The sequence below is a fragment of the Pseudomonas sp. TE3910 genome (assembly GCF_056279025.1).
In genome coordinates this window covers 3,991,037-4,106,379 of record NZ_JBWBQN010000001.1, presented here as the reverse complement: position 1 = coordinate 4,106,379, position 115,343 = coordinate 3,991,037, and the positions used below count along the sequence as shown (strand labels likewise).

Here is a 115,343-nt window from a genome sequence, read left to right as displayed (position 1 = left end):
AAGATGGCCGAAGGGTTGGAAACTTCCTTGAGGCCACGGTCGGTCATGCCGAACACGCCCAGTTCATTGACGGCACCAAAACGGTTCTTCACGGCCCGCAGCAAACGCAGGCGTCCATCGGACTCACCTTCAAAATACAGCACGGTATCGACCATATGCTCCAGCACGCGCGGCCCGGCCAAGGCGCCTTCCTTGGTCACGTGACCGACCAGGAAAATGGCCGTACCGCTCTGTTTGGCATAACGCACCAACAAGGCCGCACTTTCGCGCACCTGCGAGACACCGCCAGGGGCCGACTGCAATTGCTCGGTGAAGATGGTCTGGATCGAGTCGATAACCATCACCTTGGGCTTTTCCGCCCGGGCAGTAGCAATGATGTTCTCAATGCAGGTTTCGGTCATGACCCGCAACTGGTCCTGCGGTAAACCCAGGCGGCGCGCACGCATGGCCACTTGTTGCTGCGACTCCTCGCCCGTGACATAAAGCGCCGGAAGGCGGGTCGCAATGTTGCAGAGGGTTTGGAGCAGGATGGTCGACTTGCCGATACCCGGGTCGCCGCCGATCAACACCACCGAACCATCCACCAGCCCGCCACCGAGTACACGGTCAAGCTCGACACTGGCCGTGGTGAAACGCGGAATTTCTTCGACACTGACTTCTGCCAGGGTCTTGATCTGCGCCTGCTGCCCCGCCCAGCCACTGCGGCCACTGGGCGCTGCGGCTGCGCCACTTTCCAACACGGTTTCGACCAGGGTATTCCAGGCGCCGCATTCACCGCATTGCCCGGCCCACTTCGGAAAGGTCGCACCACACTCGGTGCAGCCGTACATGCGCTTGGCTTTGGCCATGGGGCGGTCTCCTGGAAAAACCGCCATGATAGCCGAGCAGGCAAGCCCATGGGGCCAACCCTGGAAGACAAAACTTTTCGGTATAACCACAGTCTGTAGCCGCAGCGATAAGCATGACTCGCATAGCTGATTTACACTGTTTTCACCAATCTCATCTGTTACAGGTAATAAACCATGGGCGTGCTCAGTGAATTCAAAGCCTTTGCGGTCAAGGGCAACGTGGTCGACATGGCGGTCGGTATCATTATCGGCGCGGCCTTCGGCAAAATCGTCTCATCTTTTGTCGGCGATGTAGTGATGCCACCCATTGGGCTGTTGATTGGTGGGGTGGACTTCAGCGACCTGGCAGTCACCCTGAAAGCCGCCGAAGGTGATGTGCCCGCAGTGGTCATGGCCTACGGGAAGTTCATCCAGACCGTCATCGACTTCATCATCGTCGCCTTCGCCATTTTCATGGGGATAAAGGCGATCAACCGGCTCAAGCGCGAAGAAGCCGTAGCACCCAGCGCGCCCCCCGTCCCCACCAAGGAAGAAGAGCTGCTGACTGAGATTCGTGACCTGCTCAAGAGCCAAAGCAACAAGCCGTAAGCGACACAACGCTGGCGCCCGCGTGCGCCAGCGCCTGATGCCTGCTACCAGTAGTTTTCCACTGCAACCTGGCCGGGCCGACGGCTCAGGCTCAATTGCATGTCGCGCTGTTTGAGTAGCGCTCGGGTGTCATCGATCATCTGTGGGTTACCACAGATCATCACCCGTGAATGTTCGGGCGTCAGTGCTGCACCGGCAACATGCTCCAGTTCGCCATTCTCGATCAATCGAGTGATGCGCCCGTTGAGTGCACCTGGGTGTTGCTCACGGGTAACGATGGAAATGAACTGCAACGCACCCGCGTACTCGGCCAGGTAATCGCGCTGTTCAAGGCCCGCAATCAGCGGCTGATAAGCCAGCTCCCGGGCCTCACGCACCGAATACACCAACTTGATGCGTTCAAACCGCTCCCATACTTCAAAATCCTGCAGGATTGATAGAAAGGGAGCGATACCCGTGCCGGTTGCCAACAACCACAGATCACGTCCACCCACGAAGCGGTCCAGGGTCAGAAACCCGAATGCCTGGCGATCAATCAGCAGGCTGTCACCCTGACGCAAACGGCTGAGTTCGCTTGTGAACTCCCCTCCCGGCACCACGATGGAAAAAAAATCGAGGTACTCATCGTGCGGGGCGCTGACCATTGAATACGCACGCCAGACCACACTGCCATCAGCCCGTGTCACGCCCAGGCGCGCGAACTGCCCGGCACGGAAACGAAACCCCTGGTCACGCGTAATCCGCAAACTGAACAGACTCGGGGTCAGCGGCTGAACATCCAACAGCGTTTGACGCGTGAACTTCTCCTCGCTGGCAGTCATGACCTGCTCCAATCGTCGATTAAGACCAGTGTCTCGCAAAATGCGCCGCATAAACACGGACGATTAGTAAGCGATACCTGCACCTGCTATCGCAAAATAACCCAAGCAAATACTAGGACTTTTCCTACAATCAAAAACACACGGAGTTTGGATCCATCAAAAGGAGGTGACTTGCCATGCCCTATTGGAACCAGGAGCAGATGCAACAGCTGCTCAATGAACACAACGAACAGCAGCTGTTTGAAATTGCACTGTCCCTGGCAAAGCAGCTAGGCATGGACTTCCTGGGGTTCACGATCCGCAGGCACGTTGCGACCCAATCCCCTCAGTACATACTTCTGAACAACTTCCCAAGTGAATGGAACACGCGCTACCAACAGGGCGATTACATAAAGATTGACCCCATAGCAACCCATTGTCAGCAATCACTGGCCGCCATTCTCTGGGATGACAACGCGTTTGCCGAGGTTCCCGAATACTGGGAGGAAGCACAGTCCTTTGGCCTGCGTTTCGGCTGGAGCCTGGCCATACACGATGCTCGCGGCAATCAGAGCATGCTCAGCGTGCTTCGGGCGAATGGCCCCATAACGACGGCCGAGTTCTTTGACAAGGCCTGCCATACCTTGTGGCTATGTAACCTGATACACACCCTGATCGTAGAGCGCATTCACCCACACAAACGCCTGACATATGAATTGACTGCTCGGGAAATCGAAGTGCTCAAGTGGTCCGCCGAGGGCAAAACCGCGGCCGACATCGCCTGTATTCTGGCCTTGTCTGAAAGCACCGTTAATTTCCATATCCGTAGCGTCATGGCCAAGATGAATACGAACAACAAGACCAGTGCGGTTGTCCGGGCCTCCATGAATGGCCTTTTATGACGCGCCAAGCGCCAGTCAGTACGGTGTAAACCCTGTAGAATCGTCGTCAACTTGCCGTCGCTCGCCGTGACGGCCGCCGATGCCCCAGAGTTTTATGCCATGCCCTTGCTGATCAACCCCTTTGCCGAACTTGACCTGATCCGCCAACCCGAACAAGCCAACGACCCCCTACAAGCGTTTGATGCCGCCGATGAGTACCTGCTTGAGCACCTGGCCGAACAGGCGCTGCCGAGCAGTGCTCGGGTGCTGGTACTGAATGACAGTTTTGGTGCCTTGGCCATCAGTTTGAGCCGTCATGTACAGGTGGTCAGCAGTGGCGACTCATACCTGGCAAGGCTCGGTCTGGAAAAGAACCTGCCGCGTAACGGTCAGCCCTTTGACAGTGTCACCTTCGTTCCGGCCAGTGCCGCGTGGCAAGGCCCGTTCGAACGCGTGCTGGTGCGCGTTCCCAAAACCCTGGCGTTGCTTGAGGAGCAGTTGATTCGCCTGCAGGGGCATCTGGCTCCAGGCGCTCAGGTCATCGCTGGCGCGATGATCAAGCACTTGCCACGTGCCGCTGGTGATCTGCTGGAAAAGTACATCGGCCCGGTGCAGGCCTCCCTGGCGCGCAAGAAGGCACGCTTGCTGATTGCCACGGCAGAAAGCAAAGCCCCCTTCACCTCGCCCTACCCGACCCGCTATCGTCTGGACGAACCGGCGTTGAACCTGCTCAACCATGCCAACGTGTTCTGCCGCGAAGGCCTGGACATCGGCACACGGGCCTTCCTTCCGTACCTGCCAAAGAACCTCGGGCAAGCGCGGGTCGCCGACCTTGGCTGCGGTAACGGCGTGCTGGCGATCGTCAGTGCGCTGGCCAACCCACAGGCACAGTACACACTGGTCGACGAGTCCTATATGGCGGTTCAGTCGGCCCGTGAAAACTGGCACGCGGCGCTGGGTGAGCGTGACGTGGAAGTGCGCGCCGACGATGGCCTGGCCAGCCAGCCCGAGCGCTCACTGGACGTGGTGCTGTGCAACCCGCCGTTCCATCAGCAGCAGGTGGTCGGCGACTTTCTGGCCTGGCGCATGTTCCAGCAGGCCCGCGAAGCACTGGTCCCCGGCGGTGCACTTTACATCGTCGGTAACCGCCACCTGGGTTACCACAGCAAACTGGCGCGGCTGTTCCGTGGCGTCGAACAAGTCGGGGCCAACCCCAAGTTCGTGGTGTTGAAAGCGCGCAAGTGAACAGGCAAAAAAAACCCTTCGTAGCGAACCGCTACGAAGGGTGAGAGGCCGCCGCAAGGCGGTAATGGGAGTTTGCCTAATGGGTGCTAAGGCCGGCAGCGCTCATGAACAGGCGCATCAGCCAAGCGAATATCCCCAAGGTCACGACGCTGCCCGTCCAGATCACCGCCAACCAACCCAAGCGTTGCCAGAGCGGTTTGTTTTCGGCGTTAACGGTTTCTTTAACAGCCATTTCACACCCTCCATTCAAACCCTAGTGGTAGCCGTCTTCGTGGGTCACCTTGCCGCGGAACACGTAGTAGCTCCAGAAGGTGTAACCCAGAATGAACGGGATGATGAACAAGGTGCCGACCAGCATGAAGCCCTGGCTTTGTGGTGGCGCAGCAGCATCCCAAATAGAGATCGATGGCGGGATGATGTTCGGCCACAGGCTGATACCCAGCCCGCTGTAGCCCAGGAAAATCAACACCAGGGTCAGCAGGAACGGGGTGTAGTGGGCATTACGCGCCACTGCCTTGAGCAGACCATAGAGGGTGACCAGCACCAGGATCGGTACCGGCAGGAACCAGAACAGATTCGGCAGGCTGAACCAGCGCGTGGCGATGTCCGGGTGCGCAAGCGGCGTCCACAGGCTGACGATGCCGGTCACCGCCAGAAGCACCAACGCCAACGGCCGCGCCAGATCGTGCATCTGCTTCTGCAACTTGCCTTCGGTTTTCATGATCAGCCAAGTACAGCCCAGCAAGGTGTAGGCGACTACCAAGCCCACGCCACAGAACAGGCTGAACGGGCTCAGCCAGTCCAGGCTACCACCGGCGTAGGAACGGTCGACCACCTTGAAGCCTTCAATGAAGGCACCCAACGCGACCCCCTGGAAGAAGGTGGCCGCAAGCGAGCCACCAATGAACGCCTTGTCCCAGATATGACGCTTGTCGGCCTTGGCCTTGAAACGGAACTCGAAGGCCACACCACGGAAAATCAGCCCGACCAGCATCAGCATCAACGGCAGGTACAACGCTGACAGCACCACGGCATAGGCCAGCGGGAAGGCGCCGAACAGTGCAGCGCCGCCCAACACCAGCCAGGTTTCGTTACCGTCCCAGACCGGCGCAACGGTGTTCATCATCACGTCGCGGTCACGGTCGTCCTTGATGAAGGGGAAGAGCATGCCAATCCCCAGATCGAAACCATCCATGATCACGTACATCATGATCCCGAAGATGATGATCACGGCCCAGATCAGCGGTAGATCGATACCCATGATTCAGTTCCCCTTGTTCAGGCTGAGGTTTTCGCCGTCGTGGTTATCGTCACCCGCAGCAGACAGCGGCCGTGCCGGTGTGCGTTGCTGACCAGGACCGCCAGTGCTGACTTCCTTGCCTTCGTCAGTTTTCGGCCCCTTGCGCACCAGGCGCATCATGTAGCCCAAACCTGCGCCGAACAGCGCGAAATACACCACCACGAACATCACCAGCGTCACGCCCAACTGGGTGTAACTATGATTCGACGCACCGTCGGCGGTACGCATCAGGCCATAGACCACCCACGGCTGACGACCGACTTCAGTGGTGAACCACCCGGCGAGTACTGCGATCAAACCGGACGGGCCCATCCACAGGGTAACGTAGAGGAATGGCCGCGAACTGTAGAGGCTGCCACGCAGGCGCAACCAGACACTCCATAGGCCGACCGCAATCATCAGCATGCCGAGGCCGACCATGATCCGGAACGACCAGAAGACCACAGTCGAGTTCGGCCTGTCTTCAGGGGCAAACTCCTTCATCGCCGGCACTTGTTTATCCAGGCTGTGGGTCAGGATCAGGCTGCCCAGTGCCGGGATCTCCAGTTTGAAATGGGTAGTCTCGGCCTTCATGTCGGGGATGCCGAACAGAATCAACGGGGTCGGCTCGTCTCCGACGTTTTCCCAGTGCCCTTCAATAGCTGCAATTTTCACCGGCTGGTGCTTGAGGGTGTTCAATCCATGGAAATCGCCGATAACCGCTTGAACCGGCGCGACGATCAAGGCCATCCACATGGCCATCGATAGCATCTTGCGGATCGCCGGGTTGTCGCGCCCACGCAGTAGATGCCAGGCCGCCGACGCACCGACAAAGAATGCCGTCGCGACAAACGCCGCGGTCGCCATGTGCGCCAGACGATAAGGGAAGGATGGGTTGAAGATGACAGCCAGCCAATCCACCGGAATCACTCGACCATCAATGATCTCGTAACCCTGAGGGGTCTGCATCCAGCTGTTCGAGGCAAGGATCCAGAAGGTCGAGACCAAGGTGCCAAGGGCGACCATGAGGGTGGAGAAAAAGTGCAGACCGCGGCCTACACGGTTCCAGCCGAAGAGCATGACGCCAAGGAAACCGGCCTCAAGGAAGAAGGCGGTCAATACCTCGTAGGTCAGCAAAGGCCCAGTGACGGCCCCGGCGAAATCGGAGAAACGGCTCCAGTTGGTGCCGAACTGGTACGCCATGACCAGGCCGGATACCACACCCATACCGAAGTTCACGGCGAAGATCTTCGACCAGAAGTGATACAGGTCGCGGTAAACGCTGTTGTTAGTCTTGAGCCACAGGCCTTCGAGCACCGCCAGGTAGCTCGCCAGGCCAATGGTGATGGCCGGGAACAGGATATGGAACGAGACGGTAAACGCGAACTGGATTCGGGCGAGATCGAGTGCCTCCAAACCGAACATAGTGCTTCCTCTGTCAGGTAATCTGGCGCGCGGCGAATGCCTTTGCGCCAACTGCCCCCACGGCTATTGAGTGCCACACATTGGAGTTGTTCTGGAAACAGCAATCGTAGGGATTTACGGCCACGGGGCCGATTCGTTGCATCTGCAACTATTGACGCAGATCAACGTATGAAAAACAGAATAGTCCCGAACGCCTGCGCAGGTTATGTGGTCGATTGCCGCGTGACCGGTTGCCTCACCCCCTTTACGAGGTAGCTGTTTGGTGCGCTAACCGCCCACTCTTGGGCTTTCTTGCAACCTCTTGTTACATGCAGTGCTACGCTGGCCGCCTTCTCCTTGCTCAGGCCCGTTTGCGCTCATGTCTGCCCAAGCTCCGTTACTGCTCCGTCAACACCGCCCCTTCCTGGCTTTCTGGTTCGCTCGGGTGTTCACTGCCAGCGGCTTTCAAATGCTCACCGTGGCCATCGGTTGGCACCTTTATCAATTGACCGGCAGCGTGCTTGACCTCGGCCTGGTCGGCCTGGTGGAGTTTGCCCCCAGGGTGCTGTTCATGCTGCACACCGGGCATGTCGCCGACCGCTACGACCGGCGTCGTGTCGCCGCCTTCTGCCAGGCTGCTCAGGCCCTGATCGCCCTGACGCTGGTGGTCGGTAGCAGCACAGGCACGATCAGCCGCGAGCTGATTTTCCTGCTGGCCTTTCTGCTCGGCAGCGCACGCTCGTTTGAAATGCCGGCAACCCAGGCGCTGCTGCCAAATGTGGTGCCCGCACAGTTGTTCCCCCGCGCAGTGGCGGCATCGGCCTCAGCGATGCAGTCGGCAACCATCGTCGCACCGGCACTGGGCGGTTTTCTCTACGCCTTCGGCAGTGTCTGGGTGTACGGGCCTACCGTGCTGCTGTACGTGATCGCATGTGCCCTGAGCCTTGGTCTGAGCGCCCAGCAAAGCCCCTTGACGCAGGGTCGCGCCAGCCTGGAGTCACTGCTGGCCGGTGTCCGCTTCATTCGCAGCCGCCCGGACATTCTCGGCGCCATCTCATTAGACCTGTTTGCTGTACTGCTGGGCGGTGCCACCGCGCTGTTGCCCGTGTTCGCCAAGGACATTCTGCTCACCGGCCCCTGGGGCCTGGGCTTGTTGCGCTCCGCCCCCGCCGTTGGCGCCTTGCTGATGTCGCTGTGGTTGGCACGGTTTCCGGTCGAGCGTCAGGTCGGTCGCATCATGTTCACTGCCGTCGGGGTATTTGGCGTGGCGACCATCGCCTTCGGCCTGTCCACATCGTTCTGGCTCTCACTGGCGGTGTTGGCCGTACTGGGTGCCGCCGACATGATCAGCATGGTGATTCGCGGAGCGTTCGTACAACTGGAAACCCCGGATGAAATGCGTGGGCGGGTCAGCGCCGTCAATGGCCTGTTCATTGGCGCTTCAAACCAGCTCGGCGAGTTTGAGTCGGGGCTGACAGCGCACTGGTTTGGGACGGTGCCTGCGGTGGTCATGGGCGGTGTTGGAACACTGCTGGTGACCGGGCTGTGGATAAAACTGTTCCCAAGCCTGGCCAGCCGCGATCACTTGCACACGGTCAAACCCTTATAGACAACGCCACGCCTTCCTGCGGATACCATGCCAGCGCCCAAGATGGGCGTATCTGCATTACTCCTCGTCGATCATGCTGGTATGATGCGCGGCTTTTTCCCGACCCAAGGAAAATACACAGCCTCCCGGTATGGTCTGTGCTTTGCTAGTTGGGTCGATCATTCACGGCGCCAGCGCGCGCCACGGGAGCAGGCATGCTGGAAAGGCTGTTTCAACTAAAAGCACACAACACCAACGTGCGCACCGAAATTCTGGCGGGCGTCACCACGTTCCTGGCGATGGCCTACATTCTGTTCGTCAACCCCAGCATCCTCGGCGAAACCGGCATGGACAAAGGCGCGGTCTTCGTCGCCACCTGCCTGGCTGCCGCCATCGGCTCGACCGTCATGGGCGTGATCGCCAACTACCCGATCGCGCTGGCACCAGGGATGGGCCTGAACGCCTTCTTTACCTACACCGTCGTCCTGAACATGGGCCACACCTGGCAAGTCGCGCTGGGGGCCGTGTTCATTTCCGCCGTGTTGTTCTTTCTGCTGTCGATTTTTCGTATCCGCGAATGGATCGTCAACAGCATCCCGCTGCCGCTGCGCTCGGCGATTGCAGCCGGTATCGGTCTGTTCCTGGCACTGATCGCCCTGCACAACGCTGGCATCGTCGTCGCCCACAAAGCAACCGTGGTCGGCTTGGGCGACCTGAAGCAACCCGCACCGATACTCGCCACCCTGGGCTTCTTTCTGATCGTCGCACTGGAAGCACTGAAGGTGCGTGGTGCCGTACTGATCGGCATTCTCGCCGTCACCCTGGCCTCCATCACGCTGGGCTTCAGCGAGTTCGGTGGGGTAATGTCGATGCCACCGTCACTGGCGCCAACCTTCCTGCAGCTGGATATCAAGGGTGCCCTGGACATTGGCCTGATCAGCGTGATCTTTGCCTTCCTGTTCGTCGACCTGTTCGACAATTCGGGCACCCTGATTGGCGTTGCCAAACGTGCAGGCCTGATGGGCAAGGACGGCCACATGCCGAAGATGGGGCGTGCCCTGATCGCCGACAGTACTGCAGCCATGGCCGGTTCGCTGCTGGGTACCTCGACCACCACCAGCTACATTGAATCGGCCGCTGGCGTCAGCGCCGGTGGACGTACCGGGCTGACAGCAGTCGTGGTCGCCGTGCTGTTCCTGCTGGCGCTGTTCTTTGCACCGTTGGCCGGCAGCGTGCCCGCCTATGCTACGGCGCCAGCGCTGCTGTTCGTCGCCGTACTGATGGCATCGGGCCTGGCCGAAATAAACTGGGACGACATCACTGAAGCCGCACCCGTGGTCATTACGGCCCTGGCGATGCCGCTGACCTACTCGATTGCCAACGGCATCGCCTTTGGTTTCATTTCCTGGACGGTGATCAAGCTGATCTCTGGCCGTGGCCGCGAGGTCAATTCGGCGCTGGTGATTCTGTCGATTCTGTTCGTCATCAAACTGGGCTGGTTCAACGCATGAGTGCTGTCCTCGATCCTGCAACTTACAGCCAACAATTGGACGCCAAGGTCGCTCGCCTGCGCGAGTTGCTGGCGCCTTTCGCAGCACCGGAACCGGCCGTATTCGACTCACCGCGCGAGCACTATCGCCTGCGTGCCGAGTTCCGCCTCTGGCGTGAAAACGAGCAGCGCTTCTATGCAATGTTCGCCCCTGGCGAAAAGCACACGCCGATCCTGATCGAAGACTTCCCGATCGCCAGCCTGCGTATCAACGAACTGATGCCCAAGCTCAAAGCCGCCTGGCAAGCCAGCTCGGCCTTGAGCTTCAAACTGTTCCAGGTGGAGTTCCTCACCACCCTGGCCGGTGACGCGATGATTACCCTGTGCTATCACCGGCCATTGGACGAGCACTGGGAGGCTGCAGCGCGGCAGTTGGCCAACGACCTGAATGCAAGCATCATCGGTCGCTCCAAGGGCAAGCGTGTGGTAATCGGCCGCGACTACGCGGTCGAAGAGCTGCAGGTGGCTGGACGCAGTTTCCGCTACCGTCAGCCCGAAGGCGCGTTCACCCAACCCAACGGCACGGTCAACCAGAAGATGCTGAACTGGGCCTATGACGCGCTGGGTGAGCGCCAGGACGACCTGCTGGAGCTGTACTGCGGCAACGGTAACTTCACCTTGCCGCTGGCTACCCGGGTTCGCAAGGTACTGGCCACCGAGATCAGCAAGACGTCAGTCAATGCCGCCCTGCACAACCTCGATGACAATGCTGTGGATAACGTACGCCTGGTGCGCCTGTCCGCCGAAGAACTGACTGAAGCGCTCAATGACGTGCGCCCCTTCCGTCGGCTGGAAGGGATCGACCTGAAGAGCTACCAGTTTGGCAGCGTCTTCGTCGATCCTCCGCGTGCCGGCATGGACCCGGATACCTGCGAGTTGACACGACGTTTCGACAACATCCTGTACATCTCCTGCAACCCGGAAACCCTCGCGGCCAACATCGCCCAGTTGCACGACACACACCGTATCGAGCGCTGTGCATTGTTCGACCAGTTCCCCTACACCCACCACATGGAAAGCGGGGTGTTGTTGGTACGACGTTGATCGACAGCCATCCTGATGGCAAGAGGGTCAGGGGGTGTACCGCAACAAGGGCACCCATTGATCCTCGTCAGCCAGCCCGCCATGGTGGCCCAACCACTGGCTGGCGTGCTTCTCCACCTGACTGCGAATGATCCCCCCATGCCCACGGGGTATCACGATCAGGTCGCCAATACGGGCTTCGGCCCCGCTCAGCACCACGTCACCGAACAGACTCTGCTTGATTGCCTGGGCCTTGCTCAGCACCGTATAGGCGTCGCCGAGGCGCTCTTGCCAGCGTGCCAGCACCCGGTCCAGCTGATGCTCCGCCACGTAGACATGACGCGCCCGTATATCCCCAGCCACGGCATGTACGCCTTGCTGCAGGGTTGCATCGTCATCGAAATCGACCACCTGTGCGTCGTCCAGCCGGACCATGCCATGGTCCGCGATGACCTTCAGATCGGCACCTGCGGGCAGGTACAGGGCAATCGACTGGGCCAATTGGTCAGCAATCTCCAGCTGTTTGAGCCACGGCTCGGAGCCCGGCCCATACACGTGCCCAGCAAAATCCAGGTCACCGAAATAAGCGAAACACAAGGCCGGACGCTCTACCTCGAGGGCCTTGCGCACCAATGCCGGATAAGCTTCGTATGCCGCTGCCGGAAGTATCTCGCCAGCACGGTAGATCGCTCTGGAAAAGTCCGATGTGGCGTAGCGACCAAGCATCAGCGTACTGATGGCGATCCCCTGCTCTGCCGCCTTTGACCAGGCCATGCGCGGAACGATGAAATCGTCGGGCGCAGGTACAGGGCTGCATGCGCCCTCCCCCTGCAGCGCCGAACTGCTCCAGGTCAGCGGAGACAGCGCCGTCTGCGCATCAAGGGCAAAACTGCAACCCACGATTCCGTGGGCGCCACTGGCCAGGCCCGAAGTGATAGAGGCCAGGCTGGTCGCGGTAGTCGCAGGAAAGCCGACGCGAAAACACCCGTCAGGGCGCATCAACGCAGCGAGAAATGGTGCTCGGTGCGCATGCTCGTGCAGCAAGTGCCACCCCAGACCGTCGATCAACAACAGGCAGGTTGCCGAAGCCGCCTCCAACCTGAAGGTGTTGTTGAACGCCCTCCCCCCCAATGACGCCAGAATCGACTGGGTGAGGTGAGCAAGCCCCGGCCAGGTCGCCTCCAGTGACGGCCTCTCTTCCCTCTGCACCGCCATATTTCCCTCCGTGGTCAGGTTGTTAAACAACAGGTTTAGCACACCCTGTTCGATCAGCGAACAGAAAAAGCGCCGACCCGGCTCTCGCCAATTGACCAAATTAACCAGTTAGTACAATTTGCTCGAGACAGCGTTTCCTCACTCAAGAACAACAACGGAGCCCACCGATGAGTCGTACCGTCCTGGTCCTCAATGGTCCCAACCTCAACCTGTTAGGCACCCGAGAGCCGGCTACCTATGGCCGCGAAACCCTGGCTGATGTGTCCGCCCTGTGCAGCCGCAGTGCCGCCCAACTGGGGCTGGAAGTCGATTTTCGCCAAACCAACCATGAAGGCGAACTACTCGACTGGATTCACCAGGCCCGTGGTCGATATGCGGCCATCGTGATCAATCCGGCAGCCTGGACCCACACGTCAGTCGCCATCCGCGACGCCTTGGTAGCCGTGGAGCTTCCGGTTATCGAAGTACACATTTCCAACGTGCATGCCCGTGAGTCGTTCCGCCATCACAGCTATGTCTCGTCCATTGCTGTTGCCGTGCTCTGCGGTTTCGGCATCAACGGCTACCGCCTGGCACTGGAGCATCTCGCTCAATGGCTGTCGACTCAGGAGCAATCGGCATGAACCGTAAACCCAGCGTTCTCGCCGGCCTGATCGGCGCCGGCATCCAGGCTTCACGCACCCCTGCACTGCATGAGCATGAAGGGGCGGCACAAGGTCTTAACTACCTCTATCGCCTGATCGACCTTGACGTCTTGAAGCTCGACAGCAGTGCCCTTGAAGAACTGCTGACAGCCGCCGAGCACATGGGCTTCACCGGGCTGAACATCACCTTCCCGTGCAAACAGGCCATCTTGCCGCTGCTCGACGAACTGTCGCCAGAGGCACGGGGCATTGGTGCGGTCAACACCGTGCTGCTCAAGGACGGCAAACGCATCGGCCACAACACCGACTGCCTGGGCTTTGCCGAAGGGTTTCGTCGTGGCCTCACAGGTGTACAACGTCGGCTGGTGGTGCAGATGGGTGCTGGCGGCGCTGGCGCCGCAGTGGCTCATGCCTTGCTGGGCGAAGGCGTTGCGCAACTGGTCATCTTCGACGTCGAGGCCGCGCGAGCCCAGGCGCTGGTGGATAACCTCAACCAGCATTTCCCCGGAGCTCCCGCTCGTGTTGGGCATGACCTGGAAGCGGCAATGGCAGAGGCCGACGGCCTGGTCAACACCACGCCGATGGGCATGGCCAAACTACCCGGCATGCCGGTGCCCAAAGCGCTGCTGCGCAGCAACCTGTGGGTAGCTGAAATCGTGTATTTCCCACTGGAGACCGAGTTGCTTCGCGAAGCTCGAGCGCTGGGTTGCCAGACACTGAATGGCGGAACGATGGCCGTGTTTCAGGCAGTCAAGGCGTTTGAGCTGTTCAGCGGCGTACCGGCCGATGCCCAGCGGATGATCGAGCACTTCAGCAGTTTTCAGAACTGATCCGTGTAGCCGCTGCCAAACGGCAGCGGCACCTGGCTCATGCCTGCAGGTAGCGCAGCACCGACTCGCAAATCATTTCGCGGTGGCGCGCTTTCAATGCGCTGTCCTCGAAATCGACCTGGAAGATCTCACCGAACGTATGTCGGTTCGAGACCCGATAGAAACAGAACGAACTGATCAGCAAATGCACGTCGAGGGCTTCCAGGCCTTGGCGGAAAAGCCCTTCAGCAGCACCGCGGCGCAGAATCTCATCCAGCGCCATCAGCACCGTCTTGTTCATCGAGCTGATGGCCGATGAGCGTTTGACGTAGTCACCGTGGTGCATGTTTTCGTTACAGACGATTCGCACAAAGTCGACATTGCGGTCGTGGTGATCGAAGGTGAACTCGACCAACCGACGAATGCCCTGACGCGGCTCCAGCTCCGCCAGGTGCAAACTGCTTTCCGTGCTGCGAATGTCGCCGTAGAGCTTCTCCAGCACTTCGATGTACAACTGCTCCTTGCTGCTGAAGTAGTAGTAGATCATGCGCTTCGAGGTATGCGTGCGCTCGGCAATCGCATCGACCCTGGCCCCTGCGAGCCCCTGCTGGACAAACTCGCAGATTGCCGCCTGAAGAATGCTCTCCCGCGTCTTTTCAGGGTTGTTCTTGCGGCTTCTGCGCACCGCCTCGGTAGGGGCGGCGCAAAGTGCTGGGGTTGTCGTCATACGGGACTCATGGCCATCTGTGAACATCGTGATTATGAGGCCCGCATGCCTGAGAAGGAAGTCGAAGCCTGTTCCCCTAAAGTTTAACTTGTGCCTGGCTGCCGCTGCGTGCCTTGGCCATCGCCGCCAAACGCACCGCTACGTTGGCCGCACCGTAGCCACTGTATCCGTTGCGTCGTTGCAGCACTTCGAAGAAGAAACGCTCTTCAAATGGCTGGGTGTACACGTGAAACAGCTCGCCGCCCTGAGCATCACGGTCGTACAGCACGTTGTAATAGGCCAGTTCGCTGAGGAACTCGTCATCGAAGTCAAAGCGTGCGGCCAGATCGTCATAATAGTTGAGCGGGATGTCGAGCAGGGCAACACCGGCTTCCTTGGCCTGCTTCACTGCGGCAAAGATGTCATCACAATCGAACGCAATGTGATGCACGCCCGAACCACGGTAATGCGACAGGGCATGGGAGATCGCGGTATTACGGTTCTCCGAGATGTTCAAGGGCAAGCGGATCGAACTGCAACGGCTGCGCAGCGCACGGCTCTTGACCAGGCCGTAAGGGTCGGGCAGCACGACCTCGTCATCGGCACTGAAGTCCAGCAGGCTCTTGTAAAACAGCGCCCAACTGTCCAGGCCATCGGCCGGCAGCGCCAGCGCCATATGATCGATACGGGTCAGGCCCAGGGACGTGGCAGGTTGCTGCACCAGGCTGAAATCAGTGTCGTAGATAGTCCGCCCTTCGGCATCCTGGTCGACCAGATAGATCAGGCTGCCATCGGGCGCACGCACCGCCGCCAACTCGCGCTCGTTGGGGCCTACCAGGCCGCGGTAAGGCTGCCCGTGATACGCCACCGCCCGTGCCAGCGCTTGCGTGCTGTCTTTTACTCGAATGGCCGTAGCGCAGAGCGAAGGCCCATGGCTCTCGAAAAAGTTGTGCGCAAAGGAGTAAGGCTCGGCATTGAGGATCAGGTTGATATCGCCCTGACGCAGCAGGCTGACATTCTTCGAACGGTGTTCACCGGCCTTAGTAAACCCAAGGCGCTCCAGCCAATGCGAGAGTTTGGCGCCCAGTGCGTCATCCACCGCGAACTCAAGAAACTCGATGCCGTCGTAGGCACTGGCCGCTGGCGGCGTGAACAGCAGGTTGTCATCCGGCAACGGGCCAGACTGCTCAAGCAACAGCCGCGTCTTCTCTTCCAGGTACAACAGCGAACGCAAGCCATCGGCCGCATTGGCCCGTGGCGGCGCAGCCCGGAAGCCATCGTTGAAGATCTCCAGCGACAGCGGACCGCGATACCCTGTCGAAAGAATCGGAGCAAGAAACCCCGGCAAATCAAATTCACCTTGCCCAGGGAAGCAGCGGAAATGACGGCTCCACTCCAGCACATCCATGGCCAGGATTGGCGCGTCGGCCATCTGCACGAAGAAAATCTTCTCGCCCGGCACCTGCGCAATACCCCGTGGGTCGCCCTTGAGCGACAGGGTATGGAAACTGTCGAGAATCATCCCCAGGCTGGCATGATCGGCCTCCCTGACGATATCCCAGACTTGCTCCCAGGTATTGACGTGGCGGCCCCAGGCCAGCGCCTCATAGCCGATACGCAGGCCACGAGCCCCCGCACGTTCGGCCAGCAGCCGCAGGTCATCGACCAGTATCTGCCGCTCGCCCAACGAGTCACTGGCAACGTTACTGCAGACCAGCACCAGGTCGGTGCCCAGTTCCTGCATCAGGTCGAACTTGCGCTCGGCCCTGTCCAGGTTGCGCGCCAGGCGATCGCGGGCGGCACCCTTCAAAGTCCCGAAACGGCTGAAACAGCGTGATCGCGAGCCCCAAATCAGCGCATCGCTGACGAATCTCGCGAGGGCTGCCGGCGTAGTAGAGCAGGTCATTTTCGAATATTTCGACGCCATCGAAACCGGCGGCGGCAATCGCTTCAAGTTTTTCCGGCAGGGTACCGCTCAAGGATACGGTGGCAATCGAACGCTGCATTTTCTGGCTCCGATAGGCAGGCATGGCGCAATGAACGAATTATTGGCAACCCACTTTAGCAGCTCAACACAAAAGGTACGAACTGGTTAGTTTTGTGTTCGATTATCGAACAAATTAGCATTCGACGAATTGACCCATTTTCGGGCAGTAGCGCACCATTTCGTCACGGGGCAGTCGTGCTCAAAAAGCCAAAAGCTTCTCGACCACTGCCAATCAATCGACCGCCGCGTACTTCGGCGACCGCCGCGCGTCACCCAATACCCTGGCTTGACCATAAACATAAAAAATACGGGTAACCCACAATGATCCACACACAAAGCTCCCGTTCGGCCCAGCCTCTGGGCAACACCCCGCATGCTGGTATCGGCGACAAGATTCGTGGCGCCATGGCCGTGGGCAAGACCCGCTGGTACATGCTCGCCCTCGTGTTCTTCGCCACCACACTGAACTACATCGACCGCGCCGCCCTCGGTGTCATGCAGCCCATCCTGGCCAAGGAAATGAGCTGGACAGCGATGGACTACGCCAACATCAACTTCTGGTTCCAGGTGGGCTACGCCATCGGTTTCGTCCTGCAAGGACGGCTGATTGACCGGGTCGGCGTCAAGCGAGTGTTCTTCTGCGCCGTACTCCTCTGGAGTATCGCGACAGGCGCACATGGCCTGGCGACCTCTGCTGTCGGCTTCATGGTCTGCCGGTTCATCCTCGGCCTGACCGAGGCGGCCAACTACCCGGCCTGCGTCAAGACCACACGCCTGTGGTTCCCGGCTGGCGAACGCGCCGTTGCTACCGGCATCTTCAATGCCGGCACCAACGTGGGGGCAATGCTCACGCCGATGCTACTGCCACTGATCCTGAGCGTCTGGGGTTGGCAGGCTGCATTTATCGCGATGGCCATGCTCGGGCTGGTCTGGGTGACATTCTGGGCGCTGAAGTACTTCAACCCGGAAAACCACCCGACAGTCAGCCAAGCCGAACTGGCCTACATCCAGAATGCTACCGAGCCTGAACAAGCCCGCGTGCCGTTCTCTCGTATCCTGCGCATGCGTGGCACCTGGGCCTTTGCCCTGGCCTACTCTCTGACCGCGCCAGTGTTCTGGTTCTATCTGTACTGGCTGCCACCGTTTCTCAATCAGCAGTACAGCCTGGGCATCAACGTGACCCAAATGGGTATTCCGTTGATCGTGATTTACCTGAGTGCCGACTTCGGCAGTGTCGGTGGCGGCATCCTGTCTTCGTTCCTGATTGGTCGCGGCATGGCCCCCATCAAGGCGCGGTTGCTCTCGATGCTGCTGTTCGCCGGCACCATCGTCAGCGTGATCTTCGCCGCGGGCGCCAGCAGCCTGTGGGTCGCGGTACTGGCCATCTCCCTGGCCATCGCCGCACACCAGGCCTGGACGGCCAACATCTGGAGCCTGGTGATGGACTACACACCGAAGCACATGATGAGCACGGTGTTCGGCTTCGGCGGCATGTGTGCAGCCATCGGCGGCATGTTCATGACGCAGTTGGTGGGCTACGTTCTGACCGTCACCCAAAACAACTACACCGTACTGTTCACCATGATCCCCGCCATGTACTTCTGCGCCCTGCTGTGGATGTACTTCATGGCTCCACGCAAGATCCCTACCGTCACTGACTAAGGGCATCTAGGGTTTGCGCTGCAACCACGCAGCGCACAGCCCGCTCAGGCATATCAGTGCAATCCCCACCAGCCCGGCCTTGTCCGGGCTGTGTCCGAACAGAACAAACCCCAATACGCCCGCAAACACCACCTGGCAGTAGCTGAACGGAGCCAGCATGGCCGGTGCTGCATGCCTGAACGCCTGGGTCAGGAACAGGTGCGCAATCATTCCGAACGCGCCAAGCACCACGGCCAGCGCAGCATGCTCCCAGGTTGGCGTGTGCCAGAAGAAAGGCACCAACGCACTCATCACCAACGTGTTCACGACACCGGTAAAGAAGTTACTGGCGCTAGGGCTGTCGACTTCACTGAGCTTGCGCGTCAGCAATTGATAGAAGCAAAAACCCAGCGCCGAACAGAACGGTAACAACACCGCAGGCGTAAACAGATTGCCTCCCGGATGAACGATCACCAACACCCCGACAAAACTGACCAGAACGGCCAGCCATTGCCCTCGGGAAACCTGCTCCCCCAGCAACGGCACAGACAGCGCCGTCACCAGCAAAGGAGCCAGGAAGTTCACCGCAGTCGCTTCGGCCAGCGGGATGAACTGCAGTGCCGTGGTGAACAGCAGGCTGGTCGCCAGCAGACACAGCGCCCGTAGCGCCTGCAGCGCCGGTCGACGCGTGCGCAACAGGCGCAGCCCCGACTGCGGCAGGAAAATGGCCATCATCAACAGGGTATGAACCAGGTAGCGAGCCCACACGACCCATAGAATCGGGTAAAACCCTGAAAGGTACTTCGACAAAGCATCGTGACTGGCGAACAGAAACGTCGCCACCACAATCAAAACAATACCTTTCAACGGCCGAGTGACATCACCTAATGCAGCGGGACGGGTCATCAACAATGCTCGCAGGTCAACGGAGGCTCAACACCTGAAGGGTCTTTTCCAGCGCCAGCGTTGCACGCTCTAGAGCACTGACGCCCTGCTCAAGCAACTGCCGTGTAGGGATTTCCAGGCTCAGCGGCAGGTCACAGGGCAAGCAGCGCAACAACCCTTGCAGATCGCAATCGCCATCGCCCGGAAAGCGCCGCTCGTTACGCGCCTGACGCAGGATTTCAGCCATATCGTCAGGGCGCGGCCCCGCCACGTCACACAACTGGGCATAGCGCATGCGTGAACGCGGCAGTTGTCGCAGCGCTTCCAGTGACGACCCCGAGCGATCGAAGTGGAAGGCGTCAATCAGCACGCAACCATTATCGCGCCCAGCGTTCTCGACAATGCGCCGCGCCTGGGTAAGGTTCTTCGCATCAGTCCATGGCATGAATTCCAGATGGGGGTGCAAGCCATAGCGAGCGGCAAGGTCACACAGGGCCGCGAAGTTATCGGTCTGGCGCTGCTCATCGGGATCGTTACCGGCCACCAGCAGCTCCGTGGCGCCAAACTCGGCGCCAACGCTCAGCAAGGCTTCAAAATCCCCGACACGGGTATCGGGTTTGAGCCGCAGGATTTCCACATCCAGCACCTTGATACCGGTGTCACGCAGGCGTGCAGCGGTCTGACGACGCAGCTCGGCGTCACGCACCAAGGGAAAATGGTGCTCTTCTGGCGTGGCGGGCTCCAGCCGCAAGCCAACATGGCTGTAACCGGCCCGGGCGGCCACTTCAACCATCTGCACCGGGGACAACTCCAGCACCGTCAAGGCCGCCAGCGACATAACACGTTGATTCATGATGACTCCTTCAAGGCTTAAAGACAGGCAGGGGCGCAGGCGCGACCAGTGCGCGCGGCCTCGCGGATGGCTTCGATCAGGGCCAGCGTGCGCCCTGCATCAGCCGCACTGACCAGCGGCTGAACCTGGCCACGAGCGACCTGGATAAAGTGCAGCAGTTGCAGGCGCAGGGCCTCATCGGCAGTGAACGGCTCCTGCACCTGCAGCAGTGGTTGATGCCACCCCTCCCCGGCTTCGGCGTAGTGCCAGCGCTTGAGCTGAGGAATGCTCAGGGCACCCGCGGTACCTGCCAACAGGTAGCAGGGTTGATCGGCCTGACGCGGGTAGACCGGGTTCTCGCCACTGTCGAGCTCCCAGCTCCAGGGCGCGGCCACGGCATCAGAGCCGGTCAGGCTGCCCAGCGCGCCGTTATCGAACTGGAGCAACACCGCCGCGCAGTCCTCATTGCCAAAGCCGCGTACCGCGTTGCTGGTGATCGCCTGCACCTGGCGAACCTCGCCACACAAGTAACGCAGCAGGTCGAGGTCGTGGATCAAGTTGGTCAGCAACATCCCCGCGCCAGCCTCGCGCCGCCACGGGATATCGAAGTAGCTGTCTGGCTTGCGCAACTGCCAGAGCGCGGTGACGGTGGTCAAACGCCCTAAAACGCCACGCGATATCACTTCATGGGCGCGGGCAATCAAGGGATTGTGTCGACGGTGGTGCCCAACCAGAACCGGCACCCCGGTAGCCTTCGAGGCCGCGACCAGTTCGCGCACTTCCCCTACCTGCACCCCCACCGGTTTCTCCAGTAACACAGGCACCCCTGCCGCCAGGCAGTCGAGTGCCGTACTCACATGCAGCGCGTTCGGGTTGGCGACGATGACGGCCTCAGGCCGGGCGAGAGCAAGCATCTGCCGGTAATCGGCGTAGTGAGCCACACCGCACTCGGCAGCAAACTCAGCCGCACTTTCATTCGGGTCGGCCACCGCGCACAGCTGTGCCTGGTCGAGTGTTCGTAAATGCTGATAGTGCTGGCGGCCCATAACCCCTGCCCCGATCAAGGCAATTCGCAATGGCTGATTCAAGCCTGAGTTCCTCGTGATGAGCTGTTGTTCTTCACATTTTATTTAGAACTCAGTTCCACTTTTCTTGCAAGCAAAAAAAATGGCAACCCTGAGGGCTGCCATTCGCTATGGCGCTGCAGAAACGCTAGAGGAACAACTCCGAAGCGGGGCAGGCTGCCGACAACTCTGCCGTCGCAGCCAGCAATGCCGGGGCCAGTTCATGCATACGCGCCTCACTCATACGGGCACTGGGCCCGGCGACACTAAGCACCCCGACCACATGCCCGTCCAGCGGGTGACGCACCACTGCCGCCAGTGCCGAGGTGCCTACCGCAGAGCTCTCAACGACCCAGGCATAACCATGCTCACGGGCAATGCGCAGACGCTCGAGCAAATCGGCATTGGAAGCCGGGGCATTGGGGCCAAAGTCCTCCCGCCGGGCAATCCCTTGGCGCTCCACCAGCAGCAAGGCCTGCGCATCACTCAGGCTGGCCAGCCAGGCATGCCCGGAAGCGGTGTAAAACAATGGCGCATCCCGGCCCATATCGGGGTCATAACGCAACCCCGAGCGAGCCCCCTGAGCTTTGGCGATCCAGGTTTGGCGCTCGCCGTCGATCACTCCAAGACGCACCAGCTCACCCGTTTGCTGGGCCAATTGATCAAGGACGGGTTGAACCACATCGGCGCCAGCGCTGGAGAGGTAACGAAAACCCAAAGCGACCAGCTTGGTACTCAGCAGATAACGACTGTTTTCCGGGTTTTGCCGCACATACCCGAGGCGTATCAGCTCGGCCAACATGCGATGGGTAGCACTCTTGGGGATGTCCAGTTGCTCAGCCAGCGTTTGCATTGGCAGGCCGCGCGGGGCGCTGGTGAGGCTTTCGAGAAGGCTTAACGCACGTTCAATCTGACTGCCGGCCATGGTCACGGTCCCTAAAAATTTTGCCGATTCTAAAGAGCGTCGGCGAAAGCGCAAACCACTGTTCGATCTTCGCCCATTTTGCCCGCTTTGCACTTGGCGATATCGGACAGCAACCATAGAATATGGAATTGAGTTCCAAAAACAAAACTATTCGACCCTGAACGCGAGATCTCAAATGCCTGCCGACACCTCTTTGCACACCACGGTGGACTGCGATGTCCTGGTCATCGGTTCCGGTGCTGCCGGTTTATCCACCGCCGTGACAGCCGCCTGGCACGGTAAAAAGGTCATCGTGGTCGAGAAAGACCCGGTGTTCGGCGGTGCCACCGCCTGGTCCGGAGGTTGGATGTGGGTGCCCTGCAATCCACTGGCACAACGCGCCGGTATCATTGAAGACCGTTCACTGCCCCGTACCTACCTTGAGCACGAACTGGGCGAGCGCTTCGATCCCGTAATGATCGATGCGTTTCTGGAGGCCGCGCCTCACATGGTCTCGTTCTTCGAACGCCATACTGCCCTGCAGTTTTCCGATGGCAACGCTATCGCCGATATTCATGGCGACACACCCGGTGCCGGAACGGGCGGACGTTCGGTTATCGCCGCCCCCTACAATGCTCGCGAAGTCGGCAAGTTGCTCAAACGCCTGCGCAAGACCATGCGCGAAACCTCGTTCATGGGCATGCCGATCATGGCCGGCAAAGACCTCGCGGCCTTCCTGACCCTGACCCGTTCCTGGCGCTCGCTGCTCCACGTGACCAAGCGCTTCAGCCGGCACCTGCTCGACCTGGCGCTCAACGGTCGGGCCATGCACCTGGTCAATGGTGTTGCACTGGTGGCCAGGCTGGCCAAGTCTGCCGAAGACCTCGGCGTACTGCTCTGGGAGTCGGCCCCGGCCAGCGAACTGATTCACGAAAACAACCGGGTGGCTGGCGCCGTCGTGCAAACACGCAACGGCCCCGTTAAGATCCGCGCGCGTCATGCGGTAGTGCTGGCGGCAGGCGGCTTCCCCAACGATATCGAACGTCGCAAGGCGTTGTTCCCGCGTACGCCCACCGGCAACGAACACCTGGCCTTGCCGCCACTGAGCGCCAACGGCGACGGCCTGCGCCTGGGCGAAAGCGTCGGCGGCCGGATGGCTGACGACCTGCTCAGCCCGGTCGCCTGGGCACCAGTCTCCAGGGTGCCATACAAGGACGGCACGTTCGGTCACTTCCCGCACATCATCGAACGTGGCAAGCCAGGCATTATCGGTGTACTGGCGAACGGCAAGCGCTTCGTCAACGAAGCCGGCGGTTACTATGACTATGTCAGTGCCATGGTCGCTGCGGCGCCGGGTGAAGAGGTGGCCTCCTGGCTGATCTGCAGCCATGCCTTCCAGCGCCGTTATGGCCTGGGGATTTCCCGCCCGTTCCCACTGCCGGTCGAACCCTTCGTACGCTCCGGCTACCTGAAGAAAGGCGACACCCTTGAAGCGCTGGCCCAGGCTTGCGGTATCGACCCCCAGGGTTTGAGTACGACCGTCGAGCAATACAACCGCCATGCGCGCAACGGCGAAGACCCGTTGTTCGGCCGTGGCTCTACACCCTACAACCGTAAACAAGGGGATGCGTTGCATGGCCCCAATCCTTGCGTCGCGCCGATCGAGAAAGGCCCCTTCTATGCAGTTAAAGTCGAACCGGGCTGCTTCGGCACCTTCGCTGGCCTCAAGACCAACGAGCACGCCCAGGTGCTTGATGAGCAACGCCAGCCCATTGCCGGGTTGTATGCGGTAGGTACCGACATGGCCAGCATCATGGGCGGCCACTACCCGGCAGGCGGCATAAACCTGGGACCGGCCGCGACCTTTGGTTACATCGCTGGACGCCACATTGCCGGCGCAACAGCCTACGAGTAACTCCACTACAAACAGCAGCCCATAAAAAAAGCCCGCCAATTGGCGGGCTTCTTTATGGCGCTACAGGCTTAGAAGTCGAAGAACACCGTTTCGCCTTCACCCTGAATACGAATGTCGAAGCGGTAGGCCAGTTTACCGTCCACTTCACAACGCTTGGCAACCAGGGTCTCGCGACGCTGCGGCTGCTCGATCAGGTTGAGTACCGGGCACTTGGCGTTGGCCTCGGCTTCATCATCGAAGTACAAGCGGGTCTGCAGGTGGATATTGATACCACGGGCAAACAGGCTCACGTTGATGTGCGGTGCCATTGGCACACCGGCGGCATTCAGCGCGACACCCGGCTTGATGGTGTGCAGGTTCCACTCGCCCGCATCAAAGGTCGTGGCTGTGCGACCGAAGCTGTTGAATGGCTTTTCCAGGTTGAAATCTGGCTGATAGTGACCCTCATGGTCAGCCTGCCAGAACTCCAGGAACGAGTCGCGCACCAGATGGCCGTTGCCATCGTATACATGGCCAAACACCAGGATCTGTTGGCCCGGGGCATCGGCACGCGCCATACGGTTCCAGATTTCCTGAGGGCGAGTCGGGTTACCGGCGGCTTCCAGTGCCAGGCCGATATGAACGTAAGGACCGGCGGTCTGCGAAGGGGTTTCCGGCAGCAGTTGAGTAGGCATGGCGGGGCTCCTTAGCAGTTTTCAAAGTGCGTCTTGCGCTGGCCGCGCAGCACGATGTCGAAACGATAGGCCAGGCAATCCATCGGGTTCGCGTTGGTCATGTCCAGGCGTGCGATCAGGCTCTGTACCGCTTCAGGATTGGCGATCGACTTGACGATCGGGCACATCGGAATCAGCGGATCACCTTCAAAGTACAACTGGGTAATCAACCGGGTAGCGATCGACGGGCCGCTGATAGAGAAGTGGATATGCGCCGGACGCCAGTCGTTCGGCCCGTTACGCCATGGGTAAGGACCGGGCTTGATCGTGCGGAAACTGTAGTAGCCATCACGGTCGGTCAAGGCTCGACCAACACCGCCGAAGTTAGGGTCCAGAGGCGCCAGGTAACGGTCGTTCTTGTGCCGATAACGGCCACCCGCGTTGGCCTGCCACATCTCCACCAGGGTATGCGGGATCGGCTTGCCGTACTGGTCACACACTCGACCGGAAACGATGATGCGCTCACCAACCGGCAGGCCGCCGTTGTTGAAGTTCAGCAACAGGTCATGGTCATGCTGACCAAACTGCAGGTGAGAGAAATCTGGACCGGTGCTTTCGCTGATCGACTGAGGAATGCTCACCAGTGCCTGACGCGGCGACCGGGCAACAGAGGTCTTGTAGTCGGGGGTCAGGGCTTTCGGGTGCCAATTGCGATCACGGATAGCGAAGCGACTGTCGTCTGTGGCGGACATGCCGTTCTCCTTGTTATTGGATGTGGAAAAGCCCGGGAGGAGCAGGCGAGCACCCAGTGTCGGCCAAGACGGCTTCGACGGGAACTGAAAAGAACCATGGGAAACATAACCAATGGGTTATGTATAGCGCAGCGCGCTCACGTCGCCTAACCCAAGAGTTTTCATAGGCTATGGCGAAAAGGGATACGCACGGCTCCACCGGCCAAGCGCTGGCAGGCTTGATTCAGGAGACGTTGAAGAAGCCCTGAACGGCGCAGAAACATGCGCTAAACACTTTGTTGATCAATTTCGTAGGAATTGCTGAAAAAGCGTTTCAGCTACTCGAACTGCCGCCGATAAAGCCAGCGTATGGATCGCATGGCACCAAGAAAAACAACCTTCCAGCGATCGGGATCAAGACCGTAAAACGTTCCTGGAGGGATGGTATGAACAGCTGGTTTGCCAATATCAGCGTCAATGTGAAACTCGGCCTGGGCTTCGGTCTGGTGCTGTTACTGACCGGCCTTCTGGCGCTGACAGGCTGGACCAGCCTTGGTGGCCTGATCGACCGTAGCAACTGGATGAGCGACATCACTCAGCTCAACAGCGACCTGACGAACATGCGCATTGCGCGCCTGCAATACATGTTGACCAACGGCGATGACACCAGCGCCGCCAATGTTCAAGCCAAACTCGACACGTTCAGCGCGCAACAGCAGAAACTGCTGAACAGCTTCAAGAGCCCCGAGAACATCAAACTGCTGCAGCAGCAGGCCAAGACCATCAGCGCGTATCAGGTATCACTGAACAAGATGCGCAACGGCTATAGAACCACCCTGGCCGCCCGCGATGCGATGGGTGTAGCCGCCGCCAGCGCCATCGAGTTGATCGAGTCGATCAACCGCGATGTCCTGGCCTTGCCAGAGAGCGACCCTCGTCGTCTTGAGCAATTCCAGGCCATTACGCGGGTCAAGGAACAACTGATGATGGTGCGCCTGGAAGTGCGCAGCTACATTGCCGACCTCAGTACTTCGACCGAACAGGCGGCTCTGCGACAACTGGATGCGGCCCTGACTGAAGTCCGCCAACTGAACGATCACCTGCCACGCGAAACCACCCGCGCCAAGCAGTTCGAAAGCGCCATCCTCGCCTACCGTGACGCCGTACTCACCTTCAAGAGCGCCATTGCCGAGATCGCCGTAGCTCGCCAGGAAATGACCGTACAAGGCGCCGATATCGTCAAATACAGCGATCAGCTCTATAAGATCCAACTGGATCGTCGTGATGACGAAAGCGCCCAGGCGCGTGCACTGCAACTCATCAGCACCCTGCTGGCACTGCTGTTCGGCGTACTGGCCGCGGTTATCATTACCCGCCAGATTACCCGCCCGCTGCAAGACACCCTCAAGGTGGTCGAGAAAATCGCTGCAGGCGACCTGACCCATGAGCTACGCGTGACCCGCCGAGACGAGTTGGGCGTTTTACAGCAAGGCATACAGCGCATGGGCAGCACCCTGCGTGACTTGATCACAGGCATCCGTGACGGCGTCACCCAGATCGCCAGCGCAGCGGAAGAACTCTCGGCGGTCACCGAGGAAACCAATGCCGGAGTCAACAGCCAGAAGGTCGAAACCGATCAGGTGGCAACCGCCATGCATGAAATGGCGACGACAGTGCAGGAGGTGGCGCGAAACGCCGAGTTGGCCTCAGAAGCGGCAACCGATGCTGACGGTCAGGCCCGTGCGGGTGATGAGGTCGTCGCCCAGGCCATTGCCCAAATCGAACGTCTGGCCGAAGAAGTGAAGCGCTCGACCGACGCCATGGGGCACCTGCAACAGGAAAGCCAGAAGATCGGCAGCGTCATGGACGTGATCAAGTCGGTCGCCGAGCAGACCAACCTGCTCGCCCTGAATGCCGCCATCGAAGCGGCCCGCGCAGGCGAAGCCGGTCGTGGTTTTGCCGTGGTCGCTGACGAGGTTCGCGGCCTGGCCCAGCGCACGCAGAAATCCACCGAAGAGATCGAAGAACTGGTAGCAGGCCTGCAAAGCGGCACCCAACAGGTCGCCAACGTCATGCTGAACAGCCGTAACCTGACCGACAGCAGCGTTGAACTGACGCGTAAAGCCGGTGCATCACTGGAGAACATCACCCGCGTGGTGTCGAACATCCAGTCGATGAATCAGCAGATCGCCGCAGCCGCCGAGCAGCAGAGTGCCGTAGCCGAGGAAATCAGCCGCAGCATCCTCAATGTACGCGATGTCTCGGAGCAGACTTCCGCAGCCAGTGAAGAAACCGCGGCGTCCAGCGTCGAGTTGGCGCGGCTGGGTAACCAGTTGCAGATGATGGTCAGCCACTTCCGCGTCTGACCTGAGACATCGTTGGCACTGCCGACACCAGCAGGCGTCGACAGTACCAGCGATAAGGCCGGTTACTTCACCACGTGGCCCACACCCCGGCCACGTGGATCGGAAGCGGTTTCCAGCGCCGTGCCATTGACCCGGATCGCCTGGATATCCCCCATCTCCCAACCCTGATCTTCCAGGGTGTACCCCATCTTCTTCAGATCATCAGCCACCTTGCCATTCAACGGCGCATAAGCGTCGTAATAGATAGTGTCCTTAGGCAGCAACTGATGATGCACACGCTGCGCAGCAACGGCCTTCTCCAGCGGCAGGTTGTAGTCATAGAGGTTGTTCAACACCTGGAAGATCGAGGTGAAAATCCGCGAACCACCTGGCGTACCCAGAACCAGGGTGACCTGGCCGTCGCGGGTTACCAGCGTTGGGCTCATTGACGAAAGCATGCGCTTACCTGGCTCGATGGCGTTGGCGTCGCCGCCGACCACACCGAAGGCGTTGGCTACGCCAGGCTTGGAACTGAAGTCATCCATCTCGTCATTGAGCAGGAAGCCCGCGCCCTTGACGACAACGCCACTGCCATAGTCCCAGTTCAAGGTGTAGGTATTGCTGACGGCGTTACCCTGCTTGTCGACGATGGAGAAGTGCGTGGTCTGATGCGGTTCCAGGCCCGGGCGGACTTTCTCCGTCTCAGAGATGGCCGTCGGATTGACCTCCTTGGCACGCTTGAGCAGGTAGTCCTTGGCAATCAATTGCTCAACTGGCACCTTGCTGAACGCAGGGTCGCCGAGGTAGTCGGCACGGTCGGCAAATACCCGCTTCTCGATTTCGGCCAGCAGGTGGATATAACGAGCCGAGTTCAACTCAACGCCCTTGAAGTCGGCAGCGCGATTTTCCTTGATGCCCAACAGTTGCGCCAGCGCGATACCACCAGAGCTTGGCAACGGCGCGGTGTAGACCGTGTTGCCGCGCCAGTCGATGCGCATCGGCTCACGCCAGACAGCCTTGTAATCCTTCAGGTCATCTTTGCTGATCAAGCCCTTGTCGGCCTGCATCTGAGCCACCAGCAGGTCGGCGGTCTTGCCCTGATAGAACTCACTGACGCCATTGCTGGCAATACGCTCCAGGGTTTGCGCCAACTCGGGTTGCTTGAAGGTTTCGCCGACCTTCATGCTGCCGAAATAGTCATTGAAGTTGGTGCTGTCCTTGAACAGACCCAGGGCGTCCTCACGGTACTGGTACTGTTTGGAGGCCACTTTAAAGCCATTCCTGGCGTAACCGACCGCTGGGGTCAGCAGCTCGGCCCAAGGCAGCTTGCCGAATTTCTGATGCGCCTCCCATAACCCCATCACCGTACCCGGTACACCAGCGGCACGTGCACCGACCAGGCTGAGGTTCTCGATGACCTCGCCTTTATCGTCCAGGTACATGGTGCGGCTCGCCGCTTTCGGGGCGACCTCGCGGTAGTCGAGGAAATAGGGCTTGCCGTCCATGTACAGGGTCATGAAACCACCGCCGCCGATATTGCCAGCCTCGGGGTAAGCCACAGCCAGCGTGAATGCAGTCGCCACGGCAGCATCCACCGCGTTACCGCCTTTCTTCAGGACTTCGGCGGCTACCTGTGCACCATATTGATCGGGCGCGGCGACCGCGCCACCGTCCAGGGTCACGGCGTAGGCCGAAGAACTGGCGATAATCGCGGCACTGAGGGTCAGGAGTCGGAACATCACAACGCGCATGAAAGCTTCCTTAGTGTTGTTTTCGTTGAACACCCATTAAGGCTGATGTCGAACGACATATCAAACACCGAAGCGAAAACAGCCGCGTTTAGACAGCCTCTGTCGCCGCCAGAAATCTCAACAGGCGTAGACCGCCAGCTTTTGCTGAATGAAATCGAGAAAGCACTGAATGCGCAGGGCCAGTTGCGTATTGCGGTAGTACACCGCATGGATCGGCTGGCGATAGCCGCTGTTGGCATCGGCAAGAATCACCTGCAGGCGTCCGGCACGCACGTCCTCGTGGCTCATGAAGTGCGACAGGCACGCGATGCCTGCCCCGGCCAAGGCCAATTGGCGCAAGGTTTCGCCGCTGGATGCCGACAGGCTCGGACGAATGGGTAGACGATCGCCTTCAGCATGGCGCAAAGGCCAGTGGTTGAGCGTCTCGGTCTGGCTGAAGCCCAACAGCGAGTGCCCGGCCAGGTCTTCAACCTGCCGTGGCGTGCCATGCCGCGCCAAGTACTCGGGGCTGGCCAGGATCTGCAGCGGGCTGCAGCCCAGCGAACGGGCATGCAGGCTGGAGTCGGACAGCTCGCCAATGCGGATCGCCACATCGGTACCCTGCTCCAGCAAGTCAATGATCAAGTCGTCAGTGTTCAACTCCAGTTGGATGTCCGGATAGCGCTCACGGAACTCCTCCACCCACGGGACGATGGCGTGCAGCATGAACGGCGCCGCGGCGTTGATCCGCAACCGCCCGGACGGCGTTTGACGGTGCAACGACAAACGCTCTTCAAGCTCATCCATCTGCGCAAGAATCGCCTTGGCTCGCTCGAAGAAAAACCGGCCCTCCTCGGTCAGGTCCATGCGCCGGGTAGTGCGATTGATCAGCGTGGTACACAGCTTGGCTTCAAGGCGTGACAAGGTTCGACTGACCGCCGATGGGGTCTGCCCGACCTGCTCGGCCGCAGCGGAAATCGAGCCGCACTCGATCACCGAGACGAACACCTGTAACTCATCGGACCTGGCTTTCACGCGAACACCTTGTGCAGCAACCAAACGCTGATTGATAGCGGCTTGCACAGGCTTGTGCAAGCACCCATCAAGCCGGGATCTGGAATACCCGGGCCAGATGCTGCTCATACGCAGTGACGGCAGCAGCGACGTTCGGGCGCTTCATCACATCCACCGCCAGATAAGTCGGCAGCCCCGTCATGCCGAGGAACTGATTAGCCTTGTGAAACGGGAAGTACACGGCGTCCACACCCTTGCCTTCAAAGAAATCGTCAGGGTCATCGAACGCCTGCTGCGGCGCATTCCAGGTGGCCGAAATCATGTAGTACTTGCCGTGAACAAGGCCGCCACTGCCGTACTTCTGAGACGCGTCGGAACGGGTTCGACCGTCGCTGGCATAGAGGCTGCCGTGACCGGCGGTGAAGACCTCATCAAGGTACTGCTTGACGGTCCAGGGCGCGCCCATCCACCAGCCGGGCATTTGATAGATGATCACGTCCGCCCAGAGAAACTTCTGCACCTCTTCAGCATTGTCATAACCACCGTCGATATAGGTGGATTTGACGTCAAAGCCGGCACGATCCAGAAACGCCAGCGCTGCCTCATGCAGGGTTTCATTCAAGCGGCCATCGGAGTGGGCGAATTTCTTGCCGCCATTGAGCAACAGGACTTTTTTCATCGGGGCCTCATCGGGTGACCGGTCGACGCCATTGGGATAACGAACCGGATTGAATTGAATGCCGGGCAGGTTAGCGACGAACAAAGCCCGGAAAAACCACCTCGACGGCAAAACGCTTTTGACTGGAGCGCACGAATGGAACGCGAATTATTGCAGTCGCGTATCTATTGCAAGGCTGATGGCTTGTGCGCTTCTGGACAGCTTGATGTCGAGTCCAGACAACCGGGGGGCTGAGCCGCCCGCTAGGCTGCGGGTTCACTTCCTCAACCTGCCTGGAGCCCTCATGTCGAAATCGATCGTCGTTCTGCGCGACACCCACCCGTTACCGGTACTCGATGCCTGCAAATGGGAGAAACTCGCCGGAGACCCGCACACCGTCAACCTCAACGCCTATACCAGCGAGGATGGCAGCAAGATCATGGGCACCTGGATCTGCACGCCTGGCAAATGGCGGGTCAATTACGAGAAGTGGGAATACTGCCACTTTCAGGAAGGCTACTGCGTGATCACGCCTGATGGTCAGGAGCCGATCCACTTGCGGGCGGGAGACATCTTCATCGTCGAACCGGGAATGCGCGGCACCTGGGAAGTGGTGGAGACCGTACGCAAGTACTTCGTCTTTGCGTAAGCAAAGCCGACAGGCCAGCTCCTGCATAGGAGCCGGCCTGCCCGTGATCAACGCAGCTTGCTATTCAGGCTTGCGGTAACCTTCGACGATCGCGGAGAAGTCCTTGCCGCCATCACCGCGCAAACTCATCGCTTGATACAACTGCTGCGCCACCGCGCCGAGAATCACCGGCTGGTGAGCCTGGCGTGCCGCCTCAGTCGCCAACCCCAGGTCCTTGAGCATCAGCTCGGCGCCAAAACCGCCGGTATAGCCGCGCGAAGCCGGTGCCGTCTCGATGATGCCCGGCCACGGATTATAGGTATCCGAGCTCCAGCAACGCCCAGTGGAGCTATTGATAATCCCCGCCAGAACCTTGGTGTCGATACCCAGGGCATTGCCCAGCGCCATGGCTTCGGACACCCCCACCATCGAGATACCCAGCAGCAGGTTGTTACAGATCTTGGCGATCTGCCCGGTGCCGACATCGCCACAATGAACGATGTTGCGCCCCATCTGCGCCAGTACCGGCTGCAAGGTGGCAAACAGTTCAGCGCTCGCGCCTACCATGAAGGTCAGTGTGCCCGCCTGGGCGCCGCCCGTGCCACCGGAAACCGGCGCATCGGCCAGCGCGACACCCTGCTTGGCGGCGGCGGCCGCAACATCGCGGGCCGTCTGTGGGTCGATGGTGCTGCAATCCACTACTGGGGTACCGGCACGCACTCCCGCCAGCACGCCATCTTCACTCAGGTACACGCTGCGCACATGGGCGGCGGCTGGCAGCATGGTAATCACCAGCTCGCTGCCTTCTGCTGCTTCCCGTGGCGAAGCACTGACCTGGCTACCCAACTCAGCAAGCTCGGCCAGGATGGTCTTGTTCAGGTCAAACACATTCAGTTGATGCCCGGCCTTGATCAGGTTGCGCGCCATCGGCGCGCCCATGTTGCCCAAGCCGATAAATGCAATACGCATGACGATCTCCTTAGCGCAGGCTGATGGTGGTGTTCACACCGTCGTTGACGCTGTCGTCATCGAACCAACGGGCAGTGACGGTCTTGGTCTGAGTGTAGAACTGCACCACTTGCTTGCCGTAAGGGCCCAGGTCACCGAGCTTGGAACCGCGCGAACCGGTGAAGCTGAAGAACGGAACCGGGACCGGGATTGGGATGTTGATACCAACCTGACCAACATCGATTTCACTCTGGAACTTGCGTGCCGCTGCGCCACTTTGGGTAAACAGGCCAGTGCCGTTGCCAAAGGGGTTGCGGTTGACCAGGGCGATGGCCTCATCAAGGGTGTCGACCTCCAGCACCACCAGCACAGGGCCAAAGATTTCCTGGGTGTAGATCTGCATGTCGGTGGTCACGCCGGAGAACAGGGTCGGGCCAATGAAGTTGCCCTCCTCGTAGCCAGGAACCTTGACGTCGCGGCCGTCCAATTCCAGCTTCGCGCCCTCGCGGATACCGCTTTCGATCAAGCCCAGTACGCGCTCCTTGGCACGCTTGGAAATCAGCGGGCCGACATCAGTGCCCGGCTCACTGCCGGCATTGACCTTGAGCTTGGAAGCCAGCTCTTTGAGCTCCGGTAGCCATTCACGCGCCTTGCCCACCAGCACGGCAACCGAGGTGGCCATGCAGCGCTGACCGGCCGCACCAAAACCGGCACCCACCAGTGCATTGAGGGTTTGCGTACGGTTGGCATCCGGCAGCACGACGGCATGGTTCTTCGCGCCCATCATCGACTGCACGCGTTTGCCGTGCTGGCCCGCCAGGTTGTAGACGTGGGTACCGACCTCGGTCGAACCGACGAACGAAATGGCCTTGATGTCCTGATGAGTACACAGGGCATCAACCACCTGCTTGCCGCCATGCACAACGTTCAGTACGCCAGCCGGCACACCGGCTTCGATAGCCAGCTCCACCAGCATCATGGTCGACAGCGGGTCCTGCTCGGACGGCTTGAGGACAAAGGTATTACCGCACACGATGGCCATCGGGAACATCCACAGCGGGATCATCGCCGGGAAGTTGAACGGGGTAATGCCGGCACAGACACCGATCGGCTGGCGCAGGGTGTAGGTATCAACACCACCGGCAACGTTCTCGGCAAACTCGCCCATCTGCAAGGTGCCGATGGAGCATGCGTGCTCGACCACTTCCAGGCCGCGGAAGATATCGCCTTCAGCATCAGCGATGGTCTTGCCCTGCTCAGCACTGAGGGTCAGCGCGATGCGCTTGGAATGCTCGCGAATCAGTGCCTGCAGCTTGAGCATGATGCGCATCCGCGCACCAATCGGCGTATCACGCCAGGTCTTGAACGCACGTTGAGCCGCCGCAATGGCCGCATCGACTTCATCGGCAGTGGCAAAGGGTACCCGTGCCAGCACCTGCTGGGTGGCAGGGTTTACCACGTCACGCCATTCTGTGGTTTTCGACTCGACCCACTGGCCGTCGATCAGCAGGCGAACCTGGTCGACCTTGGTCTGGTTGGGCGTAAGGGATGCGTTCATGGGGCTTCTCCTGAATTTGTTGTTAGGGAGAGATCGCCTTCGGCGCGTCAAGCGCGACGGGCACTTGGTCAAGGGGCTGATTTGGAGTATAGATGTGCAAACTTCTAATAAGAACGCACATAAAATCCGGTCCAACATGCAAAAAAACATCACCTCCCTCGGTTCATTGAACTGGGATGACCTGAAGTTCTTCCTCGAAGTGGCCCGTACCCGCAAGGCCAGCAGCGCAGCCAAGCGGCTGGGCGTGGACTACACCACCGTGTCGCGGCGAATCGCCTCATTGGAGGTGGCGCTGGGCACATTACTGTTCGAGAAATCACGTACCAGTGGTTTCGTGCTCACCGCAGAAGGCCAGCGCCTGCTCAGCTATGCCGAGTCCATTGAGAGTACCCTGCACATGGCCTGCGAGCAGGTCTCAGGCTCCGGCGTCGCCCTCTCCGGGCATGTACGCATGGGCTGCACCGAAGGCTTCGGCAGCTTTTTCGTGACCCCGCAGTTGAGCCACTTCCTCGACCACTACCCGGCCATTTCAGTGGACATCCTGCCACTGCCGCACTTCATCAGCCTGTCCAAACGCGAGGCCGATATTGTCATTGCCCTGGAACGCCCGGAACACGGACCGTATGTGTGCTGCAAGCTGTGCGACTACCGACTGCGCCTGTATGCCACCCAGGAATACCTGGACAACCATGCGCCGATTCAACGGGTCAGTGATCTGGCCGATCATTCGTTTATCAGCTACGTCGATGACCTGGCCTTCAGTTCCGAGCTGCTGTACCTGGCCAACCTGTTGCCCGCAGCCAGCGCCAACCTGCGCAGCACCAGCGTGATCGCTCAGTATGTGGCCGCTCAACAGGGCCGCGGGCTGGCTATCTTGCCGTGTTTCCTGGCCGCACAGGATCCGCGCCTGGTACCGATCCTGCCGCAGGAAATAGAGATTACCCGGCAGTTCTGGATGTACTGCCGGGAGGACCTGCGCAAGCTCAAGCGGATCACCCTGCTGTGGGATTACATCCGCGAAGTGACCGAGCTGAACACCGCGCTGTTGATGGGCGAGTCGCGCTCGACGGTGTTTATTGATTAGTTCGTTGATTAATCGGAAGCGACGACAATAGCGACCCGGCGATTTTCCGTGCGGCCGGCGGCAGTGTCATTGCTGGCAACCGGCTCACGGCTGCCCAGCCCGCGGGTCTCAACGTTTTCCGGGCGCATGCCGACGGCTATCAGCACGCTTGCTGCGCTGGCCGCACGGCGTAGCGACAACTGCTCGTTGTAACGGGCCTTGCCCGACGAGTCGGTATGGCCGTCCACGCGTACCCGCTGAATATCGACCGACAGCAGCGATTTGCCGATACGCTCGACAATTTTCCGGCTCTGCGCATTCAAGCTGTCCAGGTCACTGCCAAAAAGGACTTTGCCAGGCAAACCGAACATCCAGCCTTCATCGGTCAAAACGAACCCCTCCTGCTTCAGGAGCGCAATTTGTTCAGCACTCAGGCCTTTGGGGGGCACGCTCTGGCAACCCACAAGGGTAACCAAAGCAAGCGTCAGAGCGACAAAATGAAAGCGCAGACGGTTGATAGAACGGCTCACGGTTTAACTCCTGTTTTTTGTGCTTGCCGCAGAGTGCTCCGACTCTGCGTTGTGCCGCCCACCTCGACCGAGGTGCTTGGCGTGATACATGGCGGCATCCGCAGCGCTAAGCAGTTCAGTCGGCGTATCACCATCATCGGGATACACCGCCAGGCCAACACTCAGGGATGAAACCACTACCTGCCCGTCAGGCAGGTGAATCGGGGTGCGCATGCTGGCGATAATCTTGTCGGCAATACGCTCGGCATCTTCGGTTCGCTGAATAGGCGCCAATAGCACTGCAAACTCATCACCGCCCAGGCGCGCGACCAGATCATGCTCACGCAACTGGGCACGCACCCGATTGGCCACGGTGATCAGCACTTCATCGCCAGCAGCGTGACCATAGGTGTCATTGATGGTCTTGAAATGATCACTGTCGATAAACAGCACGGCCACCAACTCCTGGCTATGCGACGCACTACGCAGGGTTCGGCTCAGACGCCCCTCGAAAAACGCCCGGTTCGGCAACCCGGTGAGGCTGTCGTGGCTGGCCTTGTGCGCCAAGGTTGCGTTTTCGCTTTGCAGGTGGTGCTGCCAGGTTTCCAGCTCATCAAGCAACGCATTGAAGTCATTGCCCAACTCGTTGAGTTCGGCAATCTGAGCAGGCGGAACACGCCGGTCAAAGCGACGCTCGCAACGTGCCGCATGTGCCACATTGGCAAGGTTGCGCAACGGTCCGACGATATCGCCGAACAAACGGCGCGACAGGGACAACGCACCGAAGGCACTGAGTACGGTACAGAGCATGATGCCGATCAGGCCACTGAGCAGAAAGCGCATCAGGCTATCACCCTGGCCGACCAGCTCGATTCGACCAACCTGTTGCCCTTGGTGTACCACCGGCAGGTTGATGGGGTCTTCCAGTAACGTGCTCGCCAGGTACCGCTCCAACGGCGCCAGCATGCCCTCGTCGGGGCGTTGCCAGCGCGCCAGCAGATCACCGTTATCGTCAAATACCTTCGCGTCGGCGACCTCTTCAGTCGCAGCAATCAGCGCCAGCGCCTCATTGGCCGCACTGCTGTCATTGAACACGACCGAGGCTTCTACGGTGTAATTGATCGACCGGGCGATCAGGTGCAAGTTGTGGTTGGCGTAGGCTCGCAGCGTCAAGACCCCCATCAGGGTCAAGGAAATTCCCGCAAGCCCGACAGCCAGCAAGGCAACGCTCAAATGCCGTCGTCCAAGTACCACACGGAGGGTCAAACGCCCCAGGCTATTGCGCAGGCGGGTCATGGCTGCACCGCCCGACGCCGCGACAGCTGCAGTACGCTGGGGTGAATACGCACGCCACTGCGGGCGACCGAGTCGAGGTTGACCTCAAATGCCACATGGGTGTCACTGACCCGCAGACAGAACAGGCTACCCACCGTACAGGGATCGTCCGCTTCGCTGATGCTCAGGAGCGGATGGCCAATGATCTCGCTAAATAACTGACTGCGCGCTTCAGCACTGAGCTTGCCGATGTAGACCGCGTCACACTCATCGACAATCCGTGGAGCACCGGTCAGCAGTCGGCGCACCAACAACGGACGGCCAGTGGCCTGGGTAGTCCCTTTGACCAGATCATCGGCATATTCGGTGGGACCGACCAGGCACAGACGCAGTTGAGCCGGTTCAACCGGCCAACGCGCATAACTGAGAATTCCAAGCACCACCTGCGTGACAGCCTTGGCCCGAAGCTCCGCATGGGCCGCATTACTGTCAGCCTGAGCACAGGCCACGCTGGTACACAGGAAAAGAAAACTGCCCAGCAGTCCAAGCATCCAGCTCATCACACGTCCCGGGATCGGGGCGGCCACGTTCATGTGGGAATTCTCTCAAAATGGGGCACGACAATTGGGCAAAGATAGCACAATGCCCATTTTTCCCGCGAGCCATCCCCCCGAGAGGCAATCCGGAGTGTGGCAGCATCGCCGCACTCAGGTCTGATCCAGCATCAGCCCCGAAAGCCGCTTCACTTTGCGCCGTACCGCCTCCTGAAATACACCCTGCCGCGGTTCAATAAGGCTGAACCAGTGCTTGGCGCGCGTAATACCGGTGTAGATCAGTTCCTTGGTCAACACCGGGTTCAAGGCATCCGGCAAAATCAGCGCGGTATGGGCAAACTCCGAGCCCTGGGACTTGTGCACCGTCATCGCGTAAACCGTTTCGACATCGCTCAGCCGGCTTGGCAACACGAAGCGCACACCGCCCTTGCCGTCACTGCGTGGGAACGCAACACGCAGCACCTGCTTGCCGCCGCTACCTCCCTCCGGCAACCGCAGGGCGATACCGATGTCACCGTTCATCAAACCCAGCCCATAGTCGTTACGGGTCATCAACACCGGGCGGCCCTCGTACCAAACCGCGTCACTGTCGATCAGCCCCGCGCGGGACAAGGCCTGGGTAGCACGCAGGTTCAACCCCTCTACCCCCCAAGGCCCTTTTCGTACCGCGCAAAGCAGTTGAAACGTCTCGAACGCCCGCAATACCGCCAAGGCCCAGTTGCCCCAGCGCGGATCATCCAGCGGGGCATTCTCGGGCGGGCGCTCACTGCCCATCACCTGTAGGTAGTACCGATAGCCCTTGGCATCGCTTTCTCCGCGTCCGATACCGTCCAGCAGCAATCGATCGAGTGCTCGATCCTGTTCACTACGCAGGCTCAGCAGGTGAAGATCCGCATGCATGGCCGTTGCCAACAGCGCCCTCGCCGGCTCAGCTTGTTGAGCGTTGACCAAGCGCGCCAGTTGTCCGATACCGCTACCTTCACCAAAACGTCGGGAGTGACGCAGCATGACCACTTGCTGGGCCAGAGCATGCTGTTCTGCGGAGCCCGGCTGCAGCCCACTGTCGGCAAGCTGTTCGCCACTGACCTGCTCCAGCCAGCGCTGAGTCTGCGGGCTATAGCAACCCGCCTCGGCATCACGACACAGGTCACCCAGTACCGCACCAGCCTCGACCGACGCCAATTGGTCTTTATCGCCCAACAGGATCAGCCGGGCATGATGCGGCAAGGCTGCCAGCAAGTTGGCCATCATCTCCAAGTCGATCATTGAGGCTTCATCGACCACCAGCACGTCCAACGGCAGCGGGTTGCCCGAGTGGTGACGGAAGTGCCGCGAAACAGGTCGACTGCCCAAAAGACGGTGAACCGTCGAGACCTCGGTGGGAATATGTTCACGCACGGTTTCACTGACAGCCAATTGCTGCACTTGCTGACCAATGGACTCAGTCAGGCGCGCAGCCGCCTTACCCGTCGGTGCGGCGAGGCGAATACGCAACGGACGCCCCATATCCACTGCGGGAGCCTGAAGTAACGCCAGCAACCGCACGACTGTCGTGGTCTTACCCGTGCCAGGGCCACCGGTGATGATGCTGAACCCCGCACGGGTCGCCAGTGCACACGCAAGCTTTTGCCAATCGACCTGCCCTGCCGGAGCACCGCTCTCGAACAGTTGGTCAAGCCGTGCACGCAAGTCGACCGCGACAACCTCCTGCTGTGCCAGACGCTGACGCAGGGCACTGTCGACCTGGCGCTCATAGCCCCAGTACCGGCGCAGGTACAAGCGTTGGCCGCAGAGCACCAGCGGTCTGTCTGTCTGCGCGTCATTCCCGGCATGGGCCACCAGCGCACTGCTCGACAGGATTGCACACCAGGTCGCCTGATCCAGGTGCTCAAGCAATTGTGACGGCAGTAACACCGGCCCCGCCAGAAGGTCACCCTCAGGCGGCAGAGACAACGCGAAATCCGGCTCGGCGAGGGTCTCACCCACATCCAGGCAGACATGCCCATGCCCTAACTGATGGCTGGCAAGTGCGGCGGCCAGCAACACCCGAGGGTCGGCACGCCCGTCGAGCTCGCCAAGAAACGCAACAAAGGCCCGGTCCAGAGCACGTAACCAACCGCGCTCAACCCATCGGTCAAGCAGGATCAGCAGATCGTTGATCTCGCTCAAGGGGCGCAGGGCCGACAACTGTTGCGCGTCCAGCGGCATTGGCAAAAGGTCGGTAAAGGTACGGCTCATGGCTGCTCTCCAAACAGGTCCTGTTGTTGCGGCTGCCAATCGCCACGAAACAGTGCATCCAGTTGCTCAATCAATTCCCGTGGTGGTTTGACGAAGTACACGCCTCTGGACGACGAACGCGCCCCACGCAGGAACATGAACACGGCACCGCCAACATGCTGGTCATAGTCGTAATCGGGCAGGCGAACACGCAACTGCCGGTGCAGGGCCAACAGATAGAGGACGTACTGCAAGTCGTACCGATGCTCAAGAATCGCCGTTTCCATGGCCTGCTCGCTGTAGGCGGAATCCTCCGCGCCCAGCCAGTTGGATTTGTAATCGGTCACGTAGTAGCGACCGTCATGTTCGAAGGCCAGGTCAATAAAGCCTTTGAACATGCCATTGAGCAGTGCCGGCTTGGCGGCTGCACGGTTTTCGCCGTTATGAGTGTACTGCGCCACCAGGCGATCAAGGCAGGCGACATCCACCTGATGGCTGGCGAACCAGAACTCCATCTCGATCTGGTACTGGTGTAGCTCGCCCAGGACCACGGGCGGGCTGTTCGGCGCCAACGGCATTGGCGTCTCGATCAGTTGCCCCAACCAGTGGTTCAAGGTGTTAATCCAGCCCGTCCAGCCACGCCGATTGCAGCGTTGTGCAACGGTCTTTTCCAGCAGGTGCGGCTGCTCGCGGACACGGGCAAAGCCTTCGCGCCCTGCCCATTCCAGCAAGCCATGAAGAAAGGTACCCGGATTGGGGCCACGGGGAAAACGGTGGAGATCACTGCCACCGGGCAACGCTTCAGAAAGCACCAGCGGATCGGCACGCTCATCGTCGAGCAGTTGCTGCGCCTGGGAGCTGTCCAACGCCAGAAGGTCTTCACCGATATGCAGCGCACTGTAGGAGGCAATCCACCAGTTCTCGGCAGCACGGCGGCGGGGTAGTCTCTGGGGTGCCAGCTCGGCCGTATTTCGCGTTGCGGTAAAGCACGCCGCCTCTGCCTCGGGCAATACTTCACAGCGAATTGCCGGGGCCCCATCGCTGAGCGCCGCCAGCCATTGCCCGAGCGCTGCCGAGTTCTCCAAGGGCACACCGCCACCCAGCAAGTAGCCCAGCGCCGATCGGTGCAGCAGTGACTCCTTGCTGGTCCCCCGCTTGAGGTCAGCCACGCCCAGCCAGCACGCATGGCGTGCGCGCGTCAGGGCGACATAAAGCAACCGCAGGTCCTCGGCCAGACGCTCATCATCGGCCAGCGCAATCTGCTCAGCGTTAGGCGTCAGGGTCAGTTGAGCCTGACGCTCACTGTCGTGCCAGGCCAGTGGCAGGCGCTTGCCATCAACCGGTTTGGTACTGCACACGAATGGGAGAAACACCAACGGATACTCAAGCCCCTTGGACTTGTGAATGGTCACGACCTTGACCAGTTGTTCATCACTTTCCAGGCGCAGAATCTGCTCTTCAGCCGTCTGGCCGCCAGAGGCCAGGTGTTCGCTCAGGTGACGAATCAGTGCCTGCTCGCCATCCAGCTCGGTGGCCGCCTGCTGCAACAGCTCTGCAAGGTGCAGGAGGTTGGTCAGTACCCGCTCGCCATCGCTGCGCGCGATCAGCACCTGCGGCAAATTGAAGTCATGCAGCAGGCGGCGCAACATCGGTAGAACGCCCTGAGTACGCCACAGGTGCCGGTACTCACGGAATGTCATCACCCAACGTTCCCAGTCCAACTCATCCTGGTTCAGTTGATCCAACGCGCTCAGAGGCAAGTTCAAGGTAACACTGGCCAGCGCGGCTTTAAGCAAGCGCTCTACATCCGGCTCGGCACAGGCCTTGAGCCAGGACAACAGGTCATGGGCCTCCTGGGCGGAGAACACCGAATCCTTGTCCGACAGGTAAACACTACGCACCCCACGTGCGGCGAGTTCTTCGCGAACCAACTGCGCCTCTCGGCCGTCGCGAACCAGAATGGCGATATCGGAAGGCTGGCAGCCCCGCAGCTCGCCCTCAGCCTGCACAAAACCACTGCGTCCCTGCTGCCCGCCGCTAAGCAAGGCGACAATGGCAGTGGCACAGCTGGCAGCCATTTGTTTCCGGTAGACCGCAGCCGAAACCGGCTCGTCACTGACAAGCTGCCAGATGTTCAGGGCCGGCACGACCTGGCCGCCGATCTGCAGCGTCTCCTTTCGGCCTTGAGCCTTGACCGCTTGGAACGGCACCGGGTTGTCGTCTTCGCGCCGGAACAGGAAAGCGCCGGCGCCCTGCGTACGGTGCTCGGCACGCTGGAACACATGGTTAACTGCAGTAACCATGGCCTGGCTGGAGCGAAAGTTGGTATCGAGTGTATGCAATCGACCCGCGGTGGCCTCACGGGCTCGCAGGTAGGTAAAGATGTCCGCACCACGGAACGCATAGATAGCCTGCTTGGGGTCTCCAATCAGGAAAAGCCCGGTCTCGCGCAGGTTTTCTTCAATGCGGTAAATGCGCTGAAAGATCCGATACTGGACGGGGTCGGTATCCTGGAATTCGTCGATCAGCGCGATGGGGAACTGCTCACGAATCAACCCGGCCAGGCGTTCACCGGCAGGACCGCTCAAGGCACTGTCGAGTCGCAACAGCATGTCGTCGAAGCCCATTTCAGCACGGCGCCGCTTTTCCTGCTCAAAGCGAGAGCCGACCCAGGCCGCCGCATGCTCCAGCAGGCTGGCATCTGGAGTCGGCAGGGCCTGTAAACGCTCACGCAGGGTCGACATGGCCTCAAGGGCCGGGTGCCGGGGCGGATCACCTTTCCAGGCTTCTGCCATACCCTCCGGTGTAAAGCGGGTGAAGCCAGTGCCGAGGTCGAGTTCCTCAGCCTGCTCTTCAGTAGCCCACACCCGCAGCTTTTCACACCAGGGCTCGAAGTAACGCGCCTGCATCTTGCGCCCGTCGACCTGCTTGGCTGCGAGACCCTCATGGCAGAGCTGCAACAACTCGGCAGCCCATTGAGCCCAAGGCGCTTTCAACTCACGCAGGTACTCGGCACGTTGCTGTAGAACGCCGTCAATCAGTGCCTGCGGCTCCTCGGCGTCACTGGCCACCCGCTGGCGACCAAACAACGCGCGCACCTTGGGCAACAAGGCATCGGGGCTGCCCCAGTTGGCGCGCACCCACTGCAAAGCGTCACCCTGCATGCCATAGCAGAAGCGGCGCCAGTAATCGCGCATGACCTGGCCCAGCAGATCGCTGTGATCGGTCTCCAGGGTTTGGGTAAACAGGCTGCCGCTGTCGAACGCATGCTCACGCAGCATGCGTTGGCACCAGCTGTGAATGGTCGAAACCGCAGCCTCGTCCATCCACTGCGCCGCGACCTCAAGCCGATTGGCACAGGCCGCCCAATGCTGGGGATCAAACTGCTCGCGCAGCTGTTGCAGCAGGCTGTCGGCTTCCAGCAGATCCCCGCGGAAAAAGCGAGCGGCCTCTGCCAGACGCGTACGAATACGCTCGCGCAACTCCTTGGTTGCGGCATCTGTGAACGTCACCACGAGAATCTGTGGCGGCAACAACTCACGACCGAAACCTTGCTCGCCACCATGCCCCAACACCAGACGCAGATAGAGAGCAGAAATGGTGAAGGTTTTGCCGGTGCCAGCACTGGCTTCAATCAGTTGGCTACCGTGCAACGGAAAGCTCAGTGCCAAAGGCGGTTGTGGTTCAAGCATCATGAGCGGCCCTCCTCACGGCCAACAGACTGCCAGCCGGCGTCGTACAGTGGACGGTAAAGCGATTCACACCAGCCTTCGAATTCCTCACTGGCCGTGAGGGCGGCGAAATCACTGAACTGTCGAGCCAGCGCAGTGCTTTCGCTGCGCTCGCCATCATGGCTGATGCCATCACCGTCATAGGCTTTGGCTGCTGCCGCCAGGGCCTTGTCTGGATCACTTTGCTCAAGCCAGGCGAAAGCAGTCTTCGCCGCCACGGGCAGCGGTGACGACATACCGGCCTGTCGAGCCAACAACAAGTGGCCCAGAAACTGCTCGGCAGCGCCCTTTTCCAATGGCTTGAGCAACAAGGTCTGATCGCTGGCCACCACCGCCGTGTGCAAGGGCAGCCCCACGGCACACGCGGCCAGGTGCATGACCCAACTGTGAATCAAGCGGTGCCACTTCAAGGTACGGCCGCTGCCGATGGTGTTAGGTAACGTAGTGATGCTCAACAGGTCATCGCCCTCACGGCGATAGACTTGGCCCAGCCAGCCATCAAGACGCAAGTGACGGTACTCGAAACGAATGGGCAGGGCGCTGTCGACCCGATGCGGCCACTGCTCCAAAAGCTGGCGGTGACGCTGCAACAGGTCGGGCAACGGTTCAATGAGCTCGTCACGCAGGCAATCACCGAAACCGGCCATCGGCAGCACGCCACGCCCTTGCAGGCGGTTGGCCTGAGCCAGCAGCGCGCGCTCGCTGTCGTGCGTGTCGGCCAGGGCTGCAGCCAACAGGTTCTCACTCAAGCTGTAGCGCTGCAGCGCATCGAGCACAAAGGGCTCCTCATCAGCCAGCGGTGCCTGAGCAGACTCAAAGAACACCTTCAAACGCTGACTGAAAAAATGCCGTACGGGATGCCTTAGAAAATCCTGCAGCAATGGCAAGGTCAGTGGCTCGTCGGCCACGAAAGGCTCCAAGGCAGGCGGCTCAATGGCTTCCCCCACATCCGTCAGATGCAACGCACGCCACTCATTGGCATAGCTGAACAGACCACTGCCCTGATGGAAGTAGCGAGCACTGAAGGGTTGCAGTGGATGCTCGACCGTCAACGCATGGAGCAGCGAGTCCATGTCCTGCGCTTCGCCACCAGCGAGCGTCCAGCCAGCTGCCAGATGATCACGCAATTGCCCGATCAGTACCGAAGCCGGGCGCTCGCTGTTGTCACGAATACTGCGCCCGACCCAACTGACGTAGAGTTGATCGCGTGCCGACAGCAGCGCCTCCAGCAACAAGTAACGGTCATCTTCGCGGCGCGAGCGATCACCCGGGCGGTAGTCACTGCCCATAAGGTCGAAGTCCAGAGGCGGCTGGGCTCGCGGATAGTCGCCGTCGTTCATCCCCAGCAGACAGATCACCTTGAAGGGGATTGCCCGCATCGGCATCAGGGTGCAAAAGTTCACGGAGCCGGCGAGGAAGCGTTGCGACAGGCGCCCCTGATCAAGCCCGGCCAGCCAGGCTTCACGTACCACCGTCAGCGGCAGCAAATCTTCAAGGCCGACCATCTCGCAGGTCTCTAGCCAGTCCTCGCACAGCGACTGCAACTGCACCAGCAGATAGTCGTCATGCTCGTTTTCTGCACGGAAAAACACCTGCAGCAACGCATTCAAACGCGCTCCCCAGTCACCTGCAGAAGCTGGGCTGGACAGTTCGCGATAAGCCACCTCCAGCGCATCAATGAGGGCAACCAGCGGGCCAATCAACGCCGCATCCAGCCCACCGATCTCATCGTAGGGCTCAATGCCGTCACAGCTTGCTCCGGCACCTACGGCATACCCCAGCAGCATGCGGCGCAAACCGAAATGCCAGCTGTTCTGTTCCAGCCCGGCAGGCAATTCGAGTGTCGCCCGCTGCTCGGCATTCAAGCCCCAACGCACTCCCGCACCTTCAATCCAGCGATGCAGTGTCGGCAAGTCACTTTCCTGAATCCCGAAACGCGCCCTGAGGGCCGGGACATCAAGCAGATCAAGAATCTCGCTGACCGGGAAGCGGCTGTCGGGAAGCTTGAGCAGATGCTCCAGGGCGATCAGCAGCGGATCGCGGCCACGCTGCCCCTGATCAGCCAAGGTGAAGGGGATGAACCGTGAATCGTCACGGGCGATCTGCCCGAATACGGCACGAATATGCGGAGCATAGGTATCAACATCCGGCACCATCACAATCACATCGCGAGGGCGCAAGGTTGAATCCGCGCTGAAGCGTGCTAGCAACTGATCGTGCAGGATCTCGACTTCTCGCTGCGGGCTATGCGCAATATGAAACCGTATCGAGCGATCCTTGAGTGGGTCGACGCTTGGCCACAGCGCGCGCGTCTCGGTCAGCGGCCGCAACTCGAGGATGTCGTCCTGCAACTGGTTGAGCAGATTCTGCGGTTCGCTATCGCTGAAGAGGTCAATACGCCCTTCGCTGAACGCCGCACGATAACTGTTCGGGTCGTCATAACTGTCGAGCAGATTGATGTAATCCCTGCCCTGCTTACCCCACGCCGCCAACAACGGATGGGCATGCTGGTGCAGTGCATCGGCATCGATCATTGCCGGGGTGCCACTCTTTCGCTGCTGACGCTTGTACTGATGACGCAGAAGGTCTTTGTCCGCGACGATATCAGCCCAGTGGTGTCGGCAAGGGTTGAGTACACACAGCAGCACCTGACTGAAACGAGATAGCCCCGCGAGCGCCTCAAGCGCCTGGGCCGGCAACGAAGAAATACCGAAGACGATAACCCGTGACGGCAAACCGGCAGGGGCTTCCTGCAATTCGTTGATACGCTGAATAAAGCGCTGATGGACACCCGCGCGACTCTGCGCCATGCCTTCAGTACCGACGTCCAGCAACAGCGCTCGCCACAATTCAGCCTGCCAGCAATTAGCCGCAGGCAAGGGCTTCGACTCACCACGTGCGGTGCGTAGCAGGTGGCGCCCTTCTGCCCAATCCTGCAACCAGTCGGCGCGGTACACCTGATACTGATCGAACAGATCAGCCAAGCGCTCTGCGAGTTGATAGCGCTTGCGCAAATCGGCATCGTCGGTCAAAAAACGCTGCAACGGCTCAAAATGCGGCCGATCAATGACCTCAGGTAGTAGACGCATCAAACGCCAGGTCAGCGGCGCCTTGTCGAGTAACGAGGTTTCCGGAATCTCCTCACGCCCCAACACTTTGCGGTACAGCTGCCACATGAAACTGCCAGGCAGTTGCACGTCAATGGCAGCAGCAATACCGCAACCGCCCTGATCATCTTCTTCAGGATCTTCAGCCAGAGCCAACTTCAACCACTGTGCAATGCCGTTGCTTTGCACCAATGCGATCTCATTCTCCAGCGGCAACAGCGGATTGCGGCGCATCCAGCCCACGACCAGGCTTCGCAGTTCATCCAGACGGTTGCCATGAACCACCATAAAGCCGGGCTGTAGATTGGAGGTGTGCGGCATGGGTATCCCTTGGTGCGATGTGAAGAGGCTCGAACCTTAGCATGAGCTGCAGAGACAGGCCTCGCTGGCGATGTTTTCCAGGCCACAAAGACAAAACCCCTACCTGCATGTGCAGATAGGGGTTTCGGAATTTAATCTTGACGATGACCTACTCTCACATGGGGAAACCCCACACTACCATCGGCGATGCATCGTTTCACTGCTGAGTTCGGGATGGGATCAGGTGGTTCCAATGCTCTATGGTCGTCAAGAAATTCTGTGTACCAGACCGTCTTTCGACGCTCCAGCAAATCGGGTATGTGATAGTTGTGAGTCGCAAACTTTCGGTTCGTTTCGTCTTCACAACACCGCAATCTGGTCATTTCGACGCAAATTGCTTGGGTGTTATATGGTCAAGCCTCACGGGCAATTAGTATTGGTTAGCTCAATGCCTCACAGCACTTACACACCCAACCTATCAACGTCGTAGTCTTCGACGGCCCTTCAGGGAGCTCAAGGCTCCAGTGAGATCTCATCTTGAGGCAAGTTTCCCGCTTAGATGCTTTCAGCGGTTATCTCTTCCGAACATAGCTACCCGGCAATGCCACTGGCGTGACAACCGGAACACCAGAGGTTCGTCCACTCCGGTCCTCTCGTACTAGGAGCAGCCCCTCTCAAATCTCAAACGTCCACGGCAGATAGGGACCGAACTGTCTCACGACGTTCTAAACCCAGCTCGCGTACCACTTTAAATGGCGAACAGCCATACCCTTGGGACCGGCTTCAGCCCCAGGATGTGATGAGCCGACATCGAGGTGCCAAACACCGCCGTCGATATGAACTCTTGGGCGGTATCAGCCTGTTATCCCCGGAGTACCTTTTATCCGTTGAGCGATGGCCCTTCCATACAGAACCACCGGATCACTAAGACCTACTTTCGTACCTGCTCGACGTGTCTGTCTCGCAGTCAAGCGCGCTTTTGCCTTTATACTCTACGACCGATTTCCGACCGGTCTGAGCGCACCTTCGTACTCCTCCGTTACTCTTTAGGAGGAGACCGCCCCAGTCAAACTACCCACCATACACTGTCCTCGATCCGGATGACGGACCTGAGTTAGAACCTCAAAGTTGCCAGGGTGGTATTTCAAGGATGGCTCCACGCGAACTGGCGTCCACGCTTCAAAGCCTCCCACCTATCCTACACAAGCAAATTCAAAGTCCAGTGCAAAGCTATAGTAAAGGTTCACGGGGTCTTTCCGTCTAGCCGCGGATACACTGCATCTTCACAGCGATTTCAATTTCACTGAGTCTCGGGTGGAGACAGCGCCGCCATCGTTACGCCATTCGTGCAGGTCGGAACTTACCCGACAAGGAATTTCGCTACCTTAGGACCGTTATAGTTACGGCCGCCGTTTACCGGGGCTTCGATCAAGAGCTTCGCGTTAGCTAACCCCATCAATTAACCTTCCGGCACCGGGCAGGCGTCACACCCTATACGTCCACTTTCGTGTTTGCAGAGTGCTGTGTTTTTAATAAACAGTCGCAGCGGCCTGGTATCTTCGACCGGCATGGGCTTACGGAGCAAGTCCTTCACCCTCACCGGCGCACCTTCTCCCGAAGTTACGGTGCCATTTTGCCTAGTTCCTTCACCCGAGTTCTCTCAAGCGCCTTGGTATTCTCTACCCAACCACCTGTGTCGGTTTGGGGTACGGTTCCTGGTTATCTGAAGCTTAGAAGCTTTTCTTGGAAGCATGGCATCAACCACTTCGCGCTCTAAAGAGCACTCGTCATCAGCTCTCGGCCTTAAGATCCCGGATTTACCTAAGATCTCAGCCTACCACCTTAAACTTGGACAACCAACGCCAAGCTGGCCTAGCCTTCTCCGTCCCTCCATCGCAATAACCAGAAGTACAGGAATATTAACCTGTTTTCCATCGACTACGCTTTTCAGCCTCGCCTTAGGGACCGACTAACCCTGCGTCGATTAACGTTGCGCAGGAAACCTTGGTCTTTCGGCGTGGGAGTTTTTCACTCCCATTGTCGTTACTCATGTCAGCATTCGCACTTCTGATACCTCCAGCAAGCTTCTCAACTCACCTTCACAGGCTTACAGAACGCTCCTCTACCGCGTCACCTAAGTGACACCCGTAGCTTCGGTGCATGGTTTGAGCCCCGTTACATCTTCCGCGCAGGCCGACTCGACTAGTGAGCTATTACGCTTTCTTTAAAGGGTGGCTGCTTCTAAGCCAACCTCCTAGCTGTCTAAGCCTTCCCACATCGTTTCCCACTTAACCATGACTTTGGGACCTTAGCTGACGGTCTGGGTTGTTTCCCTTTTCACGACGGACGTTAGCACCCGCCGTGTGTCTCCCATGCTCGGCACTTGTAGGTATTCGGAGTTTGCATCGGTTTGGTAAGTCGGGATGACCCCCTAGCCGAAACAGTGCTCTACCCCCTACAGTGATACATGAGGCGCTACCTAAATAGCTTTCGAGGAGAACCAGCTATCTCCGAGCTTGATTAGCCTTTCACTCCGATCCACAGGTCATCCGCTAACTTTTCAACGGTAGTCGGTTCGGTCCTCCAGTCAGTGTTACCTAACCTTCAACCTGCCCATGGATAGATCGCCCGGTTTCGGGTCTATACCCAGCGACTAAACGCCCTATTAAGACTCGCTTTCGCTACGCCTCCCCTATTCGGTTAAGCTCGCCACTGAATATAAGTCGCTGACCCATTATACAAAAGGTACGCAGTCACCTAACAAAGTAGGCTCCCACTGCTTGTACGCATACGGTTTCAGGATCTATTTCACTCCCCTCTCCGGGGTTCTTTTCGCCTTTCCCTCACGGTACTAGTTCACTATCGGTCAGTCAGTAGTATTTAGCCTTGGAGGATGGTCCCCCCATATTCAGACAAAGTTTCTCGTGCTCCGTCCTACTCGATTTCATTGATAAGAGATTTTCGCGTACAGGGCTATCACCCACTATGGCCGCACTTTCCAGAGCGTTCCGCTAATCTCAAATCAACTTAAGGGCTAGTCCCCGTTCGCTCGCCACTACTAAGGGAATCTCGGTTGATTTCTTTTCCTCAGGGTACTTAGATGTTTCAGTTCCCCTGGTTCGCCTCTTGCACCTATGTATTCAGTACAAGATACCTAGGTTATCCTAGGTGGGTTCCCCCATTCAGAGATCTCCGGATCAAAGTCTGTTTGCCGACTCCCCGAAGCTTATCGCAGGCTACCACGTCTTTCATCGCCTCTGACTGCCAAGGCATCCACCGTATGCGCTTCTTCACTTGACCATATAACCCCAAGCAATCTGGTTATACTGTGAAGACGACATTCGCCGAAAATTCGCAATACTCTTAAGACTTAAGAGACACTCACAAATTTTACCTTAGCCTGAATAAACACCAGTGAAAGTGCTATTCAGTCTATTTCTATCACATACCCAAATTTTTAAAGAACGATTCTGAAAAAGTTCAGAAATCAACATTCACCATCAGCACGATGGAATGCTCATTTCTAAGCTTTGACACGGTTAAGCAAGAGGGGTGGTGGAGCCAAGCGGGATCGAACCGCTGACCTCCTGCGTGCAAGGCAGGCGCTCTCCCAGCTGAGCTATGGCCCCAGCAATTGGTGGGTCTGGGCAGATTCGAACTGCCGACCTCACCCTTATCAGGGGTGCGCTCTAACCAACTGAGCTACAGACCCAATCGAGGGTTACTACATGCCGACCTCACCCTGCTCTTTATTAAAAAGCATGGGGTGCGCTCAAACCATCTGAGCTACAGGCCACCATCAAGGTTGCTAACCTAATCGTCTTCTTCAATGAATCAAGCAATTCGTGTGGGAGCTTATGAAGCAGCTGATGTCGTCGATTAAGGAGGTGATCCAGCCGCAGGTTCCCCTACGGCTACCTTGTTACGACTTCACCCCAGTCATGAATCACACCGTGGTAACCGTCCCCCCGAAGGTTAGACTAGCTACTTCTGGTGCAACCCACTCCCATGGTGTGACGGGCGGTGTGTACAAGGCCCGGGAACGTATTCACCGCGACATTCTGATTCGCGATTACTAGCGATTCCGACTTCACGCAGTCGAGTTGCAGACTGCGATCCGGACTACGATCGGTTTTGTGAGATTAGCTCCACCTCGCGGCTTGGCAACCCTCTGTACCGACCATTGTAGCACGTGTGTAGCCCAGGCCGTAAGGGCCATGATGACTTGACGTCATCCCCACCTTCCTCCGGTTTGTCACCGGCAGTCTCCTTAGAGTGCCCACCATAACGTGCTGGTAACTAAGGACAAGGGTTGCGCTCGTTACGGGACTTAACCCAACATCTCACGACACGAGCTGACGACAGCCATGCAGCACCTGTCTCAATGTTCCCGAAGGCACCAATCCATCTCTGGAAAGTTCATTGGATGTCAAGGCCTGGTAAGGTTCTTCGCGTTGCTTCGAATTAAACCACATGCTCCACCGCTTGTGCGGGCCCCCGTCAATTCATTTGAGTTTTAACCTTGCGGCCGTACTCCCCAGGCGGTCAACTTAATGCGTTAGCTGCGCCACTAAAATCTCAAGGATTCCAACGGCTAGTTGACATCGTTTACGGCGTGGACTACCAGGGTATCTAATCCTGTTTGCTCCCCACGCTTTCGCACCTCAGTGTCAGTATGAGCCCAGGTGGTCGCCTTCGCCACTGGTGTTCCTTCCTATATCTACGCATTTCACCGCTACACAGGAAATTCCACCACCCTCTGCCCTACTCTAGCTCGCCAGTTTTGGATGCAGTTCCCAGGTTGAGCCCGGGGATTTCACATCCAACTTAACGAACCACCTACGCGCGCTTTACGCCCAGTAATTCCGATTAACGCTTGCACCCTCTGTATTACCGCGGCTGCTGGCACAGAGTTAGCCGGTGCTTATTCTGTCGGTAACGTCAAAACAGCAAGATATTAGCTTACTGCCCTTCCTCCCAACTTAAAGTGCTTTACAATCCGAAGACCTTCTTCACACACGCGGCATGGCTGGATCAGGCTTTCGCCCCATTGTCCAATATTCCCCACTGCTGCCTCCCGTAGGAGTCTGGACCGTGTCTCAGTTCCAGTGTGACTGATCATCCTCTCAGACCAGTTACGGATCGTCGCCTTGGTGAGCCATTACCTCACCAACTAGCTAATCCGACCTAGGCTCATCTGATAGCGCAAGGCCCGAAGGTCCCCTGCTTTCTCCCGTAGGACGTATGCGGTATTAGCGTTCCTTTCGAAACGTTGTCCCCCACTATCAGGCAGATTCCTAGGTATTACTCACCCGTCCGCCGCTGAATCAAGGAGCAAGCTCCCGTCATCCGCTCGACTTGCATGTGTTAGGCCTGCCGCCAGCGTTCAATCTGAGCCATGATCAAACTCTTCAGTTCAATACTGCTTGGGTTTTGAGAAAACCCTAAACTTGGCTCAGCAATCTCAAATGACTATTTCGATTTCTCGTGTAGTCACTTGTGATGCTGATAATCTTTTTGACTACCAGTCTGATTTCACAAGCACCCACACGAATTGCTTGATTCGATTGTTAAAGAGCGGTTGGCTAAGAGCTTTTCGTCTCAACCGAGGCGCGCATTCTACGCTTTCCTCTGTCTCTGTCAAGCGTTTATTTTGAAGTTTTTCAGAATTTTCCGTTCAACTTCAACCACTTGACTCGCTTCGATCTCTCGTTAGCGGGAGGCGAATTCTACAGCGTTTCAACTCGCTGTCAACCACCTTTTTCACCGCTGCCGATCTATTCGACCGAAGCACTTCCAGCACCCTCGTTAAACATCTAACTCATTGATTACCAAGGAGTTTTCCGTTTCGACTGCGCCGGAAGTGGGGCGAATTATAGAGATATAAAGCAGCACGTCAAGGACTATCTGTAACGTTTCTATGCATCACGCCCAAATAGGCCAAAACAAGAGAGGGGAGGCCTTACGGCCTCCCCTCTCTTTCTAGCCGCACTTACAGGCTTGGGAATGCGAACTGCGAAGCCTCATGGCTGGCGCGTTGTGGCCAGCGCTGAGTGATTGCCTTGCGGCGGGTGTAGAAACGCACCCCATCCGGGCCATATGCATGCAGGTCACCGAACAGCGAACGCTTCCAGCCACCAAAGCTGTGGTAAGCCACCGGTACCGGCAGCGGCACGTTGACACCGACCATACCCACTTCGATTTCGTCGCAGAACAAGCGAGCGGCCTCACCGTCGCGGGTGAAGATACATGTGCCATTGCCGTACTCGTGCTCGTTGATGAGCTGCATTGCTTCCTCCAGGCTGTTAACCCGTACGACGCACAACACAGGACCGAAGATCTCTTCTTTATAAATGCGCATCTCTGGCGTCACGCGGTCGAACAGGCAGCCACCCAAGAAGAAGCCTTCCTCATGACCGGCGACACTCAGGCCGCGACCATCAACAACCAGTTCGGCACCGGCCTTGAGACCGTCTTCCACATAGCCTGCCACCTTGTCGCGGTGCTGCCCGGTAACCAACGGCCCCATGTCCAGACCACAGGAAGTGCCTGCACCGATTTTCAGTGCCTTGATCTGTGGCACCAGCTTGGCCACCAATGCATCAGCGACCTGGTCACCGACACAGACGGCAACCGAGATCGCCATGCAACGCTCGCCACAGGAACCGTAAGCGGCCCCCATCAGTGCACTGACTGCGTTATCCAGGTCGGCATCCGGCATCAGCACTGCGTGGTTCTTCGCACCACCCAGTGCTTGGACGCGCTTGCCACGGGCAGCGCCTTCTTTATAGATGTACTCCGCGATTGGCGTCGAACCTACAAAGCTCAGGGCTTTGACTTCAGGCGCTTCAATCAGGGCATCCACGGCAACCTTGTCGCCGTGCACCACGTTGAGCACACCGTCAGGCAGGCCAGCCTCTTGCAACAGTTGAGCAATCAGCAACGTCGAGCTTGGGTCACGCTCAGACGGTTTGAGGATGAAGCAGTTGCCACAAACGATGGCCAGTGGGTACATCCACAGTGGAACCATCGCCGGGAAGTTGAACGGAGTGATGCCGGCAACCACACCCAGCGGCTGAAAGTCGGACCAGGCGTCAATGTTCGGGCCGACATTGCGGCTGTACTCACCCTTCAGTACTTCGGGTGCGGCACAGGCAAACTCAACGTTCTCGATACCCCGCTTCAGTTCACCAGCGGCGTCTTCCAGGGTCTTGCCGTGCTCTTCGCTGATCAACTGGGAGATACGCGCTTCGTTCTTTTCCAGCAGTTGCTTGAAGCGGAACATTATCTGAGCGCGTTTGGCCGCGGGTGTATTGCGCCAGGCCGGAAACGCTGCCTTGGCGGCATCGATAGCCTGTTGGACCGTTTCCTTGCTGGCCAACGCTACCTTGTGGATAACCTGGCCAGTGGACGGGTTAAAGACCTCGGCGGTACGTTCGCCGCCAGACACCAGGTCGCCGTTGATCAAATGTTGAACAATGCTCATGCAGAACTCCAGAGAGGGTGCTAGTCCAGGCGCGGGGCTGCCCGCGCCTGCTACTTATATATAGAAGGGCTCAGTCGACCTGGTTCAGCGCTTCGCCGACTGCATCGAACAGACGGTCCAGCTCCTGCGGCTTAGCGTTGAAGGTTGGTCCGAACTGCAGGGTGTCACCGCCGAAGCGGACGTAAAAACCGGCTTTCCACAGTTTCATCGCTGCTTCATAAGGGCGAACGATGGCATCGCCGTCACGCGCAGCAATCTGGATCGCACCCGCCAAGCCGTAGTTACGAATATCAACGATGTTCTTCGCACCCTTCACGCCGTGCAGCACGCTCTCGAAGTGCGGCGCCAGCTCAGCGGCAGCCTGAACCAGGCCTTCTTTCTGCAACAGGTCCAAGGCCGCAATACCTGCCGCGCAGGCAACTGGGTGCGCCGAGTAGGTATAGCCATGGGGGAACTCCACTGCATACTCGGGAGTCGGCTGGTTCATGAAGGTCTGGTAGATCTCAGTACTGGCAATCACGGCCCCCATCGGAATGGCACCGTTGGTGACCTGCTTGGCGATACACATCAGGTCTGGCGTAACACCAAAGGCCTCAGCGCCAAAGTTCGCCCCCATGCGACCAAAACCGGTAATCACTTCATCGAAGATCAGCAGAATGTTGTGCTGGTCACAGATCTCGCGCAAACGCTTCAGATAGCCCTTCGGTGGCGGCAATACGCCTGCAGACCCTGCCAGCGGCTCAACGATCAGCGCAGCAATGTTCGAGGCGTCATGCAGCTCGATCAGCTTGAGCATCTCATCAGCCAGGGCGATACCGCCTTCCTCAGGCATACCCTTGGTAAAGGCGTTGCTGGCCAGCACGGTGTGAGGCAGGTGATCGACGTCCAGCAACTGGCCGAACATCTTGCGGTTGCCATTCACCCCGCCGAGGCTGGTGCCGGCAATGTTCACGCCGTGATAGCCACGGGCACGACCGATCAGCTTGGTCTTGGTCGCCTGACCTTTCAGGCGCCAGTAGGCACGCACCATCTTCACGGCGGTGTCGGCGCACTCAGAGCCCGAGTTGGTATAAAAAACGTGGTTCAGATTGCCCGGGGTCAGGTCGGTGATCTTCTCGGCCAGTTGGAACGACAGCGGATGACCAAACTGGAAGGCTGGCGAATAGTCGAGGACACCCAACTGACGCGACACGGCTTCCTGGATTTCCTTGCGGGTATGGCCCGCACCACAGGTCCACAAGCCCGACAGTGCGTCGTAGATCTTGCGGCCCTTGTCATCGGTCAGATAACTGCCTTCAGCGGCGACGATCAGGCGCGGATCACGCTGGAAGTTACGGTTGGCGGTATACGGCATCCAGTGCGCATCCAGCTTGAGCTGGCTGGCCAGACCGTTTGGTGCGTGTTCAGGCATGTTCATCGGACAAACCTCGCAAGGCGATTGGGTGATATGTGTTGTTGCAGCTAAGTTGTCACGGCTATAAAGTCTGAAAAAGCCTACTTTTCTAATCTTTAGATAACCGAGCACTAAACTATGAGCCGTCGCCCGGAGCCCCTTGCCCAGGTCAGTGATTTTGATATTCGCTTGCTGAAGATCTACCGCAGCGTGGTGGAGTGCGGCGGCTTTTCGGCTGCCGAGAACGTACTGGGCATTGGTCGATCAGCAATCAGCCAGCAGATGAGCGACCTGGAGCAGCGCCTTGGCCTGCGCTTGTGCCAACGGGGCCGTGCCGGTTTCTCGCTGACCGAGGAAGGCCGCGAGGTCTATCAATCTGCGCTGCAGTTGCTCAGCGCTCTTGAAAGTTTTCGCACCGAAGTCAACGGCCTGCACCAGCACCTGCGAGGCGAGTTGAACATCGGCCTGACCGACAACCTGGTCACCCTTCCACACATGCGGATCACCCATGCTCTGGCACAACTCAAGGATCGTGGCCCCGACGTGCGTATCCAGATTCGCATGATTGCACCCAGTCAGGTCGAGCAAGGTGTGCTCGACGGCAGCCTGCATGTTGGCGTGGTACCACAAACCAGCCCGCTGTCCGGGCTGGAGTACGAGCCACTGTACAGCGAGCGCTCACTGCTCTACTGCGCCGTGGGGCATCCATTGTTCTATGTCGACGATCGCCAGCTCGACGATGAACGCCTGAACACCCAGGATGCCATTGCACCGACGTTTCGCTTGCCCGCCGACATTCAGGCTCACTATCAGGCGCTCAACTGCACCGCCAGTGCCTCGGACCGCGAGGGCATGGCCTTTCTGATCCTGACCGGGCGCTACATCGGTTATCTGCCAGACCATTACGCCAGTTCCTGGGTGCAACAGGGACGCTTGCGAGCCCTCAAAGCCAGCGAACGCTTTTATGATTTGGGGTTGTCCTGGGTAACCCGTAAAGGCCGCCGACCACACCTGGTATTGGAGAGCTTTCTGGAAAGCCTTGCCGCAACCCGCTAAGAGGCTGGCACAGCAGTACCAAACACCCAAAAAAACACGAAGATTGCGTTTTTTAGCGGGTAGATGCTTGCCTGATAGCTGTGACTGGGTTATCTGTTGCTCAGCATTTACTTCGTATTTTCCGGAAACGCCCCATGACCCTGGAAGTCCCTGCGCATCGCCTGACAGCCTCCGGCAAACCTGCTGGTCGCATACGCCAAAAGAACGAGCAAGCTATTCTCAAGGCCGCCGAAGACGAGTTCGCCCGCCATGGCTTCAAAGGCACCAGCATGAACACGATTGCGCAGAACGCCGGGCTGCCCAAGGCCAACCTGCACTACTACTTCACCAACAAGCTGGGGCTTTACGTTGCGGTGCTGAGCAACATCCTCGAACTATGGGACAGCACCTTCAACACCCTGAACAGCGATGACGATCCCGCTGTTGCGCTGAGCAACTATATTCGCACCAAGATCGAGTTTTCGCGGCGCAATCCACAAGCCTCACGTATCTTCGCCATGGAGATCATCAGTGGCGGCCAGTGCCTGAGCGAGTACTTCAACCAGGACTATCGCACCTGGTTCCAGGGGCGGGCAGCGGTCTTCCAGAGCTGGATCGACGCTGGCAAGATGGACCCCGTCGATCCAGTACATTTGATCTTCCTGTTATGGGGCAGTACCCAGCACTACGCAGACTTCGCGACCCAGATCTGCCAGGTCACCGGCCGTAGCCGCCTGACCAAGCAGGACATGGAAGAAGCCAGCAACAACCTTATCCACATCATCCTCAAAGGCTGTGGCCTGACACCTCCCAATTGAACATCGTTTATGCCTTCAACTCTGTTGGACACCTGCGAGTTTCGCGAAGAAATCCGTAAAAGCCGCTTCATTACCCTCGCAGGCCCGATCAGCAGCCCAACTGAAGCTCAACAATTCATTGAGCGACACAGTGATCTGGCTGCAACCCATAACTGCTGGGCCTGGAAAATCGGTCAGCAGTACCGTAGCAGCGACGATGGCGAGCCTGGTGGTACCGCAGGCCGGCCAATTCTCGCCGCCATTGAAGCCCAGGACTGCGACCAGGTCGTTGTGCTGGTGATCCGCTGGTACGGCGGTATTCAATTAGGTACTGGAGGCTTGGCACGGGCTTACGGTGGTGGCGCCAACAAGTGCCTGCAGCAGGCCGATAAAAGACGCCTGGTCAGCCGAGTCGGCCTGCGCTGCAGTTGCACGTTCAGCGAACTGGCACTGCTCAAACTACGCGTCGCAGAAGTCGACGGCCTGGTGCTGGATGAGCAATTCACCGCCAATGGCGTCGACGTGCAGATTGCCCTTGGCGAAGCGCACATCGAGCCTCTCCAGCGCCAATTGGCGGACCTCAGCCGCGGCCGGATCCTGTTGGAACGTACCTGACAGTTGCCCACATCCACTGTGGGCCTGGCTGTGGATAAGCTCTGTGCATTCCTCTACAGCCCTTTTAAAACGTGGCCTGCAAGCAAACGATCATATTTTGATCAATATTTGATGACAGCGCTTCAATTGCCAGTAAATCAGACGCTTAGGTTGATTTATAGCCAATCGAAGACTGCCCACTGACGCTTATACCTCTGTTTTCGCCTTGCACACAGATACTGTGGAGCAACCTGTGGATAAACCGTGTACGCCTTAGCCAAGCGCTTGAACGGTCACGCCTGTGGCAAGCTGGTTGTTTTTTGAACAATCCTGACACTCAGTGCAACGTCATGACGAAGGCGCCCCGCCGCGTCATCGCGACCGAACTGCACCTTGGCTGAAGGCTGGAGTATGCTTCAAGGTCACCCCCAAATGAGCCTCGGCACATGCATTGGTAAATGCCCTCAACCCTGCAGTGTGAGCGGCAATGCCGTGCGCCTCCTTGAAAGGAACCCTACGCATGAGCACCCAGAAAAACGCATTGATCATTGGCGCGTCACGCGGCCTGGGCCTTGGCCTGGTGCAGCGTCTGAACGAAGAAGGCTGGAACGTCGTAGCCACCGTCCGCGACCCGCAAAAAGCCGCTGCGCTGAACGCAGTGTCGAATGTTCAGGTCGAGACACTGGAGATGAACAGCAGCGCCCAACTTGACGCGCTTCAACAGCGCCTCAAGGGGCAGACCTTCGACCTGTTGTTCATCAACGCCGGCGTCAAGGGCCCGGACAACCAGAACGCTGAGCACGCGAACCTCGATGAGGTCGGTCAACTGTTCATGACAAACGCTGTAGCGCCCATTCGTGTCGCCCAGCGCTTTGCCCATCAGGTAAAGACAGACGGGGGCGTGATCGCCTTCATGAGCTCAATCCTAGGCAGTATCAGCATTCCCGATGCGCCAGAACTGGCCTTGTACAAAGCCAGCAAGGCCGCGCTGAACTCAATGATCAACAGTTTCTACGGCCCCCTGGAAATCCCCGGCCTGACCGTATTGGCCATGCACCCGGGTTGGGTCAAGACCGACATGGGCGGTGAAGGTGCCGAAATTGATGTCGCCACCAGCACCCGTGGCATGGTTGAACAGGTCAAGGCAAACAGCGGCCGGGGTGGCCTGTATTTCATCAACTACAAAGGCGAGCCCCTGATCTGGTGAATTGAATCACCACCGCTGAAACAGTAGACTCCAGGTCTCGCCTCCATGGCGGACCTGGATCAGCAGACAGGGCAACACTGAGCTGGCTAACCTGAACCCACTTTCAGAGGAGCCGGCACCATGCCTGCGACCCGTATCTGGTTGAAAAACCCCCTCGCCATCTTCACCGCCAACACCCTTGACGCCCGCGGCGGCCTGGTGATCGAAAATGGCCGTATCCACGAAGTTCTTGGCTTGGGACAATCTCCCGCCGCCCCCTGCGATCAGATCTTCGATGCCCGCGAGCACGTGCTGCTGCCCGGGCTGATCAACACCCATCATCACTTCTACCAGACCCTCACCCGCGCATGGGCGCCGGTGGTCAACCAGCCACTGTTCCCCTGGCTCAAGACGCTCTACCCGGTCTGGGCTCGTCTGACCCCCGAGCGGCTTAAAGTGGCCACCCAGGTTGCACTGGCTGAACTGTTATTGTCGGGCTGCACAACGGCAGCCGATCACCACTACCTGTTTCCCGAAGGCCTGGAAGAGGCCATCGATGTGCAAGTCGAAAGTGTGCGGGAACTGGGTATGCGTGCCATGCTCACACGCGGCTCGATGAGCCTGGGCGAGGCCGATGGGGGGCTTCCGCCGCAGCAAACTGTGCAACAGGGCGAAGTGATCCTGGCGGACAGCCAGCGACTTATCCACAACTACCATGAGCGTGGCGACGGCGCGCAGATCCAGATTGCCCTGGCCCCTTGCTCGCCCTTCTCGGTCACCCGCGAAATCATGCAGGCCAGCGCCAGCCTGGCGGAAGATCTGGATGTACGCCTGCATACACACCTGGCAGAAACCCTGGACGAAGAAGACTTCTGCCTGCAACGCTTCGGCCTGCGCACCGTCGACTACCTGGACAGTGTCGGCTGGCTTGGGCCACGCACCTGGCTGGCCCACGGCATTCATTTCAACCCCGATGAAATCGCCCGCCTCGGCAAAGCCGGCACGGGCATCTGCCATTGCCCGAGTTCCAACATGCGCCTGGCATCGGGTATCTGCCCGACCATGGACCTTAGCAATGCCGGTGCGCCGGTCGGGCTGGGTGTGGATGGCTCTGCGTCCAACGATGCCTCCAACATGATGCTGGAAACTCGCCAGGCCCTGTACCTGCAACGCCTGCGCTATGGTGCGCAAGCCATTACGCCGGAACGGGTACTGGGCTGGGCAACCCGAGGCTCTGCACAATTGCTCGGGCGCAACGACATCGGCGAACTGGCGCCGGGTAAACAGGCCGACCTGGCCCTGTTCAAACTCGACGAACTGCGCTTCTCCGGCAGCCACGATCCACTCTCAGCTCTGCTGCTGTGCGGCGCAGACCGCGCTGATCGAGTGATGGTCGGTGGCCGCTGGCGTGTCATCGATGGGCACATCGATGGCCTGGACCTCAAAGCACTCATCGCCAACCATCGCCAGGCTGCAGCGGCGTTGATGGCAGGCTAAGCAACTGAAGCCAATGCACGCTCTCATCGATGGCATATACAGTGCCATCGATGGGATTACTGTCGTGATCACTCATCCTAGCAGTGTGCAGGCACGCTAGAATGACGGCATCTGTACCTGAAGAGAAACGATTATGTACGACTGGCTTAACGCGCTGCCCAAAGCAGAATTGCACCTGCACCTGGAGGGATCGCTGGAGCCCGAGTTGCTGTTCGCCCTGGCCGAACGCAACAAGATTGCCCTGCCCTGGAACGATGTCGAAGCCCTGCGCGCGGCCTACGCGTTCAACAACCTGCAGGAGTTTCTCGACCTCTATTACCAAGGCGCCGATGTACTGCGCACCGAGCAGGACTTCTACGACCTGACCTGGGCCTACCTGCAACGCTGCAAGGCACAGAACGTGATTCACACCGAGCCGTTCTTCGACCCTCAGACCCACACCGACCGCGGCATTCCTTTTGAAGTAGTGCTCAGCGGCATTGACCGCGCACTGGAAGATGGCCGCAAGCAATTGGGTATCAGCAGCGGCCTGATCCTCAGTTTCCTGCGTCACCTGAGCGAGGAAGAAGCCCAGAAAACGCTCGATCAGGCGCTGCCCTTTCGCGATGCATTCATTGCCGTTGGCCTGGACAGCTCGGAGCTCGGCCACCCACCCAGCAAGTTCCAGCGGGTATTCGACCGTGCCCGCAGCGAGGGCTTCCTGACCGTAGCCCACGCTGGCGAAGAAGGCCCACCGGAATACATTTGGGAGGCACTGGATTTGCTGAAAATCCAGCGTATCGACCACGGGGTTCGGGCCATCGAGGACGAGCGATTGATGCAACGCATCATCGATGAGCAAATTCCACTGACCGTCTGCCCACTGTCCAACACCAAACTCTGCGTGTTCGACCATATGAGCCATCACAACATTCTCGACATGCTCGAGCGCGGCGTGAAGGTCACGGTCAACTCCGACGACCCGGCCTACTTCGGTGGCTACGTCACGGAAAACTTCCATGCCCTGTACACCCACCTGGGCATGACCCAAGACCAGGCCCGTCGCCTGGCGCAGAACAGCCTGGATGCACGTCTGATCAAGGCCTGAGCCCAGATGGGGTAGTGGCTGTCCAGCCACTACCCCAAACTAGCGCGCGACACTAACAGATAACGGCCTTCAGCCAGCCACCTTGGCCACGACGGGTTGAGCCATCTGACGAATCTTGTGCATACCGGCTGAGGTGATATGCAAGGCGCGTGAATCATCGTTCACGCGAACCCAACCAGACTGGATAAACAATTTTAATACGCTGCTTCCCAACGCCCCGCCCAGATGCGGACGCCGCTCACTCCACTCACTGCAACAATTGCACGGAACGCCTATCTTGCGCTGTCGTTGAGCCAACGCCTCGATGTAAATGCCCAGACGGGCAAACTCCACACGCCCCTCCTGAGTCACTTCAAGCTGCTGCTCGACCAACTCCAACCAACCGCAGTCAAGTAACCGCTGATAGAGGTCGGCCGCCAACTCGCCTCCCAGGTGATCGCCACACAAACGTGCCCGACGCATCGACAAGGGAATGCTGGGGTTGCCTTTCTCGGCCGCGCTGCCTTTCACCTCAAGCCCGAGAACCTGAACACTGGCCAGCGCCTCAACGGCCGCCCCAACCTCGGGCGTTGCGAGCTTGAAGTAACGTTTACGTCCGCGCGCCTCCAGCTTCAACAGGCCACTGGCCGACAACCTGGCCAAATGCGCGCACGCCGAGGAGGGCGTCAGCCCGGCCATCACGGCCAGTTCCTCCGAAGGCCGAGCCATCCCATCAATCAACGCCCAGAGCATGGCGCTACGTTTTGGGTCAGCCAGCAAGGTTGCAACTTTGCTTATACTCGAAACAGATTTCATCTCTTCACTCCCCGAGAAAAAGTCACTCTTTGCCAATTGATCAGGACACTATCAACAGCGATGCTCCGCTCCCGTGAGCGCAGAGAGCCGACTGTTTCGCAGACAACTACTAGATCGATGAAATCAAATGATGGGAGGCCCGCAGTTCGTTCCCTGCCATGGAAGCATCTCACGCTGTTAAACGATGACAACGCCAGTATAAGCCTGCGCATGGAAACAAAAATCACTTAAACCCGAGGCTACGCCGACAATACTCTGTGCTTCCCTCAACCTTGAACAAAAATTAATGCCGGTTGATATAAGCGGCCTTTTCAACCCTCTATCCTTCACGCCACGAAAACCATGTCTCGTAGCGTTTTATTTAATAATTATGTTCTTTCACTGACGTAACAAAGCCTACGCAGCAAGTACATTAAACCCGCAGATAAATAGTCTGTAATTGTAAGATGGGCGGAGTGACGTTCTATACGAAACTAACACTCGTGCCTCCGGTAATTGCCGGCAACACTCATTGCATGAGCCCTGTGACAACGGCAATGGCATACAGAGCGGCGTTGCGCTCATGCCTTGCGGGAAAGAGGCCAGGTCAAAGGCATGCATGTGCTGGACGGTTTCCGAGCTACAGGCATGACCGCCAGTCAGCCTGATGACCCAGGTCATGTCGCCCCCTGTGCACCAACGCTAAACTGACTTCACCTGTTACTTGCCAAGTGGAGTCGGTGCGATGAACATCGTTGTCAAAGCAGTCGCTACAAAACCCGGAAGCCCATGGCAAGTGCAACTCGACCAGCACGTGGTGAGCTTTCGCAGCGAAGCCGAAGCACGCGCCTTCGTCACCACGCTGCAAGCCCGCCTACAGGCACCGCATCCACTCAAGCGGGTCGGCTGAGCATCAGCCAGCGTGTGACCTGAGAGAACACAACGGCCATCACGCCGCACAGGCTGATCACCAGTGCCATCGGTATGGCGCTGCCATCATCCAGTACGCTGACCAACGCCGCAGCACCTGCTGCCACACTGAACTGCAGGCACCCCAGTAATGCCGAAGCACTCCCAGCCCGCGCGCCCTGACCATTCATGGCACAGGCCGAGGCATTCGGCACAATCGCGCCCAGGCTGGCAATGCCTATGAACAACGGTATCAACAACGGCCACAAGGCGGCCGGATGCAGGGCGCTGAGCGCCAGTAGAACCAGCCCGGCCGTCACGTATACCCATACCGCCCGCGACAACAGCGCAGCTGGGCCGCGCCTGGCCAACAACCGCGCATTCACTTGCGCCATCAAGATGAACCCGGCGGCATTGGTGCCGAACAACCAGCCGTAGTGCTCGGCAGGCACACCGTACAGTTTGATGAACACGAACGGTGAACCTGCGATGTAGGCAAACATGCCCGCGATGGCGACACCGCCGGTCAGGGCATGCCCAAGAAAGACACGGTCGTTGAGCAAGCGCCCATACTGGCGCAACGCACCAGACAAGGGCTGACGCGGCTGATGCGCAGGCAAGCTCTCCGGCAAACCGAGTAACACCGCCAAGGTGCATAAGGCACTGAACACCGTCAGCACCAGGAAAATCGACTGCCAGCCGTGCAAACTGACCAGAACCCCACCGAACATCGGCGCCAGAATCGGCGCAAGGCCCATGACCAGCATCAACTGGGAAAAGACCTTGGCCGAGCCAACGGCATCGCACGTATCACTGACAATCGCTCGCGATAAGACCATCCCGGCACAACCGCCCAACGCCTGAACAAAACGCGCCACAATCAGCGCCTCCAGTGTCGGTGCGAACGCACAGGCCAGCGAGGCAACGGTAAACAGCACAAGGCCGATCAACAGCGGAATACGACGCCCGAAACGATCGGCCACCGGCCCGTAGGCCAACTGCCCCAGGGACAGGCCAAGAAAGTAGGCGGCCAACGTCGCCTGAATGTGCTTCTCGTCGGTGGCGAACGCCTGCGCCATGGCTGGAAAGCCCGGCAAATAGAAATCAATTGCCAAGGGGCCGAAGGCACTCAAGGCGCCAAGAATCAAAACGGTTCGCAGGTTCATCGGAAATCCGTAGCAGGCTAAGCAAGTTCGTTAGTCTAACCGTACGGGATCCATTACAGATGAGCTGTTGGCCATTGCTGTAAAAAAAAGAGCGAACCTGCGTCCGCCCTTTCAGGTCATCAGGCCACCTCGGCCTGGTAACCTTCTTCATGGATCAGTTCGATAATTTTCGAAGGTGTCAGGGTGCTTTGCACACGCACCTGTTTCTTCCCCAGATCGACTTCAACCACCGCCGTCGGATCCTGGTTTTGCACCGCGTGGGTAACCGCTTTGACGCAGTGGCCGCAGGTCATGCCTTGGACATTGAATACATGCATCGGGAGTGCCTCCGTTCAGGTTTTGATGCAGTCTCAAGCTTGCCACCGTGGCAAGGTCAAGTTCCTCGATCTGCTGCCGGGCTGGAAATCGGCGCCCGCCTCGGCCAAGCTGCGCTCCTGACGATTCATGATTCAGGAGATTCAACTCATGCGCAGGGCAGCATTGGGCCTTTTCGGCCTGCTGGGTATGTTCGGCCTCGCCCCCCAGGCCAGTGCCGAAGGCCCCTCGGACTATAGCGTGCTGATCATTTCCCGGGAACGCCTGGAAGTGGCGACGACCTGCGAGATAGGTCTGTACCTCAACGATCAGCTGGCGGGCCGACTGTTCCAGGAACAATCGACTTCGTTCAACCTGCCAGCAGGCCCGGTAGCAGTGCGCATGCGCTTGTTGCCAGGGCAAGCCCCCGGCTGCCTGCCGGGTATCGAGAATCAACGCAGCACCCAATTGAACCTGCAGGCCGGGCAGATCAATAAGTACCGAATAGCGGTGGATCAAAATGGCCTCTACCTGAAAAAGGCAAGCCTGGGCTATTGACCTTCCCCGCGTGGGAAGGTTGAAGCTGGAGGCACGCCCAAGGAGGAACGCCCCCATGCCCGAATCTACCACCTTCGACCTGCCAATCGCCGGCATGACCTGCGCCAGCTGCGCAGGTCGCGTCGAGCGAGCATTGCGCAAGGTCGCTGGCACCGAACAGGTCAGTGTCAACCTTGCCACTGAGCAGGCACGCGTCACCGCACCGCTGCAGAGCCTGCCGGCATTGCTTGAAGCCGTCACGGATGCCGGCTACAGCGTGCCCACTCAAAGCCTTGAGCTGCAGATCAGCGGGATGACCTGCGCGTCCTGCGTCGGTCGGGTCGAACGCGCACTGGCCAAAGTGCCCGGGGTTCACCGCGTTAGCGTCAACCTGGCCAACGAGCGCGCGCATGTCGAGGTTCTCGGCACGATTGATACCGCGCTGTTGACTGGCGCAGTCGAACGCGCCGGTTACACTGCCACCCTGCCGCTCACCGGCAAGGCCGACCAGGACGTCGTCGAGCGCCGCTTGCACAAGGAGCGTTGGGCGGTGGGCCTGGCGATTGCCTTGGCCCTGCCGCTGGTACTGCCAATGCTGCTGCAGCCCTTCGGTATTCACTGGATGCTGCCGGCCTGGCTGCAGTTCGCCCTGGCCACGCCGGTTCAGTTCATCCTGGGTGCACGCTTCTATGTCGCCGCCTGGAAGGCCGTGCGGGCCGGGGCAGGCAATATGGACCTGCTGGTCGCGCTGGGTACCAGCGCCGGTTACGGCCTGAGCCTCTATGAGTGGGCGCGCACCAGCTCCGGCAGCATGTCCCACCTGTACTTTGAAGCCTCAGCGGTGGTGATCGCTTTGGTACTGCTCGGCAAGTACCTGGAGAGCCGCGCCAAACGCCAGACGGCCAGTGCCATCCGCGCCCTGGAGGCACTGCGCCCTGAACGTGCGTTGCAGGTGATCGATGGCCAGGAGCGGGATGTGCCGATCAGCGCCTTGCGCTTGAATGACCTGGTAATGGTCAAGCCGGGCGAACGCTTCCCGGTGGATGGCGAGGTGATCGAAGGGCAAAGTCATGCCGATGAAGCCTTGATCAGTGGCGAGAGCCTGCCCGTGCCCAAGCAACCTGGCGACCGTGTAACCGGCGGCGCGATCAACGGCGAAGGCCGCTTGCTGGTGCGTACCCTGGCGCTGGGCACCGAAACCGTGTTGGCACGCATCATCCGCTTGGTCGAAGACGCTCAGGCGGCCAAGGCGCCGATCCAGAAACTGGTCGACCGCGTCAGCCAGGTGTTCGTGCCCGTGGTGCTCCTGCTGGCCCTGGCGACCCTCACGGGTTGGTGGATGGTCGGCGCCCCCATGGAAACTGCACTGCTCAACGCCGTCGCGGTTCTGGTCATCGCCTGCCCCTGTGCACTGGGCCTGGCGACACCGACAGCCATCATGGCCGGTACCGGCGTGGCGGCTCGCCACGGCATCCTGATCAAGGACGCCGAAGCGCTGGAACGTGCCCATGCGGTCAATCGCGTGGTCTTCGACAAGACCGGTACCTTGACCTCCGGTAGCCCGCGCATTGTCCACAGCCAGGCGGTGGTCGGCGATCAGGCGCAGTTGCTGAAGCTGGCCGGTGCGCTGCAGCGTGGCAGCGAACACCCATTGGCCAAGGCCGTTCTCGACGCCTGTGACGAACAGCACCTGGAAGTGCCGCCCATCAGCACCAGCCAATCCCTCACCGGACGCGGCATCGCCGGTAGCCTGGATGGACGCGAACTGGCGCTGGGTAACCGCCGGCTGCTTGATGAAAGTGGCTTGCAACCGGGCGATCTGGCCAAGGCTGCACAGGAATGGGAAGCGGAAGGTCGTACCCTTTCCTGGCTGATCGAGCGCGCCCCGCAGGCGCGCGTGCTGGGCTTGCTGGCCTTTGGCGACAGCCTCAAGCCTGGCGCCCTGCAAGCGGTTCAACAACTCAGTGAGCAAGGCATCAGCAGCCACCTGCTAACCGGCGACAACCGTGGCAGCGCGCGCGTGGTGGCCCTGGCACTGGGTATCGAAGACGTGCATGCCGAAGTGTTGCCGGCAGACAAAGCCGCCACCGTTCTGGCACTCAAACGCTCAGGCACCGTGGCCATGGTCGGCGACGGCATCAACGACGCTCCTGCCTTGGCGGCGGCGGACATCGGCATTGCCATGGGCGGAGGTACTGACGTTGCCATGCAGGCCGCCGGTATTACCCTGATGCGCGGTGATCCGCGCCTGGTGCCAGCGGCCCTGGAAATCAGCCGCAAGACCTACGCCAAGATCCGCCAGAACCTGTTCTGGGCCTTTATCTACAACATGATCGGGATTCCGTTGGCCGCTTTCGGCTTGCTCAACCCGGTGCTGGCGGGTGCTGCCATGGCCCTGTCCAGTGTCAGTGTGGTCAGCAACGCACTGTGGCTTAAAACCTGGAAACCCGAGATCCGACAACAGGACGACGCCTCATGAACATTGGTCAAGCCGCCCGCCACACGGGCCTCAGCGCCAAGATGATCCGTTACTACGAGTCGATTGGCCTGCTCAAGCCGGCCCTGCGCAGCGACAGCGGCTATCGCCTCTACCAACCGGAAGACCTGCACAGCCTGGCCTTCATCAAGCGCTCACGCGACCTGGGTTTCTCGCTTGAGGAAGTCGCTCGGCTGCTCACACTCTGGCAAGACCGACAGCGCGCCAGTGCCGATGTGAAGGCACTGGCCAATGAACACATTGCCGACCTCAATCGCCGTATTGACGAACTGGTCAGCCTGCGTGACACCCTGAGTGAACTGGTCGCCCACTGCCAGGGCGACGACCGGCCGGACTGCCCGATCCTCAAGGACCTGGCTGCCGGCGGTTGCTGCCACTAACCCTGGCTTACTGCATCCAGGGCGGGGTAGGCTCGGCCTCCACGCCCTCCTGTGCAAGGGCTGCGCGACGACGGGCTTCGTCGGCGCGCGCGGCATCGATTTCACGCATCACATCGGCCACATTGGCACTGTGCTCGGTTTCGGCAAACTGCCCGCTCAGCTCGGTGTCCGGCAGCAGTTCACCCGCCTGATACAGCGCCCACATTTCCTTAGCGTATCGGGTTGCCTTGAGCTCGGGCGCAAAGCGCCCAAAGTAGCTGGCCATGTTGCCAACATCGCGCTCAAGCATGCTGAACGCATGGTTGTTGCCCGCGGCATCCACCGCCTGTGGCAGGTCGATAATCACCGGCCCCTCTGGCCCCAGCAGCACGTTGAACTCCGACAGGTCGCCATGCACCAACCCGGCGCAGAGCATCAATACGATCTGGCGAATGACAAATGCGTGGTACTCCAGGGCCTGCTCGGGCTCAAGCTCCACATCATTGAGGCGCGGCGCGGCGTCGCCATGTTCGTCGACGACCAGCTCCATCAGCAGAACACCGTCGAGAAAGTCATAGGGCTTGGGAACCCGAACGCCTGCGTTCGCCAAGCGGAACAGCGCGGCTACTTCGGCGTTCTGCCAGGCCTCTTCAGCCTCCTTGCGTCCATACTTCGAGCCCTTGGCCATGGCACGTGCCTGGCGGCTGTTGCGTACTTTACGACCTTCCTGGTACTCGGCGGCCTGACGGAAACTGCGCTTGTTAGCCTCTTTGTAGACCTTGGCGCAGCGCAGGTGCTGACCGCAGCGTACCACGTAGACCGCTGCCTCCTTGCCACTCATCAGGGGGCGCAACACTTCGTCGACCAACCCGTCTTCCACGAGCGGTTCAATCCGTTTTGGCGTCTTCATCAGCTTTGATTCTGGCTCCTTGTGAGGCGTATAGGGGTTTGTAACGGCAAACCGCGCGACCCGCCATTCTTTTTATGAGTAAAACGCCGGCAAAAAGTCAGATTCGGCTGTTTTGCCAATAAACACGGGGGTTTTCTTCTACGACACTTTATTTCCTCTGCACCCTGCCGATCCACTCTTTAGAGGGTTCATGTGTTTAATAAGAATGATTCGGAGCGCGGATGAACATCAAACAGAAATTGACCTGGGCCTTTGCCGTCATTGCCAGCCTGCCCATTCTAGTGGTCGCCACGCTGGTGGTGTTGAACCTGCGCACGGACGCTCGTGAATCCTTCATCGACGGCAGCAACCGCGAGATTCGCCAAGTCGCCAATGCCATGCAGCTGTTTTTTGAAGGCATCAGCCAGAACATCGACTACATGGCCGCACAGCCTCTGTTCACTGGCACCGGCGCGGGATTGAAACAGTACATCAGTGCCGATGCAGCCAGTATCGCCCAAGGCGAACAGGACAAGCGCCTGGTCGACTTCTTCACTCGCATGGCCGCCAGTCATCCCGCTTACGCTTATGTTTCCTACGGCGTCAAAGACGGCGGTTACGCCTCCTGGCCAGATGATCCGAAACTGGCCAACTATGATCCGCGCCAACGCCCCTGGTACCAGACCGCGATGGCTAACCCAGGCAAAACACTGCGCACTGCTGCTTACTACTGGGCACCTGATGACGCGGTACTGCTCAGCACCGTACGCACCGTGTCGAACTCATTGGGTTCGCCCGGTGGAGTGGTCAGCGTCGATGTTTCGATCAAACAGCTGACCGAGTTGGTCAAGCAGATCAAGCTGGGTGAAAGCGGCTACTTGATGCTGCTTGAACGCAACGGCAACGTGCTGGTCGACCCACATCAGCCCGAGCACAACTTCAAGATGCTGGGCTCTCTGGGCGAAGGCTATGCGCAACTGGCCAAGGTCGAGAAAGGACTGGTAGAAGTCGAGCTTGATGGCGTGCGCTACATGGCCAACGTCTGGCCCTCCGAACAACTGGGCTGGAGCTTTATCGGCCTGGTCCGTCAGGACGAAGTCATGGGCGCGGCCACGCAACTGACCTGGTTGATCGCGGCCATTGCCTTGGTGCTGGCCGCCGTCTTCGCCGTAGTCGGGGCGACCTTCGCGCGCTTGATCGTACGCCCGATCAACAGCGTCAGCCTGGGCCTGGAGGGCATTGCCCAGGGCGAAGGTGACCTGACCCGCAACCTCGAAGTCCGGGGTCGTGACGAAACCGCTCAACTGGCCAACTGGTTCAACCAGTTCCTCGCGGCCATCCGCAGCCTCATCCAGCATATCGGCCAGGCTGCCGGAAAGATCCTCGCCACCTCCAGCAACTCGACCCGCGTCTCCGGCGACATGGTCGAAGCCGCCGGGCGCCAGCGTGAAGCGGTGGATATGGTGTCCACGGCGTTCCATGAAATGGTTGCCACCGCCAACGAAGTCGCGCGCTCCTGCAGCCAGGCCGCCGAATCGGCCGACAGCGGCCAACAGCAGGCCCGGGAAGGCCAGCAGCAGATCGACGCAGCCGTTCAGAGCGTTGATCGCCTGAGCCAGGAAATCGAGCAGTCCGCGCAATCGATGCAACAACTGGAGCGCGACAGCAACGACATCCAGTCGATTCTCGGCACCATCCGCTCCATCGCCGAACAGACCAACCTGCTGGCGCTCAACGCCGCCATTGAGGCCGCACGCGCCGGTGAGCAGGGTCGAGGGTTCGCCGTGGTGGCCGACGAAGTACGCGCCCTGGCCAAACGCACGGCCGACTCCACAGCCGAAATCGATGGCTTGCTGGGGAATCTGGCGCAACGCACCAGCCAGGTTGCGCAACAAATGCACGCCAGCCTGGAAGTGTCGCAACAATCGGTCAGCCGTATTGGCATGGCACGCACCAGCTTCGGGCAGATCCGCGAGTCGGTGGACGTCATTCGTGACATGAACACCCAGATCGCCACTGCAGCCGAAGAGCAGCATCAGGTCGCCGAGGACATCAACCGGCACATCAGCCAGATCCATGGTGACGCGCAACTGGTAGCCGAACTGGCTAGCGCAGCGCGGCATGACTCCGAAAGCCTGGCCGGGTTGTCCAACGAACTGGATTCGCTGGTGCGCCGTTTCCGTACCTGATGTCCTGCCTTGGGGGGCCGGCTACAGGCCCAGGCTCCCCGGGGTAAAACCAAACAAGCGCTTGAACGCTGCGATGTAGGCAGAGGTTGAGTCATAACCACACCCCAGCGCAGCCTCCGTTACCCCTGCGCCCTGTTCAAGCACGCTGAGCGAGGACAGTAGGCGCATCCGCTGGCGCCAGCCTCGAAAGCTCAAACCTGTCTCGCGCTGGAACAGGCGAGTCAGGGTTTTCTCCGACATGTTCAACTGCTCCGCCCACTGGCCAAGGGTGTCGGACTGTGTTGGCTGTTCAAGCAGGCTGTCGCATAGTTCACGTAAGCGCGGATGCTGTGGCAACGGCAAGGAAAAGCCCACCTCCGCCAGCCCCTGCAACTGGTCAAGCAATACCTGCACCAGGCGCGCCTCGGGGCTGTTGCCTTCGGGGTACTCCACCGGCAACTGGCAAAACTGCTTGATCAACTCACGGGCCAGCGGCGTGACGGCCAGCACCCGACAGCCGTCCGGCGCCCACTGCGCATCCTCGCGTCGCACATAAACACTGCGCATCTCGGCACGCATCGACGTCACCACTTCATGCTCGACCCCCGCAGGAATCCAGATGCCCCACTGTGGCGGTGCAAAGTAACTGCCTTCAGCGGTATAGACCCCAAGCACACCGCTGATCGCATAGGAGAACTGCACCCAATCATGTTGATGGCGCGAGGTCCAGGATCCGGCGCTGAGACTTTCGGCTCGCGCATACAGCGGCCGGGGCAGGCGCTCCAGCGTGGGAATCGGGCGAGGGCCTGAAGGTTGTCCGTTACGCGGCATCGATTGACCTGGTATCGCAAGACGGTAGAGACCTCGCAGGTTAGCCTCTGTCATCGCCAATTACAAAATATCCACAGGCCTCCCCATGCAAGCGTTCAAACACCTCAAGCGCGTGGTAACCGACTGGTTCCTCTGCGGCATGTTCATCGCCACCCTGCTCGCCTGGCTGTTCCCTCGTTTTGGAAGCAGCGGTGGTGCCCTGCATGCCGAGTACGTGACCAACATCGGCGTGTTCCTGGTGTTTTTCCTGCACGGGGTCAACCTGTCCAGCGAACAGATTCGTCACGGCCTGAAAAACTGGCGCCTGCACCTGATGGTGCAAGGCTTTACCTTCGTGGTCTTTCCCCTGCTCTGGCTGGTCGGCAAGACATTACTGGGTACCCAGGTACCGGCCCTGCTGATGCTGGGCTTCCTCTACCTGTGCGCCCTGCCCTCAACCATCTCGTCCTCGGTGGCGCTCACCGGTAGCGCCAAGGGCAACGTACCCGCTGCGATTCTCAACGCCAGCCTGTCCAGCGTGCTGGGTATCTTCATCACCCCTTGGTTGGTCAGCCTGGTGGTTGGCAGCGGCAGTGACGGCATCGATCTTGGCTCAACCTTGCTCGACCTGTGCGCCATGCTCCTGCTGCCGCTGCTGCTTGGGCAACTGCTGCGGCCCTGGCTCGGACACCTCTTCGCCCGTTACAAGCGCTACACCGCCGTGCTGGACAAACTGGTGATCCTGCTGCTGGTCTATGCCGCGTTCTGCAACTCGATGGTTTCGGGAATGTGGCAACAACAGGGCACCGCAGTGATCGCTATGGCCCTGCTCGGCAGTGCACTGTTGCTGGCGCTGGTGCTATGGCTGACCACTCGAAGTGCCCGCGCCTTGAACTTCAGCCCGGCGGACGAAATCGCCGCAGTGTTCTGCGCCAGCAAGAAGTCCCTGGCCGCCGGCGCGCCCATGGCTGCACTGATCTTCGGCGCTCACCCCGGGCTTGGGCTGATCCTGCTGCCGATCATGATCTACCACCCGCTGCAATTGATCGTCTGCTCAGTCATGGCCGAGCAGTACGCCAACCGTACAACTCGCATCGACAGCAGCGCCGCCCTCAGCGCTCAATAATCGCCGTCACGCCCTGGCCGCCGGCTGCACAGATAGAAATCAGCCCGCGGCCTTTGCCAGCATGTGCCAACAGCTTGGCCATATTGGCCAGGATGCGCCCACCGGTCGCGGCAAACGGATGCCCGGCCGCCAACGAACTGCCCTTGACGTTGAGCTTGCTGCGGTCGATGCGGCCCAGCGGCGCCTCTAGGCCAAGGCGGTCGCGGCAGTAAACAGGGTCTTCCCAGGCCTTGAGCGTGCATAACACCTGCGCGGCAAACGCCTCATGGATTTCGTAGTAGTCGAAGTCCTGCAGGCTCAAGCCATTGCGCGCCAGCAGCCGTGGCACCGCATAGGCCGGGGCCATCAACAGCCCCTCCTGGCCCCGGACAAAATCCACCGCGGCGCTCTCGCCGTCGACCAGCCAGGCCATCACCGGTAAACCTCGCTCCTGCGCCCAGGCTTCACTCCCCAGCAAGACCACCGAGGCACCATCGGTCAACGGCGTCGAGTTACCTGCCGTGAGGCTACCTTGGCTGCTTCGATCGAACACCGGTTTGAGTGCAGCAAGCGTGTCCAGAGTAAGGTCGGGGCGCAGGTTCTGGTCGCGGTTCAAACCCAGGAAAGGTGTCAGCAGGTCATCGTGCCAGCCCTCGGCAAAAGACGCCGCCAGGTTCTGATGGCTGCGCAAGGCCAGTTCGTCCTGAGCCAGACGCTCAATCTGCCAGGTACGCGCCATCAACTCGCAGTGCTGGCCCATCGACAGGCCTGTGCGAGGCTCGCCATTACGCGGCAATTCGGGCTTCAGGTGCCGGAAGCGCAGTTGCAACAGTGCCTTGAGCTTTTCACCCGTACCTTTCGCCCGATTGGCCTGCAAGAGGATCCGACGCAAGCCTTCGCTCACCGCAATCGGCGCATCCGAAGTGGTATCAACACCCCCGGCAACCCCGCATTCGATCTGCCCCAGAGCGATCTTGTTGGCGACCAGCAACGCCGCTTCCAGCCCAGTGCCACACGCTTGCTGCACATCATAGGCCGGCGTTTGCGCTGACAACCGCGAGCCGAGGACACATTCGCGGGCCAGGTTGAAATCCCGTGAATGCTTGAGCACCGCGCCAGCGGCCACCTCGCCCAGGCGCACGCCGTGCAGGCTGAAGCGCTCGATCAGCCCCTCCAGGGCCGCCGTGAGCATGTCCTGGTTGCTGGCCTTGGCATAAGGGCCATTCGCGCGAGCAAAGGGGATTCGGTTACCACCGATGATTGCGACCCGGCGCAAAGAACGCATGCACAACCTCCTTGTGTTGAGGGCAGACTCGATACAGCGTAGGTGTTTTTTCCACCTTCAAGCGACCAACGGCAAAACATGGTCCACACTTTGAGGCTGATCTCATGGAGGCCTCATTCATGTCCGACCGCTATCTCGACTTCGCCAACTCCGACTTCGGCCGCCGCCTGGTCGGTGTCATCGGCTTGCCGACACCGGCCCGCCTGGAGCGCTGGGAGGCCGGCCGGATGCGTCCGATCGAAGGGGCGCTGCTGCTGGGCGGTGGCGCACTGTCGCGGCAGGTCGCCGGGTTTGCCACACGCCTGACCGACGAGGTCTACAGCTATGCCGATGAGGGCCTGCAACTGCCGGCGTGGGTGGCGGGCCTGGGGCCATCGCTCAAGGCGGTGCTGTTCGATGCCAGCGAACTGGAGGACATCGACCAGCTCAAGCAACTGCGCGAGTTCTTTCAGCCGCTGCTACGTAGCCTTGATGCCAATGCGTCAGTGGTGATTCTCGGGCGTGCCCCGGAACAGCTCGAAGCGCCGCTGGCCAGTGTTGCCCAGCGTGCCCTGGAGGGCTTCAGCCGTTCGCTGGCGAAAGAACTGCGCAACGGCGGCAGACTGCAACTGCTGTATGTCGGCGACGGTGCCGAGGACCAGCTTGAAGGCGCACTGCGTTTCTTCCTGTCGCCCAAGAGTGCCTTCATCTCCGGCCAGGTGCTGCGCTTGAATGCTTGCACCAGCCACGTTCAGGACTGGACGCGCCCCCTGGCCGGGCGCAAGGCACTGGTGACCGGCGCCGCACGCGGTATTGGTGCGGCCATCGCCGAAACCCTCATCCGTGACGGTGCAGACGTTGTGCTGCTCGACGTACCGCAGGCCAAGGCCGAGCTTGAAGCGCTCGCAACCCGCCTGGGGGCACGCAGCCTGGCCCTGAATATCTGTGCGGACGATGCTCCAGAACAGCTCATCGCAGGCCTGCCCGATGGCCTCGATATCATCGTTCACAACGCCGGAATCACCCGTGACAAGACCTTGGCCAACATGACCCCGGAGTACTGGGACTCGGTCATGGCCGTTAACCTGAAAGCACCGCAGATCCTGACCCAGGCCTTGCTCGACAGGGGCGCCCTGCACGCCAACGCCCGCATCGTGCTGCTGGCCTCGATCAGTGGTATCGCGGGCAACCGCGGGCAGTCCAACTATGCCGCCAGCAAGGCCGGCCTGATTGGCCTGGCCCAGGCCTGGGCGCCAGGTCTGGCCAGCACGGGGAGCAGCATCAACGCCGTCGCCCCGGGTTTCATTGAAACGCGGATGACCGCCGCCATTCCTTTCGCCCTGCGCGAGGCCGGCCGGCGCATGAGTTCACTGGGCCAGGGCGGCCTGCCACAGGATGTCGCCGAAGCCGTGGCCTGGCTGGTGCAGCCGGGCAGCGGCGCGGTCAACGGACAGGTGCTTAGGGTCTGCGGGCAAGCGGTCATGGGGGCTTGAGCATGACGCATCAATGGCATGAACTGAGCACGACCGCCGCGCTGCCTGGGCTGTACCTGCGAGCAGCGCGCAAGCGCAAGATCAGCGGCACCACCCTGCCGACGACCGGGCTACGCTGCAGCCTTGAGGTCAATGCCGAGCGACTGGCAGCCTACCGCACGCTGTGCCACTTTGGTGACGACCCGCTGCTGCCCGCGACCTGGCCGCATGTAATGGCATTCCCCCTGCAACTGCAGTTGCTCACTGCCAACGACTTTCCGTTTCCGCTGCCAGGCCTGGTTCACCTGAGCAACAGCATTCACGTCATACGACCGCTGGGCGGTGTCACCCGACTGCACTTCGCGGTGCGGGTGGATAACCTGCAGGCCCATGAGAAAGGCGCAACCTTCGACCTCATCACCGAAGCCCGCGATGGTCTCGGGCTGCTCTGGAGCGAAACCAGCCGCATGCTGTGCCGAGGCGTGAAACTTCCAGGCGAACCCGCCTGCGAACCTGAAGCCGAAGCCCTGCCCCTGAGCGAACTGACCCGCTGGTACGCCGACAGCAACATCGGACGACGCTATGCACGCCTCTGTGGCGACTACAACCCGATCCACCTGAGCGCCATCAGCGCCCGCCTGTTTGGTTTCCCCAAAGCCATTGCCCATGGCATGTGGAGCAAAGCCATGGCCCTGGCCGCCTTGCGTGGCCACCTGCCAACCGGTGGTTACGCGATTGAGGTCAATTTCCACAAACCGGTACGCTTGCCAAGCGAGGTGGTACTCGACGCCAGCCCTGTCGCACCCACCGGGCAACTGCGTCTGAGTGGCCATGGCGGGTTGGTGCATATACAGGGGACATGGCGAGCGCTTGAAGCCCCCTGAACCAGCAACCTCTGGCCTTGAGGTCCTTGCGTTGCAGCGCGCTCAGGCTGAAGCTATGCAGCCTGAGGAGACTACCCCATGAATTTGCAAGCATTGACCGAGCGACTGCACCGCATTCGTGACAACAACGACTGGCGCGGCTTTCATAGCCCGAAAAACCTGGCCATGGCGGCCAGCGTGGAAATGGCCGAACTGGTCGAAATTTTCCAGTGGCTGAGCGAAGACCAGTCGCGCCAACTCTCCAGGGAGCAACTGGAACACGCCGGCCAGGAAGTCGGCGATGTCGTCCTCTACCTGCTATTACTGTGCAGTGAACTGGGCCTGGACATGGAGCAGGTCGTCACACTCAAGTTGGCTGACAGCGAGAGGCGTTTCGCCCGATGAATGACCGTCACTTCGATGAGCTGGCGACCCGTTTTGCCGAAAAGATCTACGGTGGAGCAAAAGGTGCGATTCGTCTGGCGGTGCTCCAGGCCGACCTTGTCGAGAGCCTGCCAGAGCGCCCACTACGCGTTCTCGATATTGGTGCAGGCCTGGGCCATATGGCCTTGTGGCTGGCCGAGCGCGGCCACCAGGTAACCCTGGCCGAGCCCGCCGCGCCGATGCTTGACGGTGCCCGTGCACGTTTTGCCGACGCAGGCCAGCACGCCACGTTCATCCAGGCCCCCTGGCAAGACCTGCTCGGCCAACTCACCGAGCCCTATGACCTGGTGTTATGCCACGCCGTGCTTGAATGGCTGGCCGAGCCCGAGGCCATTCTGCCCGTCCTGCATCAACTGACCCGCCCCGGCGGCTGGTTGTCGCTGGCGTTCTACAACCGTGATGCCTTGGTGTACCGCAACCTGCTCAAGGGCCATTTCCGCAAAATGCGGCGCAACAGCATGGCTGGCGAAAAGCAGAGCCTGACCCCGCAAAAACCACTTGATCCACGCGAACTCAAGGTGCACCTTGAACGCCTGTGGCAGGTTGAAAACGAAAGCGGCGTGCGGGTTTTCCACGACTACATGCCGAGCGAATTCCAGGCCAAGGCCGCGTTGAGCGACCTGCTGGAAATGGAACTGGCGCACCGCCGCCATCCGGTGTTCGCCGGGCTGGGCCGTTACCTGCACTGGATCTGCCGGCCCCTGTAGCGGGTCGACTGGAGCACGACATGTCGTACCGTCCTGTTGCTGCGAGCCTGATCTGCCTGGCCTTGGTTGGCTGTCAGGGCAGCAACCCCTATGTCGCCAGCGCTCTGCCAATGCCGCCAGCACCCGCGCATGCAGCCAACACCTTCGATGCCAGCGCCTACCCGGCAGCGAACCGTGATTATGCGCACTACCGCAGCTGGAGCTGGCGCAATGGCCAACTGCCCGATGGCAGTAGCATCGCCGATCCGGCGCAACTGGCCGAGGCGGTCAGTAACGCACTTGACCAACACGGCCTACGGCCCTCCCGCGAGCAGCCCGCCGACCTGCAGGTCAGCGCCAGCCTCAGTGTGGAAAAACGCCTGCGCCAGGTTCGTGAGGACGACTACCCTTATGGTGGCTATGGGTACAGCGGTTATGGCTATGGTCACCACGGCGGTTATGGCATGTACACCAGCGTCCCCATCGTGCGGACCTACGAAATCGAAGTGTTAGTGGTGCGCCTGCACCTGTTCGACGCCAGCAATGGCCAAGCGGTCTGGAGTGCCAGCGCCGAAGCCGCGAACCCGAGCTCCGAGCGGGGCCGTGCCGATGCAGTGCGTAGCGCAATTAACAAAGCACTGGAGGGTTATCCTCCCAGTTAGGTTGTAGAGGCCACCGGAGAACCGTCATGTTCCGCCGTATTGCGTTACTTGCCTTGTTTGCCCTGTTGAGTGCTTGCCAGAGCAACAATGTCACCCAGGACTTCGACGCCAGCCGAGACTTCGCCAGCTACCATAGCTGGGCCTGGAAAGAACCGGCCTTGCAGTACCGGCCCGACGATCCGCGCATCCAGAGTGACTTGACCGAGCAACGCATTCGCCAGGCCATCAGTGGTCAGCTCGATCAACGCGGCCTGCGCCCAGCGCAAGGCAGCAGCCATGCCGATCTGAGCGTACAGGCCTACCTGATCGTCGAAAACCGCCAGCAGCAGGTCACGACCAACTATGGTGGCGCATGGAACGGCTATTGGGGCGGCTACTGGGGCGGGCCGGCCTACAACGAAACCCGCAGCGTCGACTACACGGTGGCCACCATTCAGGTCGACCTGTTCGACGGTCGCGACGGCAAGCTGGTCTGGCGCGGCAGCGCTGAACACGTCATGAGCAACTACCCGCCCAGCCCTGCAGAGCGCAGCAGTGCGATCCAGCAAACCGTCGCCAAGGTCCTGGCCAACTACCCACCGCGCTGAGCTTTTTTTTCCGCCGTGGCTGAAGGCGTCTACCCTGAAAGAGAGCGCAGACGGCTCCTAGAATCAATCATCGAAAAGGATGGCAACTCACCCATGCAAAGCATCGTCCTGCTGCTGTGGCTCGCCTTGTGTGCCGAACAGGATGTACGTGAACGCCAGGTCGCCGATACCCTGACGCTGGGTGCCGCCACGTGCGCACTGGCTTACCTGTTCACCACCGGGCATACCTGGATAGGCGCCGACGCCAGCGAAGGCGGCTGGGCGCTGGCCTTGGTCATGCTGCTGACCTTGCCCGGCTACATGCTTGGCCATGTGGGTGCGGGTGACGTCAAGCTGCTCGCCGCGTTGGCACTGGCCACCGACAAGATGCATGTCCTGGGCACCTTTATCGGTGCAGGCGTGGCCTTGGTGATCTGGCTATTGAGCCGGCGCTGGCTGTGGTCGCTCTTGAGCCTGCGAGTGAAAAAACGCCTCACGCAACTGCGTGAAGCGTCATCGAGCAAACAGCCCTTCGCACCGTTCCTGATGGCAGGCTTTCTTCTGGCTGCGGTGTGGATCCAGTAACCGAACCGCCCCTGCTTAGCGCTCGCGCTTCAAAATGACACGCTTCCTGCCAGGAACCGGCGGCCAGTGCCCGCCAGATTCTGCGCCCCAGAACCTGTTCAAGACGTTGAAAATTGCCTGAGGGCGGTACGATCAACCGCTCACTCATGAACACCGGCACGGCCTCCGATACGCCAGGATCCCGACTGAGCACCTGCCCGCAGAAACAGGCCACAAGCGCCCCCAGCAGAAACGCCCTCACCAGGCTAATGGTAATGCGACTACTCATGTCGGCCCCCTCTGCTCAAACGACCACTCACAGTGTCTTTTCAGGCAGCGCCCCAACCCTGCAGCGGCATTCAATGGCTTCGTTAATTGACGGTAGCGCAAGGAAAACGAAATGCCATCCCTTACAGGTTTACAACTTCAGGCTGACGCTCACGGTAAAACGCGGCTGCCGATCGACGCTGTCAAACGCTGCATCGGCCAAAGGTTTGGCGATCTCCAGTGACAGGTTGTAGTCACGCAAATCCCCCATGCGCACTCCCAGCGCCAGCGATGCCAGGTGCGCACTGCGTACATCCAGTTTGTTGAACCAGGCCTGGGCGGTATCCAGCACAGCATAGGGTTGCACCACGTTCAGTAGGCCACCCTCCCCAATGACGCTGTAGTTGACCTCATAAGCCAAGCCCCATCCTTTATCGCCCGAGGCCTGGTCGACCGGGTAACCTCGCCCAAAATACCGCCCACCAAACACGGCCCGTTCACTGTCCGGCAGGCTGTCGTCGCTCCAGTACAGAGCCCCCGAGGCCACACCCTGCCAATTGTCGAAGAAACGGTCACGCTGGACGCCGGACACGCGCAGGCGCAAAAAATCCAGGTCGTAATCGCTGTTGGTTTTGGCCCCCAGGTAATCAAGCCCCTGGTACACACCTCCACTGATCATCCGCAGTTGCCGCTCATCAGCCTTGCGCCAATCCCCCTCAAAGCTGAGCACACGGGTATCGGTATCCGTTGAGGTGTTGAGCGGCGTACCGTCAGCCCGATAGTCAATGCGGTCACGCACCGCGTAGAGCCTTGCCGCAACATTCAGCCATTCGTCAGGTGCGGCAATCAGTGGCTGGCTCAGCCCCGCCGATACGGTGTCGCTACGCCAATCCCGCAGCAGCTCCTGGCCATTGCGAAGGTGTAGCGGCGTGTCCGACTCCGTGCGGAAGGTCGAGGCAGCCAGGTTCAACTGGCTGCCCTCGCTGTCCAGGTACTGGGCATAGTCGAGACGGTAGTAACGCTGATGATCATCGCCCGGCGCAAACAAGCCACGAACACTCAATTGCTCACCCAGCGCCGTCTGCGACTGGCTGTCCAGGCTCAATAACGCTTGAGGGTCTGCACGGCTGCCATCGTTCAGTACCACTGCCGCCGCCAAGGGTTGGCGCGATGCCCTGACGATCAACCGGGCAGCACCGTCCGACGGGCTGGCGGGGCTCAACAAGCCTTTCAGGGTCAGGCCTGGGATGTGGTTCATCAAGCTGGTGTAGCGCTCAAAGGTCTGCTGGGTCAGTGGTTTTTCCGCTCTGATCCTGTCTGCCAGGCGTGTCACATAGGCCGACACAGGGCCGACATCACCGCGCAGTTCAACGTCGCGCACGTAGCCTTCAACCAGTACTACCCGCAAGGAACCTTCACTGAAGTCCTGATCCGGCACCACCGCATAAGACAGAAAATAGCCATCACGGTGATAACGCTCGGTCAATCGCGCCGTGGCCTCAAGCACCTCGTCAAGGGTGACGGCGCGTTCTATCAGGTCCTGATAGTTGTCTTTCAAATCACTCAGTGGGTAGACCGTACCACCCTCAAAATGCACCTTTCGAAACCACACCCGGGTACCGGTCGGCAAACGCAACAAAGGCGGTTTCGCAGGCGCGACAAACACATCGGCTGCGGCCGGGCGATAGGCATCGATCGGCAGGTTGGATGTCGGCAGGTAGCGTTCGACCGCACTGCGATTGAGGTCATTCTGCAAGGCGTCGGCGCACACCCCACACCCCCAGGAAAGGCCCAGCAATGCGAGGGTCATCGAACGCATAGGACACTCCTTGACCCTGAATGTACGGGGCGGCTCGACGGTGCGTTTCGTCTAACCCAAGCGTAGGTGTTGCCCGAACAACCGTCTAATTGGCCACACGGTCTACAGTTGCCAGAGGCAAGACGAGCACCCCTCGCCGCCTGTCGTTATAATCCGCGCCCCTTTTTTCTGGAGATTGCCATGCCCGCCCCTGCCTGGTGGCTGCTCTGCCTGCCGTTCGTCGCTGGCGCCTTTCTGCCGCTGCAAGCCGGTATCAACGGCCAGTTGGCCAAACAGGTGTCCAGCGTGTTGGCCGCCGCCCTGATTTCCTTTGGTGTCGGCACCGTCGCGCTGCTTGCGCTAGTGTTGCTGCAGCGCGAAGTGCCTGGATTCAACGCACTCAAGAGTCTGACCTGGTGGCACTGGTGCGGTGGTCTGCTGGGTGCCTTTTTCATTACAACGGCCGCCTTTGCCGGCCCGCGCATCGGCGCATTGCTGTTCATGGCGCTGGTACTGGCCGGACAGCTGGCAATGGCCTTGACCCTCGACCATTTCGGCTGGGCCGGCTTTCGCGAAGCGCCGGCCAGCCTGGGCAAGGTCGCTGGTTTGCTGCTGGTACTGGCCGGCGTCTGGATGATTCGTCGCGGCTGAAAAGGCTGCGGCTCAGTCGTTGACCTGAAACTCGATGCGCGCGGTCTGCCCGCTGGCGTCGAGTGCACTCAACTCATACCGGCCGGCCTGCTCGAAACTGACCGTGAGGCTATCCTGTGCAGCGGTCTCGCCCACCGGCGCGCCGTTGAGGAACCACCAGCGCTGGCCACTGCCACCCAAGGCCGACACTTTCAGTTGCAGCGCGTCGCGACTGGTCGCCGGTCGGCGCAATTGGTCACCGTTGCGTACACCAACAATCGACAACGGCGCGGTGGCGTCCGGCACCTTCGGCGGGCACCGTGGATCAATGGCCGGCAACCGTGCCTCGCGTCGCTCCACCCGGGGCAACCACGGTTCCAGCGGCGCAGGCCACAAGGCGATGTCGCGTGCATGGGCACCGGGGCACGCCGCATCGACACGCAAGCCCTGGTCATTGACCCAGACCTTTTCCAGCAAGCCCACACTCAAGGGCTGATCAAGCGCCTGCAACGTCGGCGGCGTGGTGCCATCAAGCGTCCAGGCGAAACGTTGCCGCCGACAGTTGTCATCCTGCCGGGCCATCGGCTGGCCCAGTGGCCAGCAGATCGCTGCCACCCCAACGTTGGCCGGTACGGCTGCTACCGGTGCGGTGATGCCGCGCTGGCTGTCGCGGTTACTCAACACGTCATGCACCTGCAGCATCAACGGCGCCGCCGAGGCCAGGCCAAACTGGCCCGGTACCGGTGTGCCATCAGGGCGCCCGATCCAGATCCCGATCAGGTAGCGTGGGCCAACGCCAATCGACCAAGCGTCGCGAAAGCCATAACTGGTGCCCGTCTTCCAGGCCAATTGTGGCCGCTGCACCAACTCGGCATGGGGGTCGAGGTCTGGGCGGGCCTGGCCACTGAGAATGCGCCGCGTGATCCACGCCGCACCCGGCGACAACAGGCGCCGCTCCAGCAGTGGGTCGTCGGGCTGCAAACGCAGCGCGGCACTCATGCCGTTGCGGGCAAAGGCACTGTAACCGCTGACCAGATCCTCCAGGCGGCTACCCGCTCCGCCCAGGATCAACGACAGGTTGGGCTCGGCCAGTGGTGGCAGCGTCAACGGCATGCCGCCCTGACGCATCTGCGCGGCAAAGCGTTTCGGCCCATAGGCTTCGAGCAATTGCACCGCGGGCAGGTTCAGAGACAAGGCCAGCGCCGAACTGGCCGAAACCGGCCCGCTGAAACCCTGAGAAAAATTGCCGGGACGGTAGTCGCCGTAACGCCGAGGTACGTCCTGCAGCAGCGACTCGGAGTGAATCAACCCTTCATCAAGCGCCATTCCGAACAGGAACGGCTTGAGGGTCGAGCCGGGTGAGCGCAGGGCACTGATCATGTCGACATGACCGAAGCGCCGGGTATCGCCGAGATCGACCGAGCCCAAGTAAGCGCGCACGGCCATGGTCTGCGACTCGACCACCAGAATCGCTGCCGACGTACGTTCAGGCAGGCGCGCGCGCCACCCCAGCAGCAGGTCCTCCAGACGGCGTTGCAGGGCGGCATCGAGGGTGGTGCGGATCAATGGCGGGCTGCCCGGACGGTTCAAGCGCCGGGCCAACAGCGGGGCCAGTGTCGGCTCCTGACGTGGCGCCAGCAACAGTGGTTCCTGTGCCGCTTCGGCAACCTGTTGCTCAGGCCACACCCGGTATTCGGCCAGCCGCTGCAGCACCTTGTCACGTGCAGCCTGGGCACGCTGCGGGTGACGATCAGGGCGCAGGCGGCTTGGTGCTTGCGGCAACACCGCCAACAGCGCGGCGTCGGCCGGGGTCAGTTGTTGAGGTGACTTGCCCAGGTACGCCCAGCTTGCTGCCGCGACCCCTTGCAATGTGCCGCCAAAGGGCGCGCGGTTGAGGTAGATCTGCAGGATCTCGTCCTTGGACAGGTGCCACTCCAACTGCGCGGTACGCCAGAGCTGGCGCAACTTGCCGGGCAGCGTTCTGGCATGCGGGTCGAGCAGTCGCGCCACCTGCATCGACAAGGTGCTGCCACCGGACACCACGCGGCCACCCTGCAGGTTCTGCCAGACAGCGCGCCCCAAGGCCAAGGGGTTCACCCCGGGATGGCGATAGAACCAGCGGTCCTCGTAGGTCAGCAAGGCCTGCAGGTACAGGGGCGACACCTGCTCAGGGGTGATCGGATAGCGCCACACGCCATCGGCATCGGCGAAGCGCCACAACGGTGTACCATCCTCCGCCAGCACCACCCGGGCCAGATCATCCGCAGGCAACGGCAGCGGCCAGATACGGTCGGCAAGCCATAGCAGCGCGCACAGCAGCAACCCACCCGCCGCGATGCCCGCAAGCCATCTACCCGTGCGACTATCAGGGCGAACTACGCTGAACATCACGTGCCGACACCTTGTTCCGGGCACAGGGAACCGAGCCGGCCCGTGAGTGGCCAAAGGCTGGAAAATGGCGAAACTGCCATGATGATTATCAGGAAGCGATTATGCATGTAGAAGGTTTTTTCGAATGGCTCGGCCAAGCGCTGGGCGCCTTGATCCGCTTTGTAGTGGATGGCCTCAATGGCCTGTTCAGCCTGCTGTCCAACGCTGGCGGCAGCTTTATCGAAGGCCTTTCGCGCACCTTGGGCATGGACACCTCGCTGGTCAGCATCCTCACGCTGATCGTCGGGCTGCTGGTGCTGTACTCGGCGGTTCGCGCATTCATGCGCGCCTCGATCATTATCGGGATCATCTGGTTGCTGCTGGGGTTGTGGATTCTGAGCTGGGTGGTGCATTGACCACCCTCGCCGGCAAGGCCGGTGCCTACAGGACAGACATCACCCTGTAGGCACTGGCAGCAGACTCAGCGCTCCTTGACCACCAACGACCCACGCGCCTCGCCGACCGCCTGCCAGTTTGGCCGGTACATCGACTCGACCTGTGGCGGTGGCACCCGGTAAACACCCGGGGTCACTGCACGGGCCAGGTACAGCAGGTGCGTGGTGCCGTATCCATCCAGATCCACCGCCGCGACATAACGATCGTCACGGAACTCCTGATGCAGCAAGGTCGCGTTCTGCATCGCACTGTGCCACTCCTTCACCGCACTGCTGGCGTTGTCCAGGCTGGCCGCGCTTTGCGCCAGGTTCTGGTTCTCCAGCTCCAGGCCGGCAGGCAGCAGGTCGACCACCAAGGCATCCGGCACACGCTGGCTGGCACTCACCGCCAGGTGTACCAACACCAGTTGGCCGCTCTTCAGGCCATTGAGGTCCAACGGCTGGCCGTTCATGCCCAGGTAATCGCGGCGGATGCTCAGGTTCTCGCCACCGGCCGGTGGCGCCACCTGTGGATAACCCGACAAGGTCAGTTGCTGATAGAGGGTCTGGTCACCGTTGTTCTGTACGGTCAACGACTGGGCCAGCGCGGTGCTTTCAAGCTTCACTGCAGGCTGTGCCTGGCTCAGCTCTCGCACCTCGCCGCCAGCCTCCAGGCGAGCGGTCCAGGGTTGCTCTGGCTTGCCGAGCAAACCGCGCCCGGCCAGGAACAGGGCGTTGCGCTCCTGCGTCGACAACCAGCGATTGGCCGCCAACAGGTCCGACAGCTCGAACAACCGAGCCTCACGCTTGCCCGCCGCCAGGTTGTTTTCTTCCAGCAGGGCCAGAATCAAGGCCTGATCCCGTAGCGGGCTACCATAGTCGCCCAGCCAGTAGCGGCTATCACGGGTAACCGCCAGCCCGGCCTGCATGGCCTGTTCGGCACGCGGTTTGTCACCCATCTTGTCCAGGGCAACGGACAACTGCACCAGCGGCAGGCCGGAGCGCGCATCGCTGCGACGCTCGAACAAACTGCGCAGGGCGCCCAGTGGCGCTTGCTGACTGCGCGCCAATACCAACGCGGCGTACGCCTGCACGGCGAAGCGGCTGTGCTCGGCGTTCTGGCTGTAGCGTACCTCGATCAGGTTACGCTCCTGCACGTAACGCAGCAGACGCTCACTGGCCTTCTTCAAGGCTTCGGCCGGTACCGCATAGCCTTGATCGCGGGCACGCAGGAGGAAGTCGGTGACATAGGCGGTCAACCAGTATTCTTCCTCGCCGTCGGCACTCCACAGGCCGAAGCTGCCGTTGTAACGCTGCATGCCCAGCAAACGCTCGATACCGACTTCGATCTTGCGCTGACGTTTATCCGCAGCCTCGCCTTTCAGGCCCAGGCGCTTAAGTGTCGCGTCATCGGCATAGAGCGAGGGGTACAGGCCACTGGTGGTCTGCTCGGCACAGCCATACGGGTAGGCTTCCAGCGCGCGGATCTGCTCGCCAAGGTTCAGCGGCGGGCGGCTGGACAAGGCCAGGCTCGCCTCAAGGCCGGCCGGCTCGAACACCGCCAGCTCTGACTGCGGCAGGCTCCATGGCTGATCGCTGAGCGTCGCGCGGTAATGCTTGAGCAGCGCCGGGTAGGCCGGGCGTATGCCCAAGGTCCACTCCCGGCTGAACACGGTGTTCGGCTCGCCTGGCAGCACCAGGCCTTGCACCTGCACCTTGACCTGCCCTTGCCCCAAGCCACCAACGGCCTGCACCGGAATCAGCAAGGTCTTGCGCTGGCCTTCAGCCAAAGGCACTTGCTGCTCGGCGGCGCGCATCAGGCTGAGCTGACCATCTGCGCTGAACTGCACGGTAAGGTTCTGTGCCTTGCCGGAGAGGTTCGACAGGTCCAGCGCTAGGGTGGTGCGATCACCACCGGCAAGGAAGCGCGGCGCCGACAGCTCGGCAATCAGCGGCGCGGCGACGACAGTCTTGGCCTCGGCCATGCCGAAGCGGTCTTCGGTCCAGGCCTGAGCCATCACCCGCAGCTCACCATTGAAATCCGGGATATCGACACTGGCCTGGCCTTCACCCTTCTCGTTCAGGGTCACCGGCGCGCTTTGCAGGGCAACGATGGTGACGCTGGTGTCCGGGCGTTTGCCACCTTTTGTCAGGCCGGCGTCACCACCGAATGCCAGGCTGGCCAGGCGGCCCTGACCGGCTTCGATCAACTGGCCGTAAATATCCAGTTGATCGGCCCCATAGGCCTTGCGCCCGAACATCGCCGCAAATGGATCAGGCGTTGCGTACTCTGTGATGTTGAGAATGCCAACGTCCACCGCTGCCAGCAGCACATGCACCTGTTTCGGCACACTGCCATCGGCGTTACGCGCCTGTACCTTGACCGTCAGGGGTTGCTTGGGACGCATCTTCTCTGGCGCCGTCAGGCTGACCGCCAGCTTGCGCTCGGCACGCTCCAGTGGCAGGTGCAGAATACCCACGGCACGCTTGGGCGTGACGTTGGCCTTGCGCTCACCCGGGCGAATCACCAGGGCGCTGACATACAGATCGTGCCGCGCCCACTTGCGGTCCAGCTTGACCTCGAAGGCCTTGCCTTCGGCCGGCACGTCGATTTCCTCCCACCACAGCGGGCCATCGGCGGACTCGACCATCAAGTAACCCTTGCCTGCAGCAGGCGGGGTCACGGTGACCGTGGCGGTGTCGCCATCGGCATAGGCTTTCTTGTCCAGCGCCAGCTTGACCTGGTCTGGGCGTACGGCGCCGCCGTCGGTGTTGTCCTGGGCGCGGTAGCCGGCCCAGAAACGCAGGCTGCTGACCAGCCCGGTGCGCGGATCTTCCACCTCGACACGGTACGGGCCCCACGCGACCGGAAAGCTGATCTTGGCGGTACCGCCGGCCTTGATGCTGACGGTTTCTTCACTCTGGGTCAGGTACTTCTCATTGAAGTTGTAGCTCCAGCCATCGCTTTCGGAGTAGTTCCAGTAGTAGTCACGGCGCTCCTGCACCAGGCGCACGCGCAGGTTATCCACCGCCAGCTTGTTGCCGTTGCGATCGGCGACAAGCAGTTCAAACTCGACCGGGCCGTCACCGTCGGTTTCCTCACCGTCAAACAGGCCACGCAGCCCCGGCAGCCGCTCGGCAGGCCAGATCGGCTGTTCAAGCCGGCGAGTGATTGGCCGGCCTCCGGACTCCTGCAGGCTTGCCTGCACCGTCAACTGCAAAGGCGAACGGGCTTCGGACCATTTGCTCTCGATGCTCAGCGTGGCATCACCGGAGGCATCCAGGGTCGTTTCGTCCAGCTCCAGATCCTGGCTCAACTCCTGCTCGGTGACCGAACCGAACTGATAGCCGGGCAAGGCCGGCACCGCCTCACGCAGTGGGCGGATGTAGGCCTGGCCGCTCAGGCGATTGCCCGACGCTGGGGCGCCGTAGAGGTAACGGCCATTGACCGATATCTCGGCAGTTTCATCAGGGCTCAGGGGTGTCGGGCTGCCTTTGAGTTCAAGCGCCAGACGCTCGGGCAGGAAGTCCTCGACCATGAAGCCGTAGACCTGTCGCTGACCGCCGCCGAAGTCGAAGAGCAACTCCCAACGCCCGGTCGGCGCTTCGCCAGCCAGTTGCAGGGCGTATTGATAAAGGCCCTCGCTACCCGGTTCCCAGACAAACTTGCGGCTGATCTGGTTATCCGGGCGACGCACTTCTACCGTGACCGGTTGCGGCTTGACCGGCTTACCGTCCTGATCACGCAGCAGCGCGTTGAGCAGCACCGTCTCACCCGGGCGATAAAGGTCACGCGGACCAAACACGAAAAACTGCAAAGGGTTGGCCAGAGGCCCGGTGATGTCGAACTCGGCCAGGTCCAGCGCGGCGTTGTTCAGCCGCAGCATCGTGGTGTGTTCAGCCTGCTTGGCCAACAGCACTTCAGCCTTGGCCGCTGCCGGCAACTGCGCGTGGCCGCTGCCATCGGTCTTGCCCTGGCCCAGCACACGGCCCTCGTTGTCGAGCAGTTCGACCTCCACGCCGCTGAGGGCCTTACCGCCCTCCAGCGCCTGGGTAAACACATCGAGGCGGTTCTGATAACGGTGCGCCGACAGGCCGATGTCACTGAGGGTGAACAGCGTGGCCGGCTGCGAGTAGTTGTAGGTACCCGAGGCACGCATGACCGCCAGATAAACCCCCGGTTGTTGCAGCGGCTTGAGGCCGGCGATTGGCAACAGCAGGGTTTCACGGGTATTGCGCGCCGGGTTCAGGTCGAAACGACCACCATAAACCAGCTCGGCCATCGGCAATAGCTCGCGGGACTCATAGGTCTGCAGGCTGCTGTTGCGGCCCCACTGCCCCAGGAAAGTCGGCAGCGCTTCAGGCTTGATCCGGAAAAATTCGACATCGACCTTGTCGACGTTCAGCGCGATCACCGGCAGGCCTTCGGCCACGCGGGTCGGCAACAGCGAGCCGCGGCTGGCGAAACCGACAGTCGGCTCCAGGTCGCGGGTTTCCAGGCGGCTGACCGACTCGGCAGCCAGGCGCTTGCCATTCACCGCCAACAGCCCGGCGTCGATGGTCAGCACCAGTTTGCGCTTGGGCTCCAGGTGCCGCAGTCGCAGCTCCATCTGGTTATCGGAGAGTTCCCAGGCACCGTCAACCTTGCCCTTTACCGTATCGACCAGGTGCAGGCGCTCGGCAAATGGCTGCTGAGCGTCCAGTGGTGCACTGAACGACACCGACAAGGTGCTTGAGCCATCCAACTGCACCTCGGACACATCCACCACGCTCAACTCGCGTCCGGCGTAGCGTTGGGCCAGGGTTGCCGCATCTTCACGTGCGGGCTTGGGCGCGCTGGGCGCCGCCTTCTCTGCCGGTGCAGGCGCGGGTTTATCCACGGATGACGAGTCACAGGCACTCAATAGCGCCAGCGCACAGGCCAGCAACAATCCTTTGTTGAACATGGGAGATGAACTCTCTTGGGCAGCAGTGTCTTTAAGGGATGAACTATATCTCATCAGCACCTGGGCAAGCGTGCGCAAATGCACGCTTTAGCCACAGGCCAGGCGCTCAGACCGCCTGTCGGCCCATTAGTGCCGTCTGTCCACTACAATGCGGGCTGACAAGGAGCCTGCATGACCTCACTGATCGCCGATTGGCGCGACCGCCCTACCCACCGTAACGTGTGGGCGCTGGCCGCGCCGATGATTCTTTCGAACATCTCCGTACCGCTGGTGGCCTTGGTCGACAGTGCCGTGATCGGCCACCTGCCCCATGCCCACCAACTCGGTGCCGTGGCTGTCGGTGCCAGCCTCTATACCGTCCTGGCCTGGGTGATGGGCTTCCTGCGCATGGGCACTACCGGCTTTGCCGCACAAGCCGCCGGCCGTGAGGACGGCGCTGCCTTGCGCCAGGTACTGCTGCAAGGGCTGGCACTGGCGCTGTGCTTCGCCCTGTTGCTGGGCCTGCTGGCGATCCCCTTCAGCCACCTGGCGTTGAGCGTGATGCAACCCTCGCAGGCGCTGGCACAAACCACCCATGACTTCTTCCAGACCCGCTTGCTCGGCCTGCCGGCCGCCCTGGCCAGCTTCGCCCTGGTAGGCTGGTTCCTCGGCACCCAGAATGCGCGTGCACCGCTGGCGATCCTGCTGACCACCAACCTGCTGAACATCGTGCTCAACCTCTGGTTCGTGATGGGCCTGGACTGGGGCGTTATCGGCTCGGCGCGGGCTTCGGTGGTCGCCGAGTGGAGCGCTGCCCTGCTCGGCCTGGCCTTGACCCGCCCGGCCCTGCGCGCCTACCCGGGCAACCTGGCCTGGGCAGCGCTACGCCGCTGGCAGAGCTGGCGACCGCTGCTGAGCGTCAACCGGGACATCTTCATTCGCAGCCTGGCCTTGCAGGCGGTGTTCTTCCTGATCACCGTGCAGGGCGCCCGCTTGGGCGATGCCACCGTCGCAGCGAATGCCCTGCTGCTCAACGGCTTGCTCCTCACGGCCTATGCACTGGACGGCCTGGCCCACGCCGTGGAAGCGCTTTGCGGTCACGCCATCGGGGCCGGCGACCGTCCCGCCCTGCGTCGATCCTTGACCGTGGCGGCGGGCTGGTCGTTGCTGGCGAGCCTGGGGTTTGCCTTGCTGTTCATGCTTGGCGGCCACCTGTTCATTGAAATGCAGACCGACATCCAAAGCGTGCGTGAAACCGCCTTCGAGTACCTGCCGTACCTGGCAGTGCTGCCGTTGATCGCCGTGTGGAGCTACCTGCTCGATGGCCTGTTCATCGGCGCCACCCGCGCACGGGAAATGCGCAACGGTATGCTGCTCAGCGTCGTCCTCGCCGTCCCCTTTGCCTATGCCATAAGCGGGCTTGGCAACCATGGGCTGTGGCTGGGTTTTCTGCTGTTCATGGCCTTGCGCGGCGTGACACTGGGCCTGATGAGCTGGCGGATGCAGCAACGCAATGAATGGTTCAAAGAGTCCACCCACGCACTGAAATCCCGCTGATGCCATCGCAGGCAAGCCTGCCCCTACAGAAATGGAGTGTTCTGCACGGATCTCTGTAGGAGCCGGCCTTGGCCGCGATGACAGCCGACGCCGTGTTACGAGGACAGGTACGAAGAACGCGTCAGGCCCAGGCGCAGGGCATCCAGGAACTGGGTGCGCTCGCGGGCACTGATCTTGGCGCTGGCGACCTTGTCGCGGTAGTGCGTCATCAGCTCTTCCGGCGACAGGTGCACGTAACGCAGCATGTCTTCGATGGTGTCGTGGGTTTCGATACCGGCGTGGTACACGCTGCCGTTCGGGTTCTGGTAGATGTTCACCGAATCGGTATCACCGAACAGGTTGTGCATGTCCCCCAGAATTTCCTGGTAGGCACCTACCAGGAAGATACCCAGCAGGTAGTCTTCACCTTCTTTGATGCCATGCACCGGCAAGCTGGTCTCGATGCTCTGCTCGTCGACGTACTGGTTGATCTTGCCATCGGAGTCGCAGGTCAGGTCCTGCAGCACTGCGCGGCGCATCGGCTCTTCGTCAAGACGGTGCAACGGCAGGATCGGCAGTACCTGGCCAATGGCCCAGGTGTCCGGCAGGCTCTGGAACACCGAGAAGTTGCAGATGTACTTGTCGGCCAGCTTGTCGTTGAGTTCGTCCAGCACTTGACGGTGCGAACGCTGGCGCGCCTTCAGCGAGTTGTGCAGGCGGCGGCAGACGGCGAAGTAGCACTGTTCGGCCAGGGCTTTCTGGGCCAGGGTGATCTTGCCATCGGCATACTGGGTAGCGACGTCACTCATGTAGTGCGTGGCGCGCCAGTAGGTCTCGGTGACCATCTCGATGTCAGTCGGGCCAAGCAGGTCGATCAGCCATTGCACGGTTTCCGGCAGGCTTTCCTTGTCTTCGATGGTCGGCACTTCATCGTTGTGTTTCTCAACGTCCGTCACCTGCACCACGAGTACGGCGTGGTGGGCAGTCAGCGAGCGACCGCTCTCGGAGAAGATGTGCGGGTGCGGCAGGCCCTGCGCATCGCAGAACTCCTTGAGCATGCCGACCACGACACCGGCGTAGTCGTCCATGTCGTAGTTGATCGAACTGGCGTTGCGCGAGTGGGTACCGTCGTAGTCCACGCCCAGGCCACCGCCAACGTCGATGTGATCGACCGGCAGGTTCAGGGCGCGCAGTTCGCCATAATAGCGAATGGCTTCCTTGAAACCGTGCTGGTAGTCCGCCAGGTTGGCGATCTGCGAACCCATGTGGAAGTGCAGCAGGCGGATACCCTGATCCAGGCCAGCATCACGGAAGCGCTGTACCACCGAGATCAGTTGTGCAGCCGACAGGCCGAACTTGGATTTTTCGCCACCGGTGTCAGCCCACTTGCTCGAAGCCAGGGACGACAGGCGCACACGCAGGCCAACCTGCGGCTTGACCTTGAGTTCGGCGGCTTCTTCGATCACCAGCGCCACTTCCGACTCTTTCTCGATGACGATAAAGACGTTGTGGCCCAGCTTCTGGCCCATCAGCGCCAGGCGGATGAACTCGCGGTCCTTGTAACCGTTGCAAACGATGGTGCCGCCCTTCGGCGCCAGCGCCAGCACGGCCAGCAGCTCAGGCTTGGAGCCTGCCTCAAGGCCGATGGACACGTCCTGAGTGGCGATGATGTTTTCCACCACCGCTTCCTGCTGGTTGACCTTGATCGGGTACAGCGCGGTGTACTTGCTCTGGTATTCCAGGCGCGCGATGTTGGCGTCGAAAGCACCGGTCAGTTGGCGTACGCGGTCTTGCAGGATGTCGGGGAAACGAACCAGCAATGGCAGCGACAAGCCGCTCTTGCGCAGTTCATCGACTTCCTCGAACAGGTCGATCGGCGCACTGCCCGGCCCGTTGGGGCGTACTTCGACGCGCCCGGCCTCGTTGATCGCGAAATACCCGGCCCCCCAATGGCGGATCCCATACACACTGCGGCTGTCCGCAACGGTCCATTGGCTGCCATCGTCTTTGCGTGTGCGTCGTACGGACATCGAAGTCCCCTATATAAAAAATCGAAGAACACCGGCCAGCCCGGAGCGGGCGCAGTGTAAATCCTGAAAATGACGGTCTTCCGTGTTCAGGGGTAGACCCTTCCTACGGGAACGAGTTTAGAAACGGGAATGCAAAAAATCGCGACGGGGCCGATCAGCCACCGGATTTTTTCGCCTTGAAGCCCTGTTTGACCAGTTCTGCCAGTAACAGCTCGACATGATCGCCCTGGATCTCGATGACACCGTCCTTCAAGGCACCACCGGTTCCACAGCGGCGCTTGAGCGTGCTGGCCAGATCCTTGAGTGCTTCGAGGGGCAGCGGCACGCCGCTGATGGTGGTAACGGTCTTGCCGCCACGGCCTTTGCTTTCGCGGCGCACGCGAGCAATGCCATCGCCTTCAGGGATGGCCGTCTGCTTGCAGATGCAGGCATCGATGGGTTGGCTGCAGTCCGGGCAATGCCGACCTGCATCGGTGGAGAACACCAGGCCGCCAAGGGCAGCGAATGATGCGGCTTTTTTGGCCACTTTTGATCCTCTATCGTGAGGACAAAAACTGGTCGATGCCCCGAGCGAGGTACCGACCGCGAAGCCCCACTCTGGCAGGGGCAGCGCAACCGGGTCTGCGAACAGTCCCGGCTTTAAAAGGCCGCGCAGTGTAACGACAAATGCAGCAAATGCTAAGTACAAATCTGCGCCATTTTAGGCAGATTTAGCGACCTCAGGATTGACGGTCGAGGTAACGTTTCAACGCGGCCAGTGAATCGGGGCAATATGGCTGCACCAGGCTGTCGGCCATGACCGCTTCCAGGGGCAGAAAACGAGCCTCGCTGACCTCCTCCGGCTGTAGCCGCAGGGGGCCGTCCCAGACGGCCGAGAACACCGCGCACCACAAACGGTTGTCGGGCTGATCGAAGAAAAAACGCTCATGGGCCGTCAGTTCAACGCCGGTTACGCCCAATTCTTCTTCCAGCTCTCGCGCTGCCGAGGCGGCGTAGCTTTCACCCACCGCCACCATGCCGCCAGCGGCCACATCCCAATAGCCCGGATAAAGCGCCTTGCTCAGTGTGCGCCGGTGCACGCACAGGTGCCCGGCCGAGTTGAACAGCAGAATGAACGTGCCACGACCGATCAAGCCGCGCTCGCGCAACTCGGCCCGTTGCATGGCACCCAGCTCGGCATCGTCGCGGTCGACCCAGACGATGCGCTCAGCATCTGAAGCGGCGCGATGCGCCGCCTCGCGGGAAGAGATGGCCACCGCCTCAGCCCTGGGACAGCAGTTGGCGCAGATCGATCACTGCGGCGTTGGCCCGGGAAATGTAGTTGGCCATCACCAACGAGTGGTTGGCCCACATGCCGAAGCCACTGCCGTTGAGTACCATCGGGCTCCACAGAGACTCTTGGGAGGCCTCCAGCTCGCGGATGATCTGACGCACGCTGACGGTGGCGTTCTTCTTCGCCAGCACGTCGGCGAAGTCGACCTCGATGGCGCGCAGCAGGTGCGACAGCGCCCACGCCTGGCCACGGGCCTCGTAGAACACGTTGTCGATCTGCAGCCACGGGGTCTCGACCACTTCCTCATCCAATTGCGGTACCTGGCCGGCAACCACGGACTCGGTTTTCAGGGTGGTATTGAGCTTGACCCGGCCGACACTGGCCGACAGGCGCTGGGACAGCGAACCCAGGCGCGTGGCGACATCACCCAACCAGTTGTTCAGGTTGTCGGCACGGGTATAGAACTGCGCGCCCTGCTGGTCAGGCGAGGCCAGGCGGTTCTGATAACGGGTCAGGCTGTTGATGCCTTCCTGGAACTCCGACTCGCTCGACGGCAAGATCCAGCTCTTGTTATCGAAGTTGAAGCGCGGCTCGGCCTTGGCCAGGTCAGCATCCTCGGTGGACTGCGACTGGGAGCGGGCAAAGTCCTTGCGCAGGGCGCGGCTCAGGTCACGCACCTGGACCAGCACGCCGTACTCCCAGCTCGGCATGTTGTCCATCCACAGGCCTGGCGGGAAACGGTCGTTGGAGATATAGCCACCGGGCTTGTGCAGCAACGTACCGGAAACAGTCTTGAGGGTTTCGATGGTGGTATAGCCGATCACCATCTGCTTGCCCGTGCGCTCAGCTGCAGCCTGGGCGTTCTGCTGAACCGGGAACAGGTCAGGCTCCTCGCTCCAGTACCAGCCCAGGGCAATCGTCACCAACAGATAAAGGGCAATGAGTGTTCCCAGCGCCCGGCTGAACAACAGGCCGCTGAAATAGCTGCCCGCTGCTGTTTCACGGGTACCAGCCCGCTCGCGCGCCTCGGCTTTGCCTGTACGGTTTTTCCAGTCCAGCATGGCATTGTCCTTTCAGTCACGTCGGTTCAAAGGTTCGACCGCAAGCCCAGGCATTGCGCCGGCGTACCCTGTGCTTTTCACAGCCGCTCGCCTGCCGGGGGTCGGCATCATGCGTTGCACTATAAATCAACCCGGCTGCTTCGCATAAGCGACTATCCGGTCACAAACTGAATTTGCAGGCAACGCGGTAATTTGACGCAAGACACGTGATCGCCTGAAAAGTAGTGCTAGCATAGAGCCATCACTGGAACTCAGCCTCACCCCTATATAAGTAGTCAGGACATGACCGAGCCAGAAGACCCAAATCGTGAGCGCCTCAAACAGCACTTTGCCCAGCGGGTCATTCACCAGGCTCGGCAGATACTTGAGATCTGGCAACGCCTTCAGCGTAGCGAATGGTCGAGCAATGACCTCGGTGAACTGTGCGAAGCCAACCTGCGACTGCAGCGTTATGCCGAGCGCTTTGACCAGCCTGAGCACAGTCAACTGGCCGAGGCAATAGGGCAAACCCTGAAGGCCATAGAGGCTAACGGTGCGCGCCTGAGCAGCGGCTTGATCAATGAACTCAACCGCCTGATGCAACGCCTGTCGCGCACTGGCTTGCGCCAGGGCGACCAGCTTGAGCAGACCCCGCTGCCGCCGCTGCGTAAGCCGGTTTACATCATGCTGCAAGACCATGACCGGGCAGAGCGACTGGCGACGCAATTGGAGTTCTTTGGCCTAGGGGTACAGGCACTGAACAGCGCCGAAGCCTTTCGGGCCTCGATGGCCGAGCGTCTGCCGGCCGCCCTCGTCATGGACGTCGACTTCACCGGCAGCGGGCATGGCCTGCATCTGGCGGCCCAGGCTCAACAGGGGCTGGAGCAGCCCCTTCCGCTGTTGTTCTTCAGCCTGCACGAAACCGATACGCCGACGCGCCTGGCTGCCGTGCGTGCTGGCGGCCAGGAATTTCTGACCGGCACGCTGGAAGCCTCCAGCCTGCTGGAAAAGGTCGAACTGCTGACCAGCGTGACTCAGTACGAACCGTTCCGGGTACTGGTCATTGATGATTCGCGGGCTCAAGCCATCTACACCGAGCGCTTGCTGAACAACGCAGGCATCGTTACCCGCACCCTCACCGACCCGATTCAAACCATGGCTGAGCTGGCCGACTTCCAGCCAGACCTGATCATTCTTGATCTGTACATGCCGGGCTGCACGGGGCCAGAGCTGGCCAAGGTCATCCGACAGAACGATCGTTATGTCAGTGTGCCGATCATTTACCTGTCGGCCGAGGACGACCTGGACAAGCAGCTCGAAGCCATGAGCGAGGGCGGCGACGACTTCCTGACCAAACCCATCCGTTCGCACCATCTGATCACCACGGTACGCAACCGTGCGGCACGGGCGCGCAACCTCAATGCACGCATGGTGCGCGACAGCCTCACCGGCCTGTACAACCACACGCACATCCTGCAATTGCTGGAAGACTGCAGCTTCCGCGCCCGTCGCGAAGAGCGCCCATTGAGCTTTGCAATGCTCGACATCGATCACTTCAAGAAGGTCAACGACAGCCACGGCCACCCCATGGGCGACCGCGTGATCAAAAGCCTGGCGCTGTTTCTGAAACAACGCCTGCGCAAGACCGACTTTATTGGTCGCTATGGCGGCGAAGAGTTTGCGATTGTCATGCCCAGTACAGACCTGAATGCCGCACACAAAGTGCTGGATGAGATCCGCCAGCGCTTCTCCGAAATCCATTACCCGGCTCAGCCGCGCGACCTGTACTGCACGTTCAGCGCTGGGGTTGTACAACTGAACGATGGGCTCGATGCGTTGAGCATGGCAACCGCCGCCGATGAGGCGCTGTACCGGGCCAAGGCTGCAGGGCGCAACACCGTGCTGCGCAGCGAACCATAAAGGCAATGTGCCAGTTTTTTTAGTTCTTCCGCGCCTTCGTCATAACCTCGTAACAAAAACGCAATAACTTCAGAGACTTACCATTCAGCCGTTGGTAGACCCTGGATATGCGCCTGAAGCTGCTTACCAATCTCAACACCTTGTTGCTGGTCACCGTCTGCCTGGCCTTGGGCGCGACACTGTGGTGGTCACAGCATGCACTGGAGCGCCCCTATCTGCTGATGGAGCGCTACCTGGGCCTGTCCCAGCAGTTTCAGAACCAGGCCGCGCGCAACATTCAGGACTACCTGAATAGCGGCGATGCGCTGCGCCATGCTGAAGCACAGCAGGCTATCGTCGACTTGCAGGCACAACTGAGCGTTCTCCCCGACGACCTGGCCGCTCGCCTGCGCCCAAGCCTGGACAGCCTGCAGGCGTTTACCGGCTCCGAGCTGCTGGCCGCCGGCAAGCTTGCCGGCGACCCTCAAGCCCTGTTGCTGCAAGCCGAACGCGAGCTTGGGGCGGCACTTGAACAACTGGCGCAATATGCCCAGAGCAGCAATAGCCCCGACGCCGGGCACTACCCACAAGCGCTGCTCAATGCCAGCGTGCATTTGGGCAGGCTCTCACTGGCACGCGACAAGTTGGTCAGCAGTGGCCGCAGCGAACTGGCCGACGAGGTCGAGCGCGAGCTGCAAAGCATCGTCGGCCAAGCCCGCGCACTCGACCAGTTGCCATTGCTGGGCGTCACCGCCAGCACAGCCTCGAGCACAGACGACTTCGCCGCGTTGATGGGCTTGCAGAGCGAAACCACCGCCGTCGCCGAAGACAGCGGCATCGCCCTGAAACGCGAGCTTAACAGCCTGCTAAGCCGTTATCCGGGCGAGCTTCAACGCACCCGCGAACAGATTCAACGCCGCGCCGAGCTGGCCAACAGCACCCATGAGCGCATTGCAGCAGTACAACAGGCGATTGCCGAACTGGAGCCAGGCGTGCGTAGCCAGCACGCGCAGATACAGGGTGAAGTACGCCTGATCCAGGGTGTCATGATTGCCATGATCCTGCTGATTGCCCTGTTGATCGACACCCTGCAGAGACGCTTGACGCGGGTGCTGACCAACCTCTCCCCGGCACTGTCGCGCTGGGCGGAAGGCGACTTCAGCCAGACCATCGCCCTGGGCGCAACCAACCGCGAGTTGCGCGATATTCAGGACTCGCTCAATCGCCTGCGCATCTATCTGGTGGAACTGGTTGGCACGTTGCGCAGCAATGCCGAACAAGTGGCCGGCAGCAGCCATGCCTTGGCCAACATGAGCAGTGCCCTGCACGATGGCGCCGAGCGCCAGGCCGGAGATACAGCGCAGATACGCGACGCGCTGGGTGAGCTGGAGGCCACGATTGTCCAGGTCGCTGGCGATGCCAGCCAGGCTGCCGATGCCAGCCGCAGTGCCGGGCGTGCCGTCGAGCAGGGGCAGCGAGTCATTGGCCAAAGCCTGACCGGGCTGCACTCGCTGGTCGGCGAGGTGCAGGGCAACGCCCAGATGATCGAACAACTGGCTCAGGAGTCGGCAACCATCGGGGGTGTACTGACGGTGATCCGCTCGATTGCCGAACAGACCAACCTGCTGGCCCTCAACGCGGCCATCGAGGCCGCACGGGCTGGCGAGATGGGCCGGGGGTTTGCCGTGGTCGCCGAAGAAGTCCGCTCGCTGGCGCAGCGCACGACGGGGGCTACTGGAGAAATTCAAACGCTGATCGAGCGCTTGCAACAGGCCGCACGCCATTCGGTGGAAGGTATGCGTGCGCAGGTTGAACATGCTGAAGCGACCGCCAGCCAGGCCCAGGCCGCCGACGGCGCACTGGATGAAATCGTCGGGGCAATCCAGACCATCGCTGCCACCGCCGAGCGTATCGCAGATGTCACGGCTCAACAGAGTGGCGCGGTCAGTGAAATTCGTGATCACAGCGAGCGCATCCACACCTTGGGTGAAGACAACCTGCATCGTATCGGCGAGGGCCGTGAACAGGGCGAACAGTTGCTCAGGCTGGGGGGCGAACTGAACACTGCCGTTCGCGCATTCAGGGTTTGAGTGGCGCACCGGATGCCTGTAAAGGCATCCGCGGGATGTAAGGAGGTGCGCGGTGCCTGCACGTCTCGGCACACTCCGCTATGATGCGCCCATACCCGTTCCGCGAGATTGTCATGCGCCGTCTGCTTTGCCTTCTGTTTATGCTCCTGGCCCTGCCCGTTGCCACCGCCGGCCTGCTCGACAGCCGTCCGAGTGCAACGCTAGGCGCCACCACGCTGAACAACAGCGCCGATTTCCTCCCAGTACGCGAAGCGTTCAAGCTCAGCCTGGTCAAGGACGATGCGCAGTCCATCACCCTGCGCTTCGTCGCTGCCGAGGGTTACTACCTCTACCGACACCGCTTTCAGTTCCGTAGCGAACCCGCCGACATTGCACTGGGAAGCGCACAGCTGCCCAAAGGCGAAGCCAAGCACGACGAATTCTTCGGCGATGTCGAGGTGTATCACGGCATCCTCGACATCACCCTGCCACGGGGCGCCGATAAGCGCGCCTTCACCCTGCTGGTGACCTACCAGGGCTGCGCGGACAAAGGCCTGTGCTACCCACCGGAAACTGAGCGCCTGAGCATTTCGGGCAGCGGCGCGGCGCCAGCCGACACGGCCAAGACCAGTACCCATACCGACTGGAAAGCCTTGCTGCTGTTCTTCCTCGCCGGCGTCGGCCTGACCTTCACCCCGTGCGTACTGCCAATGCTGCCGATTCTCTCCGGCGTGGTGTTGCGCGGCCATATTGGTGGGTGGCGAGGCTTGAGCCTGTCACTGGCCTACGTCCTGCCGATGGCCGCCTGCTTTGCCCTGCTGGGCGCATTGATGGGGCTGTTCGGCGCCGAACTGAACCTGCAGGCGCGCCTGCAATCGGCCTGGGTACTGGTGCCGTTTTCGCTGTTCTTCGTGGTCTTTGCCCTGGCCATGTTCGGTCTGTTTGAACTGCGCTTGCCGTTGGCCGTGAGCACTCGCCTTGACCATATTGCCGGGCGTACACGCGGCGGCTCACTACTTGGTGCGGCGGTGCTTGGCATCCTCTCCAGCTTGTTGGTATCGCCCTGCGTATCCGCACCATTGGCCGGCGCCCTGCTGTATATCAGCGCCAGTGGCGATGCGCTGGGCGGCGCGCTGAAGCTTTTTGCCCTGGGCCTGGGCATGGGGGCGCCGCTGCTGTTGGTCGCCACCGGCGGTGCCGCCTGGCTGCCAAGAAGCGGCCCTTGGCTGGTCACCGTGAAAAATGCCATTGGTGTCTTGCTGCTGGGTCTGGCCATCGGCCTGCTAAGCCGGATATTGCCGGGCGAAGTGACCCTGGTGCTGATCGGCTTGCTGACGGCGGGTGTCGCACTGTTCCTCGGTGCCCTTGAGTTCATCGAGAAAAGCCCGGCCCGACGCCTGATGCAATTGCTCGGCCTGTTACTGCTCGCCTATGCAGTGGCCTGCTGGTATGGCGCCTTCAGTGGCCAGACCGACCCGTTCAGGCCACTGGGCAAAACGCACCTGCCAAGCAGCGCCAGTGCCATCACCAGCGCCCAGGCCGACGCGTGGCAGAAGGTGCGCACACCCGCAGCACTCGACGCCGCCCTGGCCGAGGCCAAAGCAGCAGGGCAACCCGTGGTGCTGGATTGGTACGCCGACTGGTGCATCAGCTGCAAGGTGATCGAGCGCGAGGTACTGAGTGCACCTGCTGTCCAGGCGCATCTGGAGGGCTTTCGCTTGATCAAGTTCGACATCACCGAGAGCACCGCTGAACAACGTGCCCTGCTCGACCGCTACCACCTGTTCGGCCCACCTGCGCTGATGTTTTTTGCGGCGAACGGCAGCGAAAAAACCGACGCCCGAGTGGTTGGCGAGACAAACGCCGGCGAATTTGCTGAACATCTGTTGCGCATTCGTAGCGAACTGCGTCTATAACTTGCTGTGGTCGTAAAAAAGCGGCATGCATGACCAAAATTAACAAAATGGTCATATATTTTGCGTGAATCTCGCTCATCGTGCTGGCTATTGCAGGTAACTGGACACTGCCCCGTGCTTGCGGCATAGTCGCCGCGCTGATGTGTTCGCACGAATAAAAAAGGATCCGCAGATGGCAACGCTACTGGTACTGCATGGCCCCAATCTGAACCTGCTTGGCACCCGCGAGCCTGGTGTTTACGGTGCCGTGACCCTGGATCAGATCAACCAGGACCTGGAACAGCGCGCCCGTGCCGCTGGCCACCACCTGCAGTACCTGCAGAGCAATGCCGAGTACGAGTTGATCGACCGTATCCACGCCGCACGCAACGAAGGCGTGGACTTCATCCTGATCAACCCGGCGGCTTTTACGCACACAAGTGTCGCATTACGTGACGCGCTGCTGGCGGTGAGCATCCCATTCATCGAAGTGCATTTGTCTAACGTGCACAAGCGTGAACCTTTTCGCCATCACTCCTACTTTTCAGATGTCGCCGTAGGCGTGATCTGCGGCCTGGGCGCTAGCGGTTACCGGCTGGCCCTGGAGTCTGCACTGGAGCAATTGGCAGCGAACGCAAAGCCCTGATAACGAGTACCTGGCCCATTGGCCGGGCTCATAGAAACGTTTGATTACACGTTTATACGCCCCTGACCGAACCTTGGGAGTTGATGATTCATGGATATCCGTAAAGTCAAGAAACTGATCGAACTGCTGGAAGAGTCCGGCATCGACGAGCTGGAGATCAAGGAAGGCGAAGAATCCGTACGGATCAGCCGCCACAGCAAGACGCCAGCTCAGCAGTACTACGCGCCAGCCCCAATGGCTGCTGCCGTCGCACCTGCCGCTGCACCCGCTGCTGCCGCCCCGGTTGCCGAAGCTGCCGCCGCGCCAAAACTGAACGGCACCGTGGTTCGCTCGCCAATGGTCGGTACCTTCTACCGCAAGCCTTCGCCAACCTCGCCAAACTTCGCTGAAGTTGGCCAGACCGTGAAGAAAGGCGACACCCTGTGCATCGTCGAAGCCATGAAAATGATGAACCACATCGAAGCTGAAACCAGCGGTGTGATTGAATCCATTCTGGTAGAAGACGGCCAGCCGGTTGAGTTCGACCAGCCGCTGTTCACCATCGTTTGAACCGCGGAGAGCCAACGATGTTGAAACCTGCGAAGTTGGAAAAAGTTCTGATCGCCAACCGCGGTGAAATTGCCCTGCGGATCCTGCGTGCCTGCAAAGAGATGGGCATCAAGACCGTCGCCGTACACTCCACGGCTGACCGCGAGCTGATGCACCTGGGCCTGGCCGACGAATCGGTTTGCATCGGCCCGGCTTCGGCCAGCCAGTCCTACCTGCACATCCCGGCAATCATCGCCGCGGCTGAAGTGACCGGCGCTACCGCCATTCACCCAGGCTACGGCTTCCTCGCGGAAAACGCCGACTTCGCCGAGCAGGTAGAAAACTCCGGGTTTGCCTTCATTGGCCCGAAAGCCGACACCATTCGCCTGATGGGCGACAAGGTTTCGGCCAAGGACGCCATGAAGCGCGCCGGTGTACCGACCGTACCAGGCTCCGACGGCCCACTGCCGGAAGACGAAGAGACTGCACTGGCCATTGGCCGTGAAGTCGGCTATCCAGTGATCATCAAGGCCGCCGGTGGCGGTGGTGGTCGCGGCATGCGTGTGGTGCACAAGGAAGAGGACCTGATTGCCTCGGCCAAACTGACCCGTACCGAAGCCGGTGCTGCGTTCGGCAACTCCATGGTCTACCTGGAGAAGTTCCTGACCAACCCACGTCACGTGGAAGTTCAGGTACTGTCCGACGGCCAGGGCAATGCCATCCACCTGGGCGACCGTGACTGCTCGCTGCAGCGTCGTCACCAGAAAGTGCTGGAAGAAGCACCAGCACCAGGCATCGACGAGAAAGCCCGTCAGGAAGTCTTTGCCCGCTGCGTCCAGGCGTGCATCGAGATCGGCTACCGTGGTGCTGGCACCTTCGAGTTCCTCTACGAAAACGGCAACTTCTACTTCATCGAAATGAACACCCGTGTTCAGGTGGAGCACCCGGTTTCGGAGATGGTCACAGGCATCGACATCGTCAAGGAGATGCTGAGCATCGCCGCTGGCAACAAGCTGTCGTTCACCCAGGAAGACGTCGTGATTCGCGGCCACTCGCTGGAATGCCGGATCAACGCCGAGGACCCGAAGAAGTTCATCCCGAGCCCAGGCACGGTCAAGCACTTCCACGCGCCAGGCGGCAACGGCATCCGTGTCGATTCGCACCTGTACAGCGGCTACAGCGTACCGCCGAACTACGACTCGCTGATCGGCAAGCTGATCACCTACGGCAAAGACCGCGACGAGGCCATGGCCCGTATGCGCAATGCCCTGGACGAGATCGTCGTTGATGGCATCAAAACCAACATTCCACTGCACCGCGACCTGGTGCGTGATGAAGGTTTCTGCAAAGGCGGCGTAAACATTCACTATCTGGAACACAAACTGGCTAACCAGGAGTGATCCGAAAGTGATGCGCAAAAGCCCCTGACCGAAAGGCCAGGGGCTTTTTGTTTTATAGGGGACTCACGTACGCGGCGCCTGCATCCTTGGCATTTCAATGCCATGCTCATGCACCCGTCGGTACAACGTCGCCCGCGAGATTCCCAGCGCGCGCGCAGCATCACCCGGTTTCCAACGATGACGCACCAGCGCGTCAAGCAGCACTTGCCGCTGCGGGCTGACCCGCTGCTGCTCGGGTGCCGGGCACTGCGCACCGCGCACGTCCAGCGGCAGGTCCTCCACCTGCAAGGTGCCGGCACTGCATACGGCACAGGCATACCGCAACACCTGCCGCAGTTGACGCAGATTACCCGGCCAGCGGTAGCTCAACAGGCACTCCAGCGCCGCCGCCCCAAGCCCCACCTGCACACCACAGGCTTTCGCCTCCTCTTCCAGCACCTGATTGATCAATACCAACAAGTCACTACGCTCGCGCAACGGCGGCAGTTCAAAACGGGCGTTGGCCAGCCGAAAGTACAGGTCCTCTCGAAAACTGCCTGCAGCCACCATTGCAACCAGGTCGCGGTGCGTGGCGCAGATCACCTGAATATCCACCCGCTCACGCCGTGAAGCCCCAAGAGGGGCCACTTCACCCTCAGCCAGCACCCGCAGCAAACGCGTTTGCAGACCTAGCGGCATGTCACCGATCTCGTCGAGAAACAGCGTACCGCCATCAGCCTGCTGCAGCAGCCCACGCATCCCTTTGGTCGAGGCCCCCGTGAAGGCTCCGGCGACGTAGCCGAACAACTCACTCTCGATCAGGCTCTCGGGGATTGCCGCACAGTTGAGCGCCACAAAAGGCCCTTCCGCTCGCGCACTGCGCTGATGCAACTGGCGGGCAAAAACCTCCTTGCCCGAGCCTGTCTCACCCTGGACCAGCACCGCCAGGTTGCAGTCCTTGACCCGCGTCGCCAGGCGCAAGGCTTCCGTCACTCGCGGATCGACCGCAAGCTGTCCAATTCGGGTCGCCCGCCGCACTGGCTGGCGTCGTGGCGAACTGACCCGGGCGTGTACTTCGCCACCGGCGGCAGTCCAGTTCAAACGCTGGGCCGCCTCGTCGGTCGCGGCCCGCAGGGTCTCCAGGTCGAACAACTGGCCAATGTGCTCCGGCACCTGCCCGCACTGCTCAAGCACCACCCGCCGGGCCACACTGTTGAGCGCCTGCAAGCGTCCGTCGGCATCCCAGGCCAGGAGAAAGTCTGGCTGGCTGTCGACGTAGCCAGGCGCACTGTGAGCGCGCAACACCCAATGCTGTTCGGCGTTGTGCATGAAAAAGGCGTTCTCGATCTCACGCGCACTCTGAACCACCATCTGCCGAATCAAGTGCTGGCTGCGACGGTCGTCCGGCGATTGCAGCGCCGAGACATCGAGCACGCCCAACAGGGCGCCCTGAGGGTCAAATACCGGGGCAGCCGAGCAGGTCAGGCCGATGAAGGCCGCTCGAAAGTGATCGCGCTTGTGCACAGTGACCGGTGCATGACTGGTCAGTACCCCAGCCACGCCACAGGTGCCCTCCTCGCCTTCCGACCAACAGGTACCCAAGTACAGGCCCGCCTTGCGGCAGTCATTGCGAATCGTCGACTCGACGCGGTAGTCGATGGTGCGCCCCTGGGCATCGGTCAACAGCACACAGTAGTCGGCATCACGCACCCGCCCGTGCAGGCGTGCCACAGCATCACTGGCGATGCGCAGGAACAGCTCGGCGCGCTCGCGGCATTCATTCAGCGAGCTTTGCGAGAGGATACGTGGCCCTTGCAGCGAGGCCGGGTCAAGACGGTGCTGCTCCATGGAGCGGCGCCAGGAGTCGAGGATAGGCGCCGGGACCGGCGCTTGAGGCAGACGATCGGCATTCTTCAGCACACGGCTGACGCAATCGACGTGGGCCTTGGAGTTCGCGGCAAGCATGGGGCCTCCGGTTCTCGTGTTCTTGTCGTTATGCGGCCCATTAAGCGCCCATTGCCGGCCCTCGACAAGCACTGCCTGCGCCATGGCCTCTGTGAGACGCAGCGTCTCGGCGTCTCAGCCAACAGCCCCTGCGACCGACACCCAGCGTCTTGCCGCACCTTGCCACGCGCATGCACAACCTCACTACAAAACCGCTCTGGAACGGCCCTTTGCGCATCGTTCAAGGCACCTTGGCACCGCGCTTGCTCTAGCCCTGACAAACAAAACCAAAGGTGTGCCCATGAGCCATCCCGTTCTCACCGTAGGCATCATCGCCAACCCGGCTTCGGGTCGCGATCTGCGCCGACTGACTGCCAACGCTGGGCTCTATTCCAGCACCGATAAGGCCTCGGCCGTGCAACGCCTGTTGGCGGCCTTTGCCGCGACTGGGGTTGACCAGGTGCTGCTGCCGCCAGACATGACCGGTATCGCCGCTGCCGTACTCAAGGCGGGCCTCGGGCCACAGGCTGCCCAGCAGCGTTGGCCACAGCTGCGCATCCTCGACATGCCGCTGCGCCAGACCGTCGAGGATACCCGCCTGGCCGCCCGTCTGATGGTCGAACAGGGCGCCACGCTCATTGCGGTGCTGGGTGGCGACGGTACCCACAAGGCAGTGGCGGCCGAGGTAGGTGACATCCCACTACTGACGCTCTCCACCGGTACCAACAATGCCTTTCCGGAACTGCGCGAAGCCACCAGCGCCGGCCTGGCCGGTGGCCTCTATGCCAGTGGCCGGGTGCCGGCACCGGTCAGCCTGCGGCGCAACAAACGCCTGCTGGTGCGCGAGCCCAACCGAGGTATCTGTGAATGGGCGCTGGTGGACGTCGCGGTGTCGCCACAACGTTTTGTCGGTGCCCGCGCCATCAGCCGCACGGAAGACCTTGCGGAAGTCTTCGTGACCTTCGCCGAACCTCATGCCATCGGCCTTTCGGCGCTGTGCGGGCTGTGGTGTCCGGTACCTCGAAATGCCCCCGAGGGCGCCTGGGTACGCCTGCACCCCCACGCCGACCAGGCCCTGCTGGCACCGCTGGCACCAGGCCTGCTACTGGGCTGCGGAGTCACCGCCGCCGGCACCCTGACACCTGGCGTGGCCCACTCACTGAGCCTGGCCAGCGGCACCCTGGCCCTGGACGGTGAACGCGAAATCGAGTTCAGCGAGCAGGACCGCCCCACTATCACCCTCGACGGCCATGGCCCGTTGAGCATCGATGTCGAAGCGGTGCTCGCCTACGCCGCCCGCCATCGCCTGTTGGCCGTTGGCCGTGAACACCCGCAACACCCTGCGAATCAACCGTGCTGAGACAACCCTGGAGAACAACAAGATGTCCACTCACCTGTCCACCGAACAACTGCTGCATGCCTATCAGGTCATGCGCACCATCCGCGCCTTTGAAGAACGCCTGCACGTGGAGTTCGCCACCGGCGAGATTCCCGGTTTCGTCCACTTGTATGCCGGCGAGGAAGCGTCCGCCGCTGGGGTGATGGCGCACCTGCGCGACAGCGACTGCATTGCCTCCAACCACCGTGGTCACGGCCACTGCATTGCCAAGGGCGTCGATGTGTACGGGATGATGGCCGAGATCTACGGCAAGAAAACCGGCGTCTGCGGCGGCAAGGGCGGCTCGATGCACATCGCCGACCTGGAGAAAGGCATGCTCGGAGCAAACGGTATCGTCGGTGCGGGTGCGCCGCTGGTAGCAGGCGCGGCACTGGCGGCCAAACTCAAGGGCACCGATGACGTTGCCGTGGTGTTCTTCGGCGATGGCGGCTCCAACGAAGGCGCAGTGTTCGAGGCCATGAACCTGGCGTCGATCATGAACCTGCCCTGCATCTTCGTCGCCGAGAACAACGGCTATGCCGAAGCCACCGCGTCGAACTGGTCGGTGGCCTGCGATCACATCGCCGACCGCGCTGCCGGTTTCGGCATGCCGGGGGTGACCATCGATGGCTACGACTTCTTTGCCGTACATGAAGCTGCCGGTGCCGCCATTGCCCGCGCCCGCGCCGGGCAAGGCCCCTCACTGGTAGAGGTCAAGCTGACCCGCTACTACGGCCACTTCGAAGGTGACGCCCAGACCTACCGGGCCCCGGATGAGGTGAAAAACCTGCGAGAAACCCGTGACTGCCTCATGCAATTCCGTGAACGCACCGTGCGCGCCGGCCTGCTCAGCACCGAGCAACTGGACCAGATCGACGGCCAGGTCGAGGACCTGATCGAAGACTCGGTACGCCGCGCCAAGTCCGACCCCAAACCCGAAGCCGCCGACCTGCTCAGCGACGTGTACGTGTCCTACCCCTGAGCCACCCCAACAACAAGAATGCGTGGAGAATCATCATGGCGAGAAAGATCACTTACCAGCAGGCCATCAATGAAGCCCTGGCCCAGGAAATGCGTCGCGACACCAGCGTTTTCATCATTGGCGAAGACGTCGCAGGCGGTGCCGGCGCACCCGGCGCCGAGGATGCCTGGGGTGGCGTACTGGGCGTAACCAAAGGCCTGTACCCGCAATTTCCCGGGCGCGTACTGGACGCCCCGCTGTCGGAGATCGGCTATGTCGGCGCCGCGGTCGGGGCCGCCACCCAAGGCCTGCGCCCGGTGTGCGAGTTGATGTTCGTCGACTTTGCCGGCTGCTGCCTCGACCAGATCCTCAACCAGGCGGCCAAGTTCCGCTACATGTTCGGTGGCAAGGCAGTCACCCCGCTGGTCATGCGAACCATGGTGGGTGCGGGCCTGCGTGCGGCCGCCCAGCACTCGCAAATGCTCACCTCGCTGTGGACACATATCCCCGGCCTTAAAGTGGTCTGCCCATCGTCGCCCTATGACGCCAAGGGCCTGCTGATCCAGGCGATCCGCGACAACGATCCGGTGATCTTCTGCGAACACAAACTGCTCTACAGCATGCAGGGCGAGGTGCCGGAAGAGCTCTACACCATCCCGTTCGGTGAGGCCAACTACCTGCGTGACGGCGACGACATCACCCTGGTGACCTACGGGCGCATGGTTCATCTGGCCATGGACGCCGCCGCCAGCCTGGCCCGCCAGGGCATCGACTGCGAAGTCATCGACCTGCGCACCACCAGCCCGCTGGACGAAGACAGCATTCTGGAAAGCGTGGAAAAAACCGGTCGTCTGGTGGTGATCGACGAAGCCAACCCGCGCTGTTCCATGGCCACCGACATCAGCGCGCTGGTCGCGCAAAAAGCCTTCGCCGCGCTGAAAGGGCCGATTGAAATGGTCACCGCACCACATACACCGGTGCCATTCTCCGATGCCCTTGAGGACCTCTATATCCCGACAGCCGCGAAGATCGAAGCCGCGGTGCACAAGGTCATGGCCGGGAGGAAGGCGGCATGAGCCAGATCCACACCCTGACCATGCCCAAATGGGGCCTGTCGATGACCGAAGGCCGGGTCGATGCCTGGCTGGTGGAAGAAGGCGCGCAAATCAACAAGGGCGACGAAGTGCTGGATGTCGAGACCGACAAGATCTCCAGCAGCGTCGAAGCACCGTTCAGCGGGGTGTTGCGCCGACAGATCGCCCGGCCCGACGAAACCTTGCCGGTCGGTGCCCTGCTCGCGGTGGTGGTCGAAGGCGAGGCCAGCGACGCAGACATCGATCAAGTTGTGCAGCGCTTCCAGGAGGCGTTCGTCCCCGGCGGCGATGGCGAACAGGACAGCGGCCCGGCACCGCAGAAAATCGATCTGGACGGGCGCACCCTGCGCTATTTCGAACTCGGCCAGGGTGGCACGCCCCTGGTGCTGGTGCATGGCTTTGGCGGCGACCTGAACAACTGGCTGTTCAATCACCCGAGCCTGGCCGCCGAACGCCGCGTCATTGCCCTCGACCTGCCCGGTCATGGCGAGTCCGGCAAGACTTTGCAACGGGGCGATCTGGATGAGTTGAGCCAAACCATACTGGCCCTGCTCGACCATCTGGACATCGAACGGGTGCATCTGGCCGGACACTCCATGGGCGGCGCGGTAGCACTGAACCTGGCACGCCTGGCGCCATCCCGGGTGCATTCGTTGAGCCTGCTGGCCAGCGCAGGCCTGGGCCGGGAAATCAATGCCAATTACCTGCAAGGCTTTGTCGAGGCCAGCAACCGCAACGCACTCAAACCGCAACTGGTGCAGTTGTTCTCCGACCCCGGGCTGGTCACCCGGCAAATGCTCGAAGACATGCTCAAGTTCAAGCGCCTTGAAGGCGTAGACAGCGCGCTGCGACAACTGGCCCAAATGATCTGCGAGAACGGCCAACAACGGCATGACCTGCGTGCGGTGGTCGAGCAGCAACCGAGCCTGCTGCTCTGGGGCGCCGAAGACGCAATCATCCCGGCCACCCATGTGGACGGTCTACCGGCACAGGTCAAGATCCTCCCCGGCCAGGGGCATATGCTGCAGATGGAAGCCGCCGAAGAGGTCAACCAGTGCCTGCTGGCATTCCTTCAGGCCGTCGAGCAATCAGGGAGATAACGCCATGAACGACCTTTCCAACACCGCTAGCATGCGTGCCGCCGTCTGGCATGGCCGCCACGATATCCGCGTCGAAGATGTACCACTGCCCGCCGACCCACCGCCGGGCTGGGTTCAGATCAAAGTGGACTGGTGCGGCATCTGCGGTTCCGACCTGCATGAATACGTGGCCGGCCCGGTATTCATTCCGGTCGAAGCGCCGCACCCGCTGACCGGCATCCAGGGCCAATGCATCCTCGGCCACGAGTTCTGTGGCGAAATCCTCAAGCTCGGCGATGGCGTCGAAGGCTATGCCGTCGGCGACCCGGTCGCCGCCGATGCCTGCCAGCACTGTGGCACCTGCTACTACTGCACCCACGGCCTGTACAACATCTGCGAACGCCTGGCCTTTACCGGGCTGATGAACAACGGTGCATTCGCCGAGCGCGTCAACGTACCGGCCAACCTGCTGTACAAACTACCGGCCGGTTTCCCTCGGGAGGCCGGCGCACTGATCGAGCCCCTGGCGGTGGGAATGCATGCGGTCAAGAAAGCCGGCAACCTGCTTGGCCAGACTGTCGTCGTGGTTGGCGCCGGCACCATCGGCCTGTGCACCATCATGTGTGCCAAAGCGGCAGGCGCAGCCAAGGTGATTGCCCTGGAAATGTCCTCCGCACGCAAGGCCAAGGCCCTGGAGGTGGGCGCCAGCGCGGTGCTCGATCCGAAGGAATGCGATGCCCTGGCCGAGATCCGTGCCCTGACCAACGGCTTGGGTGCCGATGTCAGCTTCGAGTGCATCGGCAACAAGCACACCGCCAAACTAGCCATCGACACCCTCCGCAAGGCAGGCAAGTGCGTACTGGTGGGGATCTTCGAAGAGCCGAGCGAGTTCAATTTCTTTGAGCTGGTCTCGACCGAGAAACAGGTCCTCGGCGCCCTGGCGTACAACGGTGAGTTTGCTGACGTCATCGCGTTCATCGCCGACGGGCGGCTGGACATTACCCCGCTGGTGACCGGGCGCATCGACCTGGAGCAGATCGTCGGGCGCGGCTTTGACGAGCTGGTGAACAATAAAGAGGAAAACGTGAAGATCATCGTCTCGCCGTCAAAACGCTGAATCACACCAACAATGTCGGTGCCTGCGCGTCTGCAGGCTCCGGCCTTGCCGGTGATGCATCCCCTCTACGCCAAACCCTTCGCACTCATGTAAACTGGCGCGCTTGACGCAGCCGTTGGCTGCCCCTGTAGATTTCCCAAAGGTAAACGCCATGCCCTGGCTGCAAGTACGTCTGGCTATCAGCCCGGAACAAGCCGAAACCTATGAAGACGCCCTGCTCGAAGTCGGCGCCGTCTCCGTCACCTTCATGGATGCCGAAGACCAGCCAATTTTCGAACCGGACCTCAACACCACCCCACTGTGGTCGCACACCCACCTGCTGGCCCTGTTCGAAGCCGATGCCGAGCCCGACGCGGTGTTTGCCCACCTGCGCCTGCTGACCGGCGCCGAGCTGCCGGAGCACCACGCCGAAGTGATCGAGGATCAGGACTGGGAACGTAGCTGGATGGACAACTTCCAGCCAATGCGCTTCGGCAAGCGCCTGTGGATCGTGCCAAGCTGGCATGCCGCACCAGAGCCCGAAGCGGTCAACCTGCTGCTCGACCCGGGCCTGGCCTTCGGCACCGGCACCCACCCGACCACCGCGCTGTGCCTGGAATGGCTGGACGGCCAGGACCTGCAAGGCCGTGAAGTCCTCGACTTCGGCTGCGGCTCGGGCATCCTCGCCATCGCCGCACTGTTGCTCGGTGCGCGCCAGGCCGTCGGTACCGATATCGACGTGCAGGCCCTCGAGGCCTCCCGCGACAACGCCGGGCGCAACGGCATCGCCGATGAACGCTTCCCGCTCTACCTGCCAGAGCAGATGCCCGCCATGCAGGCCGAGGTACTGGTCGCCAATATCCTCGCCGGACCACTGGTTTCGCTGGCGCCGCAACTCTCCAGCCTGGTTCGCCCTGGTGGTTTGCTGGCACTGTCCGGCATTCTCGCCGAGCAAGGCGCAGAGGTCGCAGCCGCCTATGCCAATGACTTCGAGCTGGACCCAATCGTCGAACGCGATGGCTGGGTGCGTATCAGTGGTCGCCGTCGCTAAGAGCACCTAGAATGGACGCTTGCACAATTCGGATCGCCGCATGACCGACAGTTTCGTCACCCAGTGCCCCCATTGCCAGACCAGTTTCCGCGTCAGCCACACTCAACTGAGTGTGGCGCGCGGTGTGGTGCGCTGCGGCAACTGTCTGCAAGTGTTCAACGCTGCCCGCCAACTGCTTGAGCAGCAGGCTGCAAACAAGGCCGCCGAAACCGAGCAGCCACCTGCGCCGCTCAGCGCGCCGGCGGCAAATCCGCCAGCCCCGGCGATCAGCCAACGGGAATGGCGCGCAGCCGAACTGGACCTCGACCACCTTGACCTCGATGAAGAGCTGGCGCGCCTGGAACAGCGCGAAATCCAGCCCATCACCGAGCTCAAGGGGCCAGCACGACGTGATACCGGCCTCAGCGCCAGCCGCGACGGTGATGAACCACCACTGGCCGATGACCTGTTCGGCAACCCGGCAGACGAGCCGCCCGTAGCTGCGGTGGAAGCGTCTCACCCACCCGTGATAGATGAGGGGTCGGTAGACCACGAACCCGCTCAGGGTGCGCGAACAGAACCCTCCCTGTCGCTCGACTCAAACGACTTCGATGACGAGCCACGCCGCGCGCATGGCGCCGACGACGATGAGCCCGACCTGCCGGGTGACCGTCTGTCGGCACACGACACCCTGCATGCTGATGATGAAGCACCAGCGGTCGAACAGGAACGTCAGGAACCCGCGTTGGGTGCAGTGTCCGGTCGACCCGCGCGCAAGGAGCCATTGCTTGACCTGGTAGACGACCCTTTGCAGCTCGATTGGCAAAAGCCACGCAGCTCGTGGGGCCGTCGCCTGCTCTGGAGCCTGTTGATCCTGCTGGCAGCCTCTGGCCTGGCCGCCCAGTACATTGCGTACCACTTCGATGAACTGGCTCGCCAGGATCAGTACCGCCCGTGGTTCCAGCAACTGTGCCCGCAATTGGGCTGCAGCGTGCCGTCAAAAGTCGATATCGCTCGAATAAAGAGCAGCAACCTGGTGGTCCGCAGCCACCCGGATTTCACTGGCGCACTGATCGTCGACGCGATCATCTACAACCGTGCACCCTTCTCCCAGCCGTTTCCCCTGCTGGAACTGCGCTTCGCCGACCTCAATGGCCAGTTGATTGCCAGTCGCCGCTTCAAGCCGGCCGAATACCTCAGTGGCGAATTGGCGGGCAAGGGGGAAATGCCCAGCCAGACGCCTATTCACATCGCACTGGACATCCTCGATCCGGGGCCAAAGGCCGTCAATTACAGCCTGAGTTTCCGCTCGCCCGAGTAATTCCGGGCTCCGGCGCCATATTCGTGGCGCCTGCCGAGCCCTCGTAACCGGTCGGAATAAGCTCATAGCTGTTCAGATTTTATCCAAATCGACCTTTATCCAGTCATCGAGAGCGGGTATCATGCGATCCCTTTTTCGAACTCCAATGATCCGGCCCCACAACAGGGAACTCCTATGTCGGCGGTACGCATCGGCCCCTACACACTGCAGAATGCCTTGATCCTCGCGCCGATGGCCGGGGTGACGGACCAGCCTTTTCGTCAGCTTTGCCGACGCATGGGCGCGGGGCTTGTTGTCTCGGAAATGGTCAGCAGCGACATGAGCCTGTGGAACAGCCGCAAGTCGCGTCTGCGCATGATCCACGAAGGTGATCCCGAGCCACGCTCGGTACAGATCGCCGGTGGTGATGCGCAGATGCTGGCGGCGGCGGCCCGGGCCAACGTCGAGTTTGGCGCCCAGATCATTGATATCAATATGGGTTGCCCGGCAAAAAAAGTCTGCAACAAAGCCGCAGGCTCTGCTTTATTGAAAGATGAAGCCTTGGTCAGTGAAATCCTCCATGCGGTGGTTGCCGCGGTGGACGTACCTGTCACCCTGAAGATCCGCACGGGCTGGGACCGTGCAAACAAGAACGGCCTGACCGTGGCGAAAATCGCCGAGCAGGCCGGCATCCAGGCGCTGGCGGTCCATGGACGCACCCGCGCCGACCTGTATACCGGCGAAGCCGAATACGACACCATCGCGGCGATCAAGCAGGCGGTGTCGATACCGGTTTTTGCCAACGGCGAT

Annotated in this window: 89 protein-coding genes, 2 tRNA genes, 3 rRNA genes and 2 pseudogenes (2 of these 96 running past the window's edge); 50 read left to right on the top strand and 46 right to left on the bottom strand. The window is 60.5% G+C overall.

Annotation, left to right across the window (positions count from 1 at the left end; translation table 11 throughout):
- Positions 1–848: the 5' portion of a DNA repair protein RadA gene (gene radA / locus ACZ9H3_RS18710; RefSeq protein WP_065759279.1), read on the bottom strand. It extends 520 nt beyond the left edge of the window; 848 of the gene's 1,368 nt are visible here — the first part of the coding sequence; it begins with the start codon at positions 846–848; its stop codon lies off the left edge, out of view.
- Positions 849–1,022: 174 nt separating this feature from the next.
- On the opposite strand from radA, the gene mscL reads away from it, so the two are divergent.
- Entirely contained in the window at positions 1,023–1,436 is a 414-nt protein-coding gene (mscL, locus tag ACZ9H3_RS18705) for a large-conductance mechanosensitive channel protein MscL (protein ID WP_330521911.1), read from the top strand.
- Positions 1,437–1,480: 44 nt separating this feature from the next.
- Here mscL and ACZ9H3_RS18700 read toward each other — a convergent pair whose 3' ends face one another.
- On the bottom strand, positions 1,481–2,257 hold the full coding sequence (locus ACZ9H3_RS18700; RefSeq protein WP_476221935.1) for a ferredoxin--NADP reductase: 777 nt from the start codon (positions 2,255–2,257) through the stop codon (positions 1,481–1,483).
- A 176-nt stretch (positions 2,258–2,433) separates the two neighbouring features.
- Here ACZ9H3_RS18700 and ACZ9H3_RS18695 point away from each other — a divergent pair, with 176 nt between their 5' ends.
- On the top strand, positions 2,434–3,138 hold the full coding sequence (locus ACZ9H3_RS18695) for a LuxR family transcriptional regulator (RefSeq protein WP_476221933.1): 705 nt from the start codon (positions 2,434–2,436) through the stop codon (positions 3,136–3,138).
- 99 nt (positions 3,139–3,237) lie between these two features.
- Positions 3,238–4,362 (top strand): methyltransferase, encoded by a 1,125-nt coding sequence (locus ACZ9H3_RS18690; protein WP_454240682.1) that lies wholly within the window; start codon positions 3,238–3,240, stop codon positions 4,360–4,362.
- Between the two features lie 76 nt (positions 4,363–4,438).
- Here ACZ9H3_RS18690 and ACZ9H3_RS18685 read toward each other — a convergent pair whose 3' ends face one another.
- The 3 genes from ACZ9H3_RS18685 to ACZ9H3_RS18675 are packed head-to-tail and all read right to left on the bottom strand — an operon-like array spanning position 4,439 to position 7,066.
- A complete protein-coding gene (locus ACZ9H3_RS18685) occupies positions 4,439–4,594 on the bottom strand; it encodes a DUF2474 domain-containing protein (RefSeq protein WP_099773485.1) in 156 nt (51 codons plus the stop codon).
- A 21-nt stretch (positions 4,595–4,615) separates the two neighbouring features.
- Entirely contained in the window at positions 4,616–5,623 is a 1,008-nt protein-coding gene (gene cydB, locus ACZ9H3_RS18680; protein ID WP_065759285.1) for a cytochrome d ubiquinol oxidase subunit II, read from the bottom strand.
- A 3-nt stretch (positions 5,624–5,626) separates the two neighbouring features.
- Positions 5,627–7,066 carry a cytochrome ubiquinol oxidase subunit I gene (locus ACZ9H3_RS18675; RefSeq protein WP_476221930.1) on the bottom strand — a complete coding sequence of 480 codons (1,440 nt, stop codon included), beginning with the start codon at positions 7,064–7,066 and terminating at the stop codon, positions 5,627–5,629.
- Positions 7,067–7,424: 358 nt separating this feature from the next.
- On the opposite strand from ACZ9H3_RS18675, the gene ACZ9H3_RS18670 reads away from it, so the two are divergent.
- From ACZ9H3_RS18670 to trmA, 3 genes are all read left to right on the top strand, one after another.
- Positions 7,425–8,654 carry an MFS transporter gene (locus ACZ9H3_RS18670; RefSeq protein WP_476221928.1) on the top strand — a complete coding sequence of 410 codons (1,230 nt, stop codon included), beginning with the start codon at positions 7,425–7,427 and terminating at the stop codon, positions 8,652–8,654.
- A gap of 194 nt (positions 8,655–8,848) precedes the next feature.
- Positions 8,849–10,144: an NCS2 family permease gene (locus ACZ9H3_RS18665; protein WP_099773482.1), complete on the top strand. Its 1,296-nt coding sequence runs from the start codon at positions 8,849–8,851 to the stop codon at positions 10,142–10,144.
- A complete protein-coding gene (gene trmA, locus ACZ9H3_RS18660) occupies positions 10,141–11,226 on the top strand; it encodes a tRNA (uridine(54)-C5)-methyltransferase TrmA (protein WP_476221925.1) in 1,086 nt (361 codons plus the stop codon). Before ACZ9H3_RS18665 ends, trmA begins: the two co-directional genes overlap by 4 nt.
- 27 nt (positions 11,227–11,253) lie before the next feature.
- Here the strand turns inward: trmA and ACZ9H3_RS18655 are convergent, their stop codons facing one another.
- On the bottom strand, positions 11,254–12,420 hold the full coding sequence (locus tag ACZ9H3_RS18655) for an alkaline phosphatase family protein (protein WP_476221923.1): 1,167 nt from the start codon (positions 12,418–12,420) through the stop codon (positions 11,254–11,256).
- 167 nt (positions 12,421–12,587) lie between these two features.
- On the opposite strand from ACZ9H3_RS18655, the gene aroQ (ACZ9H3_RS18650) reads away from it, so the two are divergent.
- Both aroQ (ACZ9H3_RS18650) and ACZ9H3_RS18645 read left to right on the top strand, forming a co-directional pair.
- Positions 12,588–13,043 carry a type II 3-dehydroquinate dehydratase gene (aroQ, locus tag ACZ9H3_RS18650; RefSeq protein WP_065759290.1) on the top strand — a complete coding sequence of 152 codons (456 nt, stop codon included), beginning with the start codon at positions 12,588–12,590 and terminating at the stop codon, positions 13,041–13,043.
- Positions 13,040–13,894 (top strand): shikimate dehydrogenase, encoded by an 855-nt coding sequence (locus ACZ9H3_RS18645; protein WP_476221921.1) that lies wholly within the window; start codon positions 13,040–13,042, stop codon positions 13,892–13,894. The genes aroQ (ACZ9H3_RS18650) and ACZ9H3_RS18645 overlap by 4 nt, the downstream gene beginning before the upstream one ends.
- Positions 13,895–13,931: 37 nt before the next feature.
- On the opposite strand, the gene ACZ9H3_RS18640 is transcribed toward ACZ9H3_RS18645, so the two are convergent.
- Together ACZ9H3_RS18640 and quiC are read right to left on the bottom strand one after the other, a co-directional pair.
- Positions 13,932–14,600, bottom strand: a complete 669-nt coding sequence (locus ACZ9H3_RS18640; protein WP_476221919.1) for a TetR/AcrR family transcriptional regulator — start codon at positions 14,598–14,600, stop codon at positions 13,932–13,934.
- A gap of 76 nt (positions 14,601–14,676) precedes the next feature.
- Positions 14,677–16,585, bottom strand: a pseudogene (quiC, locus tag ACZ9H3_RS18635) (3-dehydroshikimate dehydratase QuiC).
- A gap of 302 nt (positions 16,586–16,887) precedes the next feature.
- On the opposite strand from quiC, the gene ACZ9H3_RS18630 reads away from it, so the two are divergent.
- Complete coding sequence (locus tag ACZ9H3_RS18630; RefSeq protein ID WP_065759294.1) at positions 16,888–18,228, top strand: MFS transporter; 1,341 nt, start codon at positions 16,888–16,890, stop codon at positions 18,226–18,228.
- A gap of 6 nt (positions 18,229–18,234) precedes the next feature.
- On the opposite strand, the gene ACZ9H3_RS18625 is transcribed toward ACZ9H3_RS18630, so the two are convergent.
- The 4 genes from ACZ9H3_RS18625 to ACZ9H3_RS18610 all read right to left on the bottom strand — a co-directional run bounded on the left by ACZ9H3_RS18625 (position 18,235) and on the right by ACZ9H3_RS18610 (position 21,913).
- Complete coding sequence (locus ACZ9H3_RS18625) at positions 18,235–19,113, bottom strand: DMT family transporter (protein WP_099773479.1); 879 nt, start codon at positions 19,111–19,113, stop codon at positions 18,235–18,237.
- A gap of 16 nt (positions 19,114–19,129) precedes the next feature.
- Complete coding sequence (locus ACZ9H3_RS18620; RefSeq protein WP_476221916.1) at positions 19,130–19,945, bottom strand: sugar phosphate isomerase/epimerase family protein; 816 nt, start codon at positions 19,943–19,945, stop codon at positions 19,130–19,132.
- 17 nt (positions 19,946–19,962) lie between these two features.
- A complete protein-coding gene (locus tag ACZ9H3_RS18615; RefSeq protein WP_476221914.1) occupies positions 19,963–21,012 on the bottom strand; it encodes a Gfo/Idh/MocA family protein in 1,050 nt (349 codons plus the stop codon).
- Between the two features lie 124 nt (positions 21,013–21,136).
- Positions 21,137–21,913 carry an IclR family transcriptional regulator gene (locus ACZ9H3_RS18610; protein WP_409281071.1) on the bottom strand — a complete coding sequence of 259 codons (777 nt, stop codon included), beginning with the start codon at positions 21,911–21,913 and terminating at the stop codon, positions 21,137–21,139.
- Positions 21,914–22,088: 175 nt separating this feature from the next.
- Here ACZ9H3_RS18610 and ACZ9H3_RS18605 point away from each other — a divergent pair, with 175 nt between their 5' ends.
- The gene (locus ACZ9H3_RS18605) at positions 22,089–23,807 is read left to right on the top strand and encodes an FAD-dependent oxidoreductase (RefSeq protein WP_330521894.1); all 1,719 of its coding nucleotides are present in this window, start codon (positions 22,089–22,091) and stop codon (positions 23,805–23,807) included.
- Between the two features lie 68 nt (positions 23,808–23,875).
- Here ACZ9H3_RS18605 and pcaG read toward each other — a convergent pair whose 3' ends face one another.
- Positions 23,876–24,481: a protocatechuate 3,4-dioxygenase subunit alpha gene (gene pcaG, locus ACZ9H3_RS18600; protein WP_065759300.1), complete on the bottom strand. Its 606-nt coding sequence runs from the start codon at positions 24,479–24,481 to the stop codon at positions 23,876–23,878.
- A gap of 11 nt (positions 24,482–24,492) precedes the next feature.
- Entirely contained in the window at positions 24,493–25,212 is a 720-nt protein-coding gene (gene pcaH, locus ACZ9H3_RS18595; RefSeq protein ID WP_065759301.1) for a protocatechuate 3,4-dioxygenase subunit beta, read from the bottom strand.
- A 425-nt stretch (positions 25,213–25,637) separates the two neighbouring features.
- Between pcaH and ACZ9H3_RS18590 the strand changes: the two genes are divergently transcribed.
- A complete protein-coding gene (locus ACZ9H3_RS18590; RefSeq protein WP_476221912.1) occupies positions 25,638–27,557 on the top strand; it encodes a methyl-accepting chemotaxis protein in 1,920 nt (639 codons plus the stop codon).
- A gap of 62 nt (positions 27,558–27,619) precedes the next feature.
- Here ACZ9H3_RS18590 and ggt read toward each other — a convergent pair whose 3' ends face one another.
- The 3 genes from ggt to mdaB form a co-directional block, all read right to left on the bottom strand.
- Positions 27,620–29,287: a gamma-glutamyltransferase gene (ggt, locus tag ACZ9H3_RS18585; RefSeq protein ID WP_476221910.1), complete on the bottom strand. Its 1,668-nt coding sequence runs from the start codon at positions 29,285–29,287 to the stop codon at positions 27,620–27,622.
- A gap of 117 nt (positions 29,288–29,404) precedes the next feature.
- A complete protein-coding gene (locus ACZ9H3_RS18580; protein WP_099776526.1) occupies positions 29,405–30,301 on the bottom strand; it encodes a LysR family transcriptional regulator in 897 nt (298 codons plus the stop codon).
- 67 nt (positions 30,302–30,368) lie between these two features.
- A complete protein-coding gene (gene mdaB / locus ACZ9H3_RS18575; protein WP_476221908.1) occupies positions 30,369–30,959 on the bottom strand; it encodes an NADPH:quinone oxidoreductase MdaB in 591 nt (196 codons plus the stop codon).
- Between the two features lie 283 nt (positions 30,960–31,242).
- Here mdaB and ACZ9H3_RS18570 point away from each other — a divergent pair, with 283 nt between their 5' ends.
- Positions 31,243–31,587: a cupin domain-containing protein gene (locus ACZ9H3_RS18570; RefSeq protein ID WP_065759305.1), complete on the top strand. Its 345-nt coding sequence runs from the start codon at positions 31,243–31,245 to the stop codon at positions 31,585–31,587.
- 60 nt (positions 31,588–31,647) lie between these two features.
- On the opposite strand, the gene mmsB is transcribed toward ACZ9H3_RS18570, so the two are convergent.
- A complete protein-coding gene (gene mmsB / locus ACZ9H3_RS18565) occupies positions 31,648–32,535 on the bottom strand; it encodes a 3-hydroxyisobutyrate dehydrogenase (protein ID WP_065759306.1) in 888 nt (295 codons plus the stop codon).
- Positions 32,536–32,545: 10 nt separating this feature from the next.
- Positions 32,546–34,072 (bottom strand): CoA-acylating methylmalonate-semialdehyde dehydrogenase, encoded by a 1,527-nt coding sequence (locus ACZ9H3_RS18560; protein ID WP_065759307.1) that lies wholly within the window; start codon positions 34,070–34,072, stop codon positions 32,546–32,548.
- Between the two features lie 136 nt (positions 34,073–34,208).
- Here ACZ9H3_RS18560 and ACZ9H3_RS18555 point away from each other — a divergent pair, with 136 nt between their 5' ends.
- Positions 34,209–35,156, top strand: coding sequence for a LysR family transcriptional regulator (locus ACZ9H3_RS18555; protein ID WP_099773472.1), 948 nt, complete (start codon positions 34,209–34,211; stop codon positions 35,154–35,156).
- A gap of 8 nt (positions 35,157–35,164) precedes the next feature.
- Here ACZ9H3_RS18555 and yfiB read toward each other — a convergent pair whose 3' ends face one another.
- From yfiB to aptA, 13 genes are all read right to left on the bottom strand, one after another.
- On the bottom strand, positions 35,165–35,665 hold the full coding sequence (gene yfiB / locus ACZ9H3_RS18550) for an outer membrane lipoprotein YfiB (RefSeq protein ID WP_099773471.1): 501 nt from the start codon (positions 35,663–35,665) through the stop codon (positions 35,165–35,167).
- Positions 35,666–35,668: 3 nt separating this feature from the next.
- Positions 35,669–36,940, bottom strand: coding sequence for a diguanylate cyclase DgcN/YfiN (dgcN, locus tag ACZ9H3_RS18545; protein WP_330521890.1), 1,272 nt, complete (start codon positions 36,938–36,940; stop codon positions 35,669–35,671).
- Positions 36,937–37,512, bottom strand: a complete 576-nt coding sequence (gene yfiR / locus ACZ9H3_RS18540; RefSeq protein ID WP_476221903.1) for a regulatory sequestration protein YfiR — start codon at positions 37,510–37,512, stop codon at positions 36,937–36,939. The genes dgcN and yfiR overlap by 4 nt, the downstream gene beginning before the upstream one ends.
- A gap of 114 nt (positions 37,513–37,626) precedes the next feature.
- Positions 37,627–39,711, bottom strand: a complete 2,085-nt coding sequence (recD, locus tag ACZ9H3_RS18535; RefSeq protein ID WP_476221901.1) for an exodeoxyribonuclease V subunit alpha — start codon at positions 39,709–39,711, stop codon at positions 37,627–37,629.
- Entirely contained in the window at positions 39,708–43,382 is a 3,675-nt protein-coding gene (recB, locus tag ACZ9H3_RS18530) for an exodeoxyribonuclease V subunit beta (RefSeq protein ID WP_476222796.1), read from the bottom strand. The genes recD and recB overlap by 4 nt, the downstream gene beginning before the upstream one ends.
- The gene (gene recC, locus ACZ9H3_RS18525; protein WP_476221899.1) at positions 43,382–46,849 is read right to left on the bottom strand and encodes an exodeoxyribonuclease V subunit gamma; all 3,468 of its coding nucleotides are present in this window, start codon (positions 46,847–46,849) and stop codon (positions 43,382–43,384) included. Before recC ends, recB begins: the two co-directional genes overlap by 1 nt.
- 135 nt (positions 46,850–46,984) lie before the next feature.
- Positions 46,985–47,100 (bottom strand): 5S ribosomal RNA (gene rrf / locus ACZ9H3_RS18520).
- Between the two features lie 137 nt (positions 47,101–47,237).
- A 23S ribosomal RNA gene (locus ACZ9H3_RS18515) occupies positions 47,238–50,128 on the bottom strand.
- A gap of 253 nt (positions 50,129–50,381) precedes the next feature.
- Positions 50,382–50,457 (bottom strand) — tRNA-Ala (locus ACZ9H3_RS18510).
- A gap of 6 nt (positions 50,458–50,463) precedes the next feature.
- A tRNA-Ile gene (locus ACZ9H3_RS18505) sits at positions 50,464–50,540 on the bottom strand.
- Between the two features lie 168 nt (positions 50,541–50,708).
- A 16S ribosomal RNA gene (locus ACZ9H3_RS18500) occupies positions 50,709–52,246 on the bottom strand.
- Together the 16S, 23S and 5S rRNA genes with 2 tRNA genes alongside form the textbook arrangement of a ribosomal RNA operon.
- Before the next feature lie 574 nt (positions 52,247–52,820).
- Complete coding sequence (locus ACZ9H3_RS18495; RefSeq protein WP_065761679.1) at positions 52,821–54,314, bottom strand: CoA-acylating methylmalonate-semialdehyde dehydrogenase; 1,494 nt, start codon at positions 54,312–54,314, stop codon at positions 52,821–52,823.
- A gap of 70 nt (positions 54,315–54,384) precedes the next feature.
- The gene (gene aptA, locus ACZ9H3_RS18490) at positions 54,385–55,731 is read right to left on the bottom strand and encodes an omega-aminotransferase AptA (protein WP_065761678.1); all 1,347 of its coding nucleotides are present in this window, start codon (positions 55,729–55,731) and stop codon (positions 54,385–54,387) included.
- A 114-nt stretch (positions 55,732–55,845) separates the two neighbouring features.
- On the opposite strand from aptA, the gene ACZ9H3_RS18485 reads away from it, so the two are divergent.
- The 6 genes from ACZ9H3_RS18485 to ACZ9H3_RS18460 all read left to right on the top strand — a co-directional run bounded on the left by ACZ9H3_RS18485 (position 55,846) and on the right by ACZ9H3_RS18460 (position 61,903).
- On the top strand, positions 55,846–56,763 hold the full coding sequence (locus tag ACZ9H3_RS18485; RefSeq protein WP_409277240.1) for a LysR family transcriptional regulator: 918 nt from the start codon (positions 55,846–55,848) through the stop codon (positions 56,761–56,763).
- Positions 56,764–56,897: 134 nt separating this feature from the next.
- Entirely contained in the window at positions 56,898–57,560 is a 663-nt protein-coding gene (locus ACZ9H3_RS18480) for a TetR/AcrR family transcriptional regulator (protein ID WP_099773466.1), read from the top strand.
- Between the two features lie 9 nt (positions 57,561–57,569).
- Entirely contained in the window at positions 57,570–58,154 is a 585-nt protein-coding gene (locus ACZ9H3_RS18475; protein WP_065761675.1) for an IMPACT family protein, read from the top strand.
- Positions 58,155–58,653: 499 nt separating this feature from the next.
- Complete coding sequence (locus tag ACZ9H3_RS18470) at positions 58,654–59,340, top strand: SDR family oxidoreductase (protein ID WP_102053401.1); 687 nt, start codon at positions 58,654–58,656, stop codon at positions 59,338–59,340.
- 120 nt (positions 59,341–59,460) lie between these two features.
- Positions 59,461–60,816 (top strand): 8-oxoguanine deaminase, encoded by a 1,356-nt coding sequence (locus tag ACZ9H3_RS18465; protein WP_476221895.1) that lies wholly within the window; start codon positions 59,461–59,463, stop codon positions 60,814–60,816.
- Between the two features lie 133 nt (positions 60,817–60,949).
- Positions 60,950–61,903, top strand: coding sequence for an adenosine deaminase (locus ACZ9H3_RS18460; RefSeq protein WP_330522356.1), 954 nt, complete (start codon positions 60,950–60,952; stop codon positions 61,901–61,903).
- Positions 61,904–61,972: 69 nt separating this feature from the next.
- Here the strand turns inward: ACZ9H3_RS18460 and ACZ9H3_RS18455 are convergent, their stop codons facing one another.
- Positions 61,973–62,698 (bottom strand): ArsR/SmtB family transcription factor, encoded by a 726-nt coding sequence (locus ACZ9H3_RS18455; RefSeq protein ID WP_099773461.1) that lies wholly within the window; start codon positions 62,696–62,698, stop codon positions 61,973–61,975.
- A 724-nt stretch (positions 62,699–63,422) separates the two neighbouring features.
- On the opposite strand from ACZ9H3_RS18455, the gene ACZ9H3_RS18450 reads away from it, so the two are divergent.
- Positions 63,423–63,587, top strand: coding sequence for a hypothetical protein (locus tag ACZ9H3_RS18450; protein WP_176717476.1), 165 nt, complete (start codon positions 63,423–63,425; stop codon positions 63,585–63,587).
- Here the strand turns inward: ACZ9H3_RS18450 and ACZ9H3_RS18445 are convergent.
- Both ACZ9H3_RS18445 and ACZ9H3_RS18440 read right to left on the bottom strand, forming a co-directional pair.
- A complete protein-coding gene (locus ACZ9H3_RS18445; RefSeq protein ID WP_065761625.1) occupies positions 63,571–64,752 on the bottom strand; it encodes a multidrug effflux MFS transporter in 1,182 nt (393 codons plus the stop codon). The two genes, ACZ9H3_RS18450 and ACZ9H3_RS18445, sit on opposite strands and share 17 nt — an antisense overlap.
- A 119-nt stretch (positions 64,753–64,871) precedes the next feature.
- The gene (locus tag ACZ9H3_RS18440; RefSeq protein WP_330522354.1) at positions 64,872–65,069 is read right to left on the bottom strand and encodes a heavy-metal-associated domain-containing protein; all 198 of its coding nucleotides are present in this window, start codon (positions 65,067–65,069) and stop codon (positions 64,872–64,874) included.
- Between the two features lie 148 nt (positions 65,070–65,217).
- On the opposite strand from ACZ9H3_RS18440, the gene ACZ9H3_RS18435 reads away from it, so the two are divergent.
- From ACZ9H3_RS18435 to cueR, 3 genes are read left to right on the top strand one after another with little or no spacing between them, the layout of a single operon-like run.
- Entirely contained in the window at positions 65,218–65,604 is a 387-nt protein-coding gene (locus tag ACZ9H3_RS18435; RefSeq protein ID WP_099773459.1) for a hypothetical protein, read from the top strand.
- A gap of 55 nt (positions 65,605–65,659) precedes the next feature.
- Positions 65,660–68,062 carry a heavy metal translocating P-type ATPase gene (locus ACZ9H3_RS18430; RefSeq protein ID WP_476221891.1) on the top strand — a complete coding sequence of 801 codons (2,403 nt, stop codon included), beginning with the start codon at positions 65,660–65,662 and terminating at the stop codon, positions 68,060–68,062.
- Entirely contained in the window at positions 68,059–68,460 is a 402-nt protein-coding gene (gene cueR, locus ACZ9H3_RS18425) for a Cu(I)-responsive transcriptional regulator (protein WP_065761621.1), read from the top strand. The genes ACZ9H3_RS18430 and cueR overlap by 4 nt, the downstream gene beginning before the upstream one ends.
- 7 nt (positions 68,461–68,467) lie before the next feature.
- Here cueR and ACZ9H3_RS18420 read toward each other — a convergent pair whose 3' ends face one another.
- Positions 68,468–69,349: a PA4780 family RIO1-like protein kinase gene (locus tag ACZ9H3_RS18420; protein WP_099773457.1), complete on the bottom strand. Its 882-nt coding sequence runs from the start codon at positions 69,347–69,349 to the stop codon at positions 68,468–68,470.
- Between the two features lie 221 nt (positions 69,350–69,570).
- Here ACZ9H3_RS18420 and ACZ9H3_RS18415 point away from each other — a divergent pair.
- Positions 69,571–70,659 (top strand): annotated as a pseudogene (locus tag ACZ9H3_RS18415) (cache domain-containing protein); the annotation flags it as partial.
- 90 nt (positions 70,660–70,749) lie between these two features.
- Entirely contained in the window at positions 70,750–71,517 is a 768-nt protein-coding gene (locus ACZ9H3_RS18410) for a methyl-accepting chemotaxis protein (RefSeq protein WP_371918254.1), read from the top strand.
- A 21-nt stretch (positions 71,518–71,538) separates the two neighbouring features.
- Here the strand turns inward: ACZ9H3_RS18410 and ACZ9H3_RS18405 are convergent, their stop codons facing one another.
- On the bottom strand, positions 71,539–72,327 hold the full coding sequence (locus ACZ9H3_RS18405) for an AraC family transcriptional regulator (RefSeq protein WP_099773455.1): 789 nt from the start codon (positions 72,325–72,327) through the stop codon (positions 71,539–71,541).
- An 85-nt stretch (positions 72,328–72,412) separates the two neighbouring features.
- Between ACZ9H3_RS18405 and ACZ9H3_RS18400 the strand changes: the two genes are divergently transcribed.
- Complete coding sequence (locus ACZ9H3_RS18400; protein WP_476221887.1) at positions 72,413–73,432, top strand: bile acid:sodium symporter family protein; 1,020 nt, start codon at positions 72,413–72,415, stop codon at positions 73,430–73,432.
- Here the strand turns inward: ACZ9H3_RS18400 and ACZ9H3_RS18395 are convergent.
- Positions 73,419–74,696 (bottom strand): acetyl-CoA C-acetyltransferase, encoded by a 1,278-nt coding sequence (locus tag ACZ9H3_RS18395; protein WP_102053409.1) that lies wholly within the window; start codon positions 74,694–74,696, stop codon positions 73,419–73,421. The genes ACZ9H3_RS18400 and ACZ9H3_RS18395 overlap by 14 nt on opposite strands.
- Before the next feature lie 119 nt (positions 74,697–74,815).
- Between ACZ9H3_RS18395 and ACZ9H3_RS18390 the strand changes: the two genes are divergently transcribed.
- The 7 genes from ACZ9H3_RS18390 to ACZ9H3_RS18360 all read left to right on the top strand — a co-directional run bounded on the left by ACZ9H3_RS18390 (position 74,816) and on the right by ACZ9H3_RS18360 (position 79,953).
- Complete coding sequence (locus ACZ9H3_RS18390; protein ID WP_476221885.1) at positions 74,816–76,168, top strand: 3-oxoacyl-ACP reductase; 1,353 nt, start codon at positions 74,816–74,818, stop codon at positions 76,166–76,168.
- A gap of 2 nt (positions 76,169–76,170) precedes the next feature.
- Positions 76,171–77,031 (top strand): MaoC family dehydratase, encoded by an 861-nt coding sequence (locus tag ACZ9H3_RS18385; protein WP_476221883.1) that lies wholly within the window; start codon positions 76,171–76,173, stop codon positions 77,029–77,031.
- Between the two features lie 78 nt (positions 77,032–77,109).
- Positions 77,110–77,415 carry a MazG-like family protein gene (locus ACZ9H3_RS18380; protein ID WP_065757969.1) on the top strand — a complete coding sequence of 102 codons (306 nt, stop codon included), beginning with the start codon at positions 77,110–77,112 and terminating at the stop codon, positions 77,413–77,415.
- A complete protein-coding gene (locus tag ACZ9H3_RS18375) occupies positions 77,412–78,161 on the top strand; it encodes a methyltransferase (protein ID WP_065757968.1) in 750 nt (249 codons plus the stop codon). The genes ACZ9H3_RS18380 and ACZ9H3_RS18375 overlap by 4 nt, the downstream gene beginning before the upstream one ends.
- Before the next feature lie 20 nt (positions 78,162–78,181).
- A complete protein-coding gene (locus tag ACZ9H3_RS18370; RefSeq protein ID WP_065757967.1) occupies positions 78,182–78,802 on the top strand; it encodes a DUF4136 domain-containing protein in 621 nt (206 codons plus the stop codon).
- Between the two features lie 26 nt (positions 78,803–78,828).
- Positions 78,829–79,389 carry a DUF4136 domain-containing protein gene (locus tag ACZ9H3_RS18365; RefSeq protein WP_476221879.1) on the top strand — a complete coding sequence of 187 codons (561 nt, stop codon included), beginning with the start codon at positions 78,829–78,831 and terminating at the stop codon, positions 79,387–79,389.
- Positions 79,390–79,482: 93 nt separating this feature from the next.
- A complete protein-coding gene (locus tag ACZ9H3_RS18360; protein WP_099773448.1) occupies positions 79,483–79,953 on the top strand; it encodes a prepilin peptidase in 471 nt (156 codons plus the stop codon).
- A 397-nt stretch (positions 79,954–80,350) separates the two neighbouring features.
- Here ACZ9H3_RS18360 and ACZ9H3_RS18355 read toward each other — a convergent pair whose 3' ends face one another.
- Positions 80,351–82,018 carry a ShlB/FhaC/HecB family hemolysin secretion/activation protein gene (locus tag ACZ9H3_RS18355; protein WP_476221878.1) on the bottom strand — a complete coding sequence of 556 codons (1,668 nt, stop codon included), beginning with the start codon at positions 82,016–82,018 and terminating at the stop codon, positions 80,351–80,353.
- Between the two features lie 180 nt (positions 82,019–82,198).
- Here ACZ9H3_RS18355 and ACZ9H3_RS18350 point away from each other — a divergent pair, with 180 nt between their 5' ends.
- The gene (locus ACZ9H3_RS18350) at positions 82,199–82,648 is read left to right on the top strand and encodes a DMT family transporter (protein WP_065757963.1); all 450 of its coding nucleotides are present in this window, start codon (positions 82,199–82,201) and stop codon (positions 82,646–82,648) included.
- A gap of 12 nt (positions 82,649–82,660) precedes the next feature.
- On the opposite strand, the gene pbpC is transcribed toward ACZ9H3_RS18350, so the two are convergent.
- Positions 82,661–85,015: a peptidoglycan glycosyltransferase PbpC gene (gene pbpC, locus ACZ9H3_RS18345; RefSeq protein ID WP_476222794.1), complete on the bottom strand. Its 2,355-nt coding sequence runs from the start codon at positions 85,013–85,015 to the stop codon at positions 82,661–82,663.
- 104 nt (positions 85,016–85,119) lie between these two features.
- Here pbpC and ACZ9H3_RS18340 point away from each other — a divergent pair, with 104 nt between their 5' ends.
- Positions 85,120–85,413, top strand: a complete 294-nt coding sequence (locus ACZ9H3_RS18340; protein WP_065757961.1) for a hypothetical protein — start codon at positions 85,120–85,122, stop codon at positions 85,411–85,413.
- A 65-nt stretch (positions 85,414–85,478) separates the two neighbouring features.
- Here the strand turns inward: ACZ9H3_RS18340 and ACZ9H3_RS18335 are convergent, their stop codons facing one another.
- Positions 85,479–90,377 carry an alpha-2-macroglobulin family protein gene (locus ACZ9H3_RS18335; protein ID WP_065757960.1) on the bottom strand — a complete coding sequence of 1,633 codons (4,899 nt, stop codon included), beginning with the start codon at positions 90,375–90,377 and terminating at the stop codon, positions 85,479–85,481.
- Positions 90,378–90,548: 171 nt separating this feature from the next.
- Between ACZ9H3_RS18335 and ACZ9H3_RS18330 the strand changes: the two genes are divergently transcribed.
- On the top strand, positions 90,549–91,913 hold the full coding sequence (locus ACZ9H3_RS18330) for an MATE family efflux transporter (RefSeq protein ID WP_476221875.1): 1,365 nt from the start codon (positions 90,549–90,551) through the stop codon (positions 91,911–91,913).
- 95 nt (positions 91,914–92,008) lie between these two features.
- Here ACZ9H3_RS18330 and speA read toward each other — a convergent pair whose 3' ends face one another.
- The 4 genes from speA to ACZ9H3_RS18310 all read right to left on the bottom strand — a co-directional run bounded on the left by speA (position 92,009) and on the right by ACZ9H3_RS18310 (position 96,256).
- Entirely contained in the window at positions 92,009–93,922 is a 1,914-nt protein-coding gene (gene speA, locus ACZ9H3_RS18325; RefSeq protein ID WP_330522339.1) for an arginine decarboxylase, read from the bottom strand.
- 154 nt (positions 93,923–94,076) lie between these two features.
- On the bottom strand, positions 94,077–94,448 hold the full coding sequence (locus tag ACZ9H3_RS18320; RefSeq protein ID WP_065757957.1) for a translation initiation factor Sui1: 372 nt from the start codon (positions 94,446–94,448) through the stop codon (positions 94,077–94,079).
- 193 nt (positions 94,449–94,641) lie between these two features.
- Entirely contained in the window at positions 94,642–95,178 is a 537-nt protein-coding gene (locus ACZ9H3_RS18315; RefSeq protein WP_099773444.1) for an NUDIX hydrolase, read from the bottom strand.
- 4 nt (positions 95,179–95,182) lie between these two features.
- Positions 95,183–96,256, bottom strand: a complete 1,074-nt coding sequence (locus ACZ9H3_RS18310) for a DUF2333 family protein (protein ID WP_476221871.1) — start codon at positions 96,254–96,256, stop codon at positions 95,183–95,185.
- Between the two features lie 282 nt (positions 96,257–96,538).
- Between ACZ9H3_RS18310 and ACZ9H3_RS18305 the strand changes: the two genes are divergently transcribed.
- From ACZ9H3_RS18305 to accC, 6 genes are all read left to right on the top strand, one after another.
- The gene (locus ACZ9H3_RS18305) at positions 96,539–98,155 is read left to right on the top strand and encodes a diguanylate cyclase (RefSeq protein WP_476221869.1); all 1,617 of its coding nucleotides are present in this window, start codon (positions 96,539–96,541) and stop codon (positions 98,153–98,155) included.
- 107 nt (positions 98,156–98,262) lie between these two features.
- Positions 98,263–100,224, top strand: coding sequence for a methyl-accepting chemotaxis protein (locus ACZ9H3_RS18300; RefSeq protein WP_330522337.1), 1,962 nt, complete (start codon positions 98,263–98,265; stop codon positions 100,222–100,224).
- Positions 100,225–100,337: 113 nt separating this feature from the next.
- Positions 100,338–102,119 carry a protein-disulfide reductase DsbD gene (locus ACZ9H3_RS18295; RefSeq protein ID WP_476221867.1) on the top strand — a complete coding sequence of 594 codons (1,782 nt, stop codon included), beginning with the start codon at positions 100,338–100,340 and terminating at the stop codon, positions 102,117–102,119.
- Positions 102,120–102,291: 172 nt separating this feature from the next.
- Positions 102,292–102,744, top strand: a complete 453-nt coding sequence (aroQ, locus tag ACZ9H3_RS18290; RefSeq protein WP_065757952.1) for a type II 3-dehydroquinate dehydratase — start codon at positions 102,292–102,294, stop codon at positions 102,742–102,744.
- A 90-nt stretch (positions 102,745–102,834) separates the two neighbouring features.
- Complete coding sequence (accB, locus tag ACZ9H3_RS18285) at positions 102,835–103,293, top strand: acetyl-CoA carboxylase biotin carboxyl carrier protein (RefSeq protein WP_065757951.1); 459 nt, start codon at positions 102,835–102,837, stop codon at positions 103,291–103,293.
- A gap of 17 nt (positions 103,294–103,310) precedes the next feature.
- A complete protein-coding gene (gene accC, locus ACZ9H3_RS18280; RefSeq protein ID WP_065757950.1) occupies positions 103,311–104,672 on the top strand; it encodes an acetyl-CoA carboxylase biotin carboxylase subunit in 1,362 nt (453 codons plus the stop codon).
- A gap of 63 nt (positions 104,673–104,735) precedes the next feature.
- Here accC and ACZ9H3_RS18275 read toward each other — a convergent pair whose 3' ends face one another.
- On the bottom strand, positions 104,736–106,616 hold the full coding sequence (locus ACZ9H3_RS18275) for a sigma-54-dependent Fis family transcriptional regulator (RefSeq protein ID WP_330522335.1): 1,881 nt from the start codon (positions 106,614–106,616) through the stop codon (positions 104,736–104,738).
- A gap of 280 nt (positions 106,617–106,896) precedes the next feature.
- Between ACZ9H3_RS18275 and ACZ9H3_RS18270 the strand changes: the two genes are divergently transcribed.
- From ACZ9H3_RS18270 to dusB, 8 genes are all read left to right on the top strand, one after another.
- Entirely contained in the window at positions 106,897–107,955 is a 1,059-nt protein-coding gene (locus ACZ9H3_RS18270) for an ATP-NAD kinase family protein (RefSeq protein ID WP_065757948.1), read from the top strand.
- Positions 107,956–107,977: 22 nt separating this feature from the next.
- Positions 107,978–108,955, top strand: coding sequence for a thiamine pyrophosphate-dependent dehydrogenase E1 component subunit alpha (locus tag ACZ9H3_RS18265; protein ID WP_065757977.1), 978 nt, complete (start codon positions 107,978–107,980; stop codon positions 108,953–108,955).
- Positions 108,956–108,990: 35 nt separating this feature from the next.
- Positions 108,991–110,010, top strand: coding sequence for an alpha-ketoacid dehydrogenase subunit beta (locus ACZ9H3_RS18260; RefSeq protein WP_409277273.1), 1,020 nt, complete (start codon positions 108,991–108,993; stop codon positions 110,008–110,010).
- Positions 110,007–111,128 (top strand): acetoin dehydrogenase dihydrolipoyllysine-residue acetyltransferase subunit, encoded by a 1,122-nt coding sequence (locus ACZ9H3_RS18255; RefSeq protein WP_476221862.1) that lies wholly within the window; start codon positions 110,007–110,009, stop codon positions 111,126–111,128. The genes ACZ9H3_RS18260 and ACZ9H3_RS18255 overlap by 4 nt, the downstream gene beginning before the upstream one ends.
- 31 nt (positions 111,129–111,159) lie before the next feature.
- Entirely contained in the window at positions 111,160–112,224 is a 1,065-nt protein-coding gene (locus ACZ9H3_RS18250; protein ID WP_330522370.1) for a 2,3-butanediol dehydrogenase, read from the top strand.
- Positions 112,225–112,375: 151 nt separating this feature from the next.
- A complete protein-coding gene (gene prmA, locus ACZ9H3_RS18245) occupies positions 112,376–113,254 on the top strand; it encodes a 50S ribosomal protein L11 methyltransferase (RefSeq protein ID WP_099773437.1) in 879 nt (292 codons plus the stop codon).
- 40 nt (positions 113,255–113,294) lie between these two features.
- Positions 113,295–114,554: a DUF3426 domain-containing protein gene (locus ACZ9H3_RS18240; RefSeq protein WP_476221860.1), complete on the top strand. Its 1,260-nt coding sequence runs from the start codon at positions 113,295–113,297 to the stop codon at positions 114,552–114,554.
- A 174-nt stretch (positions 114,555–114,728) separates the two neighbouring features.
- On the top strand, positions 114,729–115,343 hold the 5' portion of the coding sequence (dusB, locus tag ACZ9H3_RS18235; protein WP_065757942.1) for a tRNA dihydrouridine synthase DusB. Its footprint extends 399 nt past the window's final position; the window shows 615 of its 1,014 coding nt (coding positions 1–615); its start codon is at positions 114,729–114,731; its stop codon lies off the right edge, out of view.

Coding starts and splice junctions, on each gene's coding strand:
- mscL (WP_330521911.1), top strand. CDS start 1,023: ATGGGCGTGCTCAGTGAATTCAAAGCCTTTGCGGTCAAGGGCAACGTG.
- ACZ9H3_RS18700 (WP_476221935.1), bottom strand. CDS start 2,257: ATGACTGCCAGCGAGGAGAAGTTCACGCGTCAAACGCTGTTGGATGTT.
- ACZ9H3_RS18695 (WP_476221933.1), top strand. CDS start 2,434: ATGCCCTATTGGAACCAGGAGCAGATGCAACAGCTGCTCAATGAACAC.
- ACZ9H3_RS18690 (WP_454240682.1), top strand. CDS start 3,238: ATGCCCTTGCTGATCAACCCCTTTGCCGAACTTGACCTGATCCGCCAA.
- ACZ9H3_RS18685 (WP_099773485.1), bottom strand. CDS start 4,594: ATGGCTGTTAAAGAAACCGTTAACGCCGAAAACAAACCGCTCTGGCAA.
- cydB (WP_065759285.1), bottom strand. CDS start 5,623: ATGGGTATCGATCTACCGCTGATCTGGGCCGTGATCATCATCTTCGGG.
- ACZ9H3_RS18675 (WP_476221930.1), bottom strand. CDS start 7,066: ATGTTCGGTTTGGAGGCACTCGATCTCGCCCGAATCCAGTTCGCGTTT.
- ACZ9H3_RS18670 (WP_476221928.1), top strand. CDS start 7,425: ATGTCTGCCCAAGCTCCGTTACTGCTCCGTCAACACCGCCCCTTCCTG.
- ACZ9H3_RS18665 (WP_099773482.1), top strand. CDS start 8,849: ATGCTGGAAAGGCTGTTTCAACTAAAAGCACACAACACCAACGTGCGC.
- trmA (WP_476221925.1), top strand. CDS start 10,141: ATGAGTGCTGTCCTCGATCCTGCAACTTACAGCCAACAATTGGACGCC.
- ACZ9H3_RS18655 (WP_476221923.1), bottom strand. CDS start 12,420: ATGGCGGTGCAGAGGGAAGAGAGGCCGTCACTGGAGGCGACCTGGCCG.
- aroQ (WP_065759290.1), top strand. CDS start 12,588: ATGAGTCGTACCGTCCTGGTCCTCAATGGTCCCAACCTCAACCTGTTA.
- ACZ9H3_RS18645 (WP_476221921.1), top strand. CDS start 13,040: ATGAACCGTAAACCCAGCGTTCTCGCCGGCCTGATCGGCGCCGGCATC.
- ACZ9H3_RS18640 (WP_476221919.1), bottom strand. CDS start 14,600: ATGACGACAACCCCAGCACTTTGCGCCGCCCCTACCGAGGCGGTGCGC.
- ACZ9H3_RS18630 (WP_065759294.1), top strand. CDS start 16,888: ATGATCCACACACAAAGCTCCCGTTCGGCCCAGCCTCTGGGCAACACC.
- ACZ9H3_RS18625 (WP_099773479.1), bottom strand. CDS start 19,113: ATGACCCGTCCCGCTGCATTAGGTGATGTCACTCGGCCGTTGAAAGGT.
- ACZ9H3_RS18620 (WP_476221916.1), bottom strand. CDS start 19,945: ATGAATCAACGTGTTATGTCGCTGGCGGCCTTGACGGTGCTGGAGTTG.
- ACZ9H3_RS18610 (WP_409281071.1), bottom strand. CDS start 21,913: ATGGCCGGCAGTCAGATTGAACGTGCGTTAAGCCTTCTCGAAAGCCTC.
- ACZ9H3_RS18605 (WP_330521894.1), top strand. CDS start 22,089: ATGCCTGCCGACACCTCTTTGCACACCACGGTGGACTGCGATGTCCTG.
- pcaG (WP_065759300.1), bottom strand. CDS start 24,481: ATGCCTACTCAACTGCTGCCGGAAACCCCTTCGCAGACCGCCGGTCCT.
- pcaH (WP_065759301.1), bottom strand. CDS start 25,212: ATGTCCGCCACAGACGACAGTCGCTTCGCTATCCGTGATCGCAATTGG.
- ACZ9H3_RS18590 (WP_476221912.1), top strand. CDS start 25,638: ATGAACAGCTGGTTTGCCAATATCAGCGTCAATGTGAAACTCGGCCTG.
- ggt (WP_476221910.1), bottom strand. CDS start 29,287: ATGCGCGTTGTGATGTTCCGACTCCTGACCCTCAGTGCCGCGATTATC.
- mdaB (WP_476221908.1), bottom strand. CDS start 30,959: ATGAAAAAAGTCCTGTTGCTCAATGGCGGCAAGAAATTCGCCCACTCC.
- ACZ9H3_RS18570 (WP_065759305.1), top strand. CDS start 31,243: ATGTCGAAATCGATCGTCGTTCTGCGCGACACCCACCCGTTACCGGTA.
- mmsB (WP_065759306.1), bottom strand. CDS start 32,535: ATGCGTATTGCATTTATCGGCTTGGGCAACATGGGCGCGCCGATGGCG.
- ACZ9H3_RS18560 (WP_065759307.1), bottom strand. CDS start 34,072: ATGAACGCATCCCTTACGCCCAACCAGACCAAGGTCGACCAGGTTCGC.
- ACZ9H3_RS18555 (WP_099773472.1), top strand. CDS start 34,209: ATGCAAAAAAACATCACCTCCCTCGGTTCATTGAACTGGGATGACCTG.
- dgcN (WP_330521890.1), bottom strand. CDS start 36,940: ATGACCCGCCTGCGCAATAGCCTGGGGCGTTTGACCCTCCGTGTGGTA.
- yfiR (WP_476221903.1), bottom strand. CDS start 37,512: ATGAACGTGGCCGCCCCGATCCCGGGACGTGTGATGAGCTGGATGCTT.
- recD (WP_476221901.1), bottom strand. CDS start 39,711: ATGAGCCGTACCTTTACCGACCTTTTGCCAATGCCGCTGGACGCGCAA.
- recB (WP_476222796.1), bottom strand. CDS start 43,382: ATGCTTGAACCACAACCGCCTTTGGCACTGAGCTTTCCGTTGCACGGT.
- recC (WP_476221899.1), bottom strand. CDS start 46,849: ATGCCGCACACCTCCAATCTACAGCCCGGCTTTATGGTGGTTCATGGC.
- ACZ9H3_RS18495 (WP_065761679.1), bottom strand. CDS start 54,314: ATGAGCATTGTTCAACATTTGATCAACGGCGACCTGGTGTCTGGCGGC.
- aptA (WP_065761678.1), bottom strand. CDS start 55,731: ATGAACATGCCTGAACACGCACCAAACGGTCTGGCCAGCCAGCTCAAG.
- ACZ9H3_RS18485 (WP_409277240.1), top strand. CDS start 55,846: ATGAGCCGTCGCCCGGAGCCCCTTGCCCAGGTCAGTGATTTTGATATT.
- ACZ9H3_RS18480 (WP_099773466.1), top strand. CDS start 56,898: ATGACCCTGGAAGTCCCTGCGCATCGCCTGACAGCCTCCGGCAAACCT.
- ACZ9H3_RS18475 (WP_065761675.1), top strand. CDS start 57,570: ATGCCTTCAACTCTGTTGGACACCTGCGAGTTTCGCGAAGAAATCCGT.
- ACZ9H3_RS18470 (WP_102053401.1), top strand. CDS start 58,654: ATGAGCACCCAGAAAAACGCATTGATCATTGGCGCGTCACGCGGCCTG.
- ACZ9H3_RS18465 (WP_476221895.1), top strand. CDS start 59,461: ATGCCTGCGACCCGTATCTGGTTGAAAAACCCCCTCGCCATCTTCACC.
- ACZ9H3_RS18460 (WP_330522356.1), top strand. CDS start 60,950: ATGTACGACTGGCTTAACGCGCTGCCCAAAGCAGAATTGCACCTGCAC.
- ACZ9H3_RS18455 (WP_099773461.1), bottom strand. CDS start 62,698: ATGAAATCTGTTTCGAGTATAAGCAAAGTTGCAACCTTGCTGGCTGAC.
- ACZ9H3_RS18450 (WP_176717476.1), top strand. CDS start 63,423: ATGAACATCGTTGTCAAAGCAGTCGCTACAAAACCCGGAAGCCCATGG.
- ACZ9H3_RS18445 (WP_065761625.1), bottom strand. CDS start 64,752: ATGAACCTGCGAACCGTTTTGATTCTTGGCGCCTTGAGTGCCTTCGGC.
- ACZ9H3_RS18440 (WP_330522354.1), bottom strand. CDS start 65,069: ATGCATGTATTCAATGTCCAAGGCATGACCTGCGGCCACTGCGTCAAA.
- ACZ9H3_RS18435 (WP_099773459.1), top strand. CDS start 65,218: ATGCGCAGGGCAGCATTGGGCCTTTTCGGCCTGCTGGGTATGTTCGGC.
- ACZ9H3_RS18430 (WP_476221891.1), top strand. CDS start 65,660: ATGCCCGAATCTACCACCTTCGACCTGCCAATCGCCGGCATGACCTGC.
- cueR (WP_065761621.1), top strand. CDS start 68,059: ATGAACATTGGTCAAGCCGCCCGCCACACGGGCCTCAGCGCCAAGATG.
- ACZ9H3_RS18420 (WP_099773457.1), bottom strand. CDS start 69,349: ATGAAGACGCCAAAACGGATTGAACCGCTCGTGGAAGACGGGTTGGTC.
- ACZ9H3_RS18410 (WP_371918254.1), top strand. CDS start 70,750: ATGGTCGAAGCCGCCGGGCGCCAGCGTGAAGCGGTGGATATGGTGTCC.
- ACZ9H3_RS18405 (WP_099773455.1), bottom strand. CDS start 72,327: ATGCCGCGTAACGGACAACCTTCAGGCCCTCGCCCGATTCCCACGCTG.
- ACZ9H3_RS18400 (WP_476221887.1), top strand. CDS start 72,413: ATGCAAGCGTTCAAACACCTCAAGCGCGTGGTAACCGACTGGTTCCTC.
- ACZ9H3_RS18395 (WP_102053409.1), bottom strand. CDS start 74,696: ATGCGTTCTTTGCGCCGGGTCGCAATCATCGGTGGTAACCGAATCCCC.
- ACZ9H3_RS18390 (WP_476221885.1), top strand. CDS start 74,816: ATGTCCGACCGCTATCTCGACTTCGCCAACTCCGACTTCGGCCGCCGC.
- ACZ9H3_RS18385 (WP_476221883.1), top strand. CDS start 76,171: ATGACGCATCAATGGCATGAACTGAGCACGACCGCCGCGCTGCCTGGG.
- ACZ9H3_RS18380 (WP_065757969.1), top strand. CDS start 77,110: ATGAATTTGCAAGCATTGACCGAGCGACTGCACCGCATTCGTGACAAC.
- ACZ9H3_RS18375 (WP_065757968.1), top strand. CDS start 77,412: ATGAATGACCGTCACTTCGATGAGCTGGCGACCCGTTTTGCCGAAAAG.
- ACZ9H3_RS18370 (WP_065757967.1), top strand. CDS start 78,182: ATGTCGTACCGTCCTGTTGCTGCGAGCCTGATCTGCCTGGCCTTGGTT.
- ACZ9H3_RS18365 (WP_476221879.1), top strand. CDS start 78,829: ATGTTCCGCCGTATTGCGTTACTTGCCTTGTTTGCCCTGTTGAGTGCT.
- ACZ9H3_RS18360 (WP_099773448.1), top strand. CDS start 79,483: ATGCAAAGCATCGTCCTGCTGCTGTGGCTCGCCTTGTGTGCCGAACAG.
- ACZ9H3_RS18355 (WP_476221878.1), bottom strand. CDS start 82,018: ATGCGTTCGATGACCCTCGCATTGCTGGGCCTTTCCTGGGGGTGTGGG.
- ACZ9H3_RS18350 (WP_065757963.1), top strand. CDS start 82,199: ATGCCCGCCCCTGCCTGGTGGCTGCTCTGCCTGCCGTTCGTCGCTGGC.
- pbpC (WP_476222794.1), bottom strand. CDS start 85,015: ATGTTCAGCGTAGTTCGCCCTGATAGTCGCACGGGTAGATGGCTTGCG.
- ACZ9H3_RS18340 (WP_065757961.1), top strand. CDS start 85,120: ATGCATGTAGAAGGTTTTTTCGAATGGCTCGGCCAAGCGCTGGGCGCC.
- ACZ9H3_RS18335 (WP_065757960.1), bottom strand. CDS start 90,377: ATGTTCAACAAAGGATTGTTGCTGGCCTGTGCGCTGGCGCTATTGAGT.
- ACZ9H3_RS18330 (WP_476221875.1), top strand. CDS start 90,549: ATGACCTCACTGATCGCCGATTGGCGCGACCGCCCTACCCACCGTAAC.
- speA (WP_330522339.1), bottom strand. CDS start 93,922: ATGTCCGTACGACGCACACGCAAAGACGATGGCAGCCAATGGACCGTT.
- ACZ9H3_RS18310 (WP_476221871.1), bottom strand. CDS start 96,256: ATGCTGGACTGGAAAAACCGTACAGGCAAAGCCGAGGCGCGCGAGCGG.
- ACZ9H3_RS18305 (WP_476221869.1), top strand. CDS start 96,539: ATGACCGAGCCAGAAGACCCAAATCGTGAGCGCCTCAAACAGCACTTT.
- ACZ9H3_RS18300 (WP_330522337.1), top strand. CDS start 98,263: ATGCGCCTGAAGCTGCTTACCAATCTCAACACCTTGTTGCTGGTCACC.
- ACZ9H3_RS18295 (WP_476221867.1), top strand. CDS start 100,338: ATGCGCCGTCTGCTTTGCCTTCTGTTTATGCTCCTGGCCCTGCCCGTT.
- aroQ (WP_065757952.1), top strand. CDS start 102,292: ATGGCAACGCTACTGGTACTGCATGGCCCCAATCTGAACCTGCTTGGC.
- accB (WP_065757951.1), top strand. CDS start 102,835: ATGGATATCCGTAAAGTCAAGAAACTGATCGAACTGCTGGAAGAGTCC.
- accC (WP_065757950.1), top strand. CDS start 103,311: ATGTTGAAACCTGCGAAGTTGGAAAAAGTTCTGATCGCCAACCGCGGT.
- ACZ9H3_RS18275 (WP_330522335.1), bottom strand. CDS start 106,616: ATGCTTGCCGCGAACTCCAAGGCCCACGTCGATTGCGTCAGCCGTGTG.
- ACZ9H3_RS18270 (WP_065757948.1), top strand. CDS start 106,897: ATGAGCCATCCCGTTCTCACCGTAGGCATCATCGCCAACCCGGCTTCG.
- ACZ9H3_RS18265 (WP_065757977.1), top strand. CDS start 107,978: ATGTCCACTCACCTGTCCACCGAACAACTGCTGCATGCCTATCAGGTC.
- ACZ9H3_RS18260 (WP_409277273.1), top strand. CDS start 108,991: ATGGCGAGAAAGATCACTTACCAGCAGGCCATCAATGAAGCCCTGGCC.
- ACZ9H3_RS18255 (WP_476221862.1), top strand. CDS start 110,007: ATGAGCCAGATCCACACCCTGACCATGCCCAAATGGGGCCTGTCGATG.
- ACZ9H3_RS18250 (WP_330522370.1), top strand. CDS start 111,160: ATGCGTGCCGCCGTCTGGCATGGCCGCCACGATATCCGCGTCGAAGAT.
- prmA (WP_099773437.1), top strand. CDS start 112,376: ATGCCCTGGCTGCAAGTACGTCTGGCTATCAGCCCGGAACAAGCCGAA.
- ACZ9H3_RS18240 (WP_476221860.1), top strand. CDS start 113,295: ATGACCGACAGTTTCGTCACCCAGTGCCCCCATTGCCAGACCAGTTTC.